This is a genomic window from Pseudomonas sp. Pseusp21 (assembly GCF_059492145.1).
Genome location: NZ_CP168520.1, coordinates 4,507,901 through 4,623,243, shown reverse-complemented (window position 1 = coordinate 4,623,243; position 115,343 = coordinate 4,507,901). Strand labels below are relative to the sequence as shown.

The window sequence follows — 115,343 nt, the reverse complement described above, 5'->3', positions numbered from 1 at the left end:
CGTCGTCGTCAACGGTGACCAATACTGCGCCGGAGGCCTGACGGGCGATACGGCCAGTCTCGAGGGTAACGGTCGACTGACCGAACTGGAATTTTTTGATTACCGGGTTCACGGTGTCCTACCTTCTTTGTGGCTCTTGGGGGAACTGGTTTCTTGCGAAATTCTTGGGCAATGCCGGGAATCGGCCCGACGCCTGTCCAGGGTAAAACGTGTATCCAGATAAAACTTGAGGCTGGGAGCCTGCCGGACGCCGGCGGAAACCCGCTGACGTCTGACAGACAACCAACCTCATAGCGCAATCGCTGATTAGCGACGCAGACCCAGGCGAGCGATCAGAGCGCTGTAACGGCTCACGTCCTTGCCTTTCAGGTAGTCCAGCAGCTTGCGACGCTGGTTAACCATGCGGATCAGACCACGACGGGAGTGGTGGTCTTTACCGTTGGCCTTGAAGTGACCTTGCAGTTTGTTGATGTTGGCGGTCAGCAGTGCAACTTGCACTTCTGGCGAACCAGTGTCACCAACAGCTTGCTGGTAGTCGGCAACGATTTGAGCTTTTTCTTGAACGTCGAGAGCCATGAGGCAATCCTTTTATCAGGAAACCGTTTCAAAAACGGTTTCAACAGGCCAGGGACAAATCCCTGTATCTATAAATGAGTAGTGACCGTGCCTGTTGACAGCCACACTCGCCGGCCTGCTGTTACACAGACCGGTTTCCGGTCATTCTGACCGAATCAGTCGACGCGGCGCGATGCGCCCGTCTTCGCTCACTTCACCGATACCGATGAAGCGACCGTTGTGATCCTGTACCCGCACCATGCCGAACTTCGGAGCATCCGGGGCACGTACCGGCTGGCCGTTGAGCCAGTAGAACGCGCTCGCTTCCGAGAACTGAAGCAACGGCCAATCCTGCAGGCCGCTGTCCGATGGCATCAGGAAGCGGTCGACCGCTTCGTTGCCGCCTTCGGCATGTACCGCTTCCAGCTCTTCGAGGGTCACGGTCTGCGCCAGGGTGAATGGCCCGGCCTGGGTACGGCGCAATTCAGCGACGTACGCACCACAACCGAGTTGCTCACCGATATCCTCCACCAGGGTGCGAATATAGGTGCCCTTGCTGCAATCCACCGCGAGTCGCGCAGTATCGCCTTCGAAGGCCAGCAATTCCAAGCGCGCAATAGTAACAGAACGCGGTTCGCGCTCCACTACTTCGCCTGCACGGGCCAACTTGTACAGCGGCTGGCCATCACGCTTGAGAGCGGAGTACATCGGCGGTATCTGACTGATTTGCCCGCGAAATTTCGGCAGAACCGCTTCAATGTCGGCCTGACCAACGGTCACCGGACGCTCCTGCAAAACCTCACCCTCGGCGTCCGCCGTGGTGGTGGTCTTGCCCAGTTGCGCCAGGGTTTCGTAACCCTTGTCGGAATCAAGCAGGTACTGCGAGAACTTGGTCGCCTCGCCAAAGCACAGCGGCAGAACGCCGGTGGCCAGTGGGTCGAGACTGCCGGTGTGACCGGCCTTCTCGGCGTTGAGCAACCAGCGAACCTTCTGCAACGCGGCGTTGGAGGTGAACCCCAGCGGCTTGTCGAGCAGGATGATGCCGCTGACGTTACGACGGATACGTTTGACCTGAGCCACCGAGTTACTCCTTGGTGTCTTCGGGTTCTGCCGCAGCCACGTGCTGATTGTCCTCAGCCACGGCGCGCTCGATCAGGGCCGACAGGTGCGCACCCCGCACGACGCTTTCGTCGTAGTGGAAGTGCAATTGCGGCACGCTGCGTAGCTTCATTTCGCGGGCCAGCTGCATGCGCAGGAAACCGGCGGCAGCGTTGAGCACCTTGATGCTTTGCGCGATGTCTTCGGCGTTGTCCTGCCCCATCACGGTGATGAAGATCTTCGCGTGACCGACGTCACGGCTGACTTCCACAGCGGTAATGGTGACCAGGCCGACGCGCGGGTCTTTGACTTCACGACGGATCAGCTGGGCCAGCTCACGCTGCATCTGATCGCCGATACGTTGGGTACGGCTGTATTCTTTTGCCATGATTTGTTACCTGTTACTGCCCTGCGGTGAAACCCGCAAGGTCTGAAAGCGGCAAACGCCCGGCCTGACAAAAGCCAGACCGGGCGTTGCGTTTAGAGTCCTGACGCCGTGCTGCGCACTTGCATCCGGCGGCCCGACGTGGCCCTTGAAGTGCGCGAGTCAGAGGCTGCGAGCAACCTGAACCTTCTCGAAGACTTCGATCTTGTCGCCGACTTTGACGTCGTTGTAGCTCTTCACGCCGATACCGCATTCCATGCCGGCACGTACTTCGGAAGCGTCATCCTTGAAGCGGCGCAGGGATTCCAGCTCGCCTTCGAAGATCACGATATCTTCACGCAGTACACGGATCGGACGGTTACGGTGCACAACACCTTCGATCACCATGCAACCAGCGATCGCGCCAAACTTCGGCGAACGGAACACGTCACGGACTTCGGCCACACCGAGGATGTTCTCGCGAACGTCGCTGCCAAGCATACCGGTCAGGGCTTTCTTGACGTCTTCGATGATGTCGTAGATCACGTTGTAGTAACGCATGTCCAGACCTTCCTGCTCGACGATCTTCCGGGCGCCGGCATCGGCACGCACGTTGAAGCCGAACAGTACAGCGTTGGAAGCCAGTGCCAGGTTGGCGTCGGATTCGGTGATACCACCGACACCGCCACCGACCACGCGCACTTGCACTTCGTCGTTGCCCAGGCCGTTCAGAGCGCCCTGCAAGGCTTCCAGCGAACCACGGACGTCGGATTTGAGGACGATGTTGAGCGTCTTCTTCTCTTCCTGGCCCATGCTTTCGAAGATGTTTTCCAGCTTGCCGGCGTGAGCGCGAGCCAGTTTGACTTCGCGGAACTTGCCTTGACGGAACAGAGCCACTTCACGGGCTTTCTTCTCGTCGGCAACCACGCTCATTTCGTCGCCGGCGTCAGGCGTACCGTCCAGGCCGAGGATCTCGACCGGAATGGCCGGACCCGCTTCCTTGATCGGCTTGCCGTTCTCGTCGAGCATGGCGCGCACGCGGCCATAGTTCGAGCCGACCAGCACCATGTCGCCTTGACGCAGCGTACCGTCCTGAACCAGAACGGTCGCCACCGGGCCACGGCCCTTGTCGAGACGCGATTCAACCACGACACCGCGGCCAGGAGCCGAAGGAGTGGCGGTCAGCTCGAGAACTTCAGCCTGCAGCAATACAGCTTCAAGCAGCTCGTCGACGCCGGTACCCATCTTCGCGGAGACCGGAACGAATGGAGTGTCACCACCCCAGTCTTCAGAGGTCACGCCGTGAGCCGACAGTTCGCTGCGGATGCGATCGAGATCAGCACCCGGCTTGTCGATCTTGTTCACCGCAACCACCAGCGGAACGCCGGCAGCAACAGCGTGCTGAACGGCTTCGATGGTTTGTGGCATCACGCCGTCGTCCGCCGCAACCACCAGGATCACGATGTCGGTCGCCTTGGCACCACGGGCACGCATGGCGGTAAACGCGGCGTGACCAGGGGTGTCGAGGAAGGTGACCATGCCGCGTTCGGTTTCAACGTGGTATGCACCGATGTGCTGGGTGATACCGCCGGCTTCGCCAGCAGCTACCTTGGCACGACGGATGTAGTCGAGCAGCGAGGTCTTACCGTGGTCAACGTGGCCCATTACGGTCACGACCGGCGCACGAGGAACCGCTTCACCTTCGAACTTCAGGGACTCGGCCAGGGAATCTTCCAGGGCGGTGTCGCTGACCAGGGTCACTTTGTGGCCCAGTTCTTCTGCGACCAGTTGGGCAGTTTCCTGATCCAGTACCTGGTTGATGGTGGCCGGGGTGCCCAGCTTGAACATGAATTTGATGATTTCGGCAGCCTTGACCGACATCTGCTGGGCGAGATCGCCAACAGTGATGGTTTCGCCGATCTTCACTTCACGCACGACAGGGCCGGTCGGGCTCTGGAAACCGTGGGCGTTGCGTTTCTTCAGCTTGGCCTTGCCGCGACCGCCGCGACGGAAGCCATCGCTCTCTTCGTCGGTAGTGCGTGGCGCCACACGTGGAGCCGGAGCCTTTTCCTTGACCGATGCGCGATGCGGAGCGTTTTTGCGCTCGCCATCACCACCGCCACGACGGTTGTTGTCGTCAGCACGTGGTTTGTCCGGACGGCGCTGTTCGTCACGCTTGCGAGTGTCGGAAGCTGGCGCAGCAGCCACAACCGGCGCAGCTTCGCGCACTGGTTCGGCCACTGGCGCAGGGGCAGCGACGGCTTCGGCAGGAGCGGACGGCGCAGCAGGCTGGCGACGCGCTTCTTCTTCGGCGCGAACGCGGGCTTCTTCTTCAGCCTTCTGACGGGCAGCATTTTCTACTGCGCGACGTTCATCCAGTTCACGCTTGCGCTCGGCTTCGATTTCTTCCGGGCTACGCTGTACGAAAACTTTCTTCTTGCGGACTTCAACGCTGATGCTTTTGCTGCCAGCCACACGCAGGGTGCTGGTGGTTTTACGCTGCAGCGTGATCTTGCGTGGTTCTTCCACTTTCGCCTTGTGGCTGCTTTTCAAGTGGGTCAGCAGGGATTGCTTCTCACTGTCAGTCACATTTTCTTCGGCGGCGGTGTGCGGCAGACCTGCCTCACGCATCTGCTGCAACAGGCGCTCTACCGGTGTTTTGACCTCATCGGCCAGTTGTTTCACCGTGACTTGCGTCATGCACTTCTCTCCTCAGGCCGCGCCTAATTACTCGAACCAGTGGGCTCGGGCGGCCATGATCAACTTGCCGGCACGATCATCGTCAATGCCGTCGATGTCGAGCAGATCGTCAATAGACTGCTCGGCCAGGTCTTCGCGGGTAATTACGCCGCGCACCGCCAGTTCCATCGCCAAATCCTTGTCCATACCCTCAAGCGAGAGCAGGTCTTCGGCCGGATGGGCGTCTGCCAGCTTTTCCTCAGTAGCGATGGCTTTGGTCAACAAGCGATCCTTGGCACGAGCGCGAAGCTCGTTGACGATGTCTTCGTCAAAGCCGTCGATGTTGAGCATTTCTTCCAACGGTACGTAGGCAATCTCTTCCAGGCTGGTGAAGCCTTCGTCTACCAGCACCTGAGCCAGTTCTTCGTCGACTTCCAGCTCGTCGATGAAGTTGCGCAGGATGTCGCCGGTTTCCGCTTGTTGCTTAGCCTGGATGTCCGATTCGGTCATCACGTTCAGGGTCCAGCCAGTCAGCTGGCTCGCCAGACGCACGTTCTGACCACCACGACCGATGGCCTGAGCCAGATTGTCTGCGCCAACGGCGATGTCCATGGCATGGGCATCTTCGTCAACGATGATGGCCGCCACTTCTGCCGGCGACATGGCATTGATCACGAACTGTGCCGGGTTGTCGTCCCACAGGACGATATCGACACGCTCGCCACCCAACTCGCCCGACACGGCCTGGACGCGCGAACCGCGCATACCGATGCACGCGCCTTGCGGGTCGATGCGTTTGTCCTTGGAGCGGACAGCGATCTTGGCGCGCGAACCCGGATCACGGGAAGCGGCCATGACTTCGATCAGACCTTCAGCGATTTCCGGCACTTCGATACGGAACAGCTCGATCAGCATTTCCGGCGCGGTACGCGACAGGATCAGCTGAGGGCCGCGGTTCTCGGTGCGGATTTCCTTGAGCAGCGCACGCAGACGCACGCCAACACGGAAGGTTTCGCGAGAGATGATGTCTTCACGGGCCAGCAACGCTTCAGCGTTATTACCCAGGTCGACGATCACGTTGTCGCGGGTCACTTTCTTCACGGTGCCGGAGATGATTTCTCCCAGGCGCTCGCGATAAGCGTCAACCACTTGAGCGCGCTCGGCTTCGCGCACTTTCTGCACGATGACCTGCTTGGCGGTCTGCGCAGCGATGCGGCCGAACTCGATGGACTCGATCTTTTCTTCAACGACGTCGCCAACCTTGGCGCCAGGATGCGTTTCAGCAACCTTGCTAGGCCAGGTTTCGATGGCCGGATCATCGAGATCATTCTCTTCGACGACCGTCCAGCGACGGAAAGTTTCGTAAGAACCGGTGTGGCGATTGATTTCCACACGCAGATCAACTTCGTCTTCAAAACGCTTTTTGGTAGCAGTGGCCAGAGCCAGCTCCAGCGCTTCAAAAATCACGCTTGCCGGTACACCCTTTTCATTGGATACCGACTCAACAACCAGCAGTACTTCTTTGCTCATCGTACGCCTCGCCTTTCGCAAGCCATTGGATCCGCGGGATCCGCGTCTCAGTCAAAACTGGGAATAATGTTGGCCTTGTCGATCATATCGATCGGCAACAGGAACTCATGGTCATCTACCTGCACCACGACGTCCTGCTCTTCTACACCGCGCAGAAGGCCCTGAAAGTTGCGTCGACCTTCAAAAGGCGAGCGCAGCTTGATCTTCACTTGTTCACCGACATATTTGGCAAACTGCTCAAGAGTGAACAGTGGGCGTTCCATGCCTGGCGAGGAAACTTCAAGGGTGTATTCAACGGAGATCGGATCTTCAACATCCAGCACACCGCTAATCTGACGGCTGACGATGGCACAATCGTCCACCAGTACGCCGCCTTCCTTATCGATATAAACGCGCAACATTGAGTGGCGACCTTGAGCCGAAAACTCAATACCCCAGCATTCATAGCCTAGGGCCACGACCACCGGGGCCAGCAAGGCCTGCAACTCTTCTAGCTTGCTCGACACCTGAACCCCCTCGTGCATGTATGTGCATGCTATGCAAAATAAAAAAATGGGCGAAACGCCCATCCTTGAAACGCCGTCGAACAGCGGCGTTGAAAGTGTCCAGCTAACAAAAAGCCCCTTAAAAGGGGCTCCTTAAACTGGTTGCGGGGGCCGGATTTGAACCGACGACCTTCGGGTTATGAGCCCGACGAGCTACCAGACTGCTCCACCCCGCGACAAAGCTGGGGCGGAAGTATACGACCGATCCCTTTTAGGGTCAATGTAACCTTCCACCTGCAAGAAAGCCCGCAACAGCGGGCTCTCCTGACTAATTGGTACCGAGAAGGGGACTCGAACCCCTACACCCTATGGGCACAACCACCTCAAGGTTGCGTGTCTACCAATTCCACCACCTCGGCAATACTACGTTTGAAACCCTTCTTACTTCTGCTCTTGAGCTGGAGGTACGTCAGTCGCTGGAGTAGCCGACTTTTGCTCTTGAAGCACCGGGACATCATCAGAAGCCGGCTGTTGCTTTGGAACTTCCAACACTGCCGGGTTTGGCAAACCTGCTTGAGTCAGCTGATGAGCCTTCTCTTTAGCAAAGTATCCTAACCCCAAGCTGGTTATGAAGAAACCGGCGGCAAGTATAGCAGTAAACTTACTAAGAAAGGTAGAGGAACCTTGGCTTCCGAACACAGTATTTGAAGCACCTGCTCCGAAAGACGCGCCAGCGTCCGCACCTTTACCCTGCTGCAGCAAAACCAGAGCAACTACGCCCAATGCACCCAGCAGATGAAAAACGACTACGACTGTTTCCAGCATTTTTTCAGTTTCCCGCGGCGCGACAAATCGCACCGAACTCATCTGCATTCAGGGAAGCTCCACCAATGAGCCCCCCATCGATATCCGGCATGCCGAACAGTTCGACCGCATTGGCCGCCTTCACGCTGCCGCCGTATAGAAGCCGCACACCTCGTGCCACTTCAGAATTCTCTGCCGCCAACTGCTCGCGAATGGCTTTATGCACATCCTGAGCCTGTTGCGGCGTTGCAGTCAGCCCGGTACCAATCGCCCAGACCGGCTCGTAAGCGATCACTGCGTTGGCAAAAGCACCGACACCCAGCTCCTCGATGATACTGCCCAGCTGACGCCCGACAACCTCAAGAGTCTTTCCGGCTTCGCGCTGCTCCAGGGTCTCCCCTACACACAACACCGGAATCAAGCCACATGCCTGTGCCGCTGCGAACTTGCGATTCAGCATTCCGTCTCGCTCACCCATGATCTGGCGGCGTTCGGAGTGCCCGACAAGCACCAGGGAACAACCTGCATCCACCAACTGACTCGGCGCAATCTCGCCCGTCAATGCACCTTGCATGGACTCCACCGCAGAATTCTGTGCACCGACCGAAATCGATTTGCCTTTCAAGCCATCAATCACTTGATTGATATACAAGCAAGGCGGGAATACCGCGACATCAACACCGCTTGGCAAGGCCAGATGACGAAGGCCGTTGATCAGCTCAGCGACGCTGGCGCGGGTACCGTGCATCTTCCAGTTACCAGCTACCATAGGGCGACGCATGCTGTACCTCGTCGGTCAAAGTGGGCGCAGATGTTACCCAACACAATCATGGCTGGCAAGCCGAATCAGGCAGAAACTTCAGTTACCAGTTTTGCCAGTTCTTCGGCATAGCCACGAACCTGGATTTCGTCCTCGCCTTCGACCATCACACGCACCAGAGGCTCTGTCCCGGACTTGCGCAAAAGCACACGCCCGCGCCCCGCCATAGCCTGGGTTACGCGTGCGCTCGCCTCCTTGACAGCCGGGTGCTCCAGCGGGCTGTCGCCACCGCCGAAGCGCACGTTGATCAGCACTTGAGGACACTTACGCAGGGCCTGACGAGTTTGCGCCAGACCTTCGTTGCGTGTTTTCAATGCCATCAGCACCTGCAACGCCGCAATGATCGCATCGCCAGTCGTCGTGTGGTTGAAGCAAACGACATGTCCGGAGTTCTCGCCTCCGACCAGCCAATCGCGCTCCAGCAATTCAGCAATCACATAGCGGTCGCCGACATTTGCACGCACAAAAGGAATACCCAGATCCGCCAGAGCCAACTCCAGGCCCAGATTGCTCATCAGCGTACCGACCACACCGCCCTGCAATTTGCCTCGCTCATGCAGATCGCGCGCGATGATGAAAATCAGCTCGTCACCATCGACTATCGCCCCGGTGTGGTCGACCATCAGCACCCGATCACCATCACCGTCGAAGGCGATACCCAGATCCGCATGCTCGGACAACACCGCCGCCTGCAATTGCCCCATGTGCGTGGAGCCACAGTTGTCGTTGATATTCAGACCATTGGGCTGCGCGGACAGAACCACAACTTCGGCACCCAGCTCACGGAATACGCTCGGCGCGACCTTGTAGGTAGCTCCGTGCGCGCAGTCGATGACAATCTTCAGTCCGGAAAAACTGGTGCCGGTCGGCACAGAGCTCTTGCAAAACTCGATATAGCGACCGGACGCATCATTGATTCGCGACACCTTGCCAATCTTGCTCGACTCTACAACAGTCATTGGCGTATCTAGCAATTCCTCGATCATCAGTTCCAGCTCATCGGGCAGCTTGGTGCCTTTGCCGGAGAAAAACTTGATGCCGTTATCGTCATGCGGATTGTGCGATGCACTGATCACGATTCCGGCCTCAGCCTGGAATGTACGCGACAGGTAGGCGATGGCCGGAGTCGGCATCGGACCGAGCAGCATTACATCGGCGCCCGCAGATGTCAGACCAGCCTCAAGGGCCGATTCAAACATGTAGCCGGAAATTCGCGTGTCCTTGCCGACCAGTACCTTGCAGGCCCCCATCTTGCGAAAGGCCATACCGGCAGCCCAGCCGAGCTTGAGCATGAAGTCCGGAGTGATCGGGTATTCCCCGACGCGACCACGAATCCCGTCGGTACCAAAATATTTCTTGCTCATAAGTGCTCCATCATTCTTATTCGGCTGATTCCACGGCTGCGAGCATTCGCACCACGTCCACCGTTTCTGCCACATCATGGACGCGCAATATACGCGCACCTTTCACCGATGCCAGTGCAGCCAGTGCCAAACCGCCATACAGACGCTCACCCACAGGGCGATTCAATGCATGGCCGATCATGCTTTTGCGCGAAACGCCCACCAATAGCGGCCGCCCCAACGCATGCAGGGCTTCCATATGCTTGAACAAGCTTAGATTGTGCTGCAGGGTTTTGGCGAAGCCGAAGCCCGGATCAAGAATGATCCGCTCGGCCGGAATGCCTGCCTCCTCGCACTGGGCCATGCGTTCGGCAAGAAACTCACCCACTTCCCGGGTGACATCCTGATAACGCGGATCATCCTGCATGTCGCCAGGCTCGCCGAGCATGTGCATCAGGCACACGGGCAATCCCGTGGCCGCCGCCGCATCAAGCGCGCCATCCCGCCGTAGCGAACGAACGTCGTTGATCAAGCCAGCACCCAAACGCGCTGTTTCGCGCATGACCGCCGGAGTGGACGTATCGACCGATATGACCACATCCAGTTCGCGATTGATAAGCTCGACGACGGGAGCGACACGTTCCAGCTCCTCCAACGGAGAAACCGCCCGCGCGCCCGGGCGGGTCGACTCGCCGCCCACATCGATCAGTGTTGCACCCGCCGCAACCATGGCTTCGGCATGACGCAAGGCCGCGTCGAGCTGGCTGTATCGGCCACCGTCGGAAAAAGAATCAGGAGTGACATTGAGAATGCCCATGACATGCGTCCGGGCCAAATCAAGAACCCGGTTGCCGCAAGGCAACCGGGTCAGGGACTGTACAGAAGTCATTTCAAACCTTAAACGTCGGCAGCCGGACCGCCAATCGGTGTTTCCGGACGCTCGCCCTGAATGACAGGTGGCGTGCCAGTACCGGTGCCACCCGACCAATCGCGAGGCTCGCGAGGTGTACGACCGGCCATGATGTCGTCGATCTGCTCGGCATCGATCGTCTCGTACTTCATCAGCGCATCCGCCATGGCATCGAGCTTGTCGCGGTTGTCCGTGAGGATCTGCTTGGCCGTGCCGTAGCACTGATCAATGATGCTGCGCACTTCGGAGTCGATCAGCTTGGCTGTCTCACCGGAGAAGCTGGCATTCTGACCGCCACCGCCGCGACCGAGGAATACCTCACCCTCTTCTTCGGCGTACATCAACGGACCGAGTTTTTCCGACAGGCCCCACTTGGTCACCATGTTCCGCGCAATCTGACTCGCACGCATGATGTCGTTGGAAGCACCAGTCGTCACACCGTCGAAGCCCAAAGTCATCTCTTCGGCAATACGGCCGCCGTACAGCGAGCAGATCTGACTGATCAGCGCACGCTTGGACAGGCTGTAGCGATCTTCTTCCGGCAGGAACATGGTCACACCGAGTGCACGACCGCGCGGAATGATCGACACCTTGTAGACCGGATCATGCTCGGGCACGACACGACCAACAATGGCGTGGCCTGCTTCGTGATAAGCGGTGTTCTGTTTTTCCTTCTCGGACATGACCATGGATTTGCGCTCGGCGCCCATCATGATCTTGTCTTTGGCCAGTTCGAATTCTTTCATTTCGACGATGCGCTTGCCCGCACGGGCAGCAAACAGCGAAGCCTCGTTGACCAGGTTCGCCAGGTCGGCGCCGGAGAAACCCGGAGTACCACGTGCGATAACAGCCGGAGCAACGTCATCACCCATCGGCACTTTACGCATGTGAACCTTGAGGATCTGCTCGCGACCACGGATGTCCGGCAAGCCGACCACCACCTGACGGTCGAAACGACCCGGACGCAGCAAAGCAGGGTCCAGCACGTCAGGACGGTTGGTCGCGGCGATGACGATGATGCCGTCATTCATTTCGAAACCGTCCATCTCCACCAGCAACTGGTTGAGAGTTTGTTCGCGCTCGTCGTGACCGCCGCCCATACCGGCACCACGATGGCGACCAACGGCGTCAATCTCGTCGATGAAGATGATGCATGGAGCGTGTTTCTTGGCCTGTTCGAACATGTCACGAACGCGGCTGGCACCTACACCGACGAACATTTCGACAAAGTCGGAACCGGAAATGGTGAAGAACGGGACCTTGGCTTCGCCGGCAATCGCCTTGGCCAGCAAGGTCTTACCGGTGCCCGGAGGACCAACCATCAGCACGCCGCGAGGAATGCGGCCGCCCAGGCGCTGGAACTTGCCCGGATCACGGAGGAATTCGACCAGCTCGCCAACCTCTTCCTTGGCTTCGTCGCAACCGGCAACGTCAGCCAGTGTGGTTTTCACCTGATCCTCGGACAGCAGACGCGCCTTGCTCTTGCCGAAGCTCATCGGCCCGCCCTTGCCGCCCGCGCCGCCCTGCATCTGGCGCATGAAGAACATGAACACCGCGATGATCACCAGGATCGGGAAGCTGGCCACCAGAAGCTGGGTCCAGATACTTTGCTGCTCAGGCTGCTTGCCTTCGACCACGACGTGGTTGTCGACCAGGTCGCCGATCAGGCCATTGTCCTGAATTGCCGGACGAATGGTCTTGAAGCTGTCGCCGTCGTTGCGCTTGCCGGTAATCACGTAGCCGTCGACGGCCACGCGCTCGACCTTGCCATCCTTGACCTGCTGGATGAAGTCGGAATAGTTGAGGGTCTGCGGCTCGTTAGGGCTGGAGAAGTTGTTCATCACCGTCACCAGGACTGCCGCGATGATCAACCACAGGATCAGATTCTTTGCCATATCGTTCAATTAACTACCCTCTGAAGCAAGCTCCGCTACTGGCGCGCGCTTCGCATGATATTCACCGGCCTAACTTACTACATTACCTACAGCTCTGGCAGGCGCCGTCTGTAACCCTTTGTGAAACACTTTCTACACAATATTCGCTTATGCGCGCGGGGCGAAATACGAAAAACCTATCACCCCGCCAAAAAACCTCGTTTTACTCGCTACGACCGCGGTAGCCCCAAGCGAGCATGTATTGCTCACGAGAGCTGCCACGAGAGGAGTCCGGCTTGATCATCTGGATCTTGTCGAACTTCTTGCGAGCATCCTTCAGGTAAACATCGAACCCTTCGCCCTGAAAAATCTTGATCACGAAATTGCCACCCGGCTTGAGGATCCGTTCCGCCAGATCAAGCGCCAGCTCGCAAAGGAACATGGCTTTTGGCATATCCACTTCAGGCGTACCACTCATATTGGGGGCCATATCGGAAATCACAAGGTCCACCTGCGAATTACCCACAGCCTCAAGGATCTGAGCGAGCACTGCATCCTCGGTGAAGTCCCCCTGAATAAAAGTCACGTCCGGAATGCTATCCATTTCCAGGATGTCCGAGGCGATCAATCGCCCCTGACCACCGATCAGCCGGCTGGTGACCTGCGACCAGCCGCCAGGCGCCGCGCCGAGGTCGACGACGTTCATGCCCGGACGGATCAGTTTGTATTTCTCCTGGATCTCCAGAAGCTTGTAACTCGCACGCGAGCGGTAGCCATCCTTCTGCGCTTGCTTCACATAGGGATCATTGACATGTCTTTTCAGCCAACCAAGGCTTGTCTTGGAACGCGCCATTGGGCACCTCGTTGATTAGGGTCGTGATTAATTGGGCGGATCCACGAGCCCTCGGGTAAAATGGCCGCCATTTTACAGAATCCAGACGAAAGGGTCAGATTATGCCGCTCACTCCAGAGCAGAAGAAACAGTACAAATCCATTGGTCACCACCTGAAACCAGTTCTGACTGTGGCTGACAACGGTTTGACTGAGGGTGTTTTAGCCGAACTCGAACGCGCATTGGCAGATCACGAGCTGATCAAGATCAAGCTCAACATCCTCGATCGCGAGGCGCGCCTGGCGTCCGTTGCAGAGCTGTGCAAGACCGGCAAGGCCGATCTGGTTCAAGTCATCGGCAAGATGGCACTGATTTACCGCAAGAACTTCAGCGTCAACAAGCAGCTGTCGAACGTCCATCGCTTCAAGTGATGGCAAGGGTCAAGGGTGTGCTTCGCGCACCCTGCCACTCCAACCCGGCACCGGCTGCAATACCAGCACCAACCCGGAAAAACCCAACACAAGAAAGCTGAACACCTGCCAGCGCTGCGCATCTGGCCAGCCGACACGCACTGCGACAAACATCGCACACGCATACAACGCCATCAACAACACCTGCCCGCGAAAATCCCGCCATAGACTGGCAAGGCCCTCGGTCTGTATCAGCACCAAAGCCTGAAATATCACGCACGCGACGGCAAAACCCACCACCGCCACTTCAAACGTACTTGCAACCTCATCGATCAGCAGCGGAGCCAGGCCAATTTGACCCAGCACCGGCCGCAGACCGAGATGTACCAACCACAGGCCACCGACCCACAACATCTGGGCCAGTTGCCAGAGCATCGCGCCCGCATGCAGCGGGCGCCCACCCTCAGATGTGAAGGACTTTGACAATCTCGTACTCGATATCGCCACCTGGCGTTTTCACGACGACCGTATCGCCCTCTTCCTTGGCAATCAAGGCGCGAGCGATCGGCGAGCCGACCGAAATCTTGCCGAGTTTGATGTCCGCCTCATCCTCACCCACGATCTGGTAAGTCACGCTTTCATCAGTCTCGACGTTGGCGATTTCGACGGTAGTGCCGAAAATCACTTTGCCGGTGTGCGGAATGGTCGTCACGTCAATGATCACCGCGTTCTGCAGGCGACCTTCGATGTCACGGATCCGCGCCTCGACCATGCCTTGCTGTTCGCGCGCAGCATGGTATTCAGCGTTTTCTTTCAAATCACCCAACTCGCGGGCCGTACCGATGTCCTGGCTGAGCTTCGGACGAACGACCTTGGTCAGGTGAGCATGCTCTTCTTCCAGGGCCTTGGAGCCCTGGACGGTCATTGGGTATTTATTCATGCCTTCAATCCTGCGTGTAGATCCTGCAAGCGGCGTACGGTCTTCTCGGGACCGAACTTCAGCGCTTCGCAGATAGCTTCGCCAGCAGCAATGGTGGTGGTGCAGTAAATCTTGTGCTGCAAGGCGTTACGGCGAATGGAATAGGAATCGGCGATCGACTGGCGACCTTCGGTGGTGTTGATGATCAGAGTGACTTCGTCATTCTTGATCATGTCGACCACGTGTGGACGACCCTCGGTCACCTTGTTCACGCGACGCACTTTCAGGCCTGCTGCTTCGATCAGCTTGGCAGTGCCGGCGGTGGCGACGACTTCGAAGCCCAAGTTGATCAGATCACGGGCCACGCCTGCAACCAGTGGCTTGTCATCATCGCGTACGCTGATGAACGCAGTACCGCCGGTCGGCAGCACTTCGCTGGCGCCCATCTGGGCTTTGGCGAAGGCTTCACCGAAGGTGTCGCCTACGCCCATCACTTCACCGGTGGACTTCATCTCTGGGCCGAGGATCGGGTCAACGCCAGGGAACTTGGCGAACGGGAATACCGCCTCTTTCACGCTGTAGAAGTTCGGGATGATTTCCTTGGTGAAGCCGATTTCCTTCAGGGTTTTACCGGCCATCACGCGAGCCGCGACCATTGCCAGGGAAATACCGATGCACTTCGACACGAACGGTACGGTACGGGAAGCACGCGGGTTGACTTCGATGACGTAGATGTCCTCGCCTTGCAGCGCCAACTGAACGTTCATCAGGCCGACCACGCCCAGCTCCAGGGCCATTTTCTTGACCTGTTCGCGCATCTCGTCCTGGATGTGCGCCGGCAGCGAGTACGGCGGCAGCGAGCACGCGGAGTCACCGGAGTGAACGCCCGCCTGTTCGATGTGCTGCATGATCGCGCCGATCACCACGTCCTTGCCGTCGCAGACCGCATCCACGTCCATCTCGATGGCGCAGTTGAGGAAGTGGTCGAGCAGCACCGGGCTGTCGTTCGACACTTGAACCGCGTCACGCAGGTAACGCTTGAGTTCTTCTTCCTTGTAGACGATTTCCATCGCCCGGCCGCCCAGTACGTAGGACGGACGCACCACCAGCGGGTAACCGATCTTCGCGGCAGCGCGAACGGCTTCGTCTTCGCTGCGCACGGTGGCATTTGGCGGCTGACGCAGGTTCAGGCGCTCAACCATTTGCTGGAAGCGCTCACGGTCTTCGGCACGGTCGATGGCGTCAGGGCTGGTGCCGATGATCGGCACGCCGGCCGCTTCCAGAGCACGAGCCAGCTTCAGAGGCGTCTGGCCGCCGTACTGGACAATCACGCCTTTCGGCTTCTCGACGCGGCAGATTTCCAGCACGTCTTCCAGGGTCACTGGTTCGAAGTACAGACGATCGGAAGTGTCGTAGTCAGTGGAAACGGTTTCGGGGTTGCAGTTGACCATGATGGTCTCGTAACCGTCATCGCGCAGCGCCAGTGCCGCGTGTACGCAGCAGTAGTCGAACTCGATGCCCTGACCGATACGGTTCGGGCCACCGCCGAGGATGATGATCTTGTCACGACCGGACGGCGCGGCTTCGCACTCTTCCTCGTAGGTCGAGTACAGGTAGGCGGTGTCGGTGGCGAACTCGGCCGCGCAGGTGTCGACGCGCTTGTAAACCGGGAACACTTCCAGCTTGTGGCGGTGAGTACGCAGGTTCTTCTCGGTGACGCCCAGCAGCTTGGCCAGACGCTGGTCGGAGAAACCCTTGCGCTTGAGTTTGTACATCAGATCGCGGTCGATAGCGGACAGACCGAGGGTCTTGACCTTCTCTTCGTCCTTGATCAGATCTTCGATCTGCACCAGGAACCACGGATCGATCATGTTCATGCCGAAGATTTCTTCGACGGTCATGCCGGCGCGGAAAGCGTCCGCCACGTACCAGATACGCTCGGCGCCCGGCACGGTCAGTTCGCGCTTGAGCACGCTCATGCTTTCCGGGTTGCTCAGGTCGACTTTCTCGTCCAGACCGCAAACACCCACTTCCAGACCGCGCAGGGCTTTCTGCAGGGATTCCTGGAAGGTACGGCCGATGGCCATGACTTCACCGACCGACTTCATCTGAGTGGTCAGGCGCGCGTCAGCGTTGGCGAACTTCTCGAACGCGAAGCGCGGCAGCTTGGTCACGACATAGTCGATGGACGGCTCGAAGGACGCCGGGGTACGGCCGCCGGTGATGTCGTTCTGCAGTTCGTCGAGGGTGTAACCGACGGCCAGCTTGGCCGCGATCTTGGCGATCGGGAAACCGGTGGCTTTCGAGGCCAGAGCCGACGAGCGGGATACACGCGGGTTCATCTCGATCACGACCATGCGGCCGGTGTCCGGGCAGATACCGAACTGAACGTTGGAACCACCGGTCTCGACGCCGATCTCACGCAGTACCGCCAGCGAGGCGTTACGCAGGATCTGGTATTCCTTGTCGGTCAGGGTCTGAGCCGGGGCAACAGTGATCGAGTCACCGGTGTGCACGCCCATCGGGTCGAAGTTTTCGATCGAGCAGACGATGATGCAGTTGTCCTTTTTGTCGCGGACAACTTCCATTTCATATTCTTTCCAGCCGATCAGCGATTCGTCGATCAGCAGTTCCTTGGTTGGCGACAGGTCCAGACCACGGGCGCAGATTTCTTCGAACTCTTCACGGTTGTAAGCGATACCGCCACCGGTGCCGCCCATGGTGAAGGACGGACGGATGATGCACGGGAAGCCCAGGCGCTCGAGCACCGCGTTGGCTTCTTCCATGCTGTGGGCGATACCGGAACGCGGGCATTCCAGGCCGATGGCCTTCATCGCCTTGTCGAAACGCGAACGGTCTTCAGCCTTGTCGATGGTGTCGGCATTGGCACCGATCATCTCTACGCCGAACTTCTCCAGAACGCCTTCGCGCTCCAGGTCCAGGGCGCAGTTCAGAGCAGTCTGGCCGCCCATGGTTGGCAGCACGGCATCCGGACGCTCTTTTTCGATGATCTTGGCAACGGTCTGCCACTTAATCGGCTCGATGTAGGTGGCGTCGGCCATGTCCGGGTCGGTCATGATGGTGGCCGGGTTGGAGTTCACCAGGATGACGCGGTAACCCTCTTCGCGCAGGGCTTTGCAAGCCTGGGCGCCGGAGTAGTCGAATTCGCAGGCCTGGCCGATAACGATCGGGCCAGCGCCGAGAATCAGGATGCTTTTAATGTCTGTACGTTTTGGCATGGGTTTGTCACTCAAATCCGCAGGTCAGTCGGCAAGCCGTCTTGATCGATTTCTGAAGTCCCGAGGGGGCCGCCGGTTCCGGGGCCGCCCTCGAGGGGCTTCTCGCTACAGTCTCAAGGCGAGCGCTTAGCGTCGCTTGGCCATCTCGTTGATGAAGCGGTCAAACAGGGGGGCAACATCGTTCGGGCCCGGGCTCGCTTCAGGGTGACCCTGGAAGCTGAACGCGCTCTTGTCGGTACGCTCGATGCCTTGCAGGGTGCCGTCGAACAGCGATTTATGGATCGCGCGGACGTTGGCTGGCAGGGTCGCTTCGTCAACCGCAAAACCGTGGTTCTGGCTGGTGATCATCACGACGCCAGTGTCCAGATCCTGAACCGGGTGGTTGGCACCGTGGTGGCCGTGGCCCATTTTCAGGGTCTTGGCGCCGGAGGCCAGAGCCAGCAGTTGGTGACCGAGGCAGATGCCGAAGACCGGAATTTCGGTTTCCAGCACTTCCTTGATGGCCTTGATTGCGTAGTCGCAAGGCTCCGGGTCACCAGGGCCGTTGGACAGGAACACGCCGTCCGGCTTCAGAGCCAGCACGTCGGCAGCCGGGGTTTGCGCCGGAACCACGGTCACGCGGCAACCGCGCTCGACCAGCATGCGCAGGATGTTGACCTTGACGCCGTAGTCGTAGGCAACCACGTGGTATGGCAGCTCGGAGGCTTCGATGGTCGCGTGGCTGTCGGTTTTCAGATCCCAGACAGTGGAGCGCCATTCGTATTGGGTCTTGGTGCTGACGACTTTCGCCAGATCCATGCCCTTCAGGCCCGGGAAGCCTTGCGCAGCGGCGATGGCCGCCTCTTCGGAGATGTTGTCGCCGGCCATGATGCAGCCGTTCTGTGCGCCTTTTTCACGCAGGATGCGGGTCAGGCGGCGGGTGTCGATACCGGCGATTGCCACAACATTGTTGGCTTTCAGGTAATCGGACAGGGACATCGTGTTACGCCAGTTGCTCGCTACCAGCGGCAGGTCACGGATGACCAGACCAGCGGACCAGACGCGGTCGGACTCGGCGTCTTCCGGCGTCGTGCCGGTGTTGCCGATGTGCGGGTAAGTCAGGGTAACGATCTGTTGGGCGTAGGAAGGATCGGTAAGGATTTCCTGATAGCCGGTCATTGCGGTGTTGAACACCACCTCACCAACGGTCTGACCGTCGGCTCCAATGGCTTCGCCGCGAAAAATGCTGCCATCAGCAAGGGCGAGTATGGCTGGCTTAGTCAAGAAGACCTCCCGTAAATAACGCATGAAAGGGCAATCGCAGGTTGTAAAAAAGCGGAGTGACGTATGGACACGTCACCCCGCTTCTTCACTGAATTATTCTGCGCGCTTTTAGTGGACACACTAAAGCTGTAGCTTACAGAAAAAGGGATTTTTGGTCTACCGCCAATGAGCCTGAAAGGCCGGAGAATGCGACAGGGCGTCGCTCAGCGGATTGAAACCGGCACAAACAGGGCGTTTGCGCCGGATTCAGAACATCTCAATGCAGGTCGAGCACGTCCTGCATGTCGTACAAACCAGGCTCGCGAGCATCCAGCCACAACGCCGCACGCACCGCGCCCTTGGCGAACGTCATGCGGCTCGAAGCCTTGTGTGTGATCTCCAGGCGCTCACCTTCGCAAGCAAACAGCACCGTGTGATCACCCACCACATCACCACCACGAACAGTGGCGAAGCCGATGGTCTCACGCTCACGGGCACCGGTGTGGCCTTCACGACCATAGACCGCAACCTTCTGCAGATCACGATCCAGCGCATTGGCGATCACTTCACCCATGCGCAGGGCCGTGCCCGATGGCGCATCGATCTTGTGGCGGTGATGGGCCTCAATGATTTCGATGTCCGCATCTTCCGCCAACACCCGTGCCGCCATGTCGAGCAGCTTCAGCGAAAGGTTGACGCCGACACTGAAGTTGGCGGCGAACACGATCGGAATATCCTTGCCCGCCTCGGCCAGCAACTGCTTCTGCGCAGCATCCAGCCCGGTCGTGCCAATCACCATCGCCTTGCCGGCCTTGCGGCAGAAGGCCAGGTTTTTCAGCATGACTTCCGGCAGGGTGAAGTCGATCAACACATCGAACTCTTCCGCCACCGATTCCAGATTGCCGGACAACGGCACGCCGATTCGACCGAGCGAAGCCAGCTCACCGGCATCCACGCCGATCAGCGTACTGCCAGGACGGACAATCGCAGCCGTCAAACCGGTCAGCGGCGCGCGCTGCTGCACCGCCTCGACCAGAATCTTGCCCATGCGCCCGGCAGCGCCCATCACAGCTATACGTCGCATGCCGACTCCTTACAGATCGCCGAAGAAGCGCTTTACACCGTCGAACCAACCGGTAGTTTTCGGGGAATGGCTGTTGTCGTCCGCCAGGGAACTGCGGAACTCTTCCAGCAATTCACGCTGACGACGGTTCAGATTGACCGGCGTCTCGACGGCCACACGACACATCAGGTCGCCCGCACCACCGCCACGCACTGGCGCAACACCTTTACCGCGTACGCGGAACTGCTTGCCGGTCTGAGTCCCTTCCGGAATCTTCAGTTTGACGCGACCATCGAGGGTCGGAATTTCCAGCTCGCCACCCAGGGCTGCGTCGACAAAGCTGATCGGCACTTCGCAGAACAGGTGCTTGCCGTCACGCTGGAAGATGTCGTGTTCGCGGACGTTGATCACCACGTACAGGTCCCCGGTCGGACCACCCTGAGTGCCCGCCTCGCCTTCGCCGGACAGACGAATGCGGTCACCGGTGTCGACACCGGCCGGCACTTTGACAGAGAGGGTTTTGTACTCTTCGACGCGACCGTCGCCGTGGCAGGAATCGCACGGATCGGAAATGATCTTGCCCTGGCCATGGCAGCGCGGGCAGGTCTGCTGCACCGAGAAGAAGCCTTGCTGCATACGCACCTGACCGATGCCGCCGCAAGTCGGGCAAGTCGATGGCGACGAGCCTTTCTTGGCGCCCGAACCGTCGCATGGTTTGCAATTGACCAGCGTCGGAACGCGGATATTCACGGTCGTACCGCGTACCGCTTCTTCCAGGTTCAGCTCCAGGGTGTAACGCAAATCGCTGCCGCGCTGAGCGCCGCCACGGGAGCCGCCGCGACCGCCACCGAAGAAGTCACTGAAGACATCACCGAAGATGTCGGAGAAGTTCTGACCGCCGAAGCCTGCACCGCCGCCACCCATGCTCGGGTCGACGCCGGCATGACCGTACTGATCGTACGCTGCACGCTTGCTGGAATCGGACAGCACTTCGTAGGCTTCGTTGGCCTCCTTGAACAGATCTTCCGACGCCTTGTCACCGGGATTACGGTCCGGGTGGTGCTTCATCGCCAGACGGCGATAGGCCTTTTTCAGGTCTGCTTCGCTTGAGCCGCGCTCAACACCCAACACTTCGTAATAGTCACGCTTAGCCATAAGTTCTTCATACTCTTGAGGACGTTCGGCAAACCCCTCCTGAGCTTCGCCAAACTCGTTGAGCCCCAATACAGGCCCGGACCCAACTCACGTCAATTCAACGATCCTGGTCTTTGGTTCATGCGGTATTTACGGCGCGAAAAGCAGGAGCATTCCCGGCCATACCGCCAACACACGAAGCTTGTCGCATGCTGTAAAAATTCGCGTATTCCAGATACGCCAACGCGGGAGCAAGCTCCCGCGCGGCGACATCCTACCAGTCGCCGCCGCAAGGCAGTCAACCGGGCGACCAACAACTTACTTGTGGTCTTTGACTTCTTCGAACTCGGCATCGACAACATCGTCAGCCTTCTCAGCCGATTCGCCTTGCGGTGCCGCGCCTTCAGCAGGCTGAGCCTGTTCGGCGTACATCTTCTGGGCAACCGGCGCAGAGACTTTCGACAGCTCTTCAACCTTGGCGTCGATGGCAGCCTTGTCGTCGCCTTTGACGGCGGCTTCCAGGGCAACCACAGCCGCTTCGATTGCAGTCTTCTCTTCTGCAGTCACTTTGTCGCCAGCGTCAGCGATCATCTTGCGAGTCGAGTGAACCAGTGCGTCACCCTGGTTACGGGCAGCGGCCAGCTCTTCGAACTTGCGGTCTTCCTCGGCGTTCAGCTCGGCGTCGCGCACCATTTTCTGGATTTCTTCATCCGACAGACCAGAGTTGGCCTTGATGGTGATCTTCTGCTCTTTGCCAGTCGCCTTGTCCTTTGCACCTACGTGCAGGATGCCGTTGGCGTCGATGTCGAAGGTCACTTCGATCTGCGGAACGCCACGTGGAGCTGGTGGAATGTCGGCCAGATCGAACTTGCCCAGGGACTTGTTCTGTGCGGCTTGCTTGCGCTCGCCTTGCAGGACGTGAATGGTCACGGCGCCCTGGTTGTCGTCGGCGGTCGAGAACACTTGCGATTTCTTGGTAGGAATCGTGGTGTTTTTCTCGATCAGCGCGGTCATCACGCCACCCATGGTTTCGATACCCAGGGTCAGCGGGCTGACGTCAAGCAGCAGAACGTCTTTCACGTCACCGGCCAGAACGGCGCCCTGGATCGCAGCACCCATGGCAACAGCTTCGTCCGGGTTCACGTCTTTACGTGCTTCTTTACCGAAGAAATCGGTAACTGCCTTCTGCACCAGAGGCATACGAGTCTGACCACCAACCAGAATCACGTCGTTAATTTTGCTGACGTCGATACCGGCGTCCTTCAGAGCAATACGGCATGGCTCGATGGTACGGTTCACCAGATCTTCGACCAGCGACTCGAGCTTGGCACGAGAGATCTTCACGTTCAGGTGCTTAGGACCAGTCGCGTCTGCTGTGATGTACGGCAGGTTGACGTCGGTCGACTGCGATGAAGACAGCTCGATCTTGGCTTTCTCAGCGGCTTCTTTCAGACGCTGCAAGGCCAGAGGATCGCTCTTCAGGTCCATGCCGGACTCTTTCTTGAACTCGTCGACGAGGTAGTCGATCAGGCGCATGTCGAAGTCTTCACCACCCAGGAAGGTGTCACCGTTGGTGGCCAGCACTTCGAACTGGTGCTCGCCGTCAACTTCAGCGATTTCGATCACGGAAACGTCGAAAGTACCACCACCCAGGTCGTAAACGATCACGGTGTGATCGCCCTTGGCCTTGTCCATGCCATAAGCCAGAGCGGCTGCGGTTGGTTCGTTGATGATACGTTTTACGTCCAGACCGGCGATGCGACCAGCATCTTTAGTCGCCTGACGCTGACTGTCGTTGAAGTAGGCCGGAACGGTGATCACCGCTTCGGTCACTGCTTCGCCGAGGTAGTCTTCGGCGGTCTTCTTCATCTTTTTCAGGACTTCGGCGCTGATTTGCGGCGGAGCCATCTGCTTGCCGGAAGCCTCGACCCAGGCGTCACCGTTGTTGGCCTTGACGATCTTGTAAGGCACCAGCTTGATGTCTTTCTGTACAACTTCTTCGTCGAAGCGGCGGCCAATCAGGCGCTTCACTGCGAACAGTGTGTTGTGCGGGTTGGTCACAGCCTGACGCTTGGCCGACTGACCGACCAGGATTTCGCCATCGTTGGCATAAGCGATGATCGACGGCGTAGTACGCGCGCCTTCAGCGTTTTCAATAACTTTGGCTTTGCCGTTTTCCAGCACGGAGACGCAGGAGTTGGTAGTCCCCAGGTCGATACCGATAATTTTGCCCATGTTCACTCTCCCGAAACTTTGGATTTTTTTGCCGCAGCAGTGGTGGCTGACTGCGGTAATACTTAAACGCTTGACTTGTAAATGGGGGCCTTGCGGCTAATTTCAAGCCTTCTCGTCAATCGAAGGCGAAACTGGCGCCGGCGCCTTGCTGACCACAACCATCGCCGGACGCAGCAGGCGACCGTTGAGCTGGTAGCCCTTCTGGAACACCTTCAGAATGCTGTTCGGCTCCAGGACATCACTTTCCTGCATGGCCATTGCCTGGTGCTCCACGGCGTTGAACGGTTCGCCTTCCTGCGGGCTTACAGCGACAAGCTGGTAGCGCGTGAGGGTGTCGTGAAACATTTTCAGGGTCAGCTCGATGCCTTCGCGCATCGGACGGATGCTTTCGTCATCCGGGCTCGACAGCTCGAGGCCGCGCTCCAGGCTGTCGACGATCGGCAGCAGGTCGCCGGCGAATTTTTCCAGCGCAAACTTGTGCGCCTTTTCGACATCCTGCTCGGCACGGCGGCGGACGTTCTGCAGATCGGCAGCTACGCGCAGCGATTGATCCTGCGCGGCGGCCAATTGCTCTTCGAGCACTTGTACACGGGTCGCCAGGTCATCACCCGAAGTCTCGGGCGCCTGATTGGCTTCTGGGTTTTGCGTATCTACTGTCTGTTCGTCAGCCATGGAATTCTCCTTTCAATATCGTCCGCGAGTTCGATTCGCGCTTCTGCCCCGGTATATGGGGCCGCAAAATCAGGCTTCAAGGGCTGACAACGATTAACCCTACAAAAAAGTGCTGCATTGGCATTCCTGCGTGCGACAAGCATTTGATCGGATCATCCCCATTGAGCCGAGCGAGGGCATTGTCAGCTCGAAACAAAACACTGTATAAATAACCAGACCTAAAGTTTGGGAGCGGCCTTTATGCTGGTGCACCTGTCCGTACACAACTACGCCATCGTTGAACATCTCGATCTCGAGCTCGATCGCGGCATGAGCGTGATTACCGGGGAAACCGGCGCCGGCAAATCGATCATGCTCGACGCCCTGGGCCTGACGCTCGGTGATCGCGCCGACAGCGGCGTGGTGCGACCGGGCGCCGACAAGGCCGATATCCTGGCGACCTTCGATCTGGCCGATATTCCCGAGGCCAGTACCTGGCTGGCGGAACGCGACCTGGAAACCGACGGTCCGTGCATCCTGCGTCGAGTCATCACTTCCGAAGGTCGCTCACGCGGCTATATAAATGGCACCCCCTGCCCGCTCGGCGATCTCAAGGCGCTCGGCGAGCTGCTGATCGACATCCACAGCCAGCACGAACACCAATCCCTGCTCAAGACCGATACCCACCGGCGCCTGCTCGACGAGTACGCCGGGGCGACCGATCTGGCGCGCCAGGTACATCTGGCAGCCCAGCGCTGGCGCCAGACTCGCCAGGAGCTGGAGCGCCTTTCCAACTCCGGCGACGAACAGCGCGCGCGCCATCAGTTGCTCAGCTACCAGCTCGAAGAACTGGAAAACCTCGGCCTCGGAGAAAACGAGCTGGAAGAACTGGAGCAGGAACACAAGAACCTGACCAACGCCGAAACCCTGCTCGGCATCTGCCGACAAGTGGTCGAGCAATGCAGCGAAAGCGATTCCGGCAACGTTTTGAATGCCCTGACGGCCAGCCTCAATAGACTGTCGAGCGTGAACAACTCGGTCGGCGCGCTGGGTGAAGCGAGCAGCCTGCTGACCAGTGCGCAGATCCAGGTCGAAGAAGCCGTCGGCGAACTCAATCGCTTTCTCGACAACTTCGATGCCGACCCGGCGCGCCTGCAATATCTGGAAGAACGTCTGGACTCCATCTACACGCTGGCACGCAAACACCGCATTCAGCCAACTGAAGTGGCGGAGATGCAGCAGAAGCTGCTCGACGAGATCGAAGCGCTGGACGCCAACGATGAATCCATCGAACGCCTCGCCGAGGAACTCGCATCCTATGCCCGCCATTATCAGGAAAAGGCCCGGGAGCTGAGCGAGCTGCGTCATCAGGCAGCCGGCAGTCTGGCAAGCGCGGTGGAGCAGGAGATTCAACGTCTGGGCATGCCCGGCGGGCGCTTCACCATCGAATTGCGCGCCAACAACAGCAGTGAGCTGCAACCCAATGGTCTGGAACAAGTCGAGCTGCTGGTCAGCGCCAACCCGGGCCAACCCTTGAAGGCCTTGGCCAAAGTGGCGTCCGGCGGTGAATTGTCACGGATCAGCCTGGCCATCCAGGTGATTACCGCCCAGACCTCTCGCGTACCGACATTGGTATTCGACGAAGTGGACGTGGGGATTGGCGGTCCAACGGCTGAAATCGTCGGTCAACTGTTGCGCCGCCTCGGAGATCGCGGACAGGTACTGACGGTTACGCACTTGCCGCAAGTCGCGGCTCAGGGGCATCAGCATCTGTTCGTGCACAAGGTGCGAGGCGAGCAGGCCACTCACACGGCTGTTTCGAAGCTGAGCAAGAATGACCGTATAGAAGAAGTCGCACGCATGCTTGGCGGCATCGATCTGACCAAAGAGTCTTTGGCGCACGCGAAAAAGATGGTCGTCACCGCAAAGGTTTAAGCACGCCAGAAAGCACGAAGGCGACCCTTGGGTCGCCTTCGCTCGTTTCGCGAACCTGAAATTCGCGCGACATGCTTACTTTTTGTTGCGTACGTACAGTACGAGATTGTGATCAACCATCTCGTAACCGTGCTTCTCGACGATCGCCTTCTGAAGTTTTTCGATTTCTTCGTCGAAGAATTCGATGACTTCGCCCGACTCCACGTTAACCATATGGTCGTGGTGGCCACCGTCGGCCAATTCGAATACCGCGTGGCCGCCGTCGAAGTTGTGACGGACCACGAGGCCAGCCGCTTCGAACTGGGTCAGAACACGGTAGACCGTGGCCAGACCGACGTCCTCGCCAGCTTCCATCAACGCCTTGTAGACGTCCTCGGCACTCATGTGACGCTGCTCTGTAGAGTCGAGCATTTGCAGGATCTTGACCCGTGGCAGGGTCACTTTGAGGCCGGCTTTGCGTAGTTCGCTATTTTCAACCATGGTCAGCTTTCTCGCGATGCTGCTTCGCAGCTTCTCTTAATGCGGGTATGATCGGCGTTTACGTTGTCCCAGCCAAGATAGTGGAAGTCGCCCACCGATGCAAAACACCAAGCTCTTGCTAACCAGTTTCACCTTTGTGGGACTGCTCGCACTCGCCGGTTGTTCATTCCCCGGGGTTTACAAAATCGACATCCAGCAGGGCAATGTCGTCACGCAGGACATGATAGACCAGTTACGCCCGGGAATGACCCGGCCGCAAGTACGGTTTATCATGGGCAACCCTCTGCTTGCCGACACGTTCCACGCCAACCGCTGGGATTATCTGTACAGCCTGCAACCTGGTGGCGGTGAGCGCCAACAGGAACGCATGAGTGTCATTTTCGACTCGAATGACCGCCTCGTCAGCCTGTCCGGTGACTTCATGCCGGGCGTCAGCCGTGATGAAGCAATTCTCGGCAAGGACAGCGGCACCAGCGTGACCGCTCCTGCTGAAAACACCGAACAGCCGAAACCGGAACAACCGGCCAAGCCTGGCTCCTTGCTGGATCAGATCCAGAAGGACGTCGATGGTGTGGAAACCGTTCCGGTTCCAACGCCAGAACCGCTGGACACCTCGCCGCAATAAATTGCGACGCAATAAAAAACCCGGAAATTCCGGGTTTTTTATTACCTGCCGCTTGGCCAGCCTACTGATTTCGCGCCTTGGCTTCGGCAGCCTTGGCGGCACGAAGACGACGCACCTCTTTCGGATCTGCCAACAGTGGCCGATAGATCTCGATGCGATCGCCCTCCTGAACCCGTCGAGCATCCGGATCAGCAATCACTTTGCCGAAGATCCCCAAAGGACAGCTCTTCAGATCCAGCTCCGAAAATTCAGCATCAATCCCGGACGCCATCAGCGCCGCACGCACCGTCGTACCCTCAGCAACACTGATTACACGCAAAACCTGACGATCAACCGCCGCATACACCACTTCGACTTCGATCACCGGCTCAACCATGCATCTGCTTGGCGCGCTGGCAGAACGCGTCCACCAATGTATTGGCTGCCTGATTGAACAAAGGACCGAGCGTCGCGCGGACCAGCGGCCCGGCGTAGTCGAAGGACAGATCCAGACTGATCTTGCAAGCCTTCTCGTTCAGCGCCTTGAATACCCAGACGCCGTGCAGCTGATTGAACGGTCCCTCCTCCAGGTTCATCTCGATCGACTGCCCCGGCACCAGCGTATTGCGTGTCACGAAGTGCTGACTAAGCCCACCCTTGGCCACGCCGACACTGGCGCGCATGTGCTCAGGCGAGCTTTCCAGGACTTCAGCAGACGAGCACCACGGCAGAAATTCCGGGTAACGTGCCACGTCATTGACGAGGTCGTAGAGAAATTGCGCCGGATAAGGCAGCAGCGCCGATCGTTGAATATGTGTCGTCATGTAAGCGTCACTTCCAGAGCTGGGCGGCAAACACTACAAGAATGCCGATGGGCGCCACATAGCGCATCAAAAACAGAGACAGGGCGAACAGCGCCGGGCTGCGAATCGACAATTCATCACGCACCGCCTCACGCCCCATCACCCAACCGGCAAACAGCACAAAGCACAGCCCACCGAGCGGCAACATGATGCGCGAGGTGAAGAAGTCGATCACGCCAAAGAAGTCCAGGCCACCGGCCGCACCCCACTGGTAGAGATGGAACACCCCACCATCGTTCACGAAAAATTTGGCTTCCTTCCAGATATTGAAGGAAAACACCGTGCCCAGGCCAACGAACCAGCAGGTGAACGCCAACCAGAATGTCACCCAGGCACGGCTGATTTTAGTCCGCTCGACCAGATAGGCGACCATTGGCTCCAGCAGGGAAATCGCCGAGCTCCAGGCCGCAATGGCCACCAGAACGAAGAACACCACGCCCATCAACTGGCCGAACAGCACGTTACCGAAAGCAAATGGCAGGCTGACAAACATCAGCCCCGGGCCTTCGCTCGGGTTCAAACCACCGGCGAACACAATCGGAAACAAGGCCAGACCAGCCACCAGCGAAACAAAGGTATCGAGCAGCGCCACACCGACGACCGTGCCGGACAGCGAGGCTTCCTTGGTCATGTAGGCGCCATAGATCATGATCGAGCCCACGCCCACGCTCAGGGAGAAGAACGCGTGACCCATGGCCGGCAGCAAGCCGTCGAGGACTTTTTCCGGGTGGAAGTCGAACATGAAATGCACGCCTTCCATGAAATGCCCGGTGGTCATGCTGTAACCCAGCAGCACCAGCACCATCACGAACAGCAGCGGCATCATGATCCGCAGGCTGCGCTCGAGCCCGGCAACCACGCCCTTGGCGATCACCACCGCCGACAACAGCATGAAAACCGTGTGCCACAGCGTGATACGCCACGGGTCGGCGATGACATTCCCGAAGTACGCCCCGACCTGATCAGCCGTCGCGCCCTGGAAGTCTCCGCGCCCCATATCAATGATGTAATCCAGCGACCAGCCGCCGACCACACTGTAGAAAGACAGGATCAGCAGCGCCGTGATCATCCCGGCGAACGCGCCCCACGACCACTTGCCCGAGTGCCCGGCTTCCCGCGCCAGCACCTTCAGGGCATTCGCCGGACTCTGGCGGGCACGGCGGCCGATCAGGGTTTCGGCGAGCATCACCGGGATGCCGATCAGCGCGATACATGCCAGAAACATCAGCACGAAGGCGCCGCCACCGTAGACCCCGACCATGTAGGGGAATTTCCAGATGCTGCCCAATCCCACGGCCGAACCGGTCGCGGCGAATATGAAAACCCAGCGGCTAGCCCAACTGCCGTGGACAGAAACCTTGTCTGTCGACATCGTTTATCACGCCCAAGCGTTAGAAAAAGAGGCCGCATTGTCCGGGATTCACTCAACCTGCTCAAGCACGCAGCATCACCGTAGCCGACAGCCATTTATCTCCATATAATGCCGCCCCTATGGCTAAACAGAAGAAACACCCAACAGGGACCATCGCGCAAAACAAAAAGGCGCGACACGATTACTTCATCGAGCACAAGTTCGAGGCTGGTCTGGTCCTGGCCGGCTGGGAAGTAAAAAGTCTGCGGGCAAGCAAGCTGCAACTGGTCGACAGTTACGTGTTGCTCAAGGATGGCGAAGCCTGGTTGCTAGGCAGCCACATCACGCCTCTGATGACCGCCAGCACCCACGTCATTGCCGACCCGGTGCGTACCCGCAAGTTGCTGCTCAACCGCCGCGAGCTGGACAAGCTCGCCGCCGCCGTGCAGCAGAAGGGTTACGCCTGCGTGTGCCTGTCCTGGTACTGGAGCAAGCACATGGTCAAGTGCGAGATCGCTCTCGGTAAGGGCAAGAAGGAATACGACAAGCGCGATACCGAACGCGAACGCGACGCCGGTCGCGAGTTGCAGCGTGCGGTGCGCAACAAGGGCAAGGAAGACTGATTCTTCTGCCTGAATGACCGCTCCCGTGCCTCGCACGGGAGCGGTCTTTTTTTACATCCCTTTGCGTCGCTCGGCGCGAGCCATGCGCTGTACTTCCTGCCGCACTTCTTCCAGCACTTCCTGCACATACAGAATGTGTCGGCTGGACACCTCACGCGCCTGTTCCGCGCGCCCCTCGATAATCGCCAGATACAACTCCCGATGCTGGGTGATCAGCATGTCGCGGGTTTCCGTGCGCTGCTTGTACATGCCACCGATGTTGGTCACGACGTTGCGCTTGAGCAGATCGAACAGCCCGCGAATGGTGTGCAGCAACACCGCGTTATGACTGGCTTCGGCAATCGCCAGGTGGAATTTCGCATCCGCCGCGCCCTCTTCCGCCCGGCTCACTTCATCGTGACGCGAATAGCAGTCCTGTAACTCTTCAAACGCCGCCGTCAGCCGTTCGCGGTCCACATCCGTGGCGCGCAATGCCGCGTAATAGGCGCACGATGCCTCCAGCGTGTGGCGAAATTCCAGCAGATCACGTTGCGCCTCAGGATTGCTTTCCAGCAGTTGCAGCAGCGGATCGCTGAACGTCGAACCGAGGCTTTCCACGACATAGTTGCCGCCGCCCTGCTTGCTGACCAGCAACCCCTTGGCCGCAAGCTTCTGAATCGCCTCGCGCAAAGAGGGCCGAGAAACGCCGAACTGTTCCGCCAGAGTCCGCTCGGCCGGCAGACGCTCGCCGGACTTCAGCGTGCCCTCGAGAATCATCCCTTCCAGTCGCTCGACAATGTCGTCAGACAAACGGCGCTGACGTATCTGATCAAACCCCATCACTCAACTCTCCACCATCCCGACCGCTCGCCGGGCTCTCTATTCTGGCCTATCGGCGCTGCGCCGACACCTGCCAGATGACGCCAATTCAACCGGTGCAATCCGACTCGCCGTCCGGTTGTTCGACAAAAGTTTTAGGGCGGCAAATTGACACACCGACATCAAGGCTTTTACCCTAGCCGACAGCACTTGTAAATTGGTCTTACCAATTAACCAAGTAAGCTGACAGTGCCTGACCAACAACAATTAGGGGCCACCCCATATGCAAACCTGGCAACAGCTCTACAGCCCGCTCGGCAGTCTCGGCGTGTCCGCACTCGCGGCCGTCATCCCCATCGTTTTCTTCTTCCTCGCCCTGGCGGTGTTCCGCCTCAAAGGTCATGTGGCCGGCAGCATCACGCTCGCCCTGGCCATCGCCGTGGCGATCTTTGCGTTCCAGATGCCGGTCGACATGGCGTTCGCCGCTGCCGGATATGGCTTCGCCTATGGTCTGTGGCCGATTGCCTGGATCATTGTGGCGGCGGTGTTCCTGTACAAACTGACGGTCAAGAGCGGTCAGTTCGAGGTCATCCGCAGCTCGGTGCTGTCGATCACTGACGACCAACGCCTGCAGGTGCTGTTGATCGGTTTCTGCTTCGGTGCATTCCTCGAAGGTGCCGCCGGTTTCGGCGCGCCGGTGGCGATTACCGCTGCGCTGCTGGTTGGCCTGGGTTTCAACCCGCTGTACGCCGCCGGCCTGTGCCTGATTGCCAACACCGCACCGGTGGCGTTCGGCGCGCTGGGGATTCCGATCATCGTGGCCGGGCAAGTCACCGGCATCGACGCGTTCAAGATCGGCGCCATGACCGGCCGCCAGTTGCCGCTGCTGTCGCTGTTCGTGCCGTTCTGGCTGGTGTTCATGATGGACGGCCTGCGCGGTGTGCGTGAAACCTGGCCAGCCGCACTGGTTGCCGGCCTGAGCTTCGCTGTCACCCAATACTTCACTTCGAATTTCATCGGCCCGGAGCTGCCGGACATCACGTCGGCCCTGGCCAGTCTGATTTCGCTGACCCTGTTCCTGAAGGTCTGGCAACCGAAACGTGCCGCCGGCCAGCACATCGTCGGCGCCGTATCCGCTTCGGTGGTCTCCGCCAGCGTCGGCGGTTTCGGCCAGAAGCGCACCACCGTCGCTTCGCCCTACAGCCTCGGGGAAATCTTCAAGGCGTGGTCGCCGTTCCTGATCCTCACCGTGCTGGTGACCATCTGGACCCTCAAGCCTTTCAAAGCCATGTTCGCCGCCGGCGGCTCGATGTACGCCTGGGTGTTCAACTTCGCGATTCCGCACCTTGATCAACTGGTCATCAAGACTGCACCGATCGTTGCCGCCCCGACCGCGATCCCAGCCGTGTTCAAACTCGACCCGATTTCCGCGACCGGCACGGCGATTTTCTTCTCCGCGCTGATCTCGATGCTGGTGCTGAAGATCAACTTCAAAACTGGTCTGACCACTTTGAAAGAGACTTTCTACGAACTGCGCTGGCCGATCCTGTCGATCGGCATGGTGCTGGCGTTTGCCTTCGTCACCAACTATTCCGGCATGTCCTCGACCATGGCTCTGGTGCTGGCCGGTACTGGCGCAGCGTTCCCGTTCTTCTCGCCGTTCCTCGGCTGGCTCGGCGTGTTCCTGACCGGTTCCGATACCTCGTCCAACGCCCTGTTCAGTTCGCTGCAAGCAACCACCGCTCACCAGATCGGGGTCAACGACACCCTGCTGGTGGCAGCCAATACCAGCGGCGGCGTGACCGGCAAGATGATCTCGCCACAATCGATCGCCGTGGCCTGCGCAGCAACCGGCCTGGTGGGCAAGGAATCCGATCTGTTCCGCTTCACCCTCAAGCACAGCCTATTCTTTGCAACGATTGTCGGCCTCATCACTTTGGCTCAGGCCTACTGGTTCACCGGCATGCTGGTGCATTAAGACTACAAGCGACATGGAAATAACCGACGCCGGTCCGTGATTCCGGCGTCAGCAATTCACAACCCGGTCTGTAAGGCTGCTGAAAGCAACGCGCTCTATATTCGGCAGCCTCAACAGACGGATAACCGGGCCCACCCGGAGACACGCCTGATGAGCGAGCTTTTTTACAACGCTGTGCCCAACGCCACTCGCGTCGCACCGCCACTGCCCAAACCCCGGCAATACCCCGGCGAGAAACCGTCGCGGGTCTACCTGTTCGGCACGTGCGTAGTCGACCTGTTCTACCCGGAAGCCGGGATGGACGCGATCCACTTGCTGGAGCGCGAAGGCATCCGGGTCGACTACCCGCAAGGGCAGAGCTGCTGCGGACAACCGGCCTACACCTCGGGTTACACCGAGCAGGCACGGACGGTGGCGCGCTCGCAACTGGCGCTGTTTGCCGGGGACTATCCGGTGGTGGTGCCGTCGGGTTCGTGCGCCGGAATGATCCGCGAGCATTACGCCGACTTGTTCAAGGACGAGCCGGAAACGTTGAAACAGGTTCAGGCCCTTGCGGCCCGCACCTATGAATTGGCCGAGTTTCTGCTGTTCGTCTGCAAGGTGCAGCTCAAGGACAGCGGCGAGCCGGTCAAAGTGGCGCTGCACACCTCGTGTTCGGCGCGACGGGAAATGAACACCCACCTGCATGGCCGCGAGTTGTTGGCGCAGTTGAGCAACGTGGAACGGGTCAACCACGATCACGAAAGCGAATGCTGTGGCTTCGGTGGGACATTCAGCGTCCGTATGCCAGACATTTCCGGCGCGATGGTGGCTGACAAGACCCGGGCGTTGAAGGAATCCGGTGCACATCAGGTACTCAGTGCCGACTGCGGCTGCTTGATGAACATCAACGGCTCGCTGGAAAAACAGCAGGAAGCGCTGCGCGGGCAACACCTGGCGAGCTTCCTCTGGCAACGAACCGGAGGTGCGCGATGAGCACTTCCACGATTATTCCTACGGTTGCCGTAGAAGAAGACTTCCGCACCCGGGCACACAACGCCCTGGGCGACTCGCAGTTGCGGAACAACTTCCGCACCGCGATGGATTCATTGATGACCAAGCGGGCAGCGGCTTTCAGCGATGCCCACGAAAGAGAACACCTGCGCGCCCTGGGCAACTCGATCAGGGCGCGTGCGCTCTCCAAGTTGCCCGACCTGCTCGAGCAACTGGAACAGAACCTGACCCGCAACGGTGTGACAGTGCACTGGGCGGAAACGGTGGACGAGGCCAATGGCATCGTCCTTTCGATCATCCGCGCTCACGAGGCGCGGCAAGTGATCAAGGGCAAATCGATGGTCAGCGAAGAGATGGAGATGAACCATTTCCTCGAGGCTCGGGACATTGAATGTCTGGAGTCCGACATGGGGGAGTACATCGTCCAGCTCGACCACGAGAAGCCTTCACACATAATCATGCCGGCAATCCACAAGAATGCCGGTCAGGTCGCGTCCTTGTTCCACGACAAACTTGGCGTGGAATACACCAAGGACGTTGACCAACTCATTCAGATCGGTCGCAGGGTCCTGCGGCAGAAATTCTTCGAAGCGGACATCGGCGTCTCCGGTGTCAACTTCGCCGTGGCCGAAACCGGCACCCTGCTGCTGGTGGAAAACGAAGGCAACGGGCGCATGACCACCACCGTGCCGCCGGTGCACATCGCCGTCACCGGCATCGAAAAAGTCGTGGAAAACCTGCGTGACGTGGTGCCGCTGCTGTCATTGCTGACCCGCTCGGCGCTGGGCATTCCGATCACCACCTACGTCAACATGATCTCCGGCCCGCGCAAGGAACACGAACTCGACGGCCCGCAGGAAGTGCATCTGGTGCTGCTCGACAACGGTCGCAGCCAGGCCTTCGCCGACAGCGAACTGCGCCAGACGTTGAACTGCATCCGCTGCGGCGCCTGCATGAATCATTGCCCGGTTTACACCCGCGTCGGCGGCCATACCTACGGCGAGGTTTACCCGGGCCCGATCGGCAAAATCATCACCCCGCACATGGTCGGCCTGGCGAAAGTCCCGGATCACCCGAGCGCCTCTTCGTTGTGCGGGGCCTGCGGAGAAGTGTGTCCGGTAAAAATTCCGATCCCCGCACTGTTGCGCCGCCTACGCGAAGAGAACGTCAAAGCCCCCGACAGTCCTCATCAAGTGATGCGCGGCCAGGGCAGCAAGTATTCGCGCAAGGAACGTTTCATCTGGAACGCCTGGGCGAAGCTCAACAGCTCGCCGACCCTGTATCGACTGTTTGCGTTTTTCGCCACACGCCTGCGCGCCATGGCGCCGAACAACGTCGGCCCGTGGACGCAGAACCACAGCGCTCCGAAACCCGCCGCCCGCTCATTGCATGACATGGCTCGCGAACACCTGGCCAAACAAGGAGACCGTTGATGAGCGCCAAGCAAAACATCCTCGGCAAGTTAAAGAAAAGTCTGACCGGCACCACCCCGATTGCCGACAACTTCGATGTCGATCTGGTGACCCAACCCTACACCTACAGCACCGAACAACGGATCCCGCAACTGCGCAAACTGATGGAAGCGGTGCACACCGAAATCCATCTGACTTCCGCTGATGGCTGGCCGGCGCTGCTGGCGCAATTGCTGCGCGACCGTCAGTTGCCGAGCCTGCTGATCGCACCGACTACGCCTCACGGGCAACGCATCACACAACACTGGGCGAACAATCCTGATCTGCCGGCGCTGAAATCCTACGACCGGCCGATGGAGGAATGGAAAGCCGAGTTGTTCAACGACACCCCGGCCAGCCTCACCGGCACCCTCGGCGCCATCGCCGCCACCGGCAGCCTCATTCTCTGGCCGACCCGCGAAGAACCGCGGCTGATGAGCCTGGTACCGCCAGTGCATTTCGCCCTGCTCAAGGCCAGCCAGATCCGCGACAACTTCTATCAGGTGCAGCAGGAATTCGAGTGGGCCCAAGGCATGCCGACCAACGCGCTGCTGGTGTCCGGCCCCTCGAAAACCGCCGACATCGAACAAGTCCTGGCTTACGGCGCCCACGGCCCGAAAGATCTGGTGGTGTTGATCCTGGAGGACCAATGACCTTACCGGCGACTTTCCTGCGCGATGCGCAGCAGCTGATTCCGGCTGAACGGCGTTTCGACGATCCGCTGTCGACCCTGGCTTTCGGCACCGATGCCAGCTTCTACCGGTTGATTCCGCAACTGGTGATCCGCGTCGAATCCGAAGATGAAGTGGTAGCGCTGCTGAAACTGGCCCAGCGCGATCAGGTCCCGGTGACCTTCCGCGCCGCCGGCACCAGCCTGTCCGGACAGGCGATCAGCGATTCGGTGCTGATCGTGCTTGGAGATAACTGGAACGCTCGCGAAATCCGAGGCCAGGGCACACAAATCCGCCTGCAACCGGGCGTGATCGGTGCCCAGGCCAACGCATGGCTCGCACCATTCGGGCGCAAGATCGGTCCGGATCCGGCGTCGATCAATGCCTGCAAAATCGGTGGCATCGTCGCCAACAACGCCAGCGGGATGTGCTGCGGCACTGCGCAAAACACCTATCACACGCTGGCCGGGATTCGTCTGGTGCTGGCCGACGGCACGCGACTCGACACCGAAGATGCCGCCAGCGTCGAGGCGTTTCGAGTCAGCCACGGTGACTTGCTGGAACGTCTGGCGAGCTTGGGCCGCGAAACCCGCGCCAATGCCGAACTCGCCGCGCGAATCCGCCACAAATACCGTCTGAAAAATACCACCGGCCTGTCGCTCAACGCCCTGGTGGATTTCGATGAGCCTGTGGATATCTTGAGCCACTTGCTGGTCGGTTCCGAAGGCACGCTTGGCTTCATCAGCGCGGTGACTTACGACACGGTGATCGACCACCCGAGCAAGGCCTCGGCGCTGATCGTATTCCCTGACGTCGAGACCTGCTGCAACGCCGTCACCGTGCTGAAAAGCCAACCGGTATCCGCGGTAGAACTGCTCGACCGCCGCAGCCTGCGCTCGGTGCAGGACAAACCCGGCATGCCGGCTTTCGTACAGCAGCTGTCGAACAATGCCTGCGCGCTGTTGATCGAATCCCGCGCCGCTTCTTCCACTTTGCTGCAGGAACAACTGGCGCAGATCATGGCGTCGCTCAATGGCTTCCCGGTGGAAAAGCAGGTCGACTTCACCGAAGACCCGGTCGAAAACGCCCGCCTCTGGGCGATCCGCAAGGACACCTTCCCTGCCGTTGGCGCGGTGCGCAAAACCGGCACCACGGTAATCATCGAAGACGTGACCTTCCCGGTCGAGCAACTGGCCATCGGCGTAAACCGCTTGATCGAGTTGTTCGATAAACATTCCTACGACGAAGCGATCCTTTTCGGACACGCGCTGGAAGGCAATCTGCACTTCGTCTTCACCCAAGGCTTCAACAGCCCGGAAGAAGTCGCACGCTATCAGGCGTTCATGGACGACGTGGCGCAACTGGTAGCCGTGGAGTTCGGCGGCTCGCTGAAGGCGGAGCACGGCACCGGGCGCAACATGGCGCCCTTCGTCGAACTGGAATGGGGCAGCGACGCCTATCAATTGATGTGGCAGCTCAAACGCCTGCTCGACCCCAACGGCATTCTCAATCCGGACGTGGTGCTCAGCGAAGATCCGCAGATCCACCTCAAGCACCTGAAACCGCTGCCGGCGGCCGACGAGATTGTGGATAAATGCATCGAGTGCGGTTTCTGCGAGCCGGTCTGCCCCTCGAAAGGCCTGACCCTGAGCCCGCGCCAGCGCATCGTGATCTGGCGCGATATCCAGGCGCGAAAACGCGCCGGGATCGACACCACCGAACTGGAAAAAGCCTACGACTACCAAGGCATCGATACCTGCGCCGCGACCGGCTTGTGTGCGCAACGCTGCCCTGTAGGAATCAACACCGGCGAGCTGGTGAAAAAGCTGCGCGGCCGTCACGCGACACATACGAAAACCGCCAACCTGATCGAAGGAAATTTCGCCACCACCCTGCAAGGTGCGCGTTTCACCCTGCATGTGGCCAACGGTGCGCGGATGTTGTTGGGGGCACCGCGCCTGGCGAAGCTTTCGGCGACCCTGACGCGACTGTCCAAAGGTCAGGTGCCGCTGTGGACCAACGCGATGCCGCAGCCGGAAAAAGCCATTCGCTTCAGCCCGGCCGTGTCGGACGAGCGCCCGCGCGTTGTGTATCTGGCGGCCTGTGTATCGCGGGTGATGGGGCCGGCGGCGGGCGACAAGGAGCAGATGTCGCTGTACGACAAAACCCGTGGCCTGCTGGAAAAGGCCGGTTATCAGGTGGTGTTCCCGGACAATCTGGACAACCTCTGCTGCGGCCAGCCCTTCGCGTCCAAGGGCTATGCCGAGCAGGCCGAGCACAAGCGTCAGGAACTGATCGGCGCACTGCTCCAGGCTAGTCGCGGCGGGCTCGATCCGATCTATTGCGACACCAGCCCCTGCACGCTGCGGCTGGTGCAGGATGTGGGAAATGTTCGCCTGGATCTGTATGACCCTGTGCGCTTCATCCGTACGCATCTGATGGATCGTCTCGACTTCACCCCGCAGGAAGCACCGATTGCCGTTCACGTGACCTGCAGCACTCAGCACCTTGGGGAAAGCCAGGCGTTGATCGAACTGGCGCGCCAATGCAGCAAGACGGTAGTGATCCCGGAAGGCATTCACTGCTGCGGTTTCGCCGGCGACAAGGGTTTCACCACGCCGGAGCTCAACAGCCACTCACTGAGAACGCTCAAGGATGCGGTGCAACAGTGCAGCGAGGGGATTTCCACCAGCCGCACCTGTGAGATCGGTCTGACACAGCATGGCGGTATCGACTACCACGGTCTGGTGTATCTGGTGGACCGGGTGACCCAAGCCAAAGCCCCCGCAACCGCCCTCTGAAGAAAAATAGAACCCTTGTGAGCGACCGCAGTCCACAGAACAGGCCCCGAACAATCGGGGCTTGTCCTCCATTCGGTTGCCCGTCCTGACGGCCAGCGAAGTCTGGATCCCTCAGTTCAAGGAGATTCATATGAAACGTTCTGTACTGTTAGGTCTGTTCGTTACTGCCTCGATGATGGCGTCGGCTTCGTTCGCTGCCGACAAGCCCGCTGACCTGTGTGATGCCAATCTGCAAACCATCAACAACGCCAAGGCGCAGGCAATGGCCTCACCCGACCTGAATCAGCGGGTAGAAGCCAGTGTGCAAAAAGCCCAGGCACTCAAGGCCCAGGGCAAGATCGACGAATGCGTGGCTGAAACCCAGCAAACCATTCTGGAAATCCGCAAAACCAGCGGAACCAACAACTGATCGAAGCTCAGGCCAACCTTCGGGTTGGCCTTGTGAGCCGTTTGGCGTACACTGCGCAGGCTTGTTGCTCATAAGCCACACAGAGCGCCAGGCTCGGGGCCGTTTAGGATTCGACGCCGGTTGCGAAACTCTAGGTGCATGCCGACTTGGTAACAGAAGTCGTAAATCCACTGTTGCAACTACTTATAGTTGCCAATGACGACCAATACGGTGCTGCTCTCGCTGCTTAATTGCAGCTGACATGCACTCCTGGTACCTTCGGGTCCAGCAATCATCAGGGGATGTCTGTAAACCCAAAATGATTGTCATATAGAACAGAATCGCCGTGCAGTACGTTGTGGACGAAGCGGCTAAAACTTACACAACTCGCCCAAAGCACCCTGCCCGTCGGGTCGCTGAGGGTTAACTTAATAGACACGGCTACGCATGTAGTACCGACAGCGGAGTACTGGCGGACGGGGGTTCAAATCCCCCCGGCTCCACCAACTCAACAAAAAAGACGTCTTCGGACGTCTTTTTTTGTGTCTGCGATTCGGTGCTGATTTTGGAAATTTAAAAATCAGCACCTGCTTTTTTGGCCAGCGAGGCTTTTTACGCAGGCATGTAAAAATAGCTCAACGGCACCAATCGCTTGGTCTCCGGATCAGTAGCCGGGTAATGAGCCATCAACGTGCGAGCCAGTTCATCCAGCGTCCACATTGTCAGATGGACATGGGCTCTCTCTCCCTCATAAAGCGCCTCCTTGGTGAACCCGCCAGTGCTGACATACAGCCCGCGATCATCCTTGTGCCTACCGCCCAAGAAGCTACGAATCTCACTACTCCCCATCCGGGCATTTCGATGTTTAACCTCCACAACAATGCGTGGCGGCTCAAACCCAAAACCATCAGGGGAAGCGATGATGTCTTTCCCCCTATCAGCACCGGCCGGTGAAACGAGCGTCTTGTAACCCATTGCTCGCAAGATTCCAGCTACCAGCTCCTGCATTTCAGCCCAATCCAGGCTGTTGATTTGATCCTTGATCCGCTCGAAGGCAATCTCCTGAACACCCTTCAACGGGTCTTCCAGGGCCTCTGGGTCTTCAATAGGATCTTTCGGCATAGCGGAGACGTTTTTACCAGTAGCGAGGGCCAGCAATTCCTTCTGAGCATCCTCTGCAACATTAAATACGGTTAGCGTAGATCCCAGACTGTTTCTGCTCGCGCCAGTGAGCTTGTCGCGATCAACCTCCTGCGGGAACCACTCAACAGACCTGGTTAAAGACATCCCATCATCCGCCAGATCTGGGCGAAGCTGGCATTCACCGGTGAAGCGACCGACCAGATACGTTCGGTTCGCGGGAGAATACGTAACGACCGTATCGCCAATGCTGATTTCGTTAACGAAGCGAAATACCTGTGAAGCACCAGATACGGCACTCCCGTCCTTAATCCCTGGCTGAAGGTCTTTATAGGCTTGAATCAATGCCTTCCGAGAAACGCCGGGCTTGGCCTCTGGGGCTAGTTGAGCCCAACCAATCGCCGCCATATTGCGATCCCTGAAATCGTCATAGAGACGGCCGCCGTCACCTCGGATCATCCACATCGCTGGCATGCTGACACTCGTTATTTCCATGAATTCGAGGTGAGAATGTAGCAATGGTGAGCGTTTGTGTGAACGAAAAGCACGACTATAGCGGCCAGATAATGCCATAGCTGTGCCGGTCGTCTTAGTATCGTGGCCATGCTCCGGAATGAGGGCGTCGAGGTGGGACACTTCTAGATCAGAGGTTTAATGAAGAAGCAGAGGTTGATCAGCAGAAGTCGGTTCTCATGTGTGTAAGAAAGTCCCGGCTGAATGCCCGGAACTCCCGACCTCCTCGATCAGCAGTACGCCGTGGCAACACCGAACACTACTTAGTCCGCTGACATCACCTATATCTGGGCAAAGGGCCACTGGAGACGGATGCATGGCTGGGCGATATCGATCTGGTCATCCAAACGCTCGACAGGGCTTATGAAATGCGTCGCAGGCCAAGAGACATCCTGTTTCAATCAGGGAAGCCAATACGGCAGGCGTAATCGACGCCAGCAACTGTGGCGCTATCGGATGACCCAAAGCATGAGCAGACCGGGAAAACTGCTACTCCCTACCGATAGAGCAGCTGTTTCGTAGCCTGAAAAAGGTTTTGACTGAGCAGGACATAGGTGTCGATACCTCATAACTGGCCACGGCCTTATCCGCACAACGGTTTCGTGCCACTGGCGGCTGCGGTAATTGTTGACATCCAATTTAGGGATGGGTGCCAACCCTAACAGGCCGCCCATTAAATTTGCCCTCCAACCCCCTTGAATTTATCGACAAAAATAGCAACTTTGCGAAAGACCCTTTGTTTTTTTGCCAAGTAAGCCGGATTAAGTGGACTCATCTTAGGCAAAACGGAACTGAGCTCAGTTCCATTATCGCTAGCAAACTCCCGCTTCAGTGAAGTGGCGATGTAGCGCTTAGCCGCCACTTCATTCAACTCCTCATCGCTGACCAGCTCTTGGGCCTCGCGCCGCTGCTCTGATTGGGCGAAAGTGAAAAAAGCATCGATCACGCTAGCCTTGTCATCAATTCGATCCAAATCGGTCTGGTTGATGAAATCCACCACCAGGCTTTCTTTGGCTCGGTTGCCCAGGCTAGCTCGAATTACCCGGCGCATCTCCTCGACCAGTACCGCCTTATCCTTGACCTTCTTATTCTTCTCGAAGATGAGCTCAAGGATGTAATCCAGATTGATTTCCTGAGACTTGAGCAGGTCCACTTCGAAAACCACATCGTCCCAATCGATAGTGGACTCGCTTGCTTCGTTGCCCGCTTTCTCGCGCCTCAGCCAATCGCGGATGTCGTTGTAGGTGGAGCGATAGTCCTGCACCTTACGCTCGGCAGGCAGGCGAATGGTCTGCAGCTCGGTTAGCTTCTCGTCATCCAGGTGATGTTCGAGCTTAAATGCTTCCAGGGCCTGCGAATCGCTGATATCGACTGTTTGCAACGCCTTCAGTGCCGCAAACTCGTCGTAGTTCTGCAGCACGTTCTCCACTCGTAGGTACTCGCCGAATAACTTGGCGAAGTCTTTCCTCTCCGATTCCTTGATGATATTGGCAGGGTCGGGAAAACGTTGCTCCAGCTCCGTCACCACATCCATGAACCCACGCCGCGCCTCACCGGTTAGCGCGTCGGTAAAGCCATCCATGTACTCTTTGTAACTTTTTTCCAAAACCACGTTACGCGTGTTCTTGTCGCCGAACAGCGTGATGGCCTCGACCGTAGCCTGCTCCAGATCGCGAAAAGTGACGATATTGCCGAAAGTCTTGGTGGCATCGAAGATGCGGTTGGTGCGTGAATAGGCCTGAATCAGGCCGTGATAGCGCAAGTTTTTGTCGACGAACAGCGTGTTCAGCGTTGGCGCATCGAAGCCAGTTAAGAACATACCGACCACGATCAGCAGGTCGATGTCCTGATTTTTTACCCGCTTGGCCAGGTCGCGGTAGTAGTTCTGGAAGCCTTTGCTGTCCACGCCGAACTTGCTGTTGAACAGCGCGTTGTAATCAGCAATCGCCGCACTTAAGAATTCTTTAGCGGTGCTATCCATAGCCGACACGTCGAAGCTCTCATCGACGATGTCGCCAATAGCGTTCTGTTCTTCATTGGGGGCGAAGGAAAAAATGGTGGCGATGCGCAGCGGCTTTTCGCTGCCTTCCTGCAGCTTTTGCAACGTTTCGTAGTACGCCTTGGCGGCATCGACGCTGCTCACCGCGAACATGGCATTGAAGCCCTTGTTTGCTCCCTGTAATCGATGGGTCTTCTGTCGAAAATGCGTGAGCAGATATTGCGAAATTTCTCGGATGCGTGTGGGGTGGAGCAACGCCTGGCGGTTCTCTGCGGCGCTGAGCTTCTTCTCGTCCTGTTCGGTTTCCAGAGCCTTGAACTGTGGGCGGACATCGTTGTAGTCCACCTTGAATTTGAGCACCTTGTCGTCACGGATGGCATCGGTGATTACATAGGAATGCAGCTCGCGGCCAAAAACGCTGGAGGTTGTATCAGCGCCCAGCGCATTTTTTGGGAAAATCGGCGTACCGGTGAAGCCAAACTGATAGAAGCGCTTGAACTTCTTCTTCAGATTCTTCTGCGCCTCTCCAAACTGGCTACGGTGGCACTCGTCGAAGATGAAAACCACTTGCTGGTGGAACACCGGCAGGTCGACTTCGCTCTTCATCAGGTTATTCAGTTTCTGGATGGTCGTGACGATGATCTTGTTGTCGTCCTTATCCAGATTGCGCTTAAGGCCCGCCGTGCTCTCCGAGCCATTGACGCTGTCGGGTGAAAAACGCTGGTACTCCTTCATCGTCTGGTAATCCAGATCCTTTCGATCTACCACAAAGAACACTTTGTCGATGAATTCCAGCTCGGTGGCAAGGCGTGCAGCCTTGAAGCTGGTCAGCGTCTTACCCGAGCCTGTAGTGTGCCAGATATAACCACCGCCCTCGGTGCTGTTCCAGCGTTTGGCCTGCCAGGCACTGCGAATCTTCCATAGGATGCGCTCGGTAGCGGCAATCTGGTACGGGCGCATCACCAACAGGGTGCTGTTGACGTCGAAGACCGAATAGGTGAGTAGTACATCGAGCAGAGTGCGTTTCTGGAAGAAGGTCGCGGTAAAGTCCTTCAGATCCTTAATCGGACTGTTGTCTGCCTGCGCCCAGTTCATGGTGAAGTCGAAACAGTGTTTGTTGCGCTGCGTGGTGTTGGCGAAGTAGCGCGTATCGGTGCCATTGGAAATCACGAACAGCTGCAGATACCTGAACAGCGAATGTTCAGTGTTGAAGCTCTCCTTGCTGTAGCGATGCACCTGATTGAAAGCTTCGCGGATCGCCACGCCACGCTTCTTCAGCTCCACCTGCACCAGTGGCAAGCCGTTAACCAGAATTGTTACGTCGTAGCGGTTGGCGTGACTGCCTGTCTGCTCGAACTGCTTGATGACCTGCACCTTGTTGCGGGCCAAGTTCTTCTTGTCCAGCAGGTAGATATTCTGGATGCGCCCGTCATCGAACACGAAGTCATACACGTGGTCGTCGTGGACTTTACGGGTCTTGTCGAGGATGCTTTCGCTGGGATTGTCCAACCAGCTTTCCACGAAGCGCACCCACTCAAGGTCGGAAAATTCGACGCTGTTCAGCGCCTGCAACTGTGTGCGCACATTGGCCAGCAGTGCCGGCACCGTCTTCAACCCGGTGGAATGCTCATAGCCTTGATTGACCAAATCCTGGATGAACTCACGCTCCAAATCACCTTCGCTCTGGTAGCTCTCTGCAACTTTCCATTCTCTGGCGTACTTGTCGAGCACGATGAAGGTGTTGGACTCGGCGATAGTCTTGTAATCAGTCATTGCTTAGGGTCTCCCCATGTCCCTGTGCGAGTTCGCTTTCAATTTCCTCCGCTGTGGGCAATTGCGACTGCACGGCCAGCGGAATGTCCTTGATGATGAATGAGCTTACGCCCATGCGCTCAAAAATCTGGCGCCTCCTCTTCCTGTTGCCAATAGCCATAGTTGGCCAGCAGATGGTCCAACAGCAACTTGACCGTCTGCTTCTCCTGCGGGGTTGGCTCGGTGACGCTCTCGTTGGACAGCGTGCTGTGGCTGGTGAACTGCATGATTCGGTTCAGGTAGGCCTGCTTGTTGTCAGGCAAAAGCCCCGACCATTGCGGATAACCCAGAAAACTGGCGGTCTTTTCGTAGAGATTGCGCAGCAGGGTGAAGTGATAGCGCTGTACCTCGCCAGCAGCTATCGCCTGTTCGAGGGTCTGCCGCAGATGGAGGTGGTAAGAAAAGCTCTTGTTGGAGTCGCCATACTTGACGCCCAGATCAAAACTACCGTCATCGAGACGGCCCAGTAAATAGCAGCCCTCTCTCTTGCCACCTTTGCTAAGTCCAAGTTCGTTATGCAGCACGTTGTAAAACAGCGGGCTGTGGGTGGTGATGACGAACTTCAGGTCCGAGGGACTGGTCTTGATCAACCCTGCCAGATTGACCGCCAATTCGATGAGATGATTTTCATCCAACGAACTCACCGGATCGTCAATGAATACGTACTCCAACTGATCAAACTCCCGCGTCTCACGGTCCTCCGGCTCAGGCACATTACGCGTGCTGATGACTTGGTCCAGCAAAGTGTAAAAAATGCTCCAGATGAAATTGCTTTCTTCACCCTTGGAGATCTTGAGGTTTCCTGAACGCTCGTCGTTGCCGCGCTCTAATGAAAAAGTGACCTCCGAAAGATCTTCGCTGAAATGCGGAGTCAGTTTGTCGCTAGTGTAATGCTGGAAATAGCGGACGATATTGCCGTCCTGCCCTAGATCCCGAAGAACGCCAAGCAGCCAATTCGTGAACGAGTTGGGCTGGATTCGCAACCTAGGTTCAGCATCCAGCGCCAAATCGTTATCCCAATAGAACAGATCCTCGGTAAAGGCGCTGTAGTACAAAATTTTACTGCGGGTCAACACTGGCGTATCGGAAGCCTCCTCATCGTCATTCCTTTCTAACACTCTCTGCTTGAACTCACGTGAAAGCCGCGTCTTGCCCGTGCCGTTAAAGGCATAGATCAATTGCACCTTCTTGTTCGCGTCTTTCAGCTCTTGGGCAACCTCAGTCAGTGTCTTGCTCATTTCAGACCGCCACCTCTTCCGGCTTGGGGAAGCTCAGTAACAGGTCACGGTAGTACTTACACTGCTTCTGGCGTAGCTCAATCTCGTGGGACAAAGCTTCGCTAATTGCGTCGGTCAAAGCGTCGAATTTATCGAGAGTCGCAACGATACGAGCTTGTTCTACAAGTGATGGAAAAGGCAGCCTCAACTGCTCAAAAGTTTCAAGATTAATGTTACTTTGCGCGCTACTTCTTTCCTTCCCTTTCTGCTCAAGCGCACCCTTAGCTGCCTGAAGAACAAACTCAACGTATGCGGAGCTAGTTTTACTAGGATCAGCAACAAAGCCAATAACACTATCAGGAAAGCAAGCATCAAACCCTAATATTGAAGTTTCCGCAATGTTAGCTGCAATTGTGATACACAGAGTACCCTTAGGCCACAACTTGCTTTGCTTTAATCCGAGCTCGCTATATGTTTGCTCGTAACTTGTGATAATCCGTGCCGCCCCCCTGATATCACCAGTTTGTATAAACGGTATATTACCCCCATACAGCTTTCCGTCATTTCTCGGACGATGTTTAGATCTGCCCCGGCCAAAATCAAGCGACATCTCGGGCAAGGTCCTCCACTCCACTTCCTCGGTTTCAAAACTTAACAACTTCTCGAGATAGTAGTTGTATTGTTTTTTACGGACGCGAAGCTCGGAAGTAAGCTCGGCGGCAAGCTCGGCGGCAAGCTCGGTGAAAGTGTCCAGTATTCGGACGATTTCGGACTGGATTTCTAGCGATTTTTTGGGATTATCTGGGCAGGGGATGGGAATCCGAATCTTTGCCATATCGGTAGCAGATACGTCAATTACTTTTGTTCCCTTTGCATATCTTCTTTTCTCACCAGAAAACTTACTCGTCTGGGTGAAATGGGCAAAATACTTCCCCAACAAGCAATTGCCAGGCCTCAAGATAGTTGCATGACCTCCCGTGACGGCCTGTTGTTCTCCAAGATAAACAAGAGCCTTCCCAACATCTTCAAGATTCTCGCTTGTATTGGTAATTATCACATCTCCCTGATTGACTTTTCTTAGTTGCCTAGCCAAATCAGGTGATACAAACGACTTCGTTTTTGACGTGGATAAACCGTAATAAGTGTAGATTTGACCATAGTGAATAGCCGGCACCCCTGTTTCGGTGAAATCCTTTTTTTGCAGGCCGCTGCCCCTAAATAACTGGCCGAGTTCGCCTAGCGCCTTCCACTCCACCACCACCCCATTAAGCAGGCTGTCGATGAAACTAATGTTGCTCATACCTCAGCTTCCCCACCTTCAATCTCTGCAACGACTGCATCAATCTCATTCCGAAGCTGGGAGATCTGGGCAACCGTCTTTTTCAGCTCGACATTGAGCTGGGCAATATTCACCACTACACGAGTATCCTTGGCTTTTACATAATTACTAACCGACAGGTTATAATCATTGACGGCCAACTTTTCCAACGGCACTGACTGCGCGAAGTGTTCGACATTCTCTTTGCTATCGAACACCTGCATGATGCGCTCGATATGAACGTCTTCCAGCAAGTTGTTATTGATGCCCTTCTTGAACAGCGTGCTTGCGTCGATGAACTGGGTCGTGGTGTCGGTCTTGTTTCTCGCCAGCACCAGAATGTTCACGGCGATGGTGGTGCCGAAGAACAAGTTGGGCGCTAGCGAGATCACCGTTTCCACATAGTTGTTGTCCACTAGGTATTGGCGGATCTTCTGCTCGGCGCCGCGCCGGTAGAAAATGCCGGGAAAGCAGACGATGGCCGCGCGTCCCTTGCCAGACAGGTAACTCAAAGCATGCAGCACAAAGGCGAAGTCGGCTTTGGATTTGGGTGCCAGCACGCCGGCTGGGGCAAAACGGTCGTCATTGATCAACGTCGGGTCGTCGTCGCCGATCCACTTCACCGAATAGGGCGGATTGGAGACGATGGCGTCGAAGGGTTTGTCGTCCCCGAAGTGCGGGGCGCGCAGCGTATCGCCGAGCTGGATGTTGAACTTGTCATAGTTGATGTTGTGCAGAAACATGTTCATCCGCGCCAGGTTGTAGGTAGTGTGATTTACCTCCTGACCGAAAAATCCATCCTCAATGACATGAGCATCGAAGTGTTTTTTGGCTTGCAGCAGCAGCGAGCCGGAGCCGCACGCCGGGTCGTAGATTTTGTTGACGCTGGTCTGCTTGTGCATCGCCAACTGGGCGATCAGCTTGGACACATGCTGCGGTGTAAAGAATTCGCCGCCGGATTTGCCGGCATTGGCCGCGTAGTTGGAGATGAGGAACTCGTACGCGTCGCCGAACAGGTCGATGTGACTGGCATCGAAGCTGCCGAACTCCAGCTTGCTCACTCCCTTGAGCACATCCGCCAAGCGCTTGTTCTTGTCAGCGACGGTATTGCCTAGGCGGTTACTGGTTGTATCGAAATCGGCGAACAAGCCCTTTATGTCCTGTTCGGAGGCGTAGCCGTTGGCCGAGCTCTCAATGGCGGCAAAGATGCGCGCCAGATCAGTATTCAGGCTGTCGTTGCTGCTGGCCTTGGCGACCACGTTGCTGAATAGCTGGCTAGGGGCTATGAAATAGCCTTTGGTCCTGATGGCGTCATCTTTGGCGGAGGTGATCAGCGGGTCATCATCCTCCATTTCCGCGTAATTGACTGTGCTGTCGCCACCGGTGATGTAGTCGACGAAGTTCTCGCTAATGAAGCGGTAGAACAGGGTGCCGAGCACGTATTGCTTAAAGTCCCAGCCATCGACGGCGCCACGCACGTCATTGGCGATGGCCCAGATCTGACGTTGTAGGGCGGAACGTTGTTGGGCACTGGTCATACTGCTTATCCTGTTTCAATGCGATTTCCATGATCATTCCAAAGCATTCGGATCTGACCTGAATCATGTTATATGCGTGTCGAGCCGACGTTGGCACAAGGATGGTCATTCTATGTGCTCCCTTCAATTAGATATACTGCCGTGAGCCTTCTTCGCACCCTACAATCAATAACATACTCACAAAAACACGCTGACTTTTGCGGCTTGATGCCACAGTGAAACCGCCTGCCGTGTGGATGAATGCCGAAACCGCTTCTCTTGCTCTTTCCACTGCCAGTGTGAGGATCTGCCCTATGAGGTTGGGTGGGGGTTGCTCGATATTTCGTACTCAGCCCCAGTTTGTGCACGTCGCAAACCTGGGCGAGTTAATCCAGATGAGACTTTCTCAAGATCATTTTTGGTGTCGATCTTCGTTTTAACGATAAATTCCAAGACGTCACCCGACACCGCACATCTGAAGGCACCTGCGAAAAGTTGCTCCCCTTCTGTGTTGAAGCTGACTGAATGTTTACTTGGCCAAGGTGCCTGCTGATCGAGCTAGGGGCAGATCGCGGAGGTGGACATACGTATCGCAACATTGAATGTGCCTGCGTGTGGGGACATCGTACGCGCAGGGGCAAACCAACAGCACGACCTTTTGCTTGATAGATTCGATCCCGATTCCTTTTTGGGGAAGAAGTTAAAAATCGCAGTCCATCGAAAGCCAGACCACCCAGCATTCCACCTAATACCCAAAAATATTTACCAATAAATGATTAACTAGTAAAAAACATATAGATAACGACTTTTTTCAAATTACCCCGTCCCACCAACTCACAAACGACAAGACCCACCCAGTGCGGGCACTGTCGCATCTACACTTCCGTATCCGAACAACACCTCCACCCAACGTCCTAGGAAATTTCCCGCAACCCGCGTCGACTTTCATGAACTGGTTCAAGATGCTTCCAAACGCTAGTCTTCGCGCTCCGCTGCAACCCGGCAGATGGTTTACCAAAGGGATTCGCCGGGAGCCTGAAACCATGGAGCCTCGTCATGAAAAAAGACACCCCAAGCCTGCCTGATCAAACACCGTCTCACGAGTCCGAATCGAAAGAACCGGCTGTGCTTGCCCAGCCTCAGGAATACGTGAGAAAGCCGCGTCGGACCCTGCCTTTCAACGAGATTTTCTCCGTGCGCACCGATGTGGACACGGCCACTCTGCTGACGCATGCCTGTGAAACCCTGGCGGCGCTCAACATGATGACGGCGAACATCGCCGATGATTTCAAAGGCTCTCAGCGCAGCCGGTTGCTGGCGATCCGGCAGCTGTCGATCATGACTGAAATGCTGGTCAATCGAGCCGTGGAGAACCTTGATCCGGTGAATCTGGTGCCCCGTACGACGGCGCCTGTCGTGCACTGAAAAACGACCGCTCGTCGATGACGCAAGTCGTTCATCGACATGAACTTTTCTTCACCCCGGCGGCGGTGATGGCCGTGTACATTGGCCTCGCTCATTCAAGAAACTACGGTTCGCCCGCGCTCCTGCGGGCTTTTTTTCGCCTGCGCTTTGCCTGGCAGGCGATAGACGCAGGTGTCTTGCTCGCCGTGCCGTTCCGATTGCCGGGCCCCTGGGTGGATCCTGATCAACACAAACCCGACAGCCTCGGCCAGACGCCGGCTTCGCGCATTGGCAGAGGACGCCGTCAGGTAAAAGGTGAATTCAGGAAGGTTGTTGAGCAGGAGCGTGAGGGCGGCGCGCATGTAGCCCTTGCCCGATTGCTCGGTGTTGGCCCAGTAACCCACGACGTAGCGGTTGCGCGAGCGGGGTTTCAGCCCGATGCAACCGATCAGCGCTTGCCCGTCCTCGGTCACGATCAGCCATCGTCGCTCGCCGGTTTCACTGTTGAACTCTTTTTGGGCCTTCAGCAGAAACTCGAGCGCCTGCTCCGCGTTGGTGTACTCACGCGGCCAGGGCAGAAATTCCGAATGATCGAGGTAGCTGGCGTTCAGCGCCTGCTGAAACAACGAGTAAAACGCCGGATCCGCCGGTATCAGTCGCAGCGACTGCTCCCCCGCCTTGAATGCCCATTCCATCATGTCCTCCTTGAACGACGCATCTCATAACCGGATGTGAAGTGAATCAGGGAAATTTATAGTGCTCTGCGTTCGGCGATCCAGTTGTGTTTTCCGTCCGGCCGGACAATTCTGTCAATCATCCCCCGCCTCCGGAGCACCCGATGCCGCTGCTGACCCTCCCCTGTCAACGCCTCACGCTCGCGGTACTCGACCCGGATCAAGCGCCGCTGGAAAGCGCGTTCTACCAGCGCAATCAACGCCAACTCGCTCCATGGTCGCCGATTCGTACCACCGATTACTTTTCCACTGAACAGATTCGCCGACGCCTTGAAATACAGGCCAGCGCCTTCGAAGCCGGGCTGGCGGTGCATATGGCGTTGCTGACCCCGGACGGTGAGCAAATGATCGGCGCCTGCAATTTCAGCGGGATCATCCGCGGTGCGTTTCAGGCGTGTTATCTGGGTTATCACATCGACGAGGCGCATCAGGGCAAGGGTTTGATGCAGGAAGCGCTGGAGGCGGCCATCGCCTACATGTTCGAGACCCAGAACCTGCACCGGATCATGGCCAACTACATTCCCGGCAATGAACGCAGCGCCCGGTTGCTGGAGCGCCTCGGGTTCGAGCGTGAAGGCTATGCCAAGGCGTACCTGAACATTGCCGGACGCTGGCAGGATCATGTGCTGACGGCGCGGGTCAATCAGCGTTTCGAAACGTCGGAGCAACGCTGGTCACGACCGCTGTCGTGACGTTCACAAATTATTAAGGATTGGCCGCGTAAGCTCGGGTTTCCGCTCACTTCCGGTTGCCTGAACCCATGTCGCGTGCCGCCTCTTCTCTGCTTCTGCTTGCCGCCCTGCTGTTCTTTTTCGCCCTCGGCAGCCATCAACTGCAAGGCTCCACCGAGGCCCGGGTTGCGGGCATTGCGATGGAGATGCACCTGGACAACGACTGGGTGACGCCGCGTCTGTTTGGCGAGCCCTTTCTGGAAAAACCGCCCCTGAGTCTGTGGCTGGATGCCGGCGCCCTGCGGGTTTTCGGTGTCTCGCCCTGGGCGGTACGACTGGCCTCGGCGGTGGCCGGGTTGCTTAGCGTGATGCTGCTGTACGCCATGTTGCGGTGCTTCGAACGTCCGAAGGCCATCGCCTGGACGGCGGGGATTCTGCTGGCGACCATGGCCAGTTACTGGAGCAACGTGCGCGGGGTCGGCGAGGATGCTTTGCTTGCCCTCGGCGTGACCATGGCGTTGCTGGCCTTTTTTCAGGCGCAGCGAGCATCGCCCCCAGGCAACTCGTTGCTGTTTGTAGTCGGGATTGCGATCGCTACGTTGAGCAAAGGCGTGCTCGGGCTGGCGATGCCGGGCGTGGTGATTTTCGCTTTTCTGCTGGCCGACAACCTGATGGACAAGCGCTTCAAGCTGACGGACTGGCTGCGTCCGGGCTTGCTGACCCTTGTTGGTCTGATCCCGCTGATGATCTGGCTCGCCGTGCTCTATCAGCGCGGTGGCGTCCAGGCCGTCAGCGAAGTGTTGCTGACCAACAGCGTCGGGCGTTTCAGCGGATCGTTCGTCGAAGCCGGGCACTACGAGCCGTTCTACTACTACATCGCCAAGCTGCCGCAGGCGTTCCTGCCGTGGAACATTCTGGTGTACCTGGGTCTGTGGCATTTTCGCAAGGAGCTGAAGGCCAACCGTTACCTGCTGTTTTTCAGCCTGTGGATCATTGCGCAGTTCATCCTGCTGACCCTGGCCTCGAGCAAACGTACGGTGTACCTGATGTCAATGACACCCGCAGCGGCAGTGATCGCGGCGGAATATGCGGGCGTACTGTTCGACAGGTTGAAGGATCACAGGAATGGTTTTGTCGGACGAATCGCCCGTCATCGTCAGACACTGGCGGCGGGGATACTGACGGTTGTCATCGCCAGCTATTTAGGCGCCGCGCAATGGGCACTGCCGAACGCCGATAAACACCTGTCGTTCCTGCCGCTGACCGAACACATTCAGGCCCTGCAGGCGAGCGGCAATCAGGTCGCGTTGTTTCAAGCCAACGAACGGGTCGGCGGCGCCAGCGTGTTCTACACCCAAAGCGTCCTGAAGGGCCTGGACACCGATGCACAGCTACGGGAATTTCTCAGTGCATCGCCCTCGCACATCGCCGTGATGTCGGGAGACAGCGAACCCGCCGCACCGCTGAAAGTCCACAAGACCATGATGGTCGGGCGCCAGGCGTATTACTTCGTCGGCTATTGATGCCACGACAGCGCAAACAAAAAACCCGCCGGTGATGGCGGGTTTTTCATTTCACCGGCGAGGACTTAGAGAGAAACCTCAGGCTGTGCGCCGAACACCTTTCGCTCACGCTTGCTCAACACCGGCAATTCCAGACGAGCCCGCCCGTAAAACGCCAGCGCCGTCAGCAAACACGCCAGCCACACGAAGATGCCGGCCCAGAACGTGTGGGACATGTAGTGCCAGCCCTGTAGGACTCGCGTAGTGCCGTACACAAAACCGAGCAGCAACGAGCCCCACAACAACGCGCCGGAGAAACGCCACTGATAACGACGCGCCACGAAATACAGCGCCAGCATGGTGAAACCACCGGAAGCATGACCGCCCGGCCAGCAACGTCCTTCACCCGCTTCGTGGAACAGCTGGAAATTGTTGTACCACTCGATGTGCGGCATCTTTCCGCCGTACAACGTGGTCTCGATCGGGCAGTAAACGCTGGTGTGCGCCTTGAGGAAATGGATCACCCCGGTGCAGACCGCGAAAGCCACCACCACAAACAGAAAATCCCTACGGTGATCGGCGGCAAATCGCAGCACCGGCGCGACTTTGCAGCGCTCGAGAAAACCGCCCAGTCGCGGATGCTTTTGCGGTTTCACCAGCGGCCAGACAAACGACAACATCGCGCCGATCAAGGCAATTTCCGCCGTCCAGTTCGGAATGATCCGCGCCCACTTGTGGGTCAGTTTTTCGAAGAAGTGGACCTTGTCCAGCGGAAAGGTGTGGGTCAGTGGATCGAACAGTAGATTGCTGAACGCGATGTCGATACGGGTCATGTCGAACATCAGAAAAACCACGGCCGCGCAGAGCAGCGGGATGCCGAAGTTGTAAGCATAAAAGCGGGATTTCATCGGGTGGTCACCGTGCGCCAGTCGGAGGCTTCAATGAAGCCGAGCATCTGTGGGGCCGCCGGGCTGGCGGCGGAAACAAACAGCGATGCGCCGTACCCGAGGGTCGAGGCCGGCACCTTGAGGTCTTTTTCCAGCTGCGCCATGCATTCGCTGTGGGTCACCAGAATCAGGTTGCGTCCCGGGACTTTGTGCGCGAGCGCGTCCTGCAGCATCCGGCCCTTGCAACTGATCAGCCAGTCTTCGCCGGTCGCCGCCTTGTTGAACATGTAGCCGGCGGTCTGCACGGTGCGCATCATCGGGCTGTTGTAGACGTCGGCCTTGTCCAGACCCAACTGCTCGAACTGCGCGCCGACGCTCACCGCGACACTGCGCGAACGGTCGGTGATGCCATCGTGGCCGCTCAGGCAAGCGGCTTTCGAGTGGTCGCAGCGCTCGACGTGCCGCACCAGCACGATGATGTCGCCTTTGTTCCAGCCCTCCTTCAGCGCCTGCGCCCCGGCCACATTGCCATGGGCAAGGTCAGGCACCGCCGCCGGTGCCAGCAGCCAGAGGGTCAAAGGGATCACCAGCACCGAGGCCGCCAATACCACCCAAGTGTTTCGAAAACGGGCCAGACCGCTCAGATCAATCGAGCGCTTGACGCCGAACAGACTCAGTCGCAATTCCACAAAAAGCCGCCATCACTTGTCATTCGATGCGGCGAGGTTAGAGAGCACGGCGTGGGCAGGCAGTGAAACCCATGTGAAAAAAGTCTTGTGAATGCCTGTTACAAATTCCGTAGGACAAAATCCTTTCAGCTCTCGGATTTGCGGCCGATACAGTCCTGCTTACACCCTTGCTGGCGCAAAAAAACAACAATCTTCCAGCCTGACCGACGATCAAGACGCACAACGTTTTTCTGGAGGATTTTTGATGAATAGCTGGTTCGGCAACATCAGCGTGAACTTGAAACTGGGGCTCGGATTCGGCCTCGTCCTGGCCCTGACCTGCATCCTCGCACTCACTGGCTGGACCAGCCTGGGCGGCCTGATTGACCGCAGCAACTGGATGAGCGACATCACCCAGCTCAACGCTGGCCTGACCAAACTGCGCGTGGTGCGCCTGCAATACATGCTGACCAACGGCGACGAAACCGCCGCGCAGAACGTGCAGACCACCCTCGACGGTTTCGCCGCCCAACAGCAGAAGCTGATCAGCAGCTTCAAGAGCCCGGAAAACGTCAAGCTGCTCAAGGAGCAGGCGGCGACCATCGCCGAGTACCAGACTTCGCTCAACAAGATGCGTAACGCCTATCGCACCGGCAACACGGCGCGGGACACCATGGCCGCCAATGCCGAGACCGCGTACAACCTGATCCAGTCGATCAGCACCCGCGTCCAGCAGATGGAGATGAGCGAGCAGCGTTTCGAGCAGTTCCAGGCTGTCACCGCCGCCAAGGAAGCGTTCATCCTGGCGCGCTACGAAGTGCGTGGCTACACCGCCACCGCCAACGCCGAGACCGAGCAGAAAGCCGTCGGCCAACTGGATGCGGCCATCGCCAGCCTCAAGCCACTGAACATGCATTTCGCCAGCACCCAACAGGACGCCCTGCGTCAGCTGGAAACCGCATTGACCAACTACCGCAGCGCCTTGCAGGCCTTCAAGAACGCCAACACCGATGCGGTGCAGGCGCGCAAGGAAATGACCGATCAGGGCAACCTGATCGTATCGCTAAGCGAGCAGCTGTATCAGATCCAGCTCGATCGCCGTGACGCGGAAAGCGCCCAGGCCCGCACCCTGCAACTGATCAGCACCCTGCTGGCGTTGCTGGTGGGCATCATCGCTGCCTTCATCATCACTCGTCAGATCACCCGTCCGCTGCAGGAAACCATGGCCGTGGTCGACCGCATCGCCAGCGGCGACCTGAGCCAGAACGTGATCGTCACCCGCCGCGACGAACTCGGCGTGTTGCAACAAGGCATCGCGCGCATGGGCGTAACCCTGCGCGACCTGATCAGCGGCATCCGCGACGGCGTGACCCAGATCGCCAGCGCCGCCGAAGAACTGTCGGCCGTGACCGAACAGACCAGCGCCGGCGTGAACAGCCAGAAGGTCGAGACCGATCAGGTCGCCACCGCGATGCACGAAATGACTGCCACCGTGCAGGAAGTCGCGCGCAATGCCGAAGAAGCCTCGCAAGCCGCAGCCGCCGCTGACGGCGAAGCCCGTGAAGGCGACAAGGTAGTGAACGAAGCCATCGCCCAGATCGAGCGTCTGGCCAGCGAAGTGGTGCGCTCCACCGAAGCCATGAGCGTGCTGCAACAGGAAAGCGACAAGATCGGCAGCGTCATGGACGTGATCAAGGCTGTGGCCGAACAGACCAACCTGCTGGCCCTCAACGCTGCCATCGAAGCGGCCCGTGCCGGTGAGGCCGGTCGCGGTTTTGCCGTGGTCGCCGATGAAGTCCGTGGCCTGGCCCAGCGCACTCAGAAATCCACCGAGGAAATCGAAGGCCTGGTGGCCGGTCTGCAGAACGGCACGCAGCAAGTGGCCGCCGTGATGAACAACAGCCGCGCCCTGACCGACAGCAGCGTCGCCCTGACCCGCAAGGCCGGCGACTCGCTGGAAAACATCACCCGCACGGTGTCGAACATCCAGTCGATGAACCAGCAGATCGCCGCTGCCGCCGAACAGCAAAGCGCCGTGGCCGAAGAAATCAGCCGCAGCATCATCAACGTCCGCGACGTGTCGGAACAGACCGCGGCGGCGAGTGATGAGACCGCCAAATCCAGCGTTGAACTGGCGCGGTTGGGTGGGCAGTTGCAGCAGATGGTGAGTCATTTCCGCGTCTGATCACCCCTTTTACCCCGCTGGCAACGGCGGGGTTTCGGGTTTCAAATGGCAAAGCCCAAGCCGCAAAGTCGCACTCAGCCACGGGGCGATCGGAATCCTACAGGTCTGCGGACTCTTTCACCTTTCCGACAGCGACGCATCCACCTCCATGTGACGGTCTGGCTGACAGCTTTCCACTTTGGCCACGCAGTAACGTCGATAGCTCCAACTCAAGGAGCTCCTCGGCATGAACGACAATTCGTTACTCAAGACTCTGATCGAGAAATACAGTCTCAACAACACGGTTGAGTCCCTAGCGTTGTTCAAAAAACTGGGGATCACCTCGGTATTTGATATCAGCGGATTGACCGAAGCCGACTTCAAGGATCGCGTAAGTAATGCGATCAAAAAACCCGACGATGCGCTTGAGGTTGCGCTAAAGGAGGATTTTTCCAAAGTCCGACTCGGGCAGCTCTACGACAATGCCAAATGCCTGGCCGCCCAGATCAGCCAACTCTATCGGGAGAAACAGAGTTCAGGCGGCACGATTCAGGATCATTGGCATCTCCATGGCATTCGGGGTTTGAAGGGACATGGCCCGACCTACACCAATCTGTTCAAAGAAAACTGGAATGACGCCTGCAAAGTCGATTCGATCTCCGCCATCGACTCACCAGTAGCCTACCTCAGAGCGTTGTACCGGTTTGCCCATCAATTGGAGTCCTCTATCTCCACTGACGTCGGGGACAAAGCCAGCCGGATCCTGTTGAAAGATCGCCGGCCAGACCTGGCAATGCTGTCGATCGATCAGCAAAGTACCTTCACTGCTCAACCCATGCTCAAAATTGTCAATGACATCCTGGACACGAATATTCAGGAAGCGTTGAAAACCACCTCCGACAAACGCAAGACGACGTATGAGGTACTTGCTCAACATCGTTATCCCCTCACCCTTCCCTATGAGTTTTTCCATCACCAATGCATGTTGGGCCTGGCAGGGAAAAAGCCCGCGCTGGGGGAATTGAACTACCTCATCAGCAATGACCTTCCCATTACGGCAAGCGTGAACAGCCCGTATGGCAAGGTACTGGAATCCACCGCTGATGCAGCCCGACTCCTGATGTCCGGAATGGGTCCTAAACAGCAAGAGCTGCTGACAGAAGTGCCGCGGAACGAGGAACAGCCACATTTTCCGCCCGCGCAACATCAACAGGATAATGACTACTGGATAAACAACGTTGGCATTGCGTCATTCCTCGACCTGAAGGACGTGAACACGTTGCTGAAACGCACCGGACTGCACGCAGAACAGCTGGAGGCATTGATCGCTCAAGGGAAATACACACCCCGCCAATCATCACACTACCGGTTACCCAATCCTTTCACTACGCCCTTTGGAGCACGCTATGTTAACGGCACCGCACCGAATGCCTCGATGAATTTGTCCCGGATCGGGAAAAATCAAAAGATCAACGAAGCAAACGAGTATCGAATCGATCGCCTGCATCGAATGATTCGTTTGCAACGCTGGCTCGGCATCCCCTTCGGCGCATTGGACACATTGATCTGCAGCATTTTTGAATCACAACACCCCCGCAATACTTCGATGCAACCCGACAGACACACCGTGCGATCCCTCGGGGTTTATCGCTATCTGAACCGTCTGTACTCGGTTACGGCTGAAGAGTTTGCAGCGCTGCTGCATCGGGTCTCACCCTCCGCCAACGGTAGCGACACTTCCCAGCTTGATCGGATCTTCAATCAGAGCCGGTTGTTCGAGAAACCGTTGCTGCTTGACGGTCGACAATTTCGGGCCGACCTGTCGGATCCTGAGTCGCACAGCGTACTTCAGCATTTGAGTGCAAACCTTGGCCTGCCTCAGACGGAAGACTCACTCCTGCTTGCCATCAACAACACGCAAAAATACCTAGGCTCACTGAAGTGTGACCTGCCGACCCTGTCTTCGATTTACCGACAGGCACGAATTGCCCGAATGTTCGACATTTCAATCACTGACACCATGACACTGGCCAATTGGCTTGGAGGAGAAAGCGTTCGTCGATGCCTGGTAAAAGGAAAAGATCTGGATACCAGCACCCTGCGCATCAAGGTCTCTCACGGTAAGCAGCACTGTGAACTGGTCGCCATAATCCAGTTACCGGAAGACGCCGATTCGTCAGCGTCTCTTCGACTTCTATCGGGATCAAGCCTGACTAACCATTCAACATGGTTTCCAGAGGGTAAGGCACCTTACGGACTCAAACTTGCCGCTAACGGGGACAACGCCCATCTCTTTATCAGCGGGATCCCGACAATTGCCGAGAGACAAACACACTCTCTGGAGGGACTTGTCATTAATGTAAATGCCCCTTCTCTATACCGCCTGTTACACCGAAAGCAACTTGTTGCTGAAATCACTTCAACCAAATCGAACGGGCTCGACGATGACGACATTCAATTCAATGCAACGCTCACCCATGACGAGCCTTCCATCAACCTGATGGATGTGCTGATGCAGATGGACTGGATGACTCGCTGGCTCAATGAATCTGCCTTGGACATCCCCATGCTGCGCCGTTTCCTCGTACCCACGAACAGCGATGATCATTCGTATCAGGACTTGCTGCCGCATCTGGACAAGCTGCACGAGGATACAAAGCGATGCGCAGTCACTCCCCAGGAGCTGGCAAAGTTGTATCTGCCGGAAAACATTGACTGGCGCGCAAAGCTTTCCGAGACATTGCTTGATGACAAAGGCCTGGTAAAGGATTTCGCCCCGTCACCCGACGACGATATACCTGGCAAGTTCGACGCGGCGCTGGCCATCGTCGTAGATGCGCTGACTCTGGATACAAATCCCGACAAAGACCTGAAGCTCAAGGTGGACTGCAAAAAGAAACTCAAGGCGCTGCTGCTATCGGCCCATGACCGACAGCTGCACCTGATGGAAAAATTCCTGCAAGAAACGTCTTCACTGCCCATGAATCGTGGCAAAGGTGTCGTGATCTGGAGTGGATCGTCGGTTTACCGGATTCTGAGCGCGGCCATACAGGATCAATACTCCCTCTCTCTTCCCCAGGTTATGCATCCGATTCTGCGCCATGCCGAAGCAAGCGTTCAATTGCGCCTGAGTAACAAGACCCTGTGCTTGTTCCTGAAGCACCCCGAGTGGCTGAGAAAGACAACCTCGCCCTTGAGGATGACGATTGACAGCCTGTACTTTCTGGATCGTTTCAATCATTGCATCGACACAAATTACGTCTCTGAAGAAAGCGTACTGAGCTATCTGGAACTCGCCAACAACTCTGCTAGTGCAACGACACTCAACAGTCTTCTGGCCCGGCTGCTGAACTGGACAACGGCAGAAGTCACCGAGCTGAGTGCAAAGCTGGAATCCGGAAAGGCCCAAACGCTGCAAGCCATTGATTGGATCATGCGCTGCCAGAATACCTGTAAATCCACGGGACTCAGCGCTCAAGCCTTGCTCAAGGCTACGGCCTTGAGTAACGAAAGCCCGGAAAACGCCTGGAAAACTGTCGGAGAAGCCGTGATGGCTGCCAGTCTCTGATCCCACATGCTCAAGGAATGAACATGTCTACTGCGATTGAAAAACAACTTAACGAAAGCTTGCGTGACGCGCAGCTCGGGTTCTACCTGTCGGCAATTGCCCCGAAAGACAAAACACTGGTGCGCCTCGGTATCGACAAGAATATCCAGACTGCCAATGACCTTTATCACTACTGGCTGCTGGATGTGCTGGTCAGCCAGGATGTACCGACCACTCCGGTGGCCTGTGCCATTGCCAGCCTTCAGCAATACATCAGCAGTATCCTGGCCGACATGGAGCCCGGGTACCACACCGCGCATTTTCCGGCGGACCACATCGAAATCTGGCACACCGTGATGCATCACTATCCTGCCTGGGCAACGCATCAGCGTTTGCACTACTTCCCCGCACTCTATCTTGATCCGACACTGCGCAAGACCAGGACCGCAAACTTTGAGCAACTGGAAAACGACCTCAACCAGAACCAGCTCACGGCCGAGTCCGTTGATACGGCAGTGCTGGCCTACCTGAGCAGGCTTGAAGAGGTGGCCAACCTGCAAATGATCAACGGTTATATCGACGGAGTCGATTTAGCCCACAGTACCTATTACTTCATTGCCAGGTCCCGGACTGCCAACACGTGGTACTGGCGTTCTCTGGACATGAAATGCCGCCCCTCACTATCTGGCCCACTGGCACAAAAATACGATGCACCGGAGCCGCAAGCGTGGTCCGATTGGAAACGCGTCGACCTGCCGGTTTCCGAAAGCACTATCGAACGTACCATTCGCCCGGTTGTGTTCAACAATCGTTTGTTTGTGATCTGGGCTGAGTGCATCCAGCAAGACGAGGCGGCTAAAAAAGATCAATCGAAGAAAGCAGCCGCCAATCCCCTGTTCCGTTTAAACATGTGCCACAAAAAATACGACGGCAACTGGAGCACGCCACGTACCTGCCTGCAAAGCTACTTTCCCCACGACGTCACCTCGCTGAAAGACAGAACGCATACCGTTGCAATGGTTGATAAATCGGGGCCTACAGAACGACTGTTGATTGGCCTGTATGTTGAAAAGCCAACTGGCGAGCCAACATCGGTTATCACTTTCGTTTTCGGGATGTCGGTTCACATAGACAAGGACTCTGTAAGCACGTCATCGGTCCTACTCGAGGAACTTAAAGTCAGTGAAGATAGTTATACACATCTGCAGCAGCTGGATGTTCGATCGCAGCCTCTCAAACGAAAACTCCTGTTCCCTTTATTGGCGCCTCACGCCACAGAAAGCAAGCAGACGCCACCCTGCCTTACCTCCCGTCAGGACACTGCACTGGGTACGATAGAACTCATCGACTTCTCAGGCTCATCAATCAAACAGAGCGACAGTTCACCAGAACAGCTTCGCAGCGACATCCGACTGAACATCACCTTCGCCAGACACCTGATCGAACGCGCAGAAAACGGTATGGACACACTGCTCGCCTGGAGCACCCAGTGTCTTGAAGAACCTGGCTTGAAGACCGGGGAGCAGGGGGAGAAGCTGGATTTCTATGGTGCCTACGGGCGCTACTTTGTCGAGCTGTTCCTGTACCTTCCCTGGCTGGTGGCCCACCGTTATAACCAAGAGGGTCAATACGGGAACGCCAAATCCTGGTTGCACTACCTGTTCAATCCCGGTCGGAAAAAGGTCGAAGGCGCCAACCCCGATTACTGGAACGCGGTGCCATTGATCACCGCCACCCCCACCCCGAGCCAGCCCAGCTTTGCCATTCAGAATCCACTGGATCCGCATCAGATTGCCATGAGCCATCCCGTGCACTTTCGCAAAGCCTTGTACATGCTCTATATCGATATTCTGTTCAACTGCGGCGACACGGCCTACCGCCAGTTAACGCCCGAGAGCCTGACGGATGCCAAGTTCTGGTACATACGCGCACTGGATTTACTGGGTCCACGGCTGGATATCAGGCAAACCGATTTGTGGGAGACGGTCTCATTGAAGGAGCTCAGTGAGAACAAGAATCAAGAGTTGCGTGATTTTGAGCAAAGTCTGATCGATGAGAGCAAACACATACCCAGTGACGCCAACCCCAGACAGCCCCCCCAAGTCTGCATACGCCCCTATGCTCCCCCACTCTCTGTACATACGATCGACACACCGCATTTGCGATTGCCCTTCAACCCCGTATTGATTTCACGGTGGGAGAAACTCGAAAGCCGTCTACACAACCTGAGACACAATCTCGATATCGTCGGCCGCCCGTTGAGGCTCCCGCTCTTTGCGCCCTCATCATTCTCTTCCGATATTCTTGCTTCCAGTTCCCCGCGTGCAGCGGAACCCGAAATGGCCCAATACCTGGGTTCAGAGATACCGCCTTACCGTTTCACTATCTGGCATGCCCATGCCATGGGCGCGGTAGACACGGTCATTCAACTCGGCAATTCCCTGATGTCGTTCATCGAACGCAGCGAGCAGTCCAGCTATCAGGAACTGCAACAGCACCACGTCTGGGATATTGCCAATATGGCAGTCGACCTTCAGACCCAGGCGCTGCAAGTCGACCAGAAAACCAGACAAGCGCTGCTCGCCAGTAAAGCCATTGTCGAGAACCGGCTGGACTACTACAGCCAACTGGTCCATGAAGTCGTCAATACTGACGAGGTGGCGGCCAGCGCGTCACACTTGAAGGGACGTATCGCTGAAAAAGTCGTCTATGCGGCACAGGCCGTTGGCGAGGGCCTGAAAGTCATGCCAAATATTTTTGGTCTGGCAGATGGCGGTTTTCGCCTTGAAGGCGTGCCCATGTCCATGGCAACGACCGCTCAAGGGGTGGCAGTCGCCGCCCATGGCATTGGCGACGCCCTCGATCGTGTCGCGCAGTATCGTCGCCGCCATCAGGACTGGAAGCTCGCCCGTGACCAGGCACGGCTCGAAATCGCGCAGATCGAGGCACAGCTGGAGCAGGAAACTGAAAAGGAAACCGCCTCGCGCCTGCTGTTGCAACAGACCCAGACCTCCCTGGCACATGCCCGTAGCTCCTACGAATTTCTCAGCAAACGCTTTACCAATTCGCAGCTTTACCAATGGTTCACCAATCAAATGGCCAGTTTCTACAGCCAGGTGTATGACTCGGCCCTTTCCATGTGCCGGCTCACCGAATTGAGCTGGCGCTACGAAACGATGGTCGACAACTCCACGCAGCCGTTCTTCCAGCATCAGACCTGGAACAGCACCTATCAGGGGCTGGGCCCTGGCGAGCGAATGAAGATGAGTTTGCTGAAGATGAAAAACGCCTACCTGCTGGGCAACGAGCGCGAGCTGGAAATCAGTAAAACCGTGTCGTTGCGTCAGCTCAAGGCGAAAGACAACAACAAGAACGACAATAAGATATCGATCAATAAGAACTGGGAGGACTCACCGCTCCAGGCAGGCGGCACGGAGAAGGTTGACGGGATCAAGTCCGACCTTGTGAAAACCGGCTCGTGCGCGTTCGAACTGACCCAGTCCCTTTTTGAAAATGACTACCCGGGGCACTGTCTGCGCCGAATCAAAAGCATCAGTATCTCTCTGCCCGCCATCCTCGGCCCATACGAAGACATCCGCGCCACGCTGACCCAGACCGACAGCGAAGTCGTCATGCCCGGTGATGGCAAGAGCGTCATGAAAAGTCTGCGCAGCAATCAGCAAATAGCCCTCTCCACCGGCGTCAACGATCACGGTCTGTTCACGCTGAACTTCCAGGACGAGCGCTACCTGCCGTTTGAATACACCGGCGCAGTATCAAAGTGGATACTGTCGTTTCCCAATCATGACGCGCAGAAGGCAATGCTCGAATCGCTCACCGATATCATCGTTCATGTACGGTACACCGCCAGGGTAAATGGAGGTGTGCAATGAGTGAACAATCCCTGGCGACCTACCTTCCAGCTCTGCCCAAGGGCGGTGGTGCGATCAAAAGTATCGGAAACGCAATAGGCTCTGTCGGAGTCACCGGTTCGGCCTCCTGCGAAATTCCACTCCCCGTGTCACCCGGGCGCGGGTATGCCCCGCCCCTTGCACTGCAATACAGCAGTGATCAAGGCAACGGGATTTTCGGTCTCGGCTGGAGGTTGTCCCTGCCCGCCGTTGCAAGACGAACCAGACTTGGTGTCCCAAAGTACGCCGACGATGATTTGTACATTGGCCCCGATGGAGAGGTCTGGATGCCTGAGCGCAATAGAACGACGGGGACCATCCAATCCAGCCAAAAGATGTGCAGCGACGGTAAACAGCAACTGAAGCATACTGTCGTGCGTTACCGACCTCGGGTCGAAACCCGCTTCGATCTGCTCGAACACTGGTCCAGCACAACGGACAAAGCCGGCTTCTGGCTGATGCACAGCGCCGATGGCAGCAAGCATCTTTTCGGAAAAACCCTCTCGGCACGTCGCGCAGACCCCGACACGCCGTTACGCGTCGGAGAGTGGTTGCTCGAAGAAAGCATGAACGCTCACGGGGAACATATTCTCTACGAGTACAAATCCGACACGTCCCCACCCGCGAGGGCTTCTGCCGACTATCGTGCCCAGCGCTACCTGAGCCACGTGCGCTATGGCAACTTCAACGCCGATTCACAGTTGTACCACTGCAGGACTGATGGACTCACGGCTGTGAAATGGCATTTCGAAATGGTCTTCGACTACGGCGAACGAGAGGTATCGCTCAGGGTTCAACCAGCCTATCGGGCGGAGCACCCGTGGCCGATACGCAGCGATCCATTCTCCGACTTCGCCTACGGCTTTGAATTGGGCACTCAGCATTTGTGCCGACAGGTTCTGATGTTTCATTACTTCCCCGAAGAACCATCGATGGGGAGTAAACAGGTACTGGTTCAGCGTCTCTTGCTCCAGTATCAGACCACCTCTTTGACCTACAACCTGCTGACCGCAGCATTGACCCAGGGCTTCGGCGAAAGTACCAGCCAATACCATCCACCCATTGAACTCACCTATACCGACTTTACCCTGGAGCCCGACCCTCGGCGTTACAAACCGTTCGAGGCCCTTTCCCGGCTCAACCACCAACAGCAATTTCAGTTTGTCGATCTGTTCGGAGAGGGACTGCCAGGCATCCTGAACCGAACAGACAAGAACTGGCGCTATAGCCAGCCCCTGCGGGATGAAAAGGGAGGGGACAGGGTCACGTACTCGCAATGGCGCGAGCTTCCACTTATTCCTTTGGCGGACAGCCGCGCACCCACTCGCCAGTTTCTCCACGGTATCGACGACAGCGGGCTCCCCGCCTGGCTGGTCGCGCAAGCTGGACTGAACGGTTTTTTCACCCTGGACCCAAAAGGCGAATGGTCGAATTTCACCCCTCTTGGCGCGGTGCCGACAGAGTTCTTTCACCCTCAAGGGCGACTGGCCAACCTGGCGGGCTCCGGGCTTCCAGACCTGGCCATGATTGGACCGCGCAGTGTGCGCCTGTATGCCAGACAACCTAACGGAGACTTCGCCCCCGCAACCGAGGTACCTCGGCCGATCGATGAAGACGATTTCCCTAAGCCTGGAAACTCGCCCGGCGAATTGGTGGCTTTCAGTGATGTACTGGGAAGTGGTCAACAACACTTGATCCGTATCCGCCACAATGAAGTGAAGTGCTGGCCCAACCTCGGCCATGGACACTTCGGCAAAGGCCGGGTGATCGCAACGCTGGATTTCTCCCATGAGACATTCGATGCCTCAAACATCTTGCTGGCCGATCTGGACGGATCGGGGGCTGTCGATCTTGTTTATCTGCAATTCACCTGCGCGCGTATTTTCATGAACCGGTGCGGGAATGGACTGAGTGATGCAATCGATTTGCCATGGCCCGACGGCCTGCACTATGACCGTTTCTGCCAGGTCAGTGCTTCGGATCTGCAAGGGACCGGCTGCTCCAGCCTGGTTTTCTGCCAGCCCGGTGAATTACGTCGCTATTGGCGCTACGACTTCGTTGACATCAAGCCGTACCTGCTCACGGCGACCAACAACAATATGGGAGCGAGCGGCAGTATCCACTACCGTAGTTCTGCGCAAGAGTGGCTGGACGAAAAGAGACAGTTGCTCAAAAACCAAAAAGACCCTGTTTCACGTTTGCCATTTCCAGTGTTTCTGGTCAAGAAACAGGTCCAGTGCGATGAAATCACCGGCAACAAGCTGACTCAGAGTTTCAAGTATCGACGCGGTTTCTACGATAGCGCCGAACGAAAGTTCCGTGGGTTCGGCCTTTTACTGACAACCGATAGCCCCAGCAACCGGAGCAGCATCCGAACGGGTCCCGAAAGCTCTCCAACGTTGACCAAAAGCTGGTTCCATACCGGAAATACGATAGACCCGGTCAACGTCGATTACGACCGCAGCGATACGGCAGCCATCGCCCTCGGAACGACAATTCAGAACTACGGTGAGAGCTGGAGCCCACGCACACCCATTCATGCCCCGCACAGGACTTTTGTCGAAGCTCGCCGGCGCGAGCTTGCTCGGGCACTCAGTGGTCACATCTTGCGGGTGGAAACATTTGGCCTGGACAACGACACGAAAGCAAAACTTCCGTACTCGGTACTACAACATCGATACCTGGTACGTGAACTCAAAGGGATGGGTGAAAACAGCCCTTACTCGATCATGCATCCCTTGCTCGTGGAGTCCATTCACTATCATTACGAGCGCACTCACGATGACCCTCGCTGCGACCACACAGTCAATCTGCAATGGGACCCATACGGTTATCTCACCCATAGCCTGAAGATCAGTTATGCACGCCGCAAAACAGCCACTGATAAGCCTCCGTTCACGGACACCTGGCAAGCCAAGTGGTGGAAAGATGCCCATGATGAGGATCAGCAGTATTACTACGTGAACGAAACACGATCTGAATTCATCCATGTACGCACGCAACAAGCCAGACACCTGGGCCTGCGTTACCTGCAACGCAGCAATGCTCTGAAGTTGCCGAAAGCTCCGTTGGACGCCGGCCTGGAGCTGCGCTCCATCAGCTATGAAAATCTGCTCAAACTTTGCGATTCAGCAGCCTGGAAGGCCAGGCGGGCCATGACAGGCCTGTCTTTACAGCGTTACCGCAAACCGGATGCAAGTGGCACCTTTAAAGATGGCCAGGCCAGCAACGAAGCCCTGGCTGATCATCTGGAAACTGCCGAACTCAATGATCTGGCACTCAGTGCCTACAACAAACTCAACCATCAGCCGGGCAATACGCCCATTGAAATGACAACGAAGCTGCAGAACGGCGGTTACCGGAAAATGCCCCTCGCATTACCCCCCGACAGCGAGGGGGACAAGCAAGGCAGACTTTGGTCGGTCAGGCGCAACTTCACCACTTACGCAAAACCGGATGGCTTTTTCAGGATTCAGAGTTTCCGTGAAAGCCAGCAGCACGATCCGACCACAATCACCCACGACCCTTATTGCTGCCTGATCAGCGCCGTCAAGCTGCCGGACAACTGCACCACCACGGTCTCTGGTATTGACTACCGGACACTCCAGCCCAAACAGATCACCGACCCCAACGGCAATGTCCAGGAAGCACTGTACGATGCCTTCGGACAAGTGCAGGCCACCACTTATCATAAAAGCAATGCTGACGGGGTAACCGGCTTCAAACCGATTGCCAGCTATATCCGGCGTTACGATGGTCGACCCGACATTGCCATCGAGCAACCGGCAAGAGGAATACAGGATGTCGCCAGCGCCTGCTTCTACGATACGCTCAGCTGGATGGGTCGTATTGCAGCCACGACCCCGGCCGAAATGGAATGGCGCAACCAGGCCGTCGAGCTTGGCGATCTGTTGCCTGGCGGCCATGTCCGCGCCAGTGCCCGGATTCGTCTGAGCAGCCTCGGTACCAAGACATCCTACGAGCAAGAACTCCAGAAGCGGATTGAAAACACTCAACGCGAACCGGTTCACTGCGCGACGATCCAAGCGGACCGGTATTCCACCGACGTCGATAGTCAGTTCCGAATCACGATCGCTTGCTGGGACGGTTTCGGTCGACCATTGCAACGAAAACAGAAGGTCGACCCGGGGACAGCGTGGGTCGTCGACACGGATGGCGCGTTAAGGCAAGTCGGGAACAAACCGCAATCGCACGAAACCAGCCATCGCTGGCGCGTCAGCGAAAGGACTGAATACGACAGCAAAGGCTTGGTGATTCGCGCCTACCGCCCCTACTTCAGTGATCGTCATCGGTACATCAACGATGAGTCCCTGCGTCAATCAGGACTGTGCGATCAGCATTTCCACGACCCGCTGGGCCGCTCTGTCCGCGTCATCAATGCCAAAGGTGACGAGCGTCGGTACACCTATCACCCCTGGTACTCCATCACAGAAGACGAAAATGACACCCAGCCTGAGCAAGCCTCTCAGACAGGAGTCAAGCAATGAGCGCGAACACTCACCGCAACACTCCGACCCTGAGCGTCATCGACGGCCGTGGCCTGCAGGTCCGTGAGGTCACGTACCTGCTCAATGACTCCCTCAAAGAACCACAACCCCGTATCACTCGCTCCCGACATGACATCCAGGGTCAGGACATTGCGCACTATTCGCACCAGATGGAAACAGCTGACCTGCGGCAAGTCAGCAGCCTGTCGGGTGTGGCGTTACTGACCGAAAGCAATGATGCCGGCTGGCGCCTGGAATTCTTCGCCGGGGCGGGAAAAGCACTGGAGAAATGGGACTCTCGCGGTACTCACTGGCAGACCCGTTATGACAGTCAGTTACGCCCAGTTGCGGTTTACGAAAAGCCCAAGAATGAACCGCGCAGGGCAATCGAGCGTTTTACTTATGCAGACAGCTCCGCCGGCTACGCCAACACGAATCGGTGCGGTCAATTGATTCGCCATGACGATTCAGCGGGAAAACGCCTTTTTTCCGGGTACGACCTGAAGGGAAAGTTGCTCAGCGAAACCCGACATTTGTTGAAAAACCAACAAACGCCTGACTGGCCGGAGGATCTCGACGAGCGCGACAAACAACTCGAAACAGGTGCCGGCTACACCACTACCTGGTGGTACGCGCCAACCGGAGAAACCCTCAGACAGAAAGATGCCAGAGGGAATACGCAACACTTCTGGTTCGATGTAGCCGGGCAGCTCAAGAAAGTTGCTTTGCAGCTCCATGGCAGAACCGAACAGCGGCTGATTCTCGACCGGACCCGATACAACGCTCAGGGTCAGATCGAGTCGCAGGTCCTGGGTGAAAAGATCAACCACACTGCCGAATACGCCTCTGAAAACAGGCGAATGAAAAAAATGAAAATTTCGCTCACAGACGGAGGTGTACTTCAGGAAATGCATTATGCCTATGACGCCGTCGGCAACGTCTTGAACGTCGAGGACCATTCAAAGCCTGTGCAGCACAACAACAATCAACAGATCAGACCGATCAATACCTATGTCTACGACAGCCTTTATCAGTTGGTTCAGGCTTCTGGTCGTGAGGAAAAGGGATCCTGCATTCAAAGATCGCTGCCAGAGTGGTCCTCGCGCTCCGGTGATAGGAGCAGGTTGCTCAACTTCGTTCAGAAATATACCTATGATGCACGCGGAAATCTGATTCGATTGCAACACCAACGGGAGGGAAACAACTACACCCGTGAAATGCGCACCGCCCTTGCAAGCAATCGTGCGCTGGCCTGGAAGACCGGCGATCCCTCACCCGACTTTGCAGAGGGTTTCGACGCCAACGGCAATCTGCAGTTGCTGCAAGCCGGGAATCCCCTGGAGTGGGATGCACGTAACCAGCTACAACGCGTGACTCTGGTCGAACGCGCACAGCAAGAGGGGGATACGGAAAGTTACGTCTACGATGGCAATGGTCAACGTATACGCAAGCAACGCGCCACCCAGTCTCGTGCACTCACCCACATCGACGCCGTCATCTATCTACCAGGTCTGGAAATCCGTGAGAAAAACGGTAAACGACTGGACGTCATCACCGTGCAGGCAGGAGATTGCAACGTGCGTTGCCTGCACTGGCGCGATGAAACCACGCCCGCAAAGATCACGAATGACGCCTTGCGCTACACCTTCAATGATCACCTGGGCGCCAACACGATCGAATTGAACGCTGAGGGGAATCTGCTCAGCGAAGAAGGCTATTACCCCTTTGGTGGCACAGCGTGGAGAGCGGCCCCTAACCACGTGGAAGCAAATTACAGAACCATCCGCTACTCGGGCAAAGAGTGCGATGCCAGTGGGCTGTACTATTACGGATCGAGGTATTACGCGCCCTGGCTGCAACGCTGGATCAGTGCGGATCCGGCGGGATTTGTCGACGGGTTGAATCTGTACCGCTTCGTTTCCAACAACCCTCAAAGATACAAGGATCATGCGGGACTCACAAAGTATGAGATCGGCGCCTACAGCTCCCAGCCCGGCGTCCCGGCCCCGGCGTCGACTCGTGCGGCCGTACAGCATGACTCTTCCAGCGCTTTTCTGGACGCAAACGATCTGGAGCACTACAGGCTGGCTTATGACACGATCTGGACCACTCGCTCACTGCTTCACACAGGCGCCGGCAACCAGATCGGCAGCATTGTAAACAGCACTGGCTGGGCACCGGCACTTGTCGGTCGTCTTCGCTTCAATATCGGATCGCCCGCAACCACACCATCCCGGGCACAACACGCGGTTGCTGCAGGCACTGGCCACTGCGACGAATACGCGGCCGTCAGTTCAAGCCTGCTTTCATCATCCGCCCGCAATTCTGCAATACACCCTGTAAACATCGCCGTGATCCCCGGTCATACATTCACGGTGCTGGGCGATCCGAATCAGGATCCACTGGTCATAGATCCATGGGTGACTTATCCATTGCCACATCTGCTCTCGGAAAGCCGATATCCTGCAACGCCCTTCTACTACAACGTAACCCCGCGCATGCCTCAGGATCCCACTTATGAAATCCGCACAGCCGATGTCAATGCGCTTTTACCTGTGTATATGCAAACGGTACTACCGAATACACCATTGATTATCGACATGCTGAATGATGCCCTTACGACTGGCGCCCCAAGCACGTGGGTGTGGAGTCAAATGACGTCCAGCCAACAGTCTGCCGATGTCAACTTCGTGGAAAATGGGCAGTTCTTCAACTTCGCCCATGTCCCACAAGGTCACTATCTTCAGATTGCCAATGAAACCCAATTTACCGAGGATTTCAGAAATCTGTTCCCGACTGGCTATTTCAGGCGGTTCTGAAAGAAGGGCAGCTTTTTGGCTGCCCTTCTTTTTGGCTGGGTGTCCCGTCCTGAATAAGGTTTACACCTATTTCAGGACTAGACAGACTTAAGGCTTGTCTCGCTCAAATTCTCCAAGGGCTGATCACCTCACCCCCCAACGTCGCGCAAGCGTCAGCCATTTACTTTATTCGCGGATTCAAATTACCTTTCAGAGCGCTCATCCGCCCACGGCGGCCTCGATCAAGAGGATTCGGTCATGCAATCGCTCGGCTTCACCTCCGTCCCACCACTGCTCAAGTACCTGCGCCATGCCGAACATCTGGGCATGGCCATCGAGCCTGCATTGGCGGCGGCGGGGTTGCAGGCGCAGCAGTTGAGCGACAACAGCCTGCGCCTGCCGGGTGAAACCCATGAGCGGTTGCTCGATTACTTTTGCGAACACTCGGGCGATCCGCTGTTCGGCCTCAACGCGGCGAATTTCGTCCTGCCCAACTCGTGGAGCGTGCTGGGTTACATCACCATGAATTGCGCGACATTGGGCGATGCCATGAGCCGCATCATGCCGTTCGAAAAACTGGTGGGCGACATGGGTGTCAGCCGCGCCGAGGTACACGACAGCCACGTACACCTGATCTGGAGCTGTCGCTTTGAGCGCCCGCGGATTCGCCGGCATCTGGTGGAAAACGTGCTTGGCTCCTGGCTGCAATACGCACGCTGGATCGCCGATACCCGACTGTCGCCCGCCGCAGTGTGGCTGGAACACTCACTCCCGGCGGGCACGACGCTGGCGCAGTACGAACAGTTTTTTGAATGCCCGGTACTGTTCGATCAGGCGTATTCAGCGCTGATCGTGCCGTTGCCGTATTTGCAGTTGCCGTTGCGCCAGGCCGATGCACATTTGCTGCGCACCCTGGAAGAGCACGCGCAGAGTTTGATGGCGACCCTGGAGGATGCGTCGCTGGAGCAGCGGGTCAAAAGCATCCTGCGCCAGTTGCTCAAGGAAGGCCTGCCGCGCAAGGAACAAGTGGCCGAACATCTCACCGTGTCGGTACGCACGCTGCAACGTCAGTTGCATCAGGCCGGCACCTCGTATCAGCAGATTCTCGATGAACTGCGCCAGGAACTGGCCGAGCATTACCTGCTCAACAGCACCCTGCCGATTCAGGACATCGCCCAGTATCTGGGCTTCAGCGAATCACGCTCCTTTCACCGCGCCTTCAAGAGCCGACGCGGGATGCCGCCCGGTGAGTTTCGGCAGATTCACCGGGTGTCGAACGACGGCTAGATGCTGATCGCGTTGGTGAACACCAGACGATTGCCGAACGGATCGGCGATGGTCATGTCCTGGCTGCCCCAGGGCATGGCCTGAATCTGTGGATGCGAAAACTTGTATTCCTTGGCCAGCAACTGCTGCTGAAACGCCTCCAGCTCATCGGTCTCGATCCGCAGGGCCGAACCCGGTGTTGCATCGCCGTGGTGTTCGGACAAATGCAGCACGCACTCGCCGCGCGAGACTTGCAGGTACAACGGGAAACCGGGTTCGAAACGGTGCTGCCAGTCGATCTTGAAGCCGAGGAAGTCGACGTAGAACTCCACGGCTTTGGCTTCATCGAAAATCCGCAGGATCGGGGTGGTTTTGCCGAAGCTCATGGGTTGCTCCCTGACTGATTGGCCCCAGAGTGTAGCCGGGGTGGATGTCAGCAATTCGGCTTGGTGATGGCTTTCTTTAATTGCAATGTGCCATCACCGTGACGCAGTCAGCAAAATTCAACGAAAGCCGTCGCGCAGATCGCCCTGGCGCGCCAGGAACCGCCCTGCTGTTTGCCCGTTGGCCCGGCCGTCGCGATAACTCAACACACCATTGATCCACACCCCGTCGATGCCTTGCGCGGCACGTTGCGGGTCGTTGAAATCCGCCACGTCACGCACGGTCGCCGGGTCGAACAACACCAGATCTGCCCAGTGTCCTTCACGAATCTCGCCCCTTTCCTTCAGGCCGAATCGCGCGGCCGACAGACCGGTCATCTTGTGCACGGCGGTGTGCAGCGGAAACAGGCCGACATCACGACTGAAATGTCCGAGCACCCTTGGGAAAGCACCCCACAAACGCGGGTGCGGGAACGGGTCTTCCGGCAGACCATCGGAGCCGACCATCGACAGCGGATGAGCGAGGATCCGGCGCACGTCGTTCTCGTCCATGCCGTAATACACCGCGCCCGCCGGTTGCAGGCGTTTGGCGGCGTCGAGCAACGACAGGTTCCATTCGGCAGCGATGTCCATCAGGTCGCGACCGCCCATTTCCGGATGCGGCGTCGACCAGGTGATGGTGATGCGGTGGGCGTCGGTGACCTGCTTCAGGTCCAGGGTCGAAGAACTCGCCGCATACGGGTAGCAATCGCAGCCGACCGGGTGAGTTTTCGCCGCCTCCTCCAGCGAGGCGAGCAACTGCGGACTGCGGCCCCAGTTACCGGCGCCGGCACATTTGAGGTGGGAAATGATCATCGGTGACTGAGCGTGGCGGCCGATGCGGAAGGCCTCGTCCATCGCCTCCAGCACCGGTTCGAATTCACTGCGCAGGTGGGTGGTGTACACCGCGCCGAACGCATTCAATTCTTCGGTCAATTGCATGACTTCATCGGTGGATGCCGAGAACGCACTCGCATACGCCAGCCCTGTGGATAACCCAAGGGCGCCCGCCTCCAGACTTTCACGCAACTGCTCGCGCATGGCGCTGATTTCATCGTCGGTCGCGGTGCGAAACAGATCATCCAGATGATTGCTGCGCAGCGCCGTATGCCCGACCAGCGCCGCCACGTTCAACGTGGGATTGGCCGCTTCCACCGCTGCGCGGTAGTCGCTGAAACGTGGATAGACGAACGCTGCCGCCGAGCCGAGCAGGTTCATCGGATCCGGCGGATCGCCGCGCAAGCTGACCGGCGCCGCACTGATCCCGCAGTTGCCGACAATCACCGTGGTCACGCCCTGGCTGAGCTTGGGCAGCATCTGCGGCTGGCGGATCACCACGGTGTCGTCGTGGGTGTGCACGTCGATGAAACCCGGCGCCAGCACACGGCCAGCGGCGTCGATTTCATCGGTGGCGCGGGCATCGCCCAAGTCGCCGATGCGCGCGATGCGGCCATCGAGGATCGCCACGTCGGCTGCGTAACCGGGGCTGTTGCTGCCGTCGATGACCAGGGCGTTGCGAATCAGGGTGTCGTACAGCATGTCAGTCTCCCAGCGGCAGGTGATCGTCGCCGCCACGGTATTCGTCGAGGGCGAGTTTGATCCGCCGCAGACGTTCTTGATTGTCTTCAGGATTGGCCAGCGCAAGCTCGGTGGCCAGCACGTCGATGGCGAGCAGCATGCCGTAGCGCGCCGCCGTCGGTTTATAGATGAACGAGGTTTCGGCGCCTTGCAGCGGCAGGACGATGTCGGCCAGTTCCGCCAGCGGCGAGTCGGCGCGGGTGATGGCGAGAATCCGTGCGCCGTAGTTGCGCGCCAGCGCCACGGTCTCCAGCAATTCCGGGGTGATGCCGGTCAGCGAACAGACGATCACCACCTGCTCGGCGCTGAGGCTGGCGGCGGTGACGCGCATCATCACCGCGTCGTGGCACACCGCAATCGGGTAGCCGAGGCGCACCAGTCGCACTTGCAACTCATCGCTGCACAGCGTCGAGCAACCGCCGATGCCGAAGGCGTGGATCATCCGAGCCTGGCCCAGCAGTTTCACCGCATCGGCGAAGCGCGATTCATCGAACGCCGCCAGATGCTGACGCAGGGTGGTTTCGATATCGCCGACGATCTGCCCGTAAAACGCCGACTGCTCGGGCGTGCCCGCCGGGTCGAGGAAACGGCTGCCGACGCCGCTGGCCTGGGCCAGTTGCAGGCGCAGATCGCGCAGGTCGCGGCAACCGACGGTGCGGGCGAAGCGCGACAGCGTGGCGGTGCTGACTTCGGCCCGCTGGGCCAGCTCTTCGAGGCTGGCGGAGGCGGCAAATCCTACGTCGTCGAGCATCAGACGGGCGATGCGTCCTTCACCGGCGCTGAAGGAATCCTGACGGGCGCGGATCTGATAAAGGATGTCCATGGCGGATAACTCCGACTACAGCAGGTAAGAAAGACCGACGGTCAGGGCGAAAGCGACAATCGAGATCAGGGTTTCCAGCACCGTCCAGGTCTTGAACGTCTGGGCCACGGTCATGTTGAAGTATTCCTTGATCAACCAGAAGCCGCCGTCGTTGACGTGGGAAAAGATAACCGAGCCCGCGCCGGTCGCCAGCACCAGCAGTTCCGGGTGGGGATAACCCAGACCGATGGCCACTGGCGCGACTACGCCGGAAGCCGTGGTCATCGCCACGGTCGCTGAACCGGTGGCGATGCGCATCAACGCGGCGAACAACCAGCCCATGATCAGCGGCGACAGGTGAAATTCGTGGGCCAGGCCGACGATCTGATCGGTGACGCCGGCGTCCACCAGAATCCGGTTCAGACCGCCACCAGCGCCCACCAGCAAGGTGATGCTGGCGGTCGGTGCCAGGCATTCGTTGGTGAATTTGAGGATTGATTCGCGGTTGAAACCCTGGGCAATGCCGAGCGTCCAGAAGCTCAACAGCGTCGCCAGCAACAGCGCGATCACCGAGTTGCCGATGAACAACAGGAATTGATTGAAGCCGCTGCCGGGCGTGGAAATCAGGTTGGCCCAGCCGCCGATCAGCATCAGCACCACCGGCAACAGAATCGTCGCCATGGTGATACCAAAACCCGGCAGGCTGTCGCGGGGTTCGCGTTCGAGGAATTGTTTTTCCAGCGGGTTATCCGCCGGCAACTGAATGCGCGGCACGATGAATCTGGCGTACAGGGGGCCGGCAATGATCGCCGTCGGAATGCCGATGGCAATCGCGTACAGCAAGGTCTGCCCGACCGACGCCTGATACGCCTGCACCGCCAGCATCGCCGCCGGGTGCGGCGGCACCAGCGCATGCACCACCGACAGCCCGGCGACCATCGGCAAACCGACCATCAGAATCGACACGCCAACCCGCCGCGCCACCGTAAATGCAATCGGCACCAGCAACACGAAACCGACTTCGAAAAACAGCGGCAGCCCCACCAGAAACGCAATGCACACCATCGCCCAGTGAGCGTTCTTCTCGCCAAAGCGCTCGATCAACGTGCGCGCCATCTGCTCGGCCCCGCCGGACTCGGCCATCATCTTGCCGAGCATCGTCCCCAGCGCCACCACCAGCGCAATGTGCCCCAGCGTCTTGCCCACCCCGGCCTCGTACGCCCCCACCACCCCGGACGGCGGCATCCCCGCCACCAGCGCCAGGCCGATGGAAATCAGGGTGATGACAATGAACGGATTGAGCCGGTAACGGGCGATCAGAACGATCAGGGCGATGATGGCAACGGCGGCGTACACCAGCAGCCAATAGCCGAAGGACGGTGTCATGCGGTACTCCTCGAAAGGGTCACGTTCGAATGGGTTGTGAAACTCATAAATCATTTCGAGATCGAGTTTTCAAACCAAGTGAAAGTAATTTTCGTGGAGGGATAAGGGTTGTCGTTTTTGGATATGTCTTGTCGCGAATAATGAAAATCGCGGGGTGGGATTTTCATAATCCTCGGGCACAAAAAAACCGGTGAAAACAAGCAAGCTTGCTTCCACCGGTCTCGGGAACGTCACCTTTTCAGCGTGGACTCACACCATTTCGTTACGAATCCATTCAACCACCGACGTGCGCTTCGGCGTCCAGCCCAGCAGCTCGCGGGCGTGTTTGCCGCGTACGCGGCTGTTGGAGCCGAGGCCGTAGTTGGCCATTTCGTAGCCCCACTCGGCTTCGGCATCTTTCAGTGGCCAGTCTTGTGGCTGGCCCAGATTCAGGGCTCCGGCCATGGCGGTGGTCATGTCGATGAACGACGCCTCGCCGCTTTCGACGAAGTAAAAGGTGCCCGGGATGTTTTTGGTCAAGGCCAGCAGGTACAGCGCCACCACGTCTTCGATGTGCACGTTGGACCAGATGTTCTGGCCGGTGCCGACGTGACGCACCACGCCGCTTTTGCGCGCCTGTTTCAGCAGGCGCGGCAGCTGCACGCTGTCGCGATTGACGCCCAGGCTGTGGCCGTAAATCAGGGTGTTGCAGATGACGGCCGAGTTCACGCCGTCCTGCGCTGCGGCGAGGATCAGATTGTCGATGGCCACGCGTGCGGCCTTGTCGACGGTCGGCTCCGGCAGGTTGTCTTCGAAGTAGATGACGTCGCTGGATTTGCCGCCGGACGCATCGCCGACGATGCTCGAACCGCTGGTGTGCAGGAACACTTTGTTCGAGCCGCGCAGGGCATCGAGCAAGGCTTCGACGGCGCCGCGATGGTCGCTGCTGGCGGCGTTGATCACGGCATCGGCGGCGCGGGCCTGTTCGGCCAGTAACGCGTTGTCGTCGAGGGTGCCGATCACCGGGGTGATGCCCAGTGCTTTCAACTCATTGGCCTGTTCAGCGCTGCGCACCAGACCGGTGACGGTGTGGCCGGCCTGGACCAGACCGGTGGCGATGGAGCCGCCGATAAAACCGGCAGCGCCGGTGACGAATACGTTCATGGAGAAACTCCCTGCGTGAGTAAGTGATGGAGCGAGTATCGACCGGCGAGTCCTGTGGAAAAACCCGCCCACAACCAAATCACTGTTGCGCAGGGATCACGAATCAGCCCTTGAAATCAGCGCTGGCGTAAGCCGCCAGTTTGCTCTGGATGAAGTCCAGGAAGCACTGGATGCGCAGCGCCAGCTGCGAGTTGCGGTAGTACACCGCGTTGATCGGCTGGCGATAACCGCTGTTGAATTCCGCCAGCAACACCTTGAGGCGTCCGGCGCGAATATCGTCGATGGTCATGAAATGCGAGAGGCAGGCGATGCCCTGGCCTTGCAGCGCGAGATGGCGAACCGTCTCGCCGCTGGAGGCGCTGATCGCCGGGGTGATCGGCCAGCGGTCGCCGTGCACGTAACGCAGCGGCCACTGGTTGAGGCCTTCGTTCTGGGTGAAGCCGAGCAACGTGTGTTCGCTCAGGTCGGCCACTTGGAGCGGCGCGCCGTGTCTTTCCAGATACGCGGGACTGGCGACGATCAGCAGCGGACTGCAACCCAGTGAGCGGGCATGCAACGTCGAATCAGCGAGGGTGCCGATGCGGATGGCGACGTCGGTGCTTTGCTCCAGCAGGTCAATGATCAGGTCATTGCTGTTGAGTTCGAGCTGGATGTCCGGGTACAGCCGGCGGAATTCGTCGATGTACGGCACGACGGCGTGGAGCATGAACGGCGACGCGGCGTTGATCCGCAGTCGTCCTGATGGCGTCTGCTGGCGCGAAGACAGGCGCTCTTCGAGCTGGTCCATCTGGTCGAGGATCAGCTTGGCCTGTTCGAAGAAGTACTTGCCCTCCTCGGTCAGGTCCATGCGCCGAGTGGTGCGGTTGATCAGCGTGGTGTCGAGCTTGGCTTCCAGCCGCGACAGCGTGCGGCTGACGGCCGACGGCGTCTGTCCGACCTGCTCGGCGGCGGCGGAGATCGAACCGCATTCGATCACGCAGACGAAAATCTGCAACTCATCGGATCTGGCTTTCACGGGTGTCCTCGAATCGAAAGGCCTGCTGCGCAAGCTCAGGCCTTCGATAGTAGCCGAGCGTCAGGCCTTGAGGCCAAACACCTCGCTCAGATGCTGCTCGTAACGCGCCACATCCGCTTCGATGTTCGGGCGTTTCATCACGTCCACGCAGAGGAAGGTCGGCAGGCCGGTCATGCCGAGGAACTGGTTGGCTTTGTGGAACGGGAAGTACACCGCGTCCACGCCTTTGGCTTCGAAGAAGTCGGTCGGGTCATCGAACGCCTGCTGCGGTGCGTTCCAGGTCAGCGACAGCATGTATTGCTTGCCGTGGATCAGACCGCCGCTGCCGTACTTCTGCGAAGAATCCGAACGGGTGCGACCGTCGCTGGCGTAGAGGCTGCCGTGGCCTTCGGTGAAGACTTCGTCGATGTACTTTTTCACGGTCCACGGTGCGCCCATCCACCAACCCGGCATCTGATAAATGATCACGTCGGCCCAGAGGAATTTGGCCACTTCTTCGGCGACGTCGTAACCCTCGTCGATGAAGGTGGTCTTGACGTCGAGACCGCCGCGATCCAGCACGCTCAACGCCGCTTCGTGCAGGGTGGTGTTGTAGCGACCGTCGGAGTGGGCGAATTTTTTACCGCCATTGAGCAACAGCACTTTTTTCATGGGAGAGCCTCGATCGGATTCCGATGCGCAGCGCAGAGCGCTGGATGGAGAAGTGGAAAAATGGAATGGCGGGCAGATTAGCGATCCGCCTCGCGCGGAATAAGCACCGACGGCGCAAAAATCATTTGAGTAAAACGCACGAATCGATTGCCGATTGTTGCCGTAGGATTGGCCGCCATCTGAATCTGAGGAGTTTTTTGCGATGAGCGAACGCCAGGGTTTCATCCTGCACGCCAAGACCCGCCCGGAAAAAGCCGAAGCCTTCGAAGCGTTTTTCCGCGCCTACGTCGAACCGAGCCGCGCCGAACCCGGCTGCATCGAGTACCACATGCTGCGCGACAAGGAAGACCCGAGCCTGTTCATCTTCTACGAGATCTGGGAAAGCCAGGCGCATCTGGACGTGCACTCGAACCTGCCGCACATGCAGCAGTTCCTGGCCCAGCGCATGGAATACCTGGAGCGGGATTTCGATATCCGCCCGATTGAAATGCTCAGCGATTCGTCCGCTAACCGCTGATCAGCAGATGGGCGCCGAGCGCACCCAGACCGATAAAAAACACCCGCTTGAACAGCACAGCACTGATGCGCTGACGCAGCCATTGGCCGAGCAGCATGCCGAGGACAGCGGGGATCAGCGCCAGCAACGAGGCGCTCAATTCTGCGCCGCCGAGCGACCCGCGCCAGAGCAATCCGCCGGCCAATGCCAGGGTCGATACGGTGAAGGACAGGCCCAGCGCCTGGACCAGTTCATCGCGGCTCAAGCCAAGGGCCTGCATGTACGGGACGGCGGGAATCACGAACACACCCGTGGCCGAAGTGATGACGCCGGTGATTACGCCACACAGCGGGCCGAGCCACGGTTCATGGCGTCGACTGACACTCAGCGTCGGCAGAAACAATCCACTCAACGCATAGAGCAACAGCGCCGCGCCAAGTCCGCGCACCACCCAATGCCCGCCGGCCATACCGATCCACAAGGTGCCAATGGCCGTGCCGAGGAAGATCGCCAGCAGCATCGGCCACAAGCGTTTCACCAGCCCCTGCAAATGCCCGCCGAACGCCAGTTGCCAGACGTTGGTGAGGGTCGCCGGAATGATCAGCAATGCCGCAGCCTGCGACGGAGCCATAGCCAGACCGAGCAGCCCCATGGCGACGGTAGGCAGGCCAAGACCGATCACGCCCTTGATCATGCCAGCGACGACGAAAGTCGCGATCACCAGCAATGACAGGGTCAGACCGAGGTTTTGATAGAAATCTGCGAGTGCGTTCATGGCCATACTTTGCGCCTGCGCGGGTGAACTGAAAATCTGTCATACACTGAGGCAGCCTCTCTCTCAGCAAGAGCCACGCGTCATGCACTTCGACCTCACCGACCTGCGCCTGTACCTGCACATCCTCGACAGCGGCAACATCACCGCCGGTGCTGCACGCAGTCATCTTTCGCTGGCGGCGGCCAGTGCGCGGATCCGGGCGATGGAAGCGTCGCTGGGCACCGAGCTTCTTGAGCGCGGGCGCCGTGGTGTCACGCCGACGCCGGCCGGCAAAGCCCTGGCGCAACATGCGCGGGTGTTGCTGCAACAGGCCGAACGCCTGCAACAGGATCTGGCCGAGTACGCGCGCGGCGTCAAAGGCCAGGTGCGTCTGCTGTGCAACACCACGGCACTCAGCGAATACCTGCCGGAGGTGCTGGCGGATTTCCTGCGCGAGCACCCAAACCTCGACATCGATCTGCAGGAACTGCCCAGCGCCCGCATCACCCACGCCTTGCGTCAGGGCGCGGCAGATCTGGGCATTGTGTCCGACGCGATCGACACCACCGACTTGCAGACCCGAGCCTTTCGCGATGATCCGCTGGTGCTGATTCTGCCTTTGGAACATTCACTGTCTGACGCAACTGAAGTCAGTTTCAGCGACGCTCTGCGCCATGACTTTGTCGGGCTGCAGGCCGACAGCGCTTTGGCGATTTACCTGGAAGAGCAGGCGCTGCACAGCGGCTCGCGGATGCAGATCCGCATCCGTGCTGATGGTTTCGACGGCGTGATGCGCATGGTGGCCCGAGGTGCCGGTCTGGGCATCGTGCCGCTGGCGGCGGTTCAGCGCGCTGCGCCGCAAGCCTTCAAGACCTTGCCGATGAATGAAGGCTGGGCCAGGCGCAAACTGTTGCTGTGTGCCCGCGACATCGCCGCGTTGCCGCCCTATGCCACAGCCTTGTTGCAAGCCTTGGTACTCCCGTAAACATGTTTTTTTCTTCGGCAAATTAAGCACAAGGAATAGCTTGCAAGGTACGTATACATACGTACTATATCGCCAGAGCGAACGTGTTGCCCGATACCCGTTTTCGCACAACGACAACGGACAAGGAAGAACGGATCGGCTCCATTAAACCTACATGGAATGAGGTGACGCGATGGTTGATTCAACGGAGTTTCGTAATGCAATGGCGATGCTGGGGAGTGCCGTCACCATCGTCACGACCGATGGCCCTGCGGGGCGTTTCGGCTTTACCGCCTCGGCGGTGTGCAGCGTGACGGATTCACCGCCGACGCTGCTGGTGTGCGTCAATCGCTCGTCGTCCAATCACGAGCATTTCAAGACCAATGGCGTGCTGTGCGTGAACGTGCTGACTGGCGACCACCAGTCGACGTCCGGCGCATTCGCCAATCGGCAGTTGAGCATGCAGGAGCGTTTTTCCAGCGTGAACTGCCAGACCCTCAAGACCGGTTCGCCGGTGATCGAGGAGGCGCTGGTCAGCCTCGATTGCCGGGTCAGCAAGGTCGACGAGGTCGGCACCCACAGCATCTTCTACTGTGAAATTCTCGAACTGCAGCAACACAGCGAGGCCACGGAAGGCCTGGTCTATTTCAACCGCAGTTACTACCGTCTGAACGACGAACTGCGCCTGGCACCCGAGCAGTGATCCAGACACCCGCCGGCCTCGGCTGACGCCGGCCGGCGGGTCATGACAGGGATGTAACCATGCTATTCAATGAAGACAACTTCGCGGATATCGACCTGAACCTGATCATCATTTTCCTGGTGCTGTTCCGCGAACGCAGCGTGTCCCGCACGGCCGAGCGCCTACGCGTCAAACAACCCGCCATCAGCGGATCGCTGGCACGGCTGCGCAAGCGGTTCGACGATCCGTTGTTTCTGCGCTCGTCGCGAACCATGCGCCCGACCTCGAAGGCCGAGGAACTGGCGCAGGCACTGACACCGGCCATCAAGCAGATCGAAGCGGTGATCCGGCTCTGAAAAACCGGCGAAAAAAAACCTGCGGAAGTTCACTCCCGCAGGTTTCATTTTTTCAGGCCGACTTGAGCGCCTGAGCGTACTCGACCCGGGCCCAGAACGCTGGCAGAAAGCACTCGCTGACCAGCAGCGCCGAGCCATTGCGGGTGAAGCGCGAACGCCGTGCCAGCAGACGTTTGGCCTGTGGCGCGAAGCGATAGGACAGCGCGGCCAACGGCGCACCGGGCGGCAGCAAGGCACATTGGAAGGGTTCGCGCAGGGTCTGCTCCGAGGTGTAGAGAATCTCGGCCAGCGGTCGACGGCCGTAGCCGTTCAGCTCCGCCCAGTCGCCATTCAGCGCCGACACGCTGGTCAGGCTGCGCGCGGTGACACATGCCTCGCCATCGAGTTTCATCACCACCTCACGCACCCAGCCAATGGTGTTTGGCGGCACGTTCAGCGCTTGCGCTTCTTCAGGATTGACCGGGCCATGGGACTGCTCGACGACTTCGATTGAATAATCGCCCATGGCTTTCAGACGTGGGGTCAGTGCCCCGGGCAAAAACAGCCAGTGATGCTCGGAGCCGGTCAATTCCGACAGCGGTCGCGATGACCAGTAATGACTTGTATCCATACCCGCTCACACCTTCCTGGTGATGGTGAATTGTTGGTTGCCGTGGAAGGCCAACCCTTCACCGGCGGTGTCTGTCACTCGGCTCCGTTTTCTTCGGTCACTTCGTGTTTGCTGATGACGCTGATGGTCTGTTCATCGGTCTTGACCGCCGACAGCAGCGAGTCGAGCAATCCCGGGAAACGCACGTCCATGTCTTCACGACGCAGGGACAGCAGGTTTTCCCGACCGTAAGGGCGCTGCCAAATCAGACCGCTGTCGCGCAGAACCCGCCAGTGGTGGGTCATGGTCGACTTCGATGCACCCTTGAGGATCCGGCCGCACGGATGTTCCTGGCCATCGGCCAATACTTTCAACACGGTCAGACGCAGCGGGCTTCCCAATGCGGACAGCACATTTTCCAGAAGGATCTGATCCTGATTGGGATGATTCGGGACGTTCATAGGTAGGTACCCTTGATGATATAGGCGGGAAAAATCCGTCTTGTATTCGTCTATACGAGAACAGTAAGACTATACACAAGATGTTTTTTCCCCGCGACAGCCGCCCCGGAGGCGGCGTCCCGCAAAACAACTACAAATTGCTGCTCTGCGCGGTCTCCAGCGCAGGCGCCTGGAACCCGCCGCCCAGCGCTGCCATCAACGAAACCGAGCTGTCGATGTGCTTGCTGTTGAGGAAGGCCAGGCGCATTTCGTCCTGAATCAATTGTTGCTCGATGTTAAGCGCATCGAGGAACGTGTCCTCCCCGGCCTTGTAGCGCGACTGCGACAGATCGTAAGACGACTGGGCAATCGCACAGGCATCGCGCTGCACGACGATCTGCTGCTCGAACGAACGCAACTGCGTCACCGAAATCGCCACCTCGTGCAGGGCCGAATTCAGCACCCGGTTGTACTGCGCGATGGAGCTGTCGAGTTCGGCATTGCCGGCCTTGAGATCCGAGCGCAGGCGCCCGGCATCGAAGATCGGCAGCGACACCGTCGGCGCCACATTCCAGAACTTGCTGACCCCGGCGAACAGCGCATCACCGGTCAATGCATGGGACCCGGCCGCTGCCACCAGATTGATGTTCGGGTAGAACGTGGTCTTCACCGCCTCGACGTTTTTAGTCTCGGCCTCCACGCGCCAGCGTGCGGCGACGATGTCCGGACGACGGCCCAACAACTGGGCTGGCAACTGCGCCGGCAAGGCCACCACACTGGCTTGCAGATTCGATGGCCGATCAAGCGTGTGCGCACGGTCAACGCCCTTGCCGATCAGCGCCGACAGTTGAAGACGGGCGATTTCGATGTCTTCGTTGGCGCCGATCAACGTCGATTCCGAACGCGCCTTGAGGCTCTGCACCTGCTTGAGTTGCGACAGGTTGTCGAGGCCCGAGCCGTAACGTGAATCCGTCAGCTCCACCAGTTTGCTCAGGCGTTCGAGATCCCGTTGATTGAGCTCCGAGACCTGCCACGCATACGCCAACTGGTTGTAAGCCTTGACCACGTTGACCGCGAGAATCAGCCGCGACGATTGCAGATCGACTTCCGCCGCTCGTGCGCTGTTGAGCGCCGATTCCCAGGCGGCACGCTGGCCGCCCCAGAGGTCGAAGGTGTAGCCGAAATTGACCGCCAGATTGCGTGCGGTGAAGTACTTGTGCCCCTCGCCACTGTAGTCCTCGAAGCGCGACAGCCGACCGCGCGTGACACCCGCCGACGCGTCCATTTCGGGATAGCGTTCGGCGTCGCGCAGGTCGAGAAATGCGTTGGCCTTGGCCACCCGGGCAGCGACTTCCTGCAAGTCCGGGTTGCTGGCGTAAGCCTCTTCGATCAGCGCACCCAGACGTGGGTCGCCCAGCGATGTCCACCAGTCCGCACGCGGCCATTGGGCCGGCGGCAGTTTGTCTTTCAGGCTGTCGGACGGCGCATCGCCGACCGCCAGCAATTTGCCCTGATGATCGATCCCGGCGTAGTTCACACAACCCGCCGCCAACAGGATGGACGCCGCCAGCGGCGCCAGCATCAAACGTGTAATCGAATGCATGTCACGTCCTCACAGGATGGGTTGCGGCACACCGGCCGGCTCGGCTTCGGGTGCGTGGCTCGGTTGCTTGATCGAACTGAGCAGCGTGTACACCGACGGCAGAATGAACAGGGTGAACAAGGTGCCGATCAGCATCCCCACCACAATCACCAGGCCCAGGCCGAAGCGGCTGTTGGCGCCGGCACCGCTGGCGAACAACAGCGGCGCGAGGCCGACCACCATCGCTGCGGTGGTCATCAGGATCGGCCGCAGACGCACCTGCGCGGCATGCTGAATGGCTTGCACGCGGTCCATGCCTTGCTGGCGCTGCAACTCGTTGGCGAACGCAACCATAAGAATCCCGTGCTTACTGATCAGACCGATCAGCGTGATCAGGCCGATCTGGGTGTAGATGTTCATCGACGTCATGCCCAGCGCCAGCGGCACCAGGGCCCCGCAGATCGACAGCGGCACGCTGATCAGAATGATGAACGGGTCGCGGAAGCTCTCGTACTGCACGCTCAGCACCAAGTAGATGATCACCAGGGCCAGGCCGAAGGTGAACGCCAGGCTGTTGCCTTCCTGCACGTATTGGCGGGCGTCGGACTGCCAGTCGAAACTGAAGCCGGCCGGGAAACCTTCCGATTGTTTTTGCAGGAAGCCCACCGCATCACCCAACGTCACGCCCGGCGCCGGAATGGCCTGGAACGTGGCGGAGTTCTGCTGGTTGAACTGGGTCAGGCGATTCGGCTCGACCTTGACGCTGAGAGTGGCCAGCGTCGACAGCGGCACCGGATTGCCCTTCTGATCCTTCACGTAATACAGCTTCAGGGTTTCCGGGGTCAGGCGATCCGCCGACACCGACTGCGGGATCACGTCGTAGGAGCGACCATGGAACGAGAACCGGTTGACGTACTTCTCACCGATCAGGCTGTTCAGCGTTTCGCCGATGTCCTGCATGCGAATGCCCAGGGCGTTGGCCTTGGCCCGGTCGACCTGGATTTCCACCACCGGGTTGTTGAAGTCCAGATCACTGTCGACCACCGCGAACAGACCGCTGGCCTGCGCGGCCTGCTTGAGCTGATCCATCACGTTGTACAGCGCCAGGTATTCCTGATCGCTGCGGATCACCATCTGCACCGGCAGACCACCAGTGGAGCCCGGCAGCGGCGGCATCTGGAACACGAAAATGCTCGTGCCTTCGATCTGGTTCACCCGCGCCTGCAAGTCAGGCTGGATGGTGTTGGCATCGCGGCCGCGCTTTTCCCAGTCCACCAGGTTGATCCCGCCGACGCTGTTGGACAGACCGTCGGAACCGTTCGCCACCCAGTTGCTGTAACCCTCGGGGATTTCGTTGAAGGTCTTGTACAACTCGTGGGCGTAGGCCTCGAGGTAATTCAGGTTGGCGTGCTGCGGCGCCTTGATCGCGGTCAGCAGGATGTTCTGGTCTTCCAGCGGCGCCAGTTCGGTCTGCGCCGAGCGATAGAGGAACGGCAGGCTGAAGAAGATCACCAGCGCCACGCTCAGACTGATCCAGCGCCGCGCCAGCGAACCGCCGAGCAGCGCGCCATAACGACGGGACAGGTACTGGAAGAATCGATCTGCCTTGACCGCCATGAAACCTTCGCTGGTTTTCGCGTCCAGCAGACGGGTACTCATGATCGGCGACAGGGTCAGCGCGACGATGCCGGAAATCACCACGGCGCCGGCCAGGGTCAGCGCGAACTCCTTGAACAGCGTGCCGGTGAGGCCGCCCATCAGACCGATCGGCGCATACACCGCCGCCAGGGTGAAGGTCATCGCCACCACCGGACCCGCCACTTCGCGCGCGCCGATCAGCGCCGCTTCGAACGGGCTCTTGCCCTCTTCGATGTGACGGTGGACGTTCTCCACCACGACGATGGCGTCGTCAACCACCAGCCCGATGGCCAAAACCATCGCCAGCAAGGTCAGCAGGTTGAGGCTGAAGCCGAACATCTGCATCAGCATCGCCGCGCCGAGCATCGACAGCGGAATCGTCACCAGCGGAATCAGCACAGTGCGGAACGTGCCCAGGCACAGGTAGATCACCAGCACCACGATCACCAGCGCTTCGAGCAGGGTGTAGCTCACCTCGTCGATCGACGACTGAATGAAATGCGCCACTTCGAACGGGATCTGCACGGTCACGCCCGGTGGCAGGGTTTCCTGGATCTGCGGCAGCAATTCACGCACGCGTTTGACGATCACCAGCGGGTTGCCGGTCGGCGCCGCGTCCAGGCCGAGGAACAGCGCCGGCACATCGCTCATCGCGCCACTGGTGTCGGTGGAGGCGGCGTTCAGCTCCACGGTGCCGACGTCTCGCACACGGATGATGTGGCCGTTGTCGTTGCGCAGCACCATGTCGCGGAAGTCTTCGACGCTGTTTAGGTCGGTGTTGACCCGCAGGTTGCTGACCACGTACAGGCCTTTGACCTGACCCGGCGCCGCCTGGAAGTTGTTGCCCTCGATCGCCGCCGACACGTCCTGCCCGGTCATGCCGTAACCGGCCAGACGCTGCGGGTCGAGCCACAGGCGCATGGACAATTTCTGCTCGCCCATGATGTTGATCTTGGCCACGCCTTCGATGCCGGCGAACATCGGCTCGACGACGCGGGAGATGTAATCCGACATCTCCGGAATGGTCAGGTTGGAGCTGGCGAACGCGACGTAGGCCACGCTGGTGAAACCGCCGGACGTGCGCTCCACCACCGGGTCGTAGGCGTCCTTCGGCAAGCGGTATTTGATCTGGTTAACCTTGGCCATGACCTCGGTCAGCGCCGCGATGGAGTCACTGTTGAGTGCCATGCGGATCGTCACCTGGCTGCGGCCCTGGGTCGAGGCTGACGACAGATAGTCGATGCCCTCGACCGAGGCCACGGCCTGGCTGATCGGTTGCGTGACGAAGCCTTGCATCAGTTCCGAAGAGGCGCCGGGATATTGGGTCGTGACCGTGATGGTCGACGTTTCCAGCATCGGGTACTGGCGGATCGGCAGGTTCATCAGCGCACGCACCCCGAACAGCAGGATCAGCGTGCTGACCACCACGGCCAGCACCGGGCGGCGAAGAAAGAGGTCGGTGAAATTCATTTTTCCAGCCCACTGAGTTTAAGAGCAATCGTGTCCGGGACACCTTCCACCGCCACGCCGTCGTGGAGTTTGAGCTGGCCGGACGTCACCACCTGCACGCCTTCGGTCAGGCCCTTGTCGACCACCGCCCAGCCATCGCGGCGCTCGCCGACCTTGATGCTTTCACGCTTGACCTTCTGCACCCCGGCCTCGTCGGTGTAGACCGAGAACACGCTCTCGCCGTAGGCGTTGTAGGTGATCGCGGTTTCCGGAATCAGCAGCTCGGCGGTCTGCGGCAGGGTCACCGAGACCCGTGCGTACATGCCGGGACGCAGGCGTTTTTGCGTGTCGGTGATGACCGCTTGAACGTTGATGGTGTGGGACTGATTGATCTGCGGATCGACCGCGACGATCTTGCCGGCGAAGGTCACATCACCCCAGGCATCGACCTTGGCCTGCACGGTCTGGCCCAGTTGCACTTGCGAGCCATCGCGCTCGGCGAGGGTGAAGTTGACGCGCAGCACGCCCGGATCGGTCAGGGTTGCCACCGCGCTGCCGGCCTGAAGGTATTGGCCCAGGTGCGCCTGGCGAATGCCTAGGGTGCCGGCGAACGGCGCACGAATGTGGCGTTGAGCGATCTGCGCCTGCATACGCTCCATGTCGCCCTTGGCCGCGTCGTATTGAGCGCGGGCACTGTCGAAGGCGCGACGGCTTTCGGCGCCCGTCTTGGCCAGTTCCTGAACCCGTGCGAACTGGGCCTTGGCCGATTCGTACTCGCCTTTCAGGCGCACCAGTTCACCTTGCTCCGGCGCGTCGTTGAGCTTGAGCAGCACTTGCCCCGCCTTCACTTCATCGCCGGACTCGAAATCGATGTCCACCACTTTGCCGCTGACTTCAGCCGACACCAGCACCTGGCGCTGGGCTTCGAGTTTGCCGATGGCCTCGAGGTAGTAGGTGTAAGGCTGCTTTTTGACCACGGCCAGACCGACCCGGGTGCTGGGGATCCGTTGCTCGGCCGCCGCCGGTGGCGGCGACCAGAAACGCCAGCCCAGTGCAGCGGATAACACCACCACAAGAACAATAAAGATCAGCGACTTGATAATGTTTCGAGCAAGCATGTGGCACTCCCTTGACTCTTTGCTGCGAGCACAAAAGTTTGAGTTTTAAGAAAATAAAGGTGCAACTAAAGACGGGCGCGTTATCGATCCCTGTGAACTTTCACTTGTAAACGCGCCCGCTTTATTTATCCGCTGTTACGCCGCGGCCAGTACGTTGGTTTTATCCAGGTAATACTTGCCGATACCGTGCAAGTTCAAAGGCGACAACGTGAAGTGCTTCGAACCGGTGTGGATATCGCGGAAGCAACGCTCCAGGAAGTGCGACTTGTAGACGGCTTTGGAACCGGCCATCGAGTAGATCTGGTTGACCGCATTGACCGAGTTCTCGGTCAGCACCGAGGCGGCCAGGCCGACGCGGGCGCTGACCGGTTCGCCGATGGTTTCACCCCGGTTGATCACCTGATGGATCGCATCTTCCAGCAGCAGTTGTGCGGTATGCACCGAGGATATGGCGCGACCGGTCTTCTCGAAGATCACCCCTTCCAGGCCCGGATCGGTGTTCACGGCGCGGTCATTGCGGAAGTGATCGACCGCAGCCCGGGCCACGCCCAGCACGGTGGACATCGCCGCCAGGGTGCCGAACTCGTAGTAACCGGTGGCGTAGGCCCGTGAGGTGCGCGCTTCGGGGGATTGCTTGAGGGTTTCGACATCCAGCGAGAAAGACTTGTGGACGATCACGTTGGAGCACTGGAAGTGATGGCTGCCGGTGCCGCGCATGCCCAGGGTGTCCCAGGTCGGCAGGATGGTGCATTGGCTGGCGGGCACGAAGAACATCCGCACTTCCGGATTAGTGTTGTTTTCGGTGCCTTTGACGGTGGCGGTGCAGACCAGCCAGTCGGCGTGGGCCGAGCCGCTGGCGAACGCCCATTTGCCGCTCAGCAGATACTCGTCGCCCATCGGCAGCGCTTCGCCACCGGAGTGGATGGCGCCGATCACGAAACCGTCGCAGTGGTTGTAGATCGCTTCGGAAGTGGCTTCCGGCAGGTAGTCCGACAGGCGCCCCATAGCCACTTGCACCGCCAGCTGCCAGGACAGCGAGGCGTCAAACCGGGCGAATTCCAGCAGCAGGGCCGAGGTGGTCTGGATATCGACCTGGGACCCGCCGAACGCCTTGGACACCGAGGTCCGGCCAAAACCTTCCTTGAAGAATCGGGACATCACATCCTTGTGCGTCGCATTGGTCTGCTCGCTGTAATCGCGGTGCAGAATAATCAGCGGATTCAGTGCACGCACCTTCTCGAGCCATTCATTGGATTCGGAGGGAAGGCTGTTCCATTGCATTAGATTTTTCATAACGGCTCCTAGCTATTATTTATTTACGATCAGCAGACGAAAAAACAGACAGAACTTTTTATTGTTGTTAAACCCCGATAAAAATGTACGTCTACAGTCGTACATTTTACAAGCACTATTATCAGACTTCTTTCATTTCCCAATAAAAGAGCAATCACTGTCCGACAATAACGCAAGGCGCAAGAGGCCAACGTAACTTGCGCACAAGTTACGTTGCTTGAAACTTTTGGATTACTTCACGCCGGCACGCCGATCACTGACTTTCGACAGTGAGGCCCAGTCCTGATCGGCCTGACCATGGGCCATGCCGTCCAGCAGGTTGTCCTTCAACACGCTGGCAAACGGCAGCGGTACCTGCGCCGCTTCACCGGCTTCCAGCGCCAGGCGCACGTCCTTGAGACCGAGCGACAATTTGAAACCCGCCGGCTCGAATGTTTCATCGACCATCAGCTTGCCGTAGCCCTGATAGACCGGCACGGCAAACAGGGTCGAGGTGATCATCTCGATGAACGCCTCGCGACTGATGCCATAGCCGCCGGCCAGGGTCGAGGCTTCAGCCATGGATTCGATCGCCGAAGCGATCATCAGGTTGGCCGACAGTTTGGCAGCGCAGGCAACTTCAGCCGTGTCGCCTAACGTCCAGGTCTTGCGCCCCAGCACATCGAACAGCGGTTGTACCCGAGCCAGTGCTTCGACGGGCCCGGAGGCGAGAATGTTCAGATTGCCGGCAGCCGCCACATCGACTCGCCCGAGCACCGGTGCCGACACGTAACCAACGCCGCGTGCTTCATGCACGGTCGCCAGTTCTTTGGCCAGCGCCACCGATACGGTGGACATGTTGACGTGAACGGTGCCGGCCCGCAGACCGTCCAGCGCCTTGGCGTCGAAGAACACGGAGCGGATTGCCGTGTCATCGCCGAGCATGGAAATCAGCACCTCGGCCTGCGCTGCCAGTGCCGGTGTCTCGACAGCTTCGGCGCCGGCCGCAGCCAGTGCTTCCAGCGGTGCCGTCGAACGATTCCACACGCGGACCCGATGCCCGGCTTTCAGCAGGTTCAGCACCATCGGTGCGCCCATCGTGCCCAGACCGATAAATCCCAGTTCCATGTCGCGCTCCTCTCTCGATGAGGTGTTCAAAGCCGTTCAGACGATGATGCAGAATTGCGATTGTACGTGTACAAGCGTACATTTCAAGTGCCGCGACGATTCATTCTTCGCGGCAAGGGTTTCAAACACACCTTTACCCAAGGCAAGGAGGCTTTATGCAATTCGGGATCTACACCGTTGGCGACGTCACACAAGACCCTACCAACGCCCGTACCCCCAGCGAATCCGAGCGCATCCAGGCCACCCTGCAAATTGCGCAGAAGGCCGAAGACATCGGACTGGACGTGTTCGCCACCGGCGAGCACCACAATCCTCCGTTCATCACCTCCTCTCCCACCACACTGCTGGCCTACATCGCCGCCAAGACCCAACGCATCATTCTTTCGACGTCCACCACCCTGATCAGCACCAACGATCCGGTGCGCCTGGCCGAAGAATATTCACTGCTGCAAAACCTCTGCGGCGGGCGCATGGACCTGATGCTCGGCCGGGGCAACACCGCGCCGGTCTATCCCTGGTTCGGCAAGAGCATCGCCGACGGTCTGCCACTGGCGATGGAAAACTATCGCCTGCTGCACCGTCTCTGGCGCGAAGAAGACCTCAACTGGAGCGGACGCTTTCGCACCCCGCTGAAAAACTTCACCTCGATCCCCAGGCCCCTCGATGACCTGCCGCCCTTCGTCTGGCACGGCTCGATCCGTACCCCGGAAATCGCCGAGCAGGCCGCTTATTACGGCGACGGTTTTTTTGCCAGCCACATCCTCTGGCCCCGTGAGCATTTCATGGCGCTGGTCGAGTTCTACCGCGCACGGTTTGCCCATTACGGTCACGGCACGCCGGAGCAGGCGATCGTCGGCCTCGGCGGGCATATTTTCATGCGTCGCAACTCGCAGGATGCGCGCCGGGAGTTCCGTCCCTACTTCGACAACGCCCCGGTGTACGGCCATGGCCCGTCGCTGGAAGAGTTCATGGAAATGACCCCGCTGGCCGTCGGCAGCCCTCAGGAAATCATCGACAAGACCCTGACCTTCCGCGAGTACTTCGGCGACTATCAGCGCCAGCTGTTCCTGTTCGACCATGGCGGCATTCCGCTGAAAACCGTGCTGGAACAACTCGACATGTTCGGCAAGGAAGTGTTGCCGGTGCTGCGTGAAGAAACCCGCAAACGCCGCTCGCCGCTGGCGGCCGAAGCGCCGACGCATGCCAATCGCCTGGCCCGTTTGCAAACTCCGTCGGCCGATCCACGCGCCACGGTCAAAGCTGCCCAACTCGACAGCGTGACCGGCCACTGAACCTGTGGGAGCGAGCAAGCCCGCTCCCACATTGGATCAGGCAGCGCCTTTCAACGGGCGCTGCGCATCCATCGCCACCACCACGTCATCGTGGATCAAACGGGCCAGATACTGACCGTAACCGGTCTTGCTCATGCTGCCCGCATGCACCAGCAACTGCGCGTCGTCGATCCAGCCCTTGTGGTAGGCGATTTCTTCGAGGCAGGCGATTTTCAGGCCTTGGCGTTTCTCGATGGCCTGGACGAAATTGCCCGCTTCCATCAACGCGTCGTGGGTGCCGGTGTCGAGCCAGGCCATGCCACGGCCCATCACTGACACGTTCAATTTGCCGCGTTGCAGATAGACGTTGTTGACGTCAGTGATCTCCAGCTCGCCGCGCGGCGACGGCTTGATGTCAGCGGCAATCTGCAGCACTTCGTTGTCGTAGAAATACAGGCCGGTGACGGCGTAGTTGGACTTTGGATCGCTCGGTTTTTCGCAGATGCTCAGGGCCTTGCCGGCAGCATCGAATTCCACCACGCCAAAGCGCTCGGGATCGGCCACGTAGTAGCCGAACACCGTCGCGCCTTCATCACGCGCCGCCGCTTGCAGCAGGGTTTCACCGAAACCGGCGCCGTAGAAAATATTGTCGCCGAGCACCAGGCAGACGTTGTCTTCACCGACGAATTCGCGACCGATGATGAACGCTTGAGCGAGACCGTCCGGGCTCGGTTGCACCGCGTAGCTCAGGCTCAGGCCCAACTGGCTGCCGTCGCCGAGCATGCGCTGAAAGCCCGGCAGATCTTCCGGGGTGGAGATGATCAGGATCTCGCGGATTTCCGCCAGCATCAGCACCGACAGCGGGTAGTAGATCATCGGTTTGTCATACACCGGCAGCGACTGTTTCGAGACGCCCAGGGTGATCGGATGCAGACGCGAACCGGCGCCGCCCGCCAGCAGTATTCCTTTGTACTTGGCCATGCTTTTTTCCTTTCAAGCAGTGAGATTTGAATGACTGAATGTTCAGGCCACGAGGGCTTCGTCGCGTTGCTCGCCGAGGCGCTCCAGTGCGTAGGCACCGGACATCACCCGCACCCACCAGGCGCGGTTGTCCAGATACCAGTCGACGGTTTTCTGCATGCCGCTTTCGAAGGTTTCCTGTGGCGTCCAGCCGAGCGTCGCGTGAATTTTTCCGGCATCGACGGCATAGCGTTTGTCGTGGCCCGGACGATCCTTGACGAAGGTGATCAGGTCGCGGAAGTGCGCAACGCCCGCCGGTTTTTCCGCACCGCGCGCTTCAAGCAGATCGCACAAGGTGCGCACCACTTCCAGGTTGGTCTTCTCGTTGTGGCCGCCGATGTTGTAGGTCTGCCCGACCTCACCGCGCGTGACCACCGCATACAGGGCGCGGGCGTGATCCTCGACGAACAGCCAGTCGCGGATCTGCGCGCCATCGCCGTACACCGGCAACGGCTTGCCTTGCAGCGCATTGAGAATGACGTGAGGAATCAGTTTTTCCGGGAAGTGATACGGCCCGTAATTGTTCGAGCAATTGCTCATCACCACCGGCAGGCCGAAAGTGCGATGCCAGGCGCGGACCAGATGATCGGAACCGGCCTTGGTTGCCGAGTACGGCGAACTTGGCGCATACGCCGTACGCTCGGTGAACGCCGGATCTTCAGGCTCCAGGTCGCCGTAAACTTCGTCGGTAGAAATATGATGGAAACGGAACGCCGCCTGACGCGCCGCGTCCAGTCGGTTCCAGTAACCACGCGCGGCTTCGAGCAGGGTGTAGGTGCCGACGATGTTGGTTTCGATGAAGGCTTGCGGGCCATCGATCGAGCGGTCCACGTGGGACTCGGCGGCCAGGTGCATCACCGCATCCGGTTGCAGCCGTGCGAACAGTTCGTCCAGCGCCGGCTTGTCGCAGATGTCGACCTGGCAGAAACGGTAACGCGGCGAATCGGATACATCGGCCAGCGATTCCAGGTTGCCGGCGTAGGTCAGTTTGTCGACGTTGATCACTTCACATTCGGTCTCTTCAATCAGAAACCGCACCACGGCCGAGCCAATGAAGCCCGCGCCCCCTGTCACTAAAATTTTCATCAGCGCCTCCCCTGGCAAAATGATGACTTAACGTCCTTCGATGCTGTGTGCGGGTCAGTTCAACAACGCGACCCAGTATGGCGACAGTCCTTGTTCGAGAATCAGCAGTGTCTGGATGCAGACGAAGCTTTCGTCAGTGGTTGCCGAGGTTGCGTTGAGCGGGCCGAAACCACCGTCCTGCTTCTGATGGGCAGCGATCCAGTCTTTCGATTCCTGCAGATACGTCGGCTGCGCGTCGAGCAAATACATTGCTGCGATGGCCATGTAAGTACCCACCAGGCTGACCGCTTTGCCCGGCCGGTAATGGAACGAGCCGTTGGCCAGTTGCAGCTTTTGCAGCCAGGCGACGGTCTGTTCGGCATCGACGATGCGTCGGTTGAGAATGAATAGCGTCGACACCACGCGGTACACCGAAAACGCGTCCGGCGGATAACCCGGCTTGTTTGCGAACCCGCCATCGACCGAGCGGCAGCGCAAGGCAAACGCCATCACGCCCTGCTCGTCCGGCGCCTTGGCTTCAAGGGCGTGCAGCGACAGCACCGCCAGGTTGGTGTGCCAGATGTCCGAGCCGAAACCCGGTACATCGCCGAACCCGCCATCGGGGTTCTGGCACGCTTGCAGGTAACGCACGCAACCACCGATATCGTTCGGCAACGCGCCCAGCACTCGCAGCGACAGCACCGCGCAGTAGGTCGCGAACACATCGCTCAGATGACCCGGCTGCTCGGCGAATCCTCCGTCGGTGTTTTGCGAAGCCCTGATGCAATCGATCAGGCTGGCCTTGTTTTCGATTTGCAGACCCAAGGCATGCAAGTCCGAAATCACATGCAGCCCGGAGAACACCTGCCAGGTCTTGTCGGCACGGAAACCCAGCGGCGCGGTTTCGGCGGTCAGCCCGTAGGGCGTTTCATTCGACGCCCGGGCCTTGGCCAGCCACGCCAGATAACGCTGCAGATCAACATTGATGGTCGGCACGCCATTCGGGTGAATGCGCTGCACATCACCACCGCCATCGATCACTTGCAGCTCACGGTTTACCAGCGCCGCATCGTCATGATGAGTGACGGCAGCGACCGGCTCGATGGACTGCAAAGCGTGGGCAGCGGCGAGCTGGGTTTTCAGGCTTTTCAGGTGCAGCGGCAGGTACGTCAGGTTGCCGATGCTGAAGATCCCCGGCTGACGCGGCGGCGCCCAGAACTGGCGAATGAACGGCACGGTCGGGTCATCCGGGGTCGACCAGAAGTAGCCCTTGCCCATGAACAGACCGCCATTGCGCGCGTCATGAAACTCCAGCAACGCCGCCGTCACCGAAGCCCGATCCGCTTCGCTCGCGCCGGACGGCAAGGCCTGAATCGCCTGCAACAGCAACGCCACGTCGTAGGCGGTCTTGATCGGGAATGGCGACTCGTGATTTTTGTACGAGGTGTGCCAGTCGCAACGCACTTTGCCGTTGATCCCGACCCGATCCCAATACCCGCCGTACGCCGGATCGCGGAACAGTGCCAGGGTTTGCAGCAGGAACGAACGGGCCAGATTCGACAGCGCATTGTCGTCGCGCGCATCAGCCAGTTGCGCCAGCACCAGGCTGACCTGCGCACGCACACCGCAACGGGTCAGCGCCACATCGACACAGGATTGGCTGTCGCTGCCGGCCACCCGGCCGATCAGGTTCTCTGCATGAACTTGCAAGTGCCCGACCAACCCCAGCCCCAACGGCTGATTGTCGATACGCGCCAGCAACGCCGTGGCGCTGATGTCGAGATCGATCGAAGTCGCCAGCTCCAGCGGAGTCGACCAGTCGCTGCTGTAAAGGCCGGCGACCGTGGACCGAGCGTAGATCGCTTCGACCTTTTCCAGCAGGCCGTGGATCGCAGCATTGTTCGCCGCGTCCTGCGGCACCCGGCGCTGATAGGCAATCAATGCCGCCAGCGCGTCCAGTTGCAACGCCAGCGTGCGGCAGCGCCCGGAGCCGTGCGGCGTCCAGTAGCGGTCGGCCAGTTCGTGGAAACCGCCATTCGCCGCATCATGCAAACGCATCAGTCCGTCATGGGCAAAACGCAGTTCGACATCGTCGCCGTGCTCGGCCTGATAGAACGTCGCGGCGACCTGATCCTGCAACTGCTTGTCGCTGGAAATCGCCACCTCGCCACTGGCATCGGTCACGGCGAAAAAGCCGCCGTGCTCGATGTCCTTGAGGCCTTGATCAAATAGAAACTGCGGATGCAGTGACATGGTGAATCCCTCTTCCTTGAGGTTAAGCGGCTTTGCTTTCGGTCAGCGACACAACGCTGCCCTGGCACAACTCGATGATGCGCGTCGCGGCGCGGGCGGCACCTTCGCCATCCGGCGCGGCCACTTGCTGATGCGGTGCGTAATAGGTCGAAGCGCCGGTGTCTTTTTCCAGTTCGCCCTGGATCAGTTCGACGATACGATCACGGTCGTATCCGATATGCGTCGGGAAGCCCAGCAACTCCAGACGACGCAGAGCTTCCAGTTCGTGGTATTCGGACTTGGACGACAACAGGAACAGGGTCGGAATATTCATCGCCGCGATTTCCGTTACGGTGATCCAGCCCGGCGCCGAAATCAGCAGGCAGGCTTCACGCAGCAGACCCATCCAGTCCGGGTAGTACGGCACGCAGACGACGCCGTCCTGAGCCTGGATATCCTGACGGCCCAGCAGCACCAGTTTCAGTTCCGGATTGCGCTCGCGCAGGATCTTGAAGCTGTCCAGATACGCAGCGAGCAGCGCGTCCTTGTTTTGCGCAAACATCGTAGTGCCGCTGATCGAAGCCACAATGAACGGCGAGTCGCCGAGGTTCAGTTGCTCGCGCACATTCAATCCGGTCTGCACATTGATGTCGCGGATCATCGGGCCGACAAAATGCGCCTTGCCGCTGACCAGCGCTTCGGCCACCGGCGTGCCCTGATCGAGGGAAGCCACGTACGGTTTGTCGGTCAGCACCAGTTGGCTCTGATTGATCATCCAGTTGAACTGGCTGTGCAGCGCGGTGCGGGCCCGGGCCATTTCCAGCGCGTTGACTTCGAAACCGCCGTCGGCCAGATCATGGTCTTCGAGCTGGCACAGGGTGAAGTCGTAGCGCTCGGTGACGAACACCAGCGGCGTACCGCTGAAAATCGCGGCCAGGCAGGCGGCCATGTTGTAGTCCGACACCAGAGCGGTCGGTTTGTATTCGGCGATCAACGCCAGGTAAGACAGAATCCGCTCACCGGACAAGAAGGTATTGGCGATATAGCCGCCGATGTAATTATTCCAGTCGAGTTCTTTCGACAAGTTGCTCTTTTTCGAGTAATCGACCAAACGACCGGCAATATCCACTACTTCAACGCCAGACTTTTCGAACATCGGCGTGAAGGTCGGCTGCAAGGAAGCCAGTGCCACGGTCAATGGCATGTCCGGGCGCTGCTTTTTAATCGCCTGAGCGATGGACAGCGCGCGCATGTTGTGACCGGAACCGGTTGGATTGGGGGCAAATAAAATCATTCTTGAATCTCCATTAGTTGAACAACGCCATGAACCACAGTGTTTTCCAATACATCCCTTATAACCACCGAGTACGGTTTGATAACGGCACCGTCACCAATATTCAGTGGACCTACCAAGATGGCGCCCTCGCCAATAACGCAACGACTTCCAATGCGCACCGGTGCCTCCTCCCAAGGCAGTGAGCGGAAAGAATGATCATGGGTGGAGGCCACGATCGTGACCCCCTCGGACAATTCGCTGAAGGCACCGACGGATACGCCGCCGGCTGCTTCGATAACCACACCGGTCGCCAGTCGCACGCCGGTGCCCAATTCGATACCGCCCAATTGCGACACGCCGCCCTGGCGGCTGCTGCGCCCGATCAGGATGCAGTCCCGGGCGATTTCCACCGACGCCCCGCCGCGCAATTCGGCATCGATCAAGGCGTCGTCGCTGATGTCCCAGGTCAGGGTGTCAGGGTTCAGCGACTTGAGCCGTGCGACCGACTGCGTGGACCGATCGAGCATCGACGGCAAGCCCTGACGCGCCCGGTCCCGGACTTTGACCAGCACCGGTTCCGGGCTCGGCCGGCCGTCCTCGACCACAGTGCGCTGGGCAATGACCCGCGCCGGGCGACCGACGACGATTGCGTCCGGCGGCACATCGGCGGTCACCAACGCGCCAGCCGCCACCACGGCCCCGGCACCGATGGAAACACCGGCAGTCACGGTGGCCTTGGCGCCCACCCAGACGTTTTCGGCAATCCGAACCGGCGACTGCGCCGTCCCCAGGCACTGCGCACCGGTGGCGAACATGCTGGACTTGCCGACCAACGCGTGCTGCAAATCGCATCTGAAACCGATGAAGCATTCATCGCCGATCTGCACGTTTGTCAGGCGACTGCCGGCACGCACCCAGACGTGCCGGCCAAGCTCACTTGAACTATCAACAGTCGTCGAAACTTCAATTACGTTTATGTCGTCCACAATAAAGCCTCATTCCATTGATGCCGGGCACATAACATTCCGAGAGGCGTGCGTATCCCGCAGATATAAATCCGCCAGTGCACAAATAATTAATTAACTGTTCATTTAAGGCTTCAACTCAAAGCACGCGAGACATTGCGTCCGCGCCACTTATTAACTGTCCGGTTCATTCAACTGTCATTATTCATTAACAACAGATAGAAGTTCACACTTGAGCCAAAGGCCAAGTCAGTTGTCGAGATGAGAAAAAGCCGATTCAAGTCTGTCCGTGACTCAGATGAAGCTCCGTTTTGAGGAATAGTTCTTTAGTACGAATGTTATAGTACAGACGATTTTGTTTTGCAATAGGTGTCAGAATGGTTATCTCGTTTTAGTCTAAAAATTGATTGAACTTTTATGGTGCACGCTTGTACCAAAACCGTTTTATATGCACAGCGTTGGTGCAAATCAGGGAGGAGTGCAGATTTGCTCCAGCGCTTACAGACATCTGGAGGTCGACCCCAGACACTTCGACAGCCCCCACGAACGCTACGGTGACGGCTCTATTTCCCTCTGGCCTGGAGCCGTCATGCCCGCACCTATCACCGTTCTGCGCGACACCCATCCCCTGCCCGTACTCGACGCCTGCAAATGGGAAAAGCTCGAGGGCGACCCGCACACCGTCAACCTCAACGCCTACACCAGCGAAGACGGCAGCAAGATCATGGGCACCTGGATCTGCACCCCGGGCAAGTGGCGGGTGGACTATGTGAAGTGGGAGTACTGCCATTTCCAGGAAGGCTACTGTGTGATTACCCCGGACGGCATGGAGCCGATCCACCTGCGCGCCGGCGACATCTTCGTGGTCGAGCCAGGCATGAAGGGCACCTGGGAAGTGGTCGAGACCGTGCGCAAATATTTCGTGTTCGCCTGATACAAAAAAGCCGGGAAACCACCCGACGTGATTTCCCGGCAACACCTACTGCATCTGAATTGCAGACCTGTGACGAGCACAGGCCTGACGACGATTACTGCGGCTTGCGATAGCTGTTGATGATCGCCGAGAAGTCCTTGCCCCCTTCCCCGCGCTGACTCATCGCCTGATACAACTGCTGCGCCACCGCGCCCAGCACCACTGGCTGATGGGCCTGACGCGCCGCTTCAGTAGCCAGCCCCAGATCCTTGAGCATCAGCTCGGCGCCGAAGCCACCCGTGTAGCCGCGTGAGGCCGGCGCCGTTTCGACGATGCCTGGCCATGGGTTGTACATTTCCGAACTCCAGCAACGACCGGTAGAGCTGTTGATGATCCCGGCGAGCACCGTGGTGTCGATCCCCAGCGCATCACCCAGCGCCATCGCCTCGCTGACGCCAACCATCGAAATGGCGAGCAACAGGTTGTTGCAGATCTTGGCGATCTGGCCGGTGCCGACCTCACCGCAATGCACGATGTTGCGGCCCATCTGCGCCAGCACCGGTTGCAGAGTGGCGAACAGTTCCGGGGTGGCGCCGACCATGAAGGTCAGCGTCCCGGCCGTGGCGCCGCCTGTGCCGCCGGACACCGGCGCATCGGCCATGGCCACGCCTTGTTTGGCAGCCGCCGCCGCCACATCGCGCGCCGTCTGCGGATCGATGGTGCTGCAATCCACTGCCGGCACGCCTTTGCCGATCCCGGCCAGCACGCCGTCTTCACCGAGCCAGACGCTGCGTACATGCACCGCAGCCGGCAACATGGTGATCACCAGTTCAGCATCTTCAGCAGCTTCGCGAGCCGAAGCGCGGATGGTGCCGCCCAGTTGCTCAAGTTCCGCCAGCACGGTCTTGTTCAGGTCCACCAGGTTCAGCGAATGCCCGGCCTTGATCAGGTTGCGCGCCATCGGCGCGCCCATGTTGCCCAGCCCGATAAATGCGATTTTCATGGCCGTTCCTCAGCGCAGGTTGATGGTGGTGTTCACGCCGTCGTTGACGCTGTCGTCGTCGAACCAGCGCGCCGTGACCGTTTTGGTCTGGGTGTAGAACTGCACCACTTGCTTGCCGTACGGGCCGAGGTCGCCGAGTTTCGAACCGCGCGAACCGGTGAAGCTGAAGAACGGCACCGGCACCGGAATCGGGATGTTGATGCCGACCTGGCCGACGTCGATTTCAGTCTGGAATTTACGCGCCGCCGCACCGCTCTGGGTGAACAGGCCGGTGCCGTTGCCGAACGGGTTGGCGTTGACCAGCGCGATGGCCTGATCGAGGGTGTCGACTTCCAGCGCCACCAGCACCGGGCCGAAGATTTCCTGGGTGTAGATCTGCATGTCGGTGGTGACCCCGGAGAACAGGGTCGGGCCGACGAAGTTGCCGTTCTCGTAGCCCGGCACGCTGATGTCGCGACCGTCCAGCTCAAGTTTGGCGCCTTCCTTGATGCCGCTTTCGATCAGATCGAGAATCCGCGCCTTGGCCTTTTTCGAAATGACCGGGCCGACATCGGTGCCCGGCTCGTTGCCGGCGTTGACCTTGAGTTTCTGCGCCAGCGCTTTCAGATCCGGCAGCCACTGTTTGGCCGCGCCCACCAGCACCACCACCGAAGTGGCCATGCAACGTTGACCCGCCGCACCGAAACCGGCACCGACCAGCGCATTGAGCGCCTGCTCGCGATTGGCGTCTGGCAGCACTACGGCGTGGTTCTTCGCGCCCATCATCGATTGCACGCGCTTGCCGTGTTTACCGGCCAGGTCATAAACGTGAGTGCCGACGGCGGTCGAACCGACGAATGAAACGGCCTTGATGTCCTTGTGGGTGCACAAGCCGTCAACCACGTCCTTGCCACCATGGACGACGTTAAGCACGCCAGCCGGGATGCCGGCTTCGATGGCCAGCTCCACCAGCAACATGGTCGACAGCGGATCCTGCTCCGATGGCTTGAGGACGAAGGTGTTGCCGCAGGCAATGGCCATCGGGAACATCCACAGCGGAATCATCGCCGGGAAGTTGAACGGGGTGATGCCGGCGCAGACGCCGATCGGCTGGCGCAGAGTGTAGGTGTCGACGCCGCCGGCCACGTTCTCGGCGAACTCGCCCATCTGCAGGCTGCCGATGGAGCAGGCGTGCTCGACCACTTCCAGGCCACGGAAAATATCGCCCTCGGCATCGGCAATGGTCTTGCCCTGCTCGGCGCTCAGCACCACGGCGATGCGTTTGGAATGTTCGCGGATCAGCGCTTGCAGCTTGAGCATGATGCGCATGCGCGCGCCGATCGGGGTCAGCTTCCAGGTCTGGAAGGCGCGCTGGGCGGCGCTGACGGCAGCGTCGACTTCAGCGGCGGTGGCGAACGGGACTTTGGCCAGCACTTGCTGGGTCGCCGGGTTGACGATGTCGTGCCACTCGGTGGTCTGCGACTCGACCCACTCGCCGTCGATCAGCAGCTTGACCTTCTGGATCGTGGTTTCGTTGGGCGTAAGCGATGCGTTCATGCTGGTCTCCAGAACTTGTTTTTATCGTAGGAGCCAAGGCGAAAGGTTCGCCTTGAGATGAGGCGTGTGTCACGAATTGGTTGTCGGACTGTTTTTGGAGTATAGATGTGCAAACTTCTAATAAGAACGCACATATAAGCCCGTCCATCATGCAAAAAAACATCACCTCTCTAGGCTCGCTGAATTGGGACGATCTGAAGTTTTTCCTCGAAGTCGCCCGTACCCGCAAGGCCAGCACGGCGGCCAAACGCCTGGCGGTGGACTACACCACCGTTTCGCGGCGGATCAGTTCGCTGGAAGCGGCGCTCGGTACCTTGCTGTTCGAAAAGTCGCGCACCAGCGGTTTTGTGCTGACTGCCGAAGGCCAACGCCTGCTGAGTTATGCCGAGTCGATCGAAAGCACGCTGCACATGGCCTGCGAGCAAGTTTCGGGCTCCGGCGTCGCACTGTCCGGGCACGTGCGGATGGGTTGCACCGAAGGTTTCGGCAGCTTCTTCATCACCCCGCAACTGAGCCACTTCGTCGACGCCTACCCGGCGATCTCGGTGGACATCCTGCCGCTGCCACACTTCATCAGCCTGTCCAAACGCGAGGCCGACATCGTCATCGCCCTCGAGCGCCCGGAACACGGGCCGTACGTGTGCTGCAAACTCTGCGACTACCGCTTGCAGCTCTACGCGACCCAGGAATACCTGGACAAACATCCGCCGATCCGCCGCCCCGCCGACCTGGGCAAGCATCAATTCATCAGTTACGTGGATGACCTGGCGTTCAGCTCGGAGCTGCTGTATCTGGCGAACGTGTTGCCCGGTGCCAGCGCCAATTTACGCAGCACCAGCGTGATTGCGCAGTTCGTGGCGGCGCAGCAGGGGCGCTCATTGGCGATTCTGCCGTGCTTTCTCGCGGCTCAGGATCCGCGCCTGTTGCCGGTGCTGCCGGAGGAAATCGATATCACCCGGCAGTTCTGGATGTACTGCCGGGAAGACCTGCGTAAGCTCAAGCGGATCACCCTGTTGTGGGATTACATCCGCGAGGTGACCGAGTGCAATCAGGCGCTGTTGATGGGTGAAACTCGAGAGATGCAGTTCGCCGACTAATCGGCGCTGACCACGATCGACACCCGGCGGTTTTCGGTGCGGCCGACGGCGGTATCGTTGGAGGCGACCGGTTCGCGGCTGCCGAGGCCTTGCAACTGGATGTTCTCTTCTTTCATGCCGACCGAGGTCAGCACTTTGCCGACGCTTTTCGCGCGACGCAGTGACAGCTGCTGGTTATAGGTTTCCTTGCCCGAAGCGTCGGTGTGGCCATCGACCCGAACCCGTTCGATGCCGACACCCAGCAACGCTTTGCCGATACGCTCGACGATTTCTGTACTTTGCTTGTTAAGACTTTCGACATCGCTGCCAAACAACACTTTGCCCGACAGGCCGAACTCCCAACCGTCATCGGTCAGCTCGAAGCCTTGCTGCTTGAGAACCGCGACCTGGGCCGGCGTCAGGCCTTTTTGCGGGGCGGTCTGGCAACCGGTCAGGGCCAGCATGGCCGTCAGCAACAGGGTGGAAAACAGTCGAAAGGAAAGTGAGAACACGGGCATCAGCTCCTGGTTTGAACGGAATCGACCGGGTACTCCGTCCCGGCCGTGAATTGGGCGCCGCGCGACAAACGCTTGGCTTGATACATCGCGGCATCGGCCGCGTCGAGCAAGGTGCCGGGCGTGACGCCATGATCGGGGTAAACCGCGATGCCGATACTGAGCGACGTCACGACACTGCTGTCGCCCGGCAGCGCAATCGGGGTGTCCATGCTGGCGAGGATCTTGTCGGCAATGCGTTCGGCGTCTTCGGTCTTGTGCAAGGGCGTGAGCAGAACGGCGAACTCGTCACCGCCCAGACGCGCCACCAGATCCTCTTCACGCAACTGCGCCCGCACCCGATTCGCCACCGCCACCAGCACCGCGTCGCCGGCGGCATGACCGAAGTTGTCGTTGATGTCCTTGAATCGGTCGCTGTCGAGAAACAGCACCGCCACTTGCTCATTCAACTTGTGGGCACTGCGCAGAGCACGGATCAGGCGGCCTTCGAAAAAGGCCCGGTTCGGCAACCCGGTGAGGCTGTCGTGGCTGGCCTGATGGGCGAGGGTTTCGTTCTCGCTCTGCAAGTGGGTTTGCCAGGATTCGAGTTCATCGAGCAGGGCATTGAAGTCGGTGCCGAGGTTGTCCAGTTCGGCAATTTTTGCCCGTGGCACCCGTCGATCCAGTGCCCGCTCGCTGCGGGCCGCATGCGCCACCGCCGCCAGGCTGTGCAACGGGCCGATGATCCTGCGCAACTGACGCTGCGCCAGGTACAGCGCGACCCAGGCGCTGATCGCCGTGCAGAGAATGATCCCCGCCAGACCGCTCAACAGAAAACGCATCAGGCTGCCACCGTGGCCGATCAGCAAGATCCGCCCTATCTCCCGATCCTGATGCTGGATCGGCAGGTTGATGGGTTTTTCCAGAATGACTCGCGCGACCTGCATCTCCAGCTCGGAAATCAGGCCGTTCTCCGGACGCTGCCAGCGTGCGAGCAATTGGCCCTGAGTGTCCAGCACCTGGGCATCGGCCACTTCTTCGGTCGAGGCGATCAACGCCAGCGCTTCGGTCGCGGCGGCCTTGTCGTTGAACACCACGGCGGCTTCCACGGTGTAACTGATCGAGCGGGCGATCAAGTGCAGGTTGTGATCGGCATAGACCCGCAGCGCCAGCACCCCGAGCAGCGTCAGCGACACGCTGGCCATTGCCACGGCGACCAGCGCCACAATCAGATTGCCACGGCCGATGACCGAGCCCAGGGTCGGACGCCCTGTGGATTTGTCGCGTCTCATGGCACCGCCGGTTTGCGGCGCGACAACTGCAGCACGCTGGGATGAATGCGCACGCCGCTGCGGGCAACGGAGTCAAGATTGACCTCGAACGACACTTGTTCATCGCCGACCCGCAGGCAGAACAGGCTGCCGACCGTGCATTGATCACCGCCTTCGCTGATGCTCAGCACCGGATGGCCGATCAGGGACGCGAACAGCCGGCTGCGTTCGTCTGTGGTGAGTTTGCCGATATAGACTGCGTCGCACTCGCTGACGATGGCTGGATTGTCGGCCAAGAGTCGGCGCACGATGACCGGACGACCCGTGGCCTGGGTCGTGCCCTTGACCAGGTCATCGGTGTATTCGGTCGGGCCAACGATACACAGGCGCAACTGCGCAGGCTCTACCGGCCAGCGCGCGTAACTGAGGATACCGAGAACAACTTGGGTGACGGATTTGGCCCGCTGTTCGGCCATACCCGCAGGGGCTGGAGACTGGGCAGTGGCCACACCCGTGAGCAAACAGAGTACAACGGCAAGCAATGCCTGCTTGCAGACAACTACGCGCTCTGTCGCCCAGACAGCCACCTTCATGCAGGGATTCTCTTGGATCGTTACGAAATGATGCCGCAACGATAGCACAGCGTTGGAACACCAGCGATACAGCGACCTCTGACCGGTCGGTCAATTACCGGCGGCAATCGAAGGCACCTTCATCCTTTATGCGGCGCCCCTTCTTCCAGTTCCAGCATCAGTCCGCTCAAGCGCTTCACCTTGCGTTGCACCGCTTCTTCAAACACGCCGATCCGAGGCTCGATCAAGGTGAACCAGTCCTTGGCCCGGGTAATTCCGGTGTAGATCAGTTCCTTGGTCAACACGGGGTTCAGGGCGTCCGGCAGGATCAGCGCGGTATGGGCAAACTCCGAACCCTGTGACTTGTGCACGGTCATGGCGTACACGGTCTCGACATCATTGAGCCGGCTCGGCAACACGAAACGCACCCCACCGCGCCCGTCGTTACGCGGGAACGCCACGCGCAACACCGACTTACCGGCATCCGGGCCATCGCGCTCGGGCAGTTTCAGGGCGATACCGATGTCACCGTTCATCAACCCGAGGCCATAGTCGTTTCGAGTCATCAACACCGGCCGGCCTTCGTACCATTGCTGGTCGCTCTCGATCAGCCGCGCCTTGAGCAATGCATCGGTGATGCGCTGATTAAGCCCCTCAACACCCCACGGTCCTTTGCGCACTGCGCACAACAACTGGAAGGTATCGAAGGCCCGCAGGACGTCACGCGCCCAATCGACCCAACCCGGGTTCTCGAGCGGCGTTCCGCTCACCGGACGTCGATCGCGCAAAATGCTCAGATAGTGTCGATAACCGTGGGGGCCTTCGCCGTGTCCATCGAGCACCAGGTGCTCAAGTTTCCGGTCGTGCTCGTTCTGAAGTGGCAACGAAAACACATCGCCATGGGTTTTGGCATCCAGCAACTGGCGAGCCTCGTCCGAGAGTTGCTGATTCACCCGTCGCGCCAGTTGACCGATGCCGCTGCCCTCGCCGAAACGCCGTGAGTGACGCAACATCACCACTTGCTGGGCCAGCGGGTGCGAGCTGTCACTGCCTTCTTGCAAACCGCTGTCTTGCAGGGATTCGCCGCTCACCGCTTCCAGCCACTGGCGAGTCTGCGGACTGTACCAACCCGCTTCGGCATCACGGCACAAATCGCCCAGCACCGCGCCAGCCTCCACCGAGGCCAGTTGATCCTTATCGCCCAGCAACACCAGTCGAGCATGAGGCGGCAAGGCATCGAGCAGATTGGCCATCATTTCCAGGTCGATCATGGATGCTTCATCGACCACCAATACATCCAGTGGCAGGCGGTTACCGGCATGGTGGCGAAAATGCCGCGTGCCAGGTCGGCTGCCGAGCAGGCGATGCACCGTGGTCACCTCGGTCGGAATTTTTTCCCGGATGCCTTCAGCGACCTTCAGCGACTGCACCTGCTGACTGATGGACTCGGTCAGCCGCGCCGCCGCTTTACCGGTAGGCGCCGCGAGTCGAATGCGCAGTGGTTGATGCGCCTCGACCGCAGGTGCCTGGAGCAACGCCAGCAGACGTACCACCGTTGTCGTTTTGCCAGTGCCCGGGCCGCCCGTGATGATGCTGAAGGCACTTCGGGTGGCCAGGGCGCAGGCCAGTTTCTGCCAGTCGATGACATCCGCGCGCTGCGCTGGATCGAACAGCTCGTCCAGCCGCCGTGCAAGATCGGACGGTGTCGCTTCCTGCTCCGCGAGCCGCTGGCGCAATGCGCTGTCGATACGCCGCTCGTAGGCCCAATAGCGTCGCAAGTACAAACGCTTGCCGGACAACACCAGCGGGCGCTCCTGCGCCGACGCACCTTCGTCGGCGGCCAGTGCCACCAGCGAACTGCCGGCCAGCACCTTGCACCAGTTCGCTCCGTCGAGGGTTTCGAGCAGTTGCGATGGCAGCAGCAACACGCCGGGTTGCGCATCCCCCTCCGGCGGCAGGGAAAGTGCAAAATCCGGCGCCTTGAGGGTTTCAAACAGATCCAGGCACACATGTCCATGGCCGAGCTGGTGACTGGTCAATGCGGCGGCGAGCAACACCAGCGGATCGACATCGGGTGCCAATTCATGAAGAAAAGCCACGAATGCCTTGTCCAGTGCCCGCAGCCATCCGCGCTCGACCCAGCGGGTGAGCAATAGCAGCAGATCATCGGCACAGGTGAGAGGTGTCAGCTGCGCGAGGCTGTCGGCGGTCAGCGGCGTGGGCAGCAGGTCGGCGAACGTCCGATTCATAGCAATTCTCCCTGCACCCACGCGGGCTCGGCCCTGGGTTGCGGTTTACCCTGGAACATGATGTCCAGACGCTCGATCAGCTCCCGTGGTGGGCGTGCGAAGTAAACGCCACCACCAGGCGCCCGAGTTCCACGCAGAAACAGATACAACGCGCCGCCGATATGCCGGTCGTAGTCGTAATCGGCGAGCCGCGCCTTGAGCTGACGATGCAGTGCTAACAGGTACAGCACGTATTGCAGGTCGTAACGGTTGTCGAGAATTGACTGCTCCATGGCCCGTTCGGTGTACGCGGCGTCATCGACGCCCAGCCAGTTGGATTTGTAATCGGCCACGTAGTACCGGCCCTCGTGCTCGAACGTCAGGTCGATAAAGCCTTTGAACATACCGTTGAGTTGCACCGCTTCGGCGCCGACCCGGGCCACACCGTTGTGAGTGAATTGACGCACCTGTTCGTCGAGCTTGAGCACGTCGACCTTGTGGCTGGCGAACCAGAACTCCATCTCGACCCGATATTGCTTCAATTGCTCAAGCACCACTGGCGGTTGGTCGAGGCCCGCAGGCAGTGGCAGTTTGAGCAAGTGTTGCAACCAGTCGCCGAGGGTGGTGATCCAGCCCTCCCAGCCCCGTCGATTGCAACGCCGGGCGATCGCATCGTCGAGCGACTCGCGGGTGACCGCGAAGCCCTCCTCACCCGCCCACTCGAGCAAACCGTGAAGAAACGTTCCCGGATTCGGTCCACGAGGGAAACGGTGAATATCAGCTCCGCCGGCGATGATCTCGCGCGGTGCTTCAGGATCGAGGCGTTCGTCGTCGAACAGCTTTTGCGCTTGCGGACTGTCGGGGGCTTCGTCGTTGCCAGCGCTCAGCACGTCACTGATGCGCAAGGCACTGTACGAAGCGATCCACCAGTTCTCGCTGGCCCTGCGGCTCGGTAAAAGGGTGGCACGCAGCGTAGCTTCGTTACGCGGAGGCTGGTAAACCTCGCTGGTGGCTTGTGGCATTTCAACAACGCTCAGCGCCGAACAATCCTGTTGCAGATCGTCCAGCCAGCGGGCCAATCCGCTGGATTCATTCAACGTTACGCCGCCGCCCAACAGATAGCCCAGCGCAGAAAGATGCAGCACCGAGCTACTGTGGTTGCCGCGCTTGAGATCCGTCACCCCAAGCCAGCAAGCGTGTTGTGCGCGGGTCAGCGCGACGTAGAGCAAACGCAGATCCTCTGCCAGGCGTTCGGTGTCCGCCACAGCGATCAGTTCCGCGTCGGGCTTCAGGCTGATGCGAGCCTTGCCGGATTCATCGTGGTAGTGCAGCGGCAATCGACTGCCATCTACCGGTTTAGCCGAGCAGATGAAAGGCAGGAACACCAACGGGTACTCGAGCCCCTTGGATTTGTGAATGGTCACGACCTTGACCAGTTGTTCGTCGCTTTCAAGACGCAGGATCTGCTCTTCACCTGCCTGCCCAGACAGCGACAGATGCTCGGCCAGATGGCGGATCAGTGCCTGCTCACCATCGAGTTCCGACGCGGCCTGTTGCAACAACTCCGACAGGTGCAACAGGTTGGTCAGCACCCGCTCACCATCACTGCGGGCAATGAGCATCTGCGGCAGTTGAAAGTCGTGCAGCAGGCGCCGCAACATCGGCAGCACCCCTTGCTTGCGCCATAGCTCACGGTAACCACGGAACTGCATGACCCGGGTTTCCCAGACCAGTTCGTCCTGATTCAGACGCTCCAGCTCAGCCAATGGCAGATTCAGCGTGATGCACGCCAAAGCCGCTTTCAGGGAACGCTCGACATCCGGCTCGGCGCACGCCTTGAGCCACGACAGCAGATCATGGGCTTCCTGAGCGGCAAAGACCGAGTCCTTGTCTGAAAGATAAACGCTGCGGACTCCCCGCGTTGCGAGTTCACCGCGTATCGCCTGCGCCTCTTTACCGTCGCGCACCAGGATCGCAATGTCCGCTGGCCGCAGTCCACGCCAATCCTTGCCCTCCTGCGCAAACCCGACGCGACCGGTCTGCCCGCCATTGAGCAGGGCTGTGATCTCACTGGCGCAGGCTGCCGCCAACTGCTGGCGATAAACTGCCCCGGACAGTGGCTTGTCGGTAGATAGATGCCAGATGTTCAGCGCCGGTACGTCCAGCCCGGCTACCTGCAAATGTTCTTTGCGTCCCTGCGCCTCCACAGGCTGGAACGGCACCGGGTTATCGCCGTTTTTCTCTCGGAACAGAAACGCCCCGCGCCCTTGCTCACGGGCCTCGGCACGCTCGAACACATGGTTGACCGCACGGACCATCCCGTGACTGGAACGGAAGTTGGTGCCCAGGGTATGCAGACGCCCGAACGTGGCCTGCCGGGCTCGCAGATAGGTGTAGATATCCGCGCCCCGGAAGGCATAGATCGCCTGCTTCGGATCCCCGATCAGAAACAACCCGGTCTCGGGGTTATCCTCTTCAATGCGATAGATGCTTTCGAAGATCCGGTACTGCACCGGATCCGTGTCCTGGAATTCATCGATCAAAGCTACGGGGAACTGCTCGCGAATGAGCGTGGCGAGACGCTCCCCGCCGTCGGACTGCAAGGCCGCATCCAGACGCAGCAGCATGTCGTCGAAACCCATTTCGGCTCGACGGCGCTTCTCATCTTCAAAGCGAGCACCAACCCATTTGGCAGCATGCTGCAGCACGGCCGCATCGGGCGTCGGCAAATTGTCGAGACTAGACTTGAGCACAGGCATGGCATCCAGGCCCGGGTGACTCGGCGGCTCGCCTTTCCAGGCTTCAGCCATGCCCTCCGGTGTGAGCCGGGCGAACCCGGTGCCGATATCCAATTGTTCGAGCGTCTCGTCCTCAGCCCAGGCCTTGAGCTTTTCAAACCAGGGTTCGAAATAGCGGGCCTGCATCTTGCGCCCGTCCACGGTTTTGTTGGCGACGCCCTGATGGCAGATGGCGAGCAACTCATCGGCCCACTGCCGCCATGGTCCCTTCAACTCCACCAATGCCGCACGGCGTTCCTGCAGGCATTCTTCGATCAGTTCGGATGGCGTCTGGTCTGAGTTCCCTTCGCGCTCGGTGCCAAACAGCCCCCGTACACGCGGCAACAGGGCCGCCGGCCCTCCCCAGTGACTGCGGACCCAGCTCAAGGCGTCGCCCTGCATCGGGTAGCAGAACAGCCGCCAATAATCGCGCAACACTTCGCCGAGCAGGTCGCTGTGATCGGTTTCCAGGGTCTGGGTAAACAGACTGCCGCTGTCGAACGCATGCTCGCGCAGCATTCGCTGACACCAACTGTGGATAGTCGAAACCGCGGCTTCGTCCATCCATTGCGCAGCGATGTCCAGGCGGTTGGCGCAACCGGGCCATTGTTGCGGATCGAACTCTTCACGCAGTTCATCGATCAGCGCATCAGGGGCAGGCGTCTCGTCACGAAAGAAACGGGCGGCCTCGGCCAGACGTGTGCGTATGCGCTCGCGCAGCTCTTTGGTCGCCGCGTCGGTAAAGGTCACCACTAGAATCTGCGGGGGCAACAGCTCACGACCGAAACCGTTTACCTCGCCTCCGTGACCGAGGATCAACCGCAGATACAACGCTGAAATGGTAAATGTCTTGCCAGTGCCCGCGCTGGCTTCGATCAGTTGGCTGCCCTTTAACGGGAATGCCAGGGCGAGTGGTGGCTGGTTACTCATGCGCCTGCCTCCTCGTGGGCCCATGAGCGCCAAGGTGCCTCGAGCAACGGGCGATAAAGCGCATCACACCAACCGGAGAAGGTTTCATCCGCCTGCAGTGCATCGTAGTCGGGGAACTGTCGGGCAAGAGCCGGGCTTTCGCGACGCTCGCCTTCGTTGTTCTGACCATCACCCTCATAGGTCTTACGGGCAGCCGCTTCAGCCTTGACCGGATCGGTCTGGGCCAGCCATGCAAAAGCCGTTTTTACCGCGACAGGAAGTGGCTGGCGCATTCCCGTCTGCCAGGCGAGCAGCAGATCCTCGAGAATTCGCCGCGCTCGAGTCTGTTCCAGAGGTTCAAGAAGGAGCGTGTCATCACTGGCCACCAGTGCGGTCGTGAGGGAGAGTCCACTGGCACAGGCGACAAGGTGGCTGACCCAGGGCTTGGTCAGGCGATGCCATTTGCGGCTCTTGATCGAGCCTATGCTGTTGGGGATTGTCGTGACCGACAGTACGCCGCCATCGGCGCGCCTGTGCAAACCGCCCAGCCATCCTTCAAGGCGCAGTTCCTGCCATTCAAAATTGATCGGTAGCGCGTTGGTTAGCGGTGTTGGCCATAACGCCAACAGCTGTTGATATCGTTGCAACAAGTCTGGCAAAGGCTCGATCAGCTCTCGTTGAAGGCATTCACCGAACCCGGCCATGGGCAGCAGTCCGCTGTTCTGCAGGCGTCGGGCTTGAGACTCGAGCGCCTGATCAACATTGTCCGGGTGTCTCAAGGCTGCCCCGAGCAAGCTGTCGCTGAGCATGTATCGCTGCAACGCATCCAGTACAAAGGGTTCCTCGTCAGCCTGAGGTACCTGCGCCGCTTCGAAGTAAACCTTGAGTCGCTGAGTGAAAAAGTGTCGGACCGGACTGCGCAGGAAGTCCTGCAGCAGTTCCAGACTCAACGGTTCTTCCTGGACATGGGGGGCAAGCATTGTGGCGACGTCGTTCTGTTCGTGAGGTTGATGCAGCACCTGCCATTCGCTGGCGTAGCTGAAAAGCTTGTCTTCCTCATGGAAGTAGCGCGAACTGAATGGCTGCAACGGATGCTCCTGAGTCATGGCAATCAGGAGGTCCTCGTTGTCGTCGGCCGATCGCCACCCATTGGCGAGATGATCGCGTAACTGGCCGATCAACACAGAGGCTGGCCGCTCACTGTTATCGCGAATGCTGCGACCGACCCAACTGATGTAGAGCTGATGACGAGCGGACAAGAGTGCCTCTAGCAGAAGATAACGATCATCCTCACGACGGGAACGATCTCCCGGCCGGTAGTCGCTTCCCATGAGATCGAAGTCCAACGGTGGTTGAGCGCGTGGATAATCGCCATCGTTCATGCCCAACAGACAAACCAGTCTGAACGGAATCGCGCGCATCGGCATCAGCGTGCAAAAGTTAACGGCTCCGGCCAGAAAGCGCTGCGACAGACGCCCCTGATCCAGCCCTGCCAGCCAGGCCTCACGGACGACGGTCAGTGGCAGCTCGTCCAGCAGATCGACGGCTTCGCAGGTTTCCAGCCAGGTTTCGCGCAACTCCTCGAGTTGAGCCAGCAGGTAGTCGTCATGCTCGTCTTCGGGTTTGAAAAAAAGCTGCATCAACGCCTGAAGCCGATACCCCCATTCCTGTGGCTGCGCGGGCTTCATCAGTTGCTGATGCGAGAGTTCCAGTGCATCCAGCAATGCTACCAACGGGCCGATCAGCGCGGCATCGAGACCACCGATTTCGTCGTACGGCTCGATATCCCCACAGGCGCCGGAACTGCCGACGGCATAACCGAGCAGCATCCGGCGCAAGCCAAAGCGCCAACTGTTTTGCTCCAGCTCGTCGGGCAATCCCAGCTCGACACGTTGCCCGGCATCGATGCCCCAACGCACCCCGGCCCCCTCGATCCAGCGATGCAGGGTCGGCAAGTCTCGCTCCTGCACACCAAACCTGGCGCGTAACGCAGGAACGTCGAGCAGGTCGAGAATTTCACTGACGGGGAAACGACTGTCCGGCAGCTTGAGCAGATGCTCGACAGCGATCAGTAATGGATCCCGTCCGCGCTGCCCCTGATCGGCCATGGTGAAAGGAATGAAGCGTGGATCCTGACGATCCAGCTGACCAAAGACGGCGCGGATATGCGGCGCATAACTATCGATGTCAGGCACCATCACGATCACATCGCGAGGGCGTAATTGAGGGTTGGCACTGAAACGGGCCAAGAGCTGGTCGTGAAGAATCTCCACTTCGCGCTGGGCGCTATGGGCAATATGAAAGCGGATCGAATCGTCTTGAGTCAGATCGACTGCCGGCCAGCGCGCTCGAGTCTCGCTGAGTGGCCGCAGTTCCAGAATATCGTCCTGTAACTGATTGAGCATGTTCTCCGGCTGGGTTTCGCTGAACAGATCGATACGCCCGTTACGAAATGCTGCGCGATAGCTGTCCGGCTCGTCGTAGCTGTCGAGAAGGTTGATGTAATCACGACCTTGCTTGCCCCACGCAGCGAGGAGCGGGTGAGCATGTTGGTGGAGTGATTCCGAGTCC

Annotated in this window: 88 protein-coding genes, 2 tRNA genes, 1 other RNA gene and 1 pseudogene (2 of these 92 running past the window's edge); 28 read left to right on the top strand and 64 right to left on the bottom strand. The window is 58.7% G+C overall.

What is annotated here, in order from left to right:
* From pnp to rlmE, 15 genes are all read right to left on the bottom strand, one after another.
* Nucleotides 1-112, bottom strand: partial view of a polyribonucleotide nucleotidyltransferase gene (pnp, locus tag ACEN93_RS20885; RefSeq protein ID WP_011332410.1) — the start only. Its footprint begins 1,994 nt before the window's first position; 112 of the gene's 2,106 nt are visible here — the first part of the coding sequence; the start codon lies at nt 110-112; the stop codon falls past the left edge of the window.
* A 194-nt stretch (nt 113-306) separates the two neighbouring features.
* On the bottom strand, nt 307-576 hold the full coding sequence (gene rpsO / locus ACEN93_RS20880; RefSeq protein ID WP_011332409.1) for a 30S ribosomal protein S15: 270 nt from the start codon (nt 574-576) through the stop codon (nt 307-309).
* A gap of 141 nt (nt 577-717) precedes the next feature.
* A complete protein-coding gene (gene truB, locus ACEN93_RS20875) occupies nt 718-1,635 on the bottom strand; it encodes a tRNA pseudouridine(55) synthase TruB (RefSeq protein WP_007953739.1) in 918 nt (305 codons plus the stop codon).
* Between the two features lie 4 nt (nt 1,636-1,639).
* Nucleotides 1,640-2,041 carry a 30S ribosome-binding factor RbfA gene (gene rbfA / locus ACEN93_RS20870; protein WP_007953741.1) on the bottom strand — a complete coding sequence of 134 codons (402 nt, stop codon included), beginning with the start codon at nt 2,039-2,041 and terminating at the stop codon, nt 1,640-1,642.
* A 159-nt stretch (nt 2,042-2,200) separates the two neighbouring features.
* A complete protein-coding gene (infB, locus tag ACEN93_RS20865; RefSeq protein ID WP_074691904.1) occupies nt 2,201-4,717 on the bottom strand; it encodes a translation initiation factor IF-2 in 2,517 nt (838 codons plus the stop codon).
* Nucleotides 4,718-4,744: 27 nt separating this feature from the next.
* Nucleotides 4,745-6,226 carry a transcription termination factor NusA gene (gene nusA / locus ACEN93_RS20860; RefSeq protein ID WP_003221546.1) on the bottom strand — a complete coding sequence of 494 codons (1,482 nt, stop codon included), beginning with the start codon at nt 6,224-6,226 and terminating at the stop codon, nt 4,745-4,747.
* A 47-nt stretch (nt 6,227-6,273) separates the two neighbouring features.
* Nucleotides 6,274-6,732 carry a ribosome maturation factor RimP gene (gene rimP, locus ACEN93_RS20855; RefSeq protein WP_039769696.1) on the bottom strand — a complete coding sequence of 153 codons (459 nt, stop codon included), beginning with the start codon at nt 6,730-6,732 and terminating at the stop codon, nt 6,274-6,276.
* Between the two features lie 138 nt (nt 6,733-6,870).
* Nucleotides 6,871-6,947: transfer RNA gene (locus ACEN93_RS20850), tRNA-Met, on the bottom strand.
* 97 nt (nt 6,948-7,044) lie between these two features.
* Nucleotides 7,045-7,130, bottom strand: a tRNA-Leu gene (locus ACEN93_RS20845).
* A 22-nt stretch (nt 7,131-7,152) separates the two neighbouring features.
* Nucleotides 7,153-7,536, bottom strand: a complete 384-nt coding sequence (gene secG / locus ACEN93_RS20840) for a preprotein translocase subunit SecG (protein WP_011332406.1) — start codon at nt 7,534-7,536, stop codon at nt 7,153-7,155.
* Nucleotides 7,537-7,540: 4 nt separating this feature from the next.
* Nucleotides 7,541-8,296, bottom strand: coding sequence for a triose-phosphate isomerase (gene tpiA, locus ACEN93_RS20835; RefSeq protein ID WP_007953744.1), 756 nt, complete (start codon nt 8,294-8,296; stop codon nt 7,541-7,543).
* 65 nt (nt 8,297-8,361) lie between these two features.
* On the bottom strand, nt 8,362-9,699 hold the full coding sequence (gene glmM, locus ACEN93_RS20830; RefSeq protein ID WP_039769173.1) for a phosphoglucosamine mutase: 1,338 nt from the start codon (nt 9,697-9,699) through the stop codon (nt 8,362-8,364).
* A 16-nt stretch (nt 9,700-9,715) separates the two neighbouring features.
* The gene (gene folP, locus ACEN93_RS20825) at nt 9,716-10,567 is read right to left on the bottom strand and encodes a dihydropteroate synthase (protein WP_074691907.1); all 852 of its coding nucleotides are present in this window, start codon (nt 10,565-10,567) and stop codon (nt 9,716-9,718) included.
* Between the two features lie 8 nt (nt 10,568-10,575).
* Nucleotides 10,576-12,483 (bottom strand): ATP-dependent zinc metalloprotease FtsH, encoded by a 1,908-nt coding sequence (gene ftsH, locus ACEN93_RS20820; protein ID WP_011332403.1) that lies wholly within the window; start codon nt 12,481-12,483, stop codon nt 10,576-10,578.
* Between the two features lie 202 nt (nt 12,484-12,685).
* A complete protein-coding gene (gene rlmE / locus ACEN93_RS20815; protein ID WP_007953751.1) occupies nt 12,686-13,315 on the bottom strand; it encodes a 23S rRNA (uridine(2552)-2'-O)-methyltransferase RlmE in 630 nt (209 codons plus the stop codon).
* A 101-nt stretch (nt 13,316-13,416) separates the two neighbouring features.
* On the opposite strand from rlmE, the gene ACEN93_RS20810 reads away from it, so the two are divergent.
* Nucleotides 13,417-13,725, top strand: coding sequence for a YhbY family RNA-binding protein (locus tag ACEN93_RS20810; RefSeq protein WP_007953753.1), 309 nt, complete (start codon nt 13,417-13,419; stop codon nt 13,723-13,725).
* A 9-nt stretch (nt 13,726-13,734) separates the two neighbouring features.
* Here ACEN93_RS20810 and ACEN93_RS20805 read toward each other — a convergent pair whose 3' ends face one another.
* From ACEN93_RS20805 to grpE, 8 genes are all read right to left on the bottom strand, one after another.
* The gene (locus tag ACEN93_RS20805) at nt 13,735-14,139 is read right to left on the bottom strand and encodes a hypothetical protein (protein ID WP_039769166.1); all 405 of its coding nucleotides are present in this window, start codon (nt 14,137-14,139) and stop codon (nt 13,735-13,737) included.
* Between the two features lie 28 nt (nt 14,140-14,167).
* Nucleotides 14,168-14,644, bottom strand: coding sequence for a transcription elongation factor GreA (greA, locus tag ACEN93_RS20800; protein ID WP_039769164.1), 477 nt, complete (start codon nt 14,642-14,644; stop codon nt 14,168-14,170).
* A complete protein-coding gene (gene carB, locus ACEN93_RS20795; protein ID WP_039769162.1) occupies nt 14,641-17,862 on the bottom strand; it encodes a carbamoyl-phosphate synthase large subunit in 3,222 nt (1,073 codons plus the stop codon). The genes greA and carB overlap by 4 nt, the downstream gene beginning before the upstream one ends.
* A gap of 126 nt (nt 17,863-17,988) precedes the next feature.
* A complete protein-coding gene (carA, locus tag ACEN93_RS20790; RefSeq protein ID WP_064593337.1) occupies nt 17,989-19,125 on the bottom strand; it encodes a glutamine-hydrolyzing carbamoyl-phosphate synthase small subunit in 1,137 nt (378 codons plus the stop codon).
* Nucleotides 19,126-19,381: 256 nt separating this feature from the next.
* Nucleotides 19,382-20,188, bottom strand: coding sequence for a 4-hydroxy-tetrahydrodipicolinate reductase (dapB, locus tag ACEN93_RS20785; protein ID WP_007953764.1), 807 nt, complete (start codon nt 20,186-20,188; stop codon nt 19,382-19,384).
* 9 nt (nt 20,189-20,197) lie between these two features.
* Nucleotides 20,198-21,322 (bottom strand): molecular chaperone DnaJ, encoded by a 1,125-nt coding sequence (dnaJ, locus tag ACEN93_RS20780; protein WP_039769159.1) that lies wholly within the window; start codon nt 21,320-21,322, stop codon nt 20,198-20,200.
* Between the two features lie 297 nt (nt 21,323-21,619).
* Entirely contained in the window at nt 21,620-23,536 is a 1,917-nt protein-coding gene (dnaK, locus tag ACEN93_RS20775; protein ID WP_134334081.1) for a molecular chaperone DnaK, read from the bottom strand.
* A 102-nt stretch (nt 23,537-23,638) separates the two neighbouring features.
* A complete protein-coding gene (gene grpE, locus ACEN93_RS20770) occupies nt 23,639-24,208 on the bottom strand; it encodes a nucleotide exchange factor GrpE (protein WP_039769154.1) in 570 nt (189 codons plus the stop codon).
* Between the two features lie 240 nt (nt 24,209-24,448).
* Here grpE and recN point away from each other — a divergent pair, with 240 nt between their 5' ends.
* On the top strand, nt 24,449-26,122 hold the full coding sequence (gene recN / locus ACEN93_RS20765; protein WP_039769151.1) for a DNA repair protein RecN: 1,674 nt from the start codon (nt 24,449-24,451) through the stop codon (nt 26,120-26,122).
* A 75-nt stretch (nt 26,123-26,197) separates the two neighbouring features.
* Here the strand turns inward: recN and fur are convergent, their stop codons facing one another.
* Complete coding sequence (fur, locus tag ACEN93_RS20760) at nt 26,198-26,602, bottom strand: ferric iron uptake transcriptional regulator (RefSeq protein ID WP_039769149.1); 405 nt, start codon at nt 26,600-26,602, stop codon at nt 26,198-26,200.
* 97 nt (nt 26,603-26,699) lie between these two features.
* On the opposite strand from fur, the gene ACEN93_RS20755 reads away from it, so the two are divergent.
* The gene (locus tag ACEN93_RS20755; protein ID WP_039769148.1) at nt 26,700-27,227 is read left to right on the top strand and encodes an outer membrane protein assembly factor BamE; all 528 of its coding nucleotides are present in this window, start codon (nt 26,700-26,702) and stop codon (nt 27,225-27,227) included.
* A 61-nt stretch (nt 27,228-27,288) separates the two neighbouring features.
* Here ACEN93_RS20755 and ACEN93_RS20750 read toward each other — a convergent pair whose 3' ends face one another.
* Genes ACEN93_RS20750 through ACEN93_RS20740 form a run of 3 tightly spaced genes read right to left on the bottom strand, consistent with a single transcriptional unit; the run spans nt 27,289 to nt 29,441 of the window.
* Nucleotides 27,289-27,603 carry an RnfH family protein gene (locus tag ACEN93_RS20750; protein WP_074691917.1) on the bottom strand — a complete coding sequence of 105 codons (315 nt, stop codon included), beginning with the start codon at nt 27,601-27,603 and terminating at the stop codon, nt 27,289-27,291.
* On the bottom strand, nt 27,596-28,030 hold the full coding sequence (locus ACEN93_RS20745) for a type II toxin-antitoxin system RatA family toxin (protein ID WP_003221509.1): 435 nt from the start codon (nt 28,028-28,030) through the stop codon (nt 27,596-27,598). The genes ACEN93_RS20750 and ACEN93_RS20745 overlap by 8 nt, the downstream gene beginning before the upstream one ends.
* 7 nt (nt 28,031-28,037) lie before the next feature.
* The gene (locus ACEN93_RS20740) at nt 28,038-29,441 is read right to left on the bottom strand and encodes a sodium-dependent transporter (protein WP_039769144.1); all 1,404 of its coding nucleotides are present in this window, start codon (nt 29,439-29,441) and stop codon (nt 28,038-28,040) included.
* Between the two features lie 119 nt (nt 29,442-29,560).
* Between ACEN93_RS20740 and smpB the strand changes: the two genes are divergently transcribed.
* Entirely contained in the window at nt 29,561-30,043 is a 483-nt protein-coding gene (gene smpB / locus ACEN93_RS20735) for an SsrA-binding protein SmpB (protein WP_007953781.1), read from the top strand.
* Between the two features lie 51 nt (nt 30,044-30,094).
* Here smpB and ACEN93_RS20730 read toward each other — a convergent pair whose 3' ends face one another.
* Nucleotides 30,095-30,862, bottom strand: a complete 768-nt coding sequence (locus ACEN93_RS20730) for an FCD domain-containing protein (protein WP_039769141.1) — start codon at nt 30,860-30,862, stop codon at nt 30,095-30,097.
* Nucleotides 30,863-31,124: 262 nt separating this feature from the next.
* Here ACEN93_RS20730 and ACEN93_RS20725 point away from each other — a divergent pair, with 262 nt between their 5' ends.
* The 7 genes from ACEN93_RS20725 to ssrA all read left to right on the top strand — a co-directional run bounded on the left by ACEN93_RS20725 (nt 31,125) and on the right by ssrA (nt 39,629).
* Nucleotides 31,125-32,819 carry a lactate permease LctP family transporter gene (locus ACEN93_RS20725; RefSeq protein ID WP_064593333.1) on the top strand — a complete coding sequence of 565 codons (1,695 nt, stop codon included), beginning with the start codon at nt 31,125-31,127 and terminating at the stop codon, nt 32,817-32,819.
* A 150-nt stretch (nt 32,820-32,969) separates the two neighbouring features.
* Nucleotides 32,970-33,794 (top strand): (Fe-S)-binding protein, encoded by an 825-nt coding sequence (locus ACEN93_RS20720; RefSeq protein WP_495610461.1) that lies wholly within the window; start codon nt 32,970-32,972, stop codon nt 33,792-33,794.
* Entirely contained in the window at nt 33,791-35,245 is a 1,455-nt protein-coding gene (locus tag ACEN93_RS20715) for a LutB/LldF family L-lactate oxidation iron-sulfur protein (RefSeq protein ID WP_495610460.1), read from the top strand. Before ACEN93_RS20720 ends, ACEN93_RS20715 begins: the two co-directional genes overlap by 4 nt.
* On the top strand, nt 35,245-35,916 hold the full coding sequence (locus ACEN93_RS20710; protein WP_039769132.1) for a LutC/YkgG family protein: 672 nt from the start codon (nt 35,245-35,247) through the stop codon (nt 35,914-35,916). Before ACEN93_RS20715 ends, ACEN93_RS20710 begins: the two co-directional genes overlap by 1 nt.
* Nucleotides 35,913-38,735 (top strand): FAD-binding and (Fe-S)-binding domain-containing protein, encoded by a 2,823-nt coding sequence (locus ACEN93_RS20705; protein WP_495610459.1) that lies wholly within the window; start codon nt 35,913-35,915, stop codon nt 38,733-38,735. The genes ACEN93_RS20710 and ACEN93_RS20705 overlap by 4 nt, the downstream gene beginning before the upstream one ends.
* Nucleotides 38,736-38,865: 130 nt before the next feature.
* Nucleotides 38,866-39,144 (top strand): PA2433 domain-containing protein, encoded by a 279-nt coding sequence (locus ACEN93_RS20700; RefSeq protein ID WP_007953788.1) that lies wholly within the window; start codon nt 38,866-38,868, stop codon nt 39,142-39,144.
* Nucleotides 39,145-39,239: 95 nt separating this feature from the next.
* Nucleotides 39,240-39,629, top strand: a transfer-messenger RNA (tmRNA) gene (gene ssrA, locus ACEN93_RS20695).
* A 106-nt stretch (nt 39,630-39,735) separates the two neighbouring features.
* Here ssrA and ACEN93_RS20690 read toward each other — a convergent pair.
* The 5 genes from ACEN93_RS20690 to ACEN93_RS20670 form a co-directional block, all read right to left on the bottom strand.
* Nucleotides 39,736-40,737, bottom strand: coding sequence for a restriction endonuclease (locus ACEN93_RS20690; protein WP_103385625.1), 1,002 nt, complete (start codon nt 40,735-40,737; stop codon nt 39,736-39,738).
* Nucleotides 40,738-41,449: 712 nt separating this feature from the next.
* Nucleotides 41,450-44,548, bottom strand: coding sequence for a type I restriction endonuclease subunit R (locus ACEN93_RS20685; RefSeq protein ID WP_103385624.1), 3,099 nt, complete (start codon nt 44,546-44,548; stop codon nt 41,450-41,452).
* Between the two features lie 119 nt (nt 44,549-44,667).
* Nucleotides 44,668-45,825, bottom strand: a complete 1,158-nt coding sequence (locus ACEN93_RS20680) for an ATP-binding protein (protein WP_103385623.1) — start codon at nt 45,823-45,825, stop codon at nt 44,668-44,670.
* Nucleotide 45,826: 1 nt separating this feature from the next.
* A complete protein-coding gene (locus ACEN93_RS20675; protein ID WP_103385622.1) occupies nt 45,827-47,104 on the bottom strand; it encodes a restriction endonuclease subunit S in 1,278 nt (425 codons plus the stop codon).
* The gene (locus ACEN93_RS20670; RefSeq protein WP_103385621.1) at nt 47,101-48,660 is read right to left on the bottom strand and encodes a type I restriction-modification system subunit M; all 1,560 of its coding nucleotides are present in this window, start codon (nt 48,658-48,660) and stop codon (nt 47,101-47,103) included. The genes ACEN93_RS20675 and ACEN93_RS20670 overlap by 4 nt, the downstream gene beginning before the upstream one ends.
* A 1,035-nt stretch (nt 48,661-49,695) precedes the next feature.
* Here ACEN93_RS20670 and ACEN93_RS20665 point away from each other — a divergent pair.
* Nucleotides 49,696-50,064 carry a DUF6124 family protein gene (locus ACEN93_RS20665; RefSeq protein ID WP_039769065.1) on the top strand — a complete coding sequence of 123 codons (369 nt, stop codon included), beginning with the start codon at nt 49,696-49,698 and terminating at the stop codon, nt 50,062-50,064.
* Nucleotides 50,065-50,159: 95 nt separating this feature from the next.
* On the opposite strand, the gene ACEN93_RS20660 is transcribed toward ACEN93_RS20665, so the two are convergent.
* Nucleotides 50,160-50,738: a GNAT family N-acetyltransferase gene (locus ACEN93_RS20660; protein ID WP_495610458.1), complete on the bottom strand. Its 579-nt coding sequence runs from the start codon at nt 50,736-50,738 to the stop codon at nt 50,160-50,162.
* A gap of 143 nt (nt 50,739-50,881) precedes the next feature.
* Here ACEN93_RS20660 and rimJ point away from each other — a divergent pair, with 143 nt between their 5' ends.
* Nucleotides 50,882-51,469 (top strand): ribosomal protein S5-alanine N-acetyltransferase, encoded by a 588-nt coding sequence (gene rimJ, locus ACEN93_RS20655; RefSeq protein ID WP_495610457.1) that lies wholly within the window; start codon nt 50,882-50,884, stop codon nt 51,467-51,469.
* Nucleotides 51,470-51,537: 68 nt separating this feature from the next.
* Nucleotides 51,538-52,971, top strand: coding sequence for an ArnT family glycosyltransferase (locus ACEN93_RS20650; protein WP_495610456.1), 1,434 nt, complete (start codon nt 51,538-51,540; stop codon nt 52,969-52,971).
* Between the two features lie 65 nt (nt 52,972-53,036).
* Here the strand turns inward: ACEN93_RS20650 and ACEN93_RS20645 are convergent, their stop codons facing one another.
* Nucleotides 53,037-53,858, bottom strand: a complete 822-nt coding sequence (locus tag ACEN93_RS20645) for a phosphatase PAP2 family protein (RefSeq protein ID WP_495610455.1) — start codon at nt 53,856-53,858, stop codon at nt 53,037-53,039.
* Entirely contained in the window at nt 53,855-54,526 is a 672-nt protein-coding gene (gene pmrG / locus ACEN93_RS20640) for a lipopolysaccharide core heptose(II)-phosphate phosphatase PmrG (protein ID WP_085611269.1), read from the bottom strand. The genes ACEN93_RS20645 and pmrG overlap by 4 nt, the downstream gene beginning before the upstream one ends.
* 91 nt (nt 54,527-54,617) lie before the next feature.
* On the opposite strand from pmrG, the pseudogene ACEN93_RS20635 reads away from it, so the two are divergent.
* The 7 genes and pseudogenes from ACEN93_RS20635 to gliR form a co-directional block, all read left to right on the top strand.
* A pseudogene (locus ACEN93_RS20635) lies at nt 54,618-55,784 on the top strand (methyl-accepting chemotaxis protein); the annotation flags it as partial.
* Nucleotides 55,785-55,826: 42 nt separating this feature from the next.
* On the top strand, nt 55,827-56,690 hold the full coding sequence (locus ACEN93_RS20630; protein ID WP_371857340.1) for a methyl-accepting chemotaxis protein: 864 nt from the start codon (nt 55,827-55,829) through the stop codon (nt 56,688-56,690).
* Between the two features lie 226 nt (nt 56,691-56,916).
* Entirely contained in the window at nt 56,917-60,237 is a 3,321-nt protein-coding gene (locus ACEN93_RS20625; RefSeq protein ID WP_495610454.1) for a Tc toxin subunit A, read from the top strand.
* Between the two features lie 23 nt (nt 60,238-60,260).
* The gene (locus ACEN93_RS20620) at nt 60,261-64,109 is read left to right on the top strand and encodes a Tc toxin subunit A-related protein (RefSeq protein WP_074691967.1); all 3,849 of its coding nucleotides are present in this window, start codon (nt 60,261-60,263) and stop codon (nt 64,107-64,109) included.
* Nucleotides 64,106-68,635 (top strand): SpvB/TcaC N-terminal domain-containing protein, encoded by a 4,530-nt coding sequence (locus tag ACEN93_RS20615; protein WP_495610453.1) that lies wholly within the window; start codon nt 64,106-64,108, stop codon nt 68,633-68,635. Before ACEN93_RS20620 ends, ACEN93_RS20615 begins: the two co-directional genes overlap by 4 nt.
* Nucleotides 68,632-71,454: an RHS repeat domain-containing protein gene (locus ACEN93_RS20610; RefSeq protein ID WP_495610452.1), complete on the top strand. Its 2,823-nt coding sequence runs from the start codon at nt 68,632-68,634 to the stop codon at nt 71,452-71,454. Before ACEN93_RS20615 ends, ACEN93_RS20610 begins: the two co-directional genes overlap by 4 nt.
* A 237-nt stretch (nt 71,455-71,691) precedes the next feature.
* Nucleotides 71,692-72,720, top strand: coding sequence for an AraC family transcriptional regulator GliR (gene gliR, locus ACEN93_RS20605; RefSeq protein ID WP_074691975.1), 1,029 nt, complete (start codon nt 71,692-71,694; stop codon nt 72,718-72,720).
* Here gliR and ACEN93_RS20600 read toward each other — a convergent pair.
* The 7 genes from ACEN93_RS20600 to mdaB form a co-directional block, all read right to left on the bottom strand.
* Entirely contained in the window at nt 72,717-73,085 is a 369-nt protein-coding gene (locus ACEN93_RS20600; RefSeq protein WP_039769049.1) for a glyoxalase superfamily protein, read from the bottom strand. The genes gliR and ACEN93_RS20600 overlap by 4 nt on opposite strands.
* A gap of 117 nt (nt 73,086-73,202) precedes the next feature.
* Nucleotides 73,203-74,660: a D-aminoacylase gene (locus ACEN93_RS20595; protein WP_495610451.1), complete on the bottom strand. Its 1,458-nt coding sequence runs from the start codon at nt 74,658-74,660 to the stop codon at nt 73,203-73,205.
* Nucleotide 74,661: 1 nt separating this feature from the next.
* Nucleotides 74,662-75,522: a MurR/RpiR family transcriptional regulator gene (locus ACEN93_RS20590; protein WP_007953817.1), complete on the bottom strand. Its 861-nt coding sequence runs from the start codon at nt 75,520-75,522 to the stop codon at nt 74,662-74,664.
* A 15-nt stretch (nt 75,523-75,537) separates the two neighbouring features.
* Nucleotides 75,538-76,887, bottom strand: coding sequence for a GntP family permease (locus tag ACEN93_RS20585; RefSeq protein WP_064384140.1), 1,350 nt, complete (start codon nt 76,885-76,887; stop codon nt 75,538-75,540).
* 249 nt (nt 76,888-77,136) lie between these two features.
* Nucleotides 77,137-78,030 (bottom strand): NAD-dependent epimerase/dehydratase family protein, encoded by an 894-nt coding sequence (locus ACEN93_RS20580; RefSeq protein ID WP_495610450.1) that lies wholly within the window; start codon nt 78,028-78,030, stop codon nt 77,137-77,139.
* Between the two features lie 103 nt (nt 78,031-78,133).
* Entirely contained in the window at nt 78,134-79,045 is a 912-nt protein-coding gene (locus ACEN93_RS20575) for a LysR substrate-binding domain-containing protein (protein ID WP_414882935.1), read from the bottom strand.
* Between the two features lie 60 nt (nt 79,046-79,105).
* Complete coding sequence (gene mdaB, locus ACEN93_RS20570; RefSeq protein ID WP_039772912.1) at nt 79,106-79,696, bottom strand: NADPH:quinone oxidoreductase MdaB; 591 nt, start codon at nt 79,694-79,696, stop codon at nt 79,106-79,108.
* A gap of 202 nt (nt 79,697-79,898) precedes the next feature.
* Here mdaB and ACEN93_RS20565 point away from each other — a divergent pair, with 202 nt between their 5' ends.
* Nucleotides 79,899-80,213 (top strand): putative quinol monooxygenase, encoded by a 315-nt coding sequence (locus tag ACEN93_RS20565; protein WP_007953825.1) that lies wholly within the window; start codon nt 79,899-79,901, stop codon nt 80,211-80,213.
* Here the strand turns inward: ACEN93_RS20565 and ACEN93_RS20560 are convergent.
* A complete protein-coding gene (locus ACEN93_RS20560) occupies nt 80,203-80,967 on the bottom strand; it encodes a sulfite exporter TauE/SafE family protein (protein ID WP_495610449.1) in 765 nt (254 codons plus the stop codon). The two genes, ACEN93_RS20565 and ACEN93_RS20560, sit on opposite strands and share 11 nt — an antisense overlap.
* Before the next feature lie 82 nt (nt 80,968-81,049).
* Between ACEN93_RS20560 and ACEN93_RS20555 the strand changes: the two genes are divergently transcribed.
* From ACEN93_RS20555 to ACEN93_RS20545, 3 genes are all read left to right on the top strand, one after another.
* Nucleotides 81,050-81,931: a LysR family transcriptional regulator gene (locus ACEN93_RS20555; protein WP_285412129.1), complete on the top strand. Its 882-nt coding sequence runs from the start codon at nt 81,050-81,052 to the stop codon at nt 81,929-81,931.
* A gap of 172 nt (nt 81,932-82,103) precedes the next feature.
* A complete protein-coding gene (locus ACEN93_RS20550; RefSeq protein ID WP_007953834.1) occupies nt 82,104-82,613 on the top strand; it encodes a flavin reductase in 510 nt (169 codons plus the stop codon).
* 59 nt (nt 82,614-82,672) lie between these two features.
* Nucleotides 82,673-82,948, top strand: a complete 276-nt coding sequence (locus tag ACEN93_RS20545) for a helix-turn-helix domain-containing protein (protein ID WP_074691992.1) — start codon at nt 82,673-82,675, stop codon at nt 82,946-82,948.
* Between the two features lie 52 nt (nt 82,949-83,000).
* Here ACEN93_RS20545 and ACEN93_RS20540 read toward each other — a convergent pair whose 3' ends face one another.
* The 7 genes from ACEN93_RS20540 to ACEN93_RS20510 all read right to left on the bottom strand — a co-directional run bounded on the left by ACEN93_RS20540 (nt 83,001) and on the right by ACEN93_RS20510 (nt 92,194).
* Nucleotides 83,001-83,558 (bottom strand): chorismate--pyruvate lyase family protein, encoded by a 558-nt coding sequence (locus ACEN93_RS20540; protein ID WP_074691995.1) that lies wholly within the window; start codon nt 83,556-83,558, stop codon nt 83,001-83,003.
* 74 nt (nt 83,559-83,632) lie between these two features.
* Nucleotides 83,633-83,998 (bottom strand): ArsR/SmtB family transcription factor, encoded by a 366-nt coding sequence (locus tag ACEN93_RS20535; RefSeq protein WP_074691998.1) that lies wholly within the window; start codon nt 83,996-83,998, stop codon nt 83,633-83,635.
* Between the two features lie 130 nt (nt 83,999-84,128).
* Nucleotides 84,129-85,580, bottom strand: a complete 1,452-nt coding sequence (locus tag ACEN93_RS20530; protein ID WP_414882940.1) for an efflux transporter outer membrane subunit — start codon at nt 85,578-85,580, stop codon at nt 84,129-84,131.
* A 9-nt stretch (nt 85,581-85,589) separates the two neighbouring features.
* A complete protein-coding gene (locus tag ACEN93_RS20525; RefSeq protein ID WP_011332346.1) occupies nt 85,590-88,667 on the bottom strand; it encodes a MexW/MexI family multidrug efflux RND transporter permease subunit in 3,078 nt (1,025 codons plus the stop codon).
* Nucleotides 88,664-89,764 (bottom strand): efflux RND transporter periplasmic adaptor subunit, encoded by a 1,101-nt coding sequence (locus ACEN93_RS20520; protein ID WP_039772925.1) that lies wholly within the window; start codon nt 89,762-89,764, stop codon nt 88,664-88,666. The genes ACEN93_RS20525 and ACEN93_RS20520 overlap by 4 nt, the downstream gene beginning before the upstream one ends.
* A gap of 135 nt (nt 89,765-89,899) precedes the next feature.
* Complete coding sequence (locus tag ACEN93_RS20515) at nt 89,900-91,057, bottom strand: acyl-CoA dehydrogenase family protein (RefSeq protein WP_495610448.1); 1,158 nt, start codon at nt 91,055-91,057, stop codon at nt 89,900-89,902.
* Between the two features lie 231 nt (nt 91,058-91,288).
* A complete protein-coding gene (locus tag ACEN93_RS20510) occupies nt 91,289-92,194 on the bottom strand; it encodes an NAD(P)-dependent oxidoreductase (protein ID WP_495610447.1) in 906 nt (301 codons plus the stop codon).
* A 125-nt stretch (nt 92,195-92,319) separates the two neighbouring features.
* Between ACEN93_RS20510 and ACEN93_RS20505 the strand changes: the two genes are divergently transcribed.
* Nucleotides 92,320-93,456, top strand: a complete 1,137-nt coding sequence (locus ACEN93_RS20505; RefSeq protein WP_039772929.1) for an LLM class flavin-dependent oxidoreductase — start codon at nt 92,320-92,322, stop codon at nt 93,454-93,456.
* 36 nt (nt 93,457-93,492) lie between these two features.
* Here the strand turns inward: ACEN93_RS20505 and rfbA are convergent, their stop codons facing one another.
* The 5 genes from rfbA to ACEN93_RS20480 are packed head-to-tail and all read right to left on the bottom strand — an operon-like array spanning nt 93,493 to nt 99,942.
* Nucleotides 93,493-94,416, bottom strand: coding sequence for a glucose-1-phosphate thymidylyltransferase RfbA (gene rfbA, locus ACEN93_RS20500; RefSeq protein ID WP_011332341.1), 924 nt, complete (start codon nt 94,414-94,416; stop codon nt 93,493-93,495).
* A gap of 42 nt (nt 94,417-94,458) precedes the next feature.
* Entirely contained in the window at nt 94,459-95,541 is a 1,083-nt protein-coding gene (gene rfbB / locus ACEN93_RS20495) for a dTDP-glucose 4,6-dehydratase (protein ID WP_495610446.1), read from the bottom strand.
* A 54-nt stretch (nt 95,542-95,595) separates the two neighbouring features.
* Nucleotides 95,596-97,773: a prenyltransferase/squalene oxidase repeat-containing protein gene (locus ACEN93_RS20490; RefSeq protein ID WP_495610445.1), complete on the bottom strand. Its 2,178-nt coding sequence runs from the start codon at nt 97,771-97,773 to the stop codon at nt 95,596-95,598.
* Nucleotides 97,774-97,795: 22 nt separating this feature from the next.
* Nucleotides 97,796-99,046 (bottom strand): hypothetical protein, encoded by a 1,251-nt coding sequence (locus tag ACEN93_RS20485; RefSeq protein WP_495610444.1) that lies wholly within the window; start codon nt 99,044-99,046, stop codon nt 97,796-97,798.
* Complete coding sequence (locus ACEN93_RS20480; RefSeq protein WP_349238164.1) at nt 99,043-99,942, bottom strand: acyltransferase; 900 nt, start codon at nt 99,940-99,942, stop codon at nt 99,043-99,045. The genes ACEN93_RS20485 and ACEN93_RS20480 overlap by 4 nt, the downstream gene beginning before the upstream one ends.
* Before the next feature lie 640 nt (nt 99,943-100,582).
* On the opposite strand from ACEN93_RS20480, the gene ACEN93_RS20475 reads away from it, so the two are divergent.
* Complete coding sequence (locus ACEN93_RS20475; RefSeq protein ID WP_007953863.1) at nt 100,583-100,927, top strand: cupin domain-containing protein; 345 nt, start codon at nt 100,583-100,585, stop codon at nt 100,925-100,927.
* A 94-nt stretch (nt 100,928-101,021) separates the two neighbouring features.
* Here ACEN93_RS20475 and mmsB read toward each other — a convergent pair whose 3' ends face one another.
* Nucleotides 101,022-101,909, bottom strand: a complete 888-nt coding sequence (mmsB, locus tag ACEN93_RS20470) for a 3-hydroxyisobutyrate dehydrogenase (RefSeq protein WP_039772935.1) — start codon at nt 101,907-101,909, stop codon at nt 101,022-101,024.
* 9 nt (nt 101,910-101,918) lie between these two features.
* Nucleotides 101,919-103,445: a CoA-acylating methylmalonate-semialdehyde dehydrogenase gene (locus ACEN93_RS20465; protein WP_039772936.1), complete on the bottom strand. Its 1,527-nt coding sequence runs from the start codon at nt 103,443-103,445 to the stop codon at nt 101,919-101,921.
* Between the two features lie 149 nt (nt 103,446-103,594).
* Between ACEN93_RS20465 and ACEN93_RS20460 the strand changes: the two genes are divergently transcribed.
* Entirely contained in the window at nt 103,595-104,542 is a 948-nt protein-coding gene (locus ACEN93_RS20460; RefSeq protein WP_103387294.1) for a LysR family transcriptional regulator, read from the top strand.
* Here ACEN93_RS20460 and yfiB read toward each other — a convergent pair.
* The 6 genes from yfiB to recC all read right to left on the bottom strand — a co-directional run.
* Nucleotides 104,539-105,039 carry an outer membrane lipoprotein YfiB gene (gene yfiB / locus ACEN93_RS20455; protein WP_495610443.1) on the bottom strand — a complete coding sequence of 167 codons (501 nt, stop codon included), beginning with the start codon at nt 105,037-105,039 and terminating at the stop codon, nt 104,539-104,541. The genes ACEN93_RS20460 and yfiB overlap by 4 nt on opposite strands.
* Nucleotides 105,039-106,307, bottom strand: coding sequence for a diguanylate cyclase DgcN/YfiN (gene dgcN / locus ACEN93_RS20450; protein WP_074692019.1), 1,269 nt, complete (start codon nt 106,305-106,307; stop codon nt 105,039-105,041). The genes yfiB and dgcN overlap by 1 nt, the downstream gene beginning before the upstream one ends.
* Nucleotides 106,304-106,879 (bottom strand): regulatory sequestration protein YfiR, encoded by a 576-nt coding sequence (yfiR, locus tag ACEN93_RS20445; protein ID WP_495610442.1) that lies wholly within the window; start codon nt 106,877-106,879, stop codon nt 106,304-106,306. Before yfiR ends, dgcN begins: the two co-directional genes overlap by 4 nt.
* Before the next feature lie 119 nt (nt 106,880-106,998).
* A complete protein-coding gene (gene recD / locus ACEN93_RS20440) occupies nt 106,999-109,107 on the bottom strand; it encodes an exodeoxyribonuclease V subunit alpha (protein ID WP_495610441.1) in 2,109 nt (702 codons plus the stop codon).
* A complete protein-coding gene (recB, locus tag ACEN93_RS20435) occupies nt 109,104-112,793 on the bottom strand; it encodes an exodeoxyribonuclease V subunit beta (RefSeq protein ID WP_495610440.1) in 3,690 nt (1,229 codons plus the stop codon). Before recB ends, recD begins: the two co-directional genes overlap by 4 nt.
* Nucleotides 112,790-115,343, bottom strand: the 3' portion of a protein-coding gene (gene recC / locus ACEN93_RS20430) for an exodeoxyribonuclease V subunit gamma (RefSeq protein WP_210710971.1). 899 nt of this gene lie beyond the right edge of the window; only the last 2,554 of its 3,453 coding nucleotides appear in the window; its start codon lies off the right edge, out of view; the stop codon is at nt 112,790-112,792. Before recC ends, recB begins: the two co-directional genes overlap by 4 nt.

Coding starts and splice junctions, on each gene's coding strand:
- rpsO (WP_011332409.1), bottom strand. CDS start 576: ATGGCTCTCGACGTTCAAGAAAAAGCTCAAATCGTTGCCGACTACCAG.
- rbfA (WP_007953741.1), bottom strand. CDS start 2,041: ATGGCAAAAGAATACAGCCGTACCCAACGTATCGGCGATCAGATGCAG.
- infB (WP_074691904.1), bottom strand. CDS start 4,717: ATGACGCAAGTCACGGTGAAACAACTGGCCGATGAGGTCAAAACACCG.
- nusA (WP_003221546.1), bottom strand. CDS start 6,226: ATGAGCAAAGAAGTACTGCTGGTTGTTGAGTCGGTATCCAATGAAAAG.
- secG (WP_011332406.1), bottom strand. CDS start 7,536: ATGCTGGAAACAGTCGTAGTCGTTTTTCATCTGCTGGGTGCATTGGGC.
- tpiA (WP_007953744.1), bottom strand. CDS start 8,296: ATGCGTCGCCCTATGGTAGCTGGTAACTGGAAGATGCACGGTACCCGC.
- glmM (WP_039769173.1), bottom strand. CDS start 9,699: ATGAGCAAGAAATATTTTGGTACCGACGGGATTCGTGGTCGCGTCGGG.
- folP (WP_074691907.1), bottom strand. CDS start 10,567: ATGACTTCTGTACAGTCCCTGACCCGGTTGCCTTGCGGCAACCGGGTT.
- ftsH (WP_011332403.1), bottom strand. CDS start 12,483: ATGGCAAAGAATCTGATCCTGTGGTTGATCATCGCGGCAGTCCTGGTG.
- rlmE (WP_007953751.1), bottom strand. CDS start 13,315: ATGGCGCGTTCCAAGACAAGCCTTGGTTGGCTGAAAAGACATGTCAAT.
- ACEN93_RS20810 (WP_007953753.1), top strand. CDS start 13,417: ATGCCGCTCACTCCAGAGCAGAAGAAACAGTACAAATCCATTGGTCAC.
- ACEN93_RS20805 (WP_039769166.1), bottom strand. CDS start 14,139: ATGCTCTGGCAACTGGCCCAGATGTTGTGGGTCGGTGGCCTGTGGTTG.
- greA (WP_039769164.1), bottom strand. CDS start 14,644: ATGAATAAATACCCAATGACCGTCCAGGGCTCCAAGGCCCTGGAAGAA.
- carB (WP_039769162.1), bottom strand. CDS start 17,862: ATGCCAAAACGTACAGACATTAAAAGCATCCTGATTCTCGGCGCTGGC.
- dapB (WP_007953764.1), bottom strand. CDS start 20,188: ATGCGACGTATAGCTGTGATGGGCGCTGCCGGGCGCATGGGCAAGATT.
- dnaJ (WP_039769159.1), bottom strand. CDS start 21,322: ATGGCTAAGCGTGACTATTACGAAGTGTTGGGTGTTGAGCGCGGCTCA.
- dnaK (WP_134334081.1), bottom strand. CDS start 23,536: ATGGGCAAAATTATCGGTATCGACCTGGGGACTACCAACTCCTGCGTC.
- grpE (WP_039769154.1), bottom strand. CDS start 24,208: ATGGCTGACGAACAGACAGTAGATACGCAAAACCCAGAAGCCAATCAG.
- recN (WP_039769151.1), top strand. CDS start 24,449: ATGCTGGTGCACCTGTCCGTACACAACTACGCCATCGTTGAACATCTC.
- fur (WP_039769149.1), bottom strand. CDS start 26,602: ATGGTTGAAAATAGCGAACTACGCAAAGCCGGCCTCAAAGTGACCCTG.
- ACEN93_RS20755 (WP_039769148.1), top strand. CDS start 26,700: ATGCAAAACACCAAGCTCTTGCTAACCAGTTTCACCTTTGTGGGACTG.
- ACEN93_RS20750 (WP_074691917.1), bottom strand. CDS start 27,603: ATGGTTGAGCCGGTGATCGAAGTCGAAGTGGTGTATGCGGCGGTTGAT.
- ACEN93_RS20745 (WP_003221509.1), bottom strand. CDS start 28,030: ATGACGACACATATTCAACGATCGGCGCTGCTGCCTTATCCGGCGCAA.
- ACEN93_RS20740 (WP_039769144.1), bottom strand. CDS start 29,441: ATGTCGACAGACAAGGTTTCTGTCCACGGCAGTTGGGCTAGCCGCTGG.
- smpB (WP_007953781.1), top strand. CDS start 29,561: ATGGCTAAACAGAAGAAACACCCAACAGGGACCATCGCGCAAAACAAA.
- ACEN93_RS20730 (WP_039769141.1), bottom strand. CDS start 30,862: ATGGGGTTTGATCAGATACGTCAGCGCCGTTTGTCTGACGACATTGTC.
- ACEN93_RS20725 (WP_064593333.1), top strand. CDS start 31,125: ATGCAAACCTGGCAACAGCTCTACAGCCCGCTCGGCAGTCTCGGCGTG.
- ACEN93_RS20720 (WP_495610461.1), top strand. CDS start 32,970: ATGAGCGAGCTTTTTTACAACGCTGTGCCCAACGCCACTCGCGTCGCA.
- ACEN93_RS20715 (WP_495610460.1), top strand. CDS start 33,791: ATGAGCACTTCCACGATTATTCCTACGGTTGCCGTAGAAGAAGACTTC.
- ACEN93_RS20710 (WP_039769132.1), top strand. CDS start 35,245: ATGAGCGCCAAGCAAAACATCCTCGGCAAGTTAAAGAAAAGTCTGACC.
- ACEN93_RS20705 (WP_495610459.1), top strand. CDS start 35,913: ATGACCTTACCGGCGACTTTCCTGCGCGATGCGCAGCAGCTGATTCCG.
- ACEN93_RS20700 (WP_007953788.1), top strand. CDS start 38,866: ATGAAACGTTCTGTACTGTTAGGTCTGTTCGTTACTGCCTCGATGATG.
- ACEN93_RS20690 (WP_103385625.1), bottom strand. CDS start 40,737: ATGCCAGCGATGTGGATGATCCGAGGTGACGGCGGCCGTCTCTATGAC.
- ACEN93_RS20685 (WP_103385624.1), bottom strand. CDS start 44,548: ATGACTGATTACAAGACTATCGCCGAGTCCAACACCTTCATCGTGCTC.
- ACEN93_RS20680 (WP_103385623.1), bottom strand. CDS start 45,825: ATGAGCAAGACACTGACTGAGGTTGCCCAAGAGCTGAAAGACGCGAAC.
- ACEN93_RS20675 (WP_103385622.1), bottom strand. CDS start 47,104: ATGAGCAACATTAGTTTCATCGACAGCCTGCTTAATGGGGTGGTGGTG.
- ACEN93_RS20670 (WP_103385621.1), bottom strand. CDS start 48,660: ATGACCAGTGCCCAACAACGTTCCGCCCTACAACGTCAGATCTGGGCC.
- ACEN93_RS20665 (WP_039769065.1), top strand. CDS start 49,696: ATGAAAAAAGACACCCCAAGCCTGCCTGATCAAACACCGTCTCACGAG.
- ACEN93_RS20660 (WP_495610458.1), bottom strand. CDS start 50,738: ATGGAATGGGCATTCAAGGCGGGGGAGCAGTCGCTGCGACTGATACCG.
- rimJ (WP_495610457.1), top strand. CDS start 50,882: ATGCCGCTGCTGACCCTCCCCTGTCAACGCCTCACGCTCGCGGTACTC.
- ACEN93_RS20650 (WP_495610456.1), top strand. CDS start 51,538: ATGTCGCGTGCCGCCTCTTCTCTGCTTCTGCTTGCCGCCCTGCTGTTC.
- ACEN93_RS20645 (WP_495610455.1), bottom strand. CDS start 53,858: ATGAAATCCCGCTTTTATGCTTACAACTTCGGCATCCCGCTGCTCTGC.
- ACEN93_RS20630 (WP_371857340.1), top strand. CDS start 55,827: ATGGGCGTAACCCTGCGCGACCTGATCAGCGGCATCCGCGACGGCGTG.
- ACEN93_RS20625 (WP_495610454.1), top strand. CDS start 56,917: ATGAACGACAATTCGTTACTCAAGACTCTGATCGAGAAATACAGTCTC.
- ACEN93_RS20620 (WP_074691967.1), top strand. CDS start 60,261: ATGTCTACTGCGATTGAAAAACAACTTAACGAAAGCTTGCGTGACGCG.
- ACEN93_RS20615 (WP_495610453.1), top strand. CDS start 64,106: ATGAGTGAACAATCCCTGGCGACCTACCTTCCAGCTCTGCCCAAGGGC.
- ACEN93_RS20610 (WP_495610452.1), top strand. CDS start 68,632: ATGAGCGCGAACACTCACCGCAACACTCCGACCCTGAGCGTCATCGAC.
- gliR (WP_074691975.1), top strand. CDS start 71,692: ATGCAATCGCTCGGCTTCACCTCCGTCCCACCACTGCTCAAGTACCTG.
- ACEN93_RS20600 (WP_039769049.1), bottom strand. CDS start 73,085: ATGAGCTTCGGCAAAACCACCCCGATCCTGCGGATTTTCGATGAAGCC.
- ACEN93_RS20595 (WP_495610451.1), bottom strand. CDS start 74,660: ATGCTGTACGACACCCTGATTCGCAACGCCCTGGTCATCGACGGCAGC.
- ACEN93_RS20590 (WP_007953817.1), bottom strand. CDS start 75,522: ATGGACATCCTTTATCAGATCCGCGCCCGTCAGGATTCCTTCAGCGCC.
- ACEN93_RS20585 (WP_064384140.1), bottom strand. CDS start 76,887: ATGACACCGTCCTTCGGCTATTGGCTGCTGGTGTACGCCGCCGTTGCC.
- ACEN93_RS20580 (WP_495610450.1), bottom strand. CDS start 78,030: ATGAACGTATTCGTCACCGGCGCTGCCGGTTTTATCGGCGGCTCCATC.
- mdaB (WP_039772912.1), bottom strand. CDS start 79,696: ATGAAAAAAGTGCTGTTGCTCAATGGCGGTAAAAAATTCGCCCACTCC.
- ACEN93_RS20565 (WP_007953825.1), top strand. CDS start 79,899: ATGAGCGAACGCCAGGGTTTCATCCTGCACGCCAAGACCCGCCCGGAA.
- ACEN93_RS20560 (WP_495610449.1), bottom strand. CDS start 80,967: ATGAACGCACTCGCAGATTTCTATCAAAACCTCGGTCTGACCCTGTCA.
- ACEN93_RS20555 (WP_285412129.1), top strand. CDS start 81,050: ATGCACTTCGACCTCACCGACCTGCGCCTGTACCTGCACATCCTCGAC.
- ACEN93_RS20550 (WP_007953834.1), top strand. CDS start 82,104: ATGGTTGATTCAACGGAGTTTCGTAATGCAATGGCGATGCTGGGGAGT.
- ACEN93_RS20545 (WP_074691992.1), top strand. CDS start 82,673: ATGCTATTCAATGAAGACAACTTCGCGGATATCGACCTGAACCTGATC.
- ACEN93_RS20540 (WP_074691995.1), bottom strand. CDS start 83,558: ATGGATACAAGTCATTACTGGTCATCGCGACCGCTGTCGGAATTGACC.
- ACEN93_RS20535 (WP_074691998.1), bottom strand. CDS start 83,998: ATGAACGTCCCGAATCATCCCAATCAGGATCAGATCCTTCTGGAAAAT.
- ACEN93_RS20530 (WP_414882940.1), bottom strand. CDS start 85,580: ATGCATTCGATTACACGTTTGATGCTGGCGCCGCTGGCGGCGTCCATC.
- ACEN93_RS20525 (WP_011332346.1), bottom strand. CDS start 88,667: ATGAATTTCACCGACCTCTTTCTTCGCCGCCCGGTGCTGGCCGTGGTG.
- ACEN93_RS20520 (WP_039772925.1), bottom strand. CDS start 89,764: ATGCTTGCTCGAAACATTATCAAGTCGCTGATCTTTATTGTTCTTGTG.
- ACEN93_RS20515 (WP_495610448.1), bottom strand. CDS start 91,057: ATGAAAAATCTAATGCAATGGAACAGCCTTCCCTCCGAATCCAATGAA.
- ACEN93_RS20505 (WP_039772929.1), top strand. CDS start 92,320: ATGCAATTCGGGATCTACACCGTTGGCGACGTCACACAAGACCCTACC.
- rfbA (WP_011332341.1), bottom strand. CDS start 94,416: ATGGCCAAGTACAAAGGAATACTGCTGGCGGGCGGCGCCGGTTCGCGT.
- rfbB (WP_495610446.1), bottom strand. CDS start 95,541: ATGAAAATTTTAGTGACAGGGGGCGCGGGCTTCATTGGCTCGGCCGTG.
- ACEN93_RS20490 (WP_495610445.1), bottom strand. CDS start 97,773: ATGTCACTGCATCCGCAGTTTCTATTTGATCAAGGCCTCAAGGACATC.
- ACEN93_RS20485 (WP_495610444.1), bottom strand. CDS start 99,046: ATGATTTTATTTGCCCCCAATCCAACCGGTTCCGGTCACAACATGCGC.
- ACEN93_RS20475 (WP_007953863.1), top strand. CDS start 100,583: ATGCCCGCACCTATCACCGTTCTGCGCGACACCCATCCCCTGCCCGTA.
- mmsB (WP_039772935.1), bottom strand. CDS start 101,909: ATGAAAATCGCATTTATCGGGCTGGGCAACATGGGCGCGCCGATGGCG.
- ACEN93_RS20465 (WP_039772936.1), bottom strand. CDS start 103,445: ATGAACGCATCGCTTACGCCCAACGAAACCACGATCCAGAAGGTCAAG.
- ACEN93_RS20460 (WP_103387294.1), top strand. CDS start 103,595: ATGCAAAAAAACATCACCTCTCTAGGCTCGCTGAATTGGGACGATCTG.
- yfiB (WP_495610443.1), bottom strand. CDS start 105,039: ATGCCCGTGTTCTCACTTTCCTTTCGACTGTTTTCCACCCTGTTGCTG.
- dgcN (WP_074692019.1), bottom strand. CDS start 106,307: ATGAGACGCGACAAATCCACAGGGCGTCCGACCCTGGGCTCGGTCATC.
- yfiR (WP_495610442.1), bottom strand. CDS start 106,879: ATGAAGGTGGCTGTCTGGGCGACAGAGCGCGTAGTTGTCTGCAAGCAG.
- recD (WP_495610441.1), bottom strand. CDS start 109,107: ATGAATCGGACGTTCGCCGACCTGCTGCCCACGCCGCTGACCGCCGAC.
- recB (WP_495610440.1), bottom strand. CDS start 112,793: ATGAGTAACCAGCCACCACTCGCCCTGGCATTCCCGTTAAAGGGCAGC.